The 115,343-nt window shown below is 40.7% G+C and carries 99 protein-coding genes (2 of these 99 only partly in view); 53 read left to right on the forward strand and 46 right to left on the reverse strand.

Going from position 1 to position 115,343, the window contains the following annotated elements; genetic code table 11:
* The 3 genes from gyrB to QVC79_RS08730 form a co-directional block, all read left to right on the forward strand.
* Positions 1–230, forward strand: partial view of a DNA topoisomerase (ATP-hydrolyzing) subunit B gene (gyrB, locus tag QVC79_RS08720; protein ID WP_270594169.1) — the 3' portion only. 1,729 nt of this gene lie to the left of the window's left edge; only the last 230 of its 1,959 coding nucleotides appear in the window; the start codon falls outside the window, past its left edge; it ends in the stop codon at positions 228–230.
* A 106-nt stretch (positions 231–336) separates the two neighbouring features.
* Entirely contained in the window at positions 337–900 is a 564-nt protein-coding gene (locus tag QVC79_RS08725; RefSeq protein ID WP_270594109.1) for an LOG family protein, read from the forward strand.
* Positions 901–1,397: 497 nt separating this feature from the next.
* Positions 1,398–1,838, forward strand: coding sequence for a response regulator (locus tag QVC79_RS08730; RefSeq protein ID WP_270542090.1), 441 nt, complete (start codon positions 1,398–1,400; stop codon positions 1,836–1,838).
* A gap of 128 nt (positions 1,839–1,966) precedes the next feature.
* On the opposite strand, the gene QVC79_RS08735 is transcribed toward QVC79_RS08730, so the two are convergent.
* On the reverse strand, positions 1,967–2,914 hold the full coding sequence (locus tag QVC79_RS08735; protein ID WP_164720075.1) for a transcription antitermination protein NusB: 948 nt from the start codon (positions 2,912–2,914) through the stop codon (positions 1,967–1,969).
* A 119-nt stretch (positions 2,915–3,033) separates the two neighbouring features.
* Between QVC79_RS08735 and recN the strand changes: the two genes are divergently transcribed.
* The 5 genes from recN (at position 3,034) to QVC79_RS08760 (ending at position 9,769) form a co-directional block, all read left to right on the forward strand.
* Positions 3,034–4,692, forward strand: coding sequence for a DNA repair protein RecN (recN, locus tag QVC79_RS08740; RefSeq protein WP_270594107.1), 1,659 nt, complete (start codon positions 3,034–3,036; stop codon positions 4,690–4,692).
* 34 nt (positions 4,693–4,726) lie between these two features.
* A complete protein-coding gene (locus QVC79_RS08745; protein ID WP_087420297.1) occupies positions 4,727–5,563 on the forward strand; it encodes an enoyl-ACP reductase FabI in 837 nt (278 codons plus the stop codon).
* Positions 5,564–5,649: 86 nt separating this feature from the next.
* The gene (locus QVC79_RS08750; RefSeq protein WP_087420296.1) at positions 5,650–6,222 is read left to right on the forward strand and encodes a 3'-5' exonuclease; all 573 of its coding nucleotides are present in this window, start codon (positions 5,650–5,652) and stop codon (positions 6,220–6,222) included.
* A 1-nt stretch (position 6,223) separates the two neighbouring features.
* Complete coding sequence (gene dnaB / locus QVC79_RS08755) at positions 6,224–7,765, forward strand: replicative DNA helicase (protein WP_027200254.1); 1,542 nt, start codon at positions 6,224–6,226, stop codon at positions 7,763–7,765.
* Positions 7,766–7,960: 195 nt separating this feature from the next.
* Entirely contained in the window at positions 7,961–9,769 is a 1,809-nt protein-coding gene (locus tag QVC79_RS08760; protein WP_270594105.1) for an LTA synthase family protein, read from the forward strand.
* 125 nt (positions 9,770–9,894) lie between these two features.
* On the opposite strand, the gene QVC79_RS08765 is transcribed toward QVC79_RS08760, so the two are convergent.
* From QVC79_RS08765 to QVC79_RS08780, 4 genes are all read right to left on the reverse strand, one after another.
* Positions 9,895–11,085 carry a metallophosphoesterase gene (locus tag QVC79_RS08765; RefSeq protein ID WP_270594103.1) on the reverse strand — a complete coding sequence of 397 codons (1,191 nt, stop codon included), beginning with the start codon at positions 11,083–11,085 and terminating at the stop codon, positions 9,895–9,897.
* Between the two features lie 6 nt (positions 11,086–11,091).
* Positions 11,092–11,748 carry a carbohydrate-binding family 9-like protein gene (locus tag QVC79_RS08770; protein WP_118302266.1) on the reverse strand — a complete coding sequence of 219 codons (657 nt, stop codon included), beginning with the start codon at positions 11,746–11,748 and terminating at the stop codon, positions 11,092–11,094.
* A 63-nt stretch (positions 11,749–11,811) separates the two neighbouring features.
* Positions 11,812–13,482 carry a formate--tetrahydrofolate ligase gene (locus QVC79_RS08775; protein WP_270594102.1) on the reverse strand — a complete coding sequence of 557 codons (1,671 nt, stop codon included), beginning with the start codon at positions 13,480–13,482 and terminating at the stop codon, positions 11,812–11,814.
* A gap of 85 nt (positions 13,483–13,567) precedes the next feature.
* Positions 13,568–14,455 (reverse strand): coiled-coil domain-containing protein, encoded by an 888-nt coding sequence (locus tag QVC79_RS08780; RefSeq protein WP_087420290.1) that lies wholly within the window; start codon positions 14,453–14,455, stop codon positions 13,568–13,570.
* 195 nt (positions 14,456–14,650) lie between these two features.
* Between QVC79_RS08780 and QVC79_RS08785 the strand changes: the two genes are divergently transcribed.
* Complete coding sequence (locus QVC79_RS08785) at positions 14,651–15,931, forward strand: DUF2851 family protein (RefSeq protein WP_270594098.1); 1,281 nt, start codon at positions 14,651–14,653, stop codon at positions 15,929–15,931.
* 7 nt (positions 15,932–15,938) lie between these two features.
* Here QVC79_RS08785 and QVC79_RS08790 read toward each other — a convergent pair whose 3' ends face one another.
* On the reverse strand, positions 15,939–16,226 hold the full coding sequence (locus QVC79_RS08790; protein ID WP_270594097.1) for a hypothetical protein: 288 nt from the start codon (positions 16,224–16,226) through the stop codon (positions 15,939–15,941).
* An 81-nt stretch (positions 16,227–16,307) separates the two neighbouring features.
* Positions 16,308–16,958, reverse strand: a complete 651-nt coding sequence (locus QVC79_RS08795) for a hypothetical protein (RefSeq protein ID WP_124317804.1) — start codon at positions 16,956–16,958, stop codon at positions 16,308–16,310.
* A gap of 234 nt (positions 16,959–17,192) precedes the next feature.
* Here QVC79_RS08795 and QVC79_RS08800 point away from each other — a divergent pair, with 234 nt between their 5' ends.
* The 4 genes from QVC79_RS08800 to thiE all read left to right on the forward strand — a co-directional run bounded on the left by QVC79_RS08800 (position 17,193) and on the right by thiE (position 20,990).
* Entirely contained in the window at positions 17,193–18,086 is an 894-nt protein-coding gene (locus tag QVC79_RS08800) for a Fic family protein (RefSeq protein WP_270594094.1), read from the forward strand.
* A gap of 147 nt (positions 18,087–18,233) precedes the next feature.
* A complete protein-coding gene (locus QVC79_RS08805; protein WP_270594092.1) occupies positions 18,234–19,418 on the forward strand; it encodes a carboxypeptidase-like regulatory domain-containing protein in 1,185 nt (394 codons plus the stop codon).
* 152 nt (positions 19,419–19,570) lie between these two features.
* Positions 19,571–20,365, forward strand: a complete 795-nt coding sequence (gene thiM / locus QVC79_RS08810) for a hydroxyethylthiazole kinase (RefSeq protein WP_270594091.1) — start codon at positions 19,571–19,573, stop codon at positions 20,363–20,365.
* Positions 20,366–20,372: 7 nt separating this feature from the next.
* Positions 20,373–20,990, forward strand: coding sequence for a thiamine phosphate synthase (gene thiE / locus QVC79_RS08815; protein ID WP_270594089.1), 618 nt, complete (start codon positions 20,373–20,375; stop codon positions 20,988–20,990).
* Positions 20,991–21,234: 244 nt separating this feature from the next.
* Here thiE and QVC79_RS08820 read toward each other — a convergent pair whose 3' ends face one another.
* A complete protein-coding gene (locus QVC79_RS08820) occupies positions 21,235–22,581 on the reverse strand; it encodes a sodium-dependent transporter (RefSeq protein ID WP_270594088.1) in 1,347 nt (448 codons plus the stop codon).
* 236 nt (positions 22,582–22,817) lie between these two features.
* On the opposite strand from QVC79_RS08820, the gene guaA reads away from it, so the two are divergent.
* On the forward strand, positions 22,818–24,347 hold the full coding sequence (guaA, locus tag QVC79_RS08825; RefSeq protein WP_270594087.1) for a glutamine-hydrolyzing GMP synthase: 1,530 nt from the start codon (positions 22,818–22,820) through the stop codon (positions 24,345–24,347).
* A gap of 87 nt (positions 24,348–24,434) precedes the next feature.
* Here the strand turns inward: guaA and QVC79_RS08830 are convergent, their stop codons facing one another.
* The 6 genes from QVC79_RS08830 to QVC79_RS08855 form a co-directional block, all read right to left on the reverse strand.
* Complete coding sequence (locus tag QVC79_RS08830; RefSeq protein ID WP_124317847.1) at positions 24,435–24,842, reverse strand: HEPN domain-containing protein; 408 nt, start codon at positions 24,840–24,842, stop codon at positions 24,435–24,437.
* A complete protein-coding gene (locus QVC79_RS08835; protein WP_087420280.1) occupies positions 24,839–25,153 on the reverse strand; it encodes a nucleotidyltransferase family protein in 315 nt (104 codons plus the stop codon). Before QVC79_RS08835 ends, QVC79_RS08830 begins: the two co-directional genes overlap by 4 nt.
* Positions 25,154–25,216: 63 nt before the next feature.
* Positions 25,217–25,948 (reverse strand): LytR/AlgR family response regulator transcription factor, encoded by a 732-nt coding sequence (locus tag QVC79_RS08840; RefSeq protein ID WP_270594086.1) that lies wholly within the window; start codon positions 25,946–25,948, stop codon positions 25,217–25,219.
* Complete coding sequence (locus QVC79_RS08845; protein WP_270594084.1) at positions 25,945–26,997, reverse strand: sensor histidine kinase; 1,053 nt, start codon at positions 26,995–26,997, stop codon at positions 25,945–25,947. The genes QVC79_RS08840 and QVC79_RS08845 overlap by 4 nt, the downstream gene beginning before the upstream one ends.
* Complete coding sequence (locus tag QVC79_RS08850; RefSeq protein ID WP_124317844.1) at positions 26,988–28,061, reverse strand: sensor histidine kinase; 1,074 nt, start codon at positions 28,059–28,061, stop codon at positions 26,988–26,990. Before QVC79_RS08850 ends, QVC79_RS08845 begins: the two co-directional genes overlap by 10 nt.
* 38 nt (positions 28,062–28,099) lie before the next feature.
* Positions 28,100–29,005 (reverse strand): DUF6268 family outer membrane beta-barrel protein, encoded by a 906-nt coding sequence (locus QVC79_RS08855; protein WP_270594083.1) that lies wholly within the window; start codon positions 29,003–29,005, stop codon positions 28,100–28,102.
* 348 nt (positions 29,006–29,353) lie between these two features.
* Here QVC79_RS08855 and QVC79_RS08860 point away from each other — a divergent pair, with 348 nt between their 5' ends.
* From QVC79_RS08860 to QVC79_RS08885, 6 genes are all read left to right on the forward strand, one after another.
* Positions 29,354–30,526, forward strand: coding sequence for a FecR family protein (locus QVC79_RS08860; RefSeq protein WP_270594082.1), 1,173 nt, complete (start codon positions 29,354–29,356; stop codon positions 30,524–30,526).
* Between the two features lie 80 nt (positions 30,527–30,606).
* A complete protein-coding gene (locus QVC79_RS08865) occupies positions 30,607–34,215 on the forward strand; it encodes a SusC/RagA family TonB-linked outer membrane protein (RefSeq protein ID WP_270594080.1) in 3,609 nt (1,202 codons plus the stop codon).
* Between the two features lie 11 nt (positions 34,216–34,226).
* A complete protein-coding gene (locus QVC79_RS08870; RefSeq protein WP_270594079.1) occupies positions 34,227–35,768 on the forward strand; it encodes a RagB/SusD family nutrient uptake outer membrane protein in 1,542 nt (513 codons plus the stop codon).
* A gap of 3 nt (positions 35,769–35,771) precedes the next feature.
* Positions 35,772–36,767 (forward strand): hypothetical protein, encoded by a 996-nt coding sequence (locus tag QVC79_RS08875; protein ID WP_270594078.1) that lies wholly within the window; start codon positions 35,772–35,774, stop codon positions 36,765–36,767.
* 12 nt (positions 36,768–36,779) lie between these two features.
* The gene (locus QVC79_RS08880) at positions 36,780–37,736 is read left to right on the forward strand and encodes a fibrobacter succinogenes major paralogous domain-containing protein (protein WP_270594077.1); all 957 of its coding nucleotides are present in this window, start codon (positions 36,780–36,782) and stop codon (positions 37,734–37,736) included.
* A gap of 17 nt (positions 37,737–37,753) precedes the next feature.
* Positions 37,754–39,868 (forward strand): thioredoxin family protein, encoded by a 2,115-nt coding sequence (locus tag QVC79_RS08885; RefSeq protein WP_270594076.1) that lies wholly within the window; start codon positions 37,754–37,756, stop codon positions 39,866–39,868.
* Positions 39,869–39,925: 57 nt separating this feature from the next.
* On the opposite strand, the gene QVC79_RS08890 is transcribed toward QVC79_RS08885, so the two are convergent.
* Positions 39,926–40,474 carry an RNA polymerase sigma factor gene (locus QVC79_RS08890; RefSeq protein ID WP_287642465.1) on the reverse strand — a complete coding sequence of 183 codons (549 nt, stop codon included), beginning with the start codon at positions 40,472–40,474 and terminating at the stop codon, positions 39,926–39,928.
* 553 nt (positions 40,475–41,027) lie between these two features.
* Between QVC79_RS08890 and QVC79_RS08895 the strand changes: the two genes are divergently transcribed.
* The 7 genes from QVC79_RS08895 to QVC79_RS08925 all read left to right on the forward strand — a co-directional run bounded on the left by QVC79_RS08895 (position 41,028) and on the right by QVC79_RS08925 (position 47,335).
* Positions 41,028–42,041, forward strand: a complete 1,014-nt coding sequence (locus QVC79_RS08895) for a DHH family phosphoesterase (RefSeq protein ID WP_124318314.1) — start codon at positions 41,028–41,030, stop codon at positions 42,039–42,041.
* A gap of 126 nt (positions 42,042–42,167) precedes the next feature.
* A complete protein-coding gene (locus QVC79_RS08900; protein ID WP_087420267.1) occupies positions 42,168–42,497 on the forward strand; it encodes a DUF1904 family protein in 330 nt (109 codons plus the stop codon).
* 104 nt (positions 42,498–42,601) lie between these two features.
* Complete coding sequence (locus QVC79_RS08905) at positions 42,602–43,021, forward strand: MarR family winged helix-turn-helix transcriptional regulator (protein WP_087420266.1); 420 nt, start codon at positions 42,602–42,604, stop codon at positions 43,019–43,021.
* An 83-nt stretch (positions 43,022–43,104) separates the two neighbouring features.
* Positions 43,105–44,556, forward strand: coding sequence for an aminoacyl-histidine dipeptidase (locus QVC79_RS08910; RefSeq protein WP_124317452.1), 1,452 nt, complete (start codon positions 43,105–43,107; stop codon positions 44,554–44,556).
* Positions 44,557–44,675: 119 nt separating this feature from the next.
* Complete coding sequence (gene msrC / locus QVC79_RS08915; protein ID WP_270594074.1) at positions 44,676–45,149, forward strand: free L-methionine (R)-S-oxide reductase MsrC; 474 nt, start codon at positions 44,676–44,678, stop codon at positions 45,147–45,149.
* A gap of 113 nt (positions 45,150–45,262) precedes the next feature.
* Positions 45,263–46,024 (forward strand): tetratricopeptide repeat protein, encoded by a 762-nt coding sequence (locus tag QVC79_RS08920; RefSeq protein WP_124317450.1) that lies wholly within the window; start codon positions 45,263–45,265, stop codon positions 46,022–46,024.
* A 174-nt stretch (positions 46,025–46,198) separates the two neighbouring features.
* A complete protein-coding gene (locus QVC79_RS08925; protein WP_270594073.1) occupies positions 46,199–47,335 on the forward strand; it encodes a hypothetical protein in 1,137 nt (378 codons plus the stop codon).
* Positions 47,336–47,338: 3 nt separating this feature from the next.
* Here QVC79_RS08925 and QVC79_RS08930 read toward each other — a convergent pair whose 3' ends face one another.
* Positions 47,339–48,019 (reverse strand): tetratricopeptide repeat protein, encoded by a 681-nt coding sequence (locus QVC79_RS08930; protein ID WP_287642466.1) that lies wholly within the window; start codon positions 48,017–48,019, stop codon positions 47,339–47,341.
* A gap of 76 nt (positions 48,020–48,095) precedes the next feature.
* A complete protein-coding gene (locus tag QVC79_RS08935) occupies positions 48,096–49,934 on the reverse strand; it encodes a YgiQ family radical SAM protein (protein ID WP_416336080.1) in 1,839 nt (612 codons plus the stop codon).
* 83 nt (positions 49,935–50,017) lie between these two features.
* On the opposite strand from QVC79_RS08935, the gene rimO reads away from it, so the two are divergent.
* The 4 genes from rimO (at position 50,018) to QVC79_RS08955 (ending at position 55,616) form a co-directional block, all read left to right on the forward strand.
* Entirely contained in the window at positions 50,018–51,307 is a 1,290-nt protein-coding gene (rimO, locus tag QVC79_RS08940) for a 30S ribosomal protein S12 methylthiotransferase RimO (protein WP_270594070.1), read from the forward strand.
* Between the two features lie 157 nt (positions 51,308–51,464).
* The gene (locus tag QVC79_RS08945; protein WP_087420259.1) at positions 51,465–53,648 is read left to right on the forward strand and encodes a sodium-translocating pyrophosphatase; all 2,184 of its coding nucleotides are present in this window, start codon (positions 51,465–51,467) and stop codon (positions 53,646–53,648) included.
* A 129-nt stretch (positions 53,649–53,777) separates the two neighbouring features.
* Complete coding sequence (locus tag QVC79_RS08950; RefSeq protein ID WP_270594069.1) at positions 53,778–54,932, forward strand: AAA family ATPase; 1,155 nt, start codon at positions 53,778–53,780, stop codon at positions 54,930–54,932.
* Between the two features lie 81 nt (positions 54,933–55,013).
* Positions 55,014–55,616 (forward strand): nitroreductase family protein, encoded by a 603-nt coding sequence (locus QVC79_RS08955; RefSeq protein ID WP_270594068.1) that lies wholly within the window; start codon positions 55,014–55,016, stop codon positions 55,614–55,616.
* Positions 55,617–55,619: 3 nt separating this feature from the next.
* Here QVC79_RS08955 and QVC79_RS08960 read toward each other — a convergent pair whose 3' ends face one another.
* The gene (locus tag QVC79_RS08960) at positions 55,620–56,657 is read right to left on the reverse strand and encodes an endonuclease/exonuclease/phosphatase family protein (protein ID WP_124316088.1); all 1,038 of its coding nucleotides are present in this window, start codon (positions 56,655–56,657) and stop codon (positions 55,620–55,622) included.
* A 147-nt stretch (positions 56,658–56,804) separates the two neighbouring features.
* On the opposite strand from QVC79_RS08960, the gene QVC79_RS08965 reads away from it, so the two are divergent.
* The 13 genes from QVC79_RS08965 to QVC79_RS09025 all read left to right on the forward strand — a co-directional run bounded on the left by QVC79_RS08965 (position 56,805) and on the right by QVC79_RS09025 (position 73,569).
* Entirely contained in the window at positions 56,805–59,342 is a 2,538-nt protein-coding gene (locus tag QVC79_RS08965) for a carboxypeptidase-like regulatory domain-containing protein (protein WP_270594067.1), read from the forward strand.
* A gap of 51 nt (positions 59,343–59,393) precedes the next feature.
* On the forward strand, positions 59,394–60,452 hold the full coding sequence (locus QVC79_RS08970) for a sensor histidine kinase (RefSeq protein WP_270594066.1): 1,059 nt from the start codon (positions 59,394–59,396) through the stop codon (positions 60,450–60,452).
* Positions 60,449–61,507, forward strand: a complete 1,059-nt coding sequence (locus QVC79_RS08975; RefSeq protein ID WP_270594065.1) for a sensor histidine kinase — start codon at positions 60,449–60,451, stop codon at positions 61,505–61,507. Before QVC79_RS08970 ends, QVC79_RS08975 begins: the two co-directional genes overlap by 4 nt.
* Entirely contained in the window at positions 61,504–62,211 is a 708-nt protein-coding gene (locus QVC79_RS08980; protein ID WP_270594063.1) for a LytR/AlgR family response regulator transcription factor, read from the forward strand. Before QVC79_RS08975 ends, QVC79_RS08980 begins: the two co-directional genes overlap by 4 nt.
* 178 nt (positions 62,212–62,389) lie before the next feature.
* Complete coding sequence (locus QVC79_RS08985; RefSeq protein WP_270594062.1) at positions 62,390–63,421, forward strand: PDDEXK nuclease domain-containing protein; 1,032 nt, start codon at positions 62,390–62,392, stop codon at positions 63,419–63,421.
* A gap of 691 nt (positions 63,422–64,112) precedes the next feature.
* Positions 64,113–64,583, forward strand: coding sequence for a hypothetical protein (locus tag QVC79_RS08990; RefSeq protein WP_270594061.1), 471 nt, complete (start codon positions 64,113–64,115; stop codon positions 64,581–64,583).
* Between the two features lie 33 nt (positions 64,584–64,616).
* Positions 64,617–65,108 carry a hypothetical protein gene (locus QVC79_RS08995; RefSeq protein ID WP_270594060.1) on the forward strand — a complete coding sequence of 164 codons (492 nt, stop codon included), beginning with the start codon at positions 64,617–64,619 and terminating at the stop codon, positions 65,106–65,108.
* Positions 65,109–65,217: 109 nt separating this feature from the next.
* Positions 65,218–65,724, forward strand: a complete 507-nt coding sequence (locus QVC79_RS09000) for a sigma-70 family RNA polymerase sigma factor (protein ID WP_270594058.1) — start codon at positions 65,218–65,220, stop codon at positions 65,722–65,724.
* Between the two features lie 24 nt (positions 65,725–65,748).
* Positions 65,749–66,636: a FecR domain-containing protein gene (locus QVC79_RS09005; protein WP_270594057.1), complete on the forward strand. Its 888-nt coding sequence runs from the start codon at positions 65,749–65,751 to the stop codon at positions 66,634–66,636.
* Positions 66,637–66,638: 2 nt separating this feature from the next.
* Positions 66,639–69,260 carry a TonB-dependent receptor gene (locus QVC79_RS09010; RefSeq protein ID WP_270594056.1) on the forward strand — a complete coding sequence of 874 codons (2,622 nt, stop codon included), beginning with the start codon at positions 66,639–66,641 and terminating at the stop codon, positions 69,258–69,260.
* 4 nt (positions 69,261–69,264) lie between these two features.
* The gene (locus QVC79_RS09015) at positions 69,265–70,242 is read left to right on the forward strand and encodes a DUF4249 domain-containing protein (protein WP_270594055.1); all 978 of its coding nucleotides are present in this window, start codon (positions 69,265–69,267) and stop codon (positions 70,240–70,242) included.
* A gap of 53 nt (positions 70,243–70,295) precedes the next feature.
* Complete coding sequence (locus tag QVC79_RS09020; protein WP_270594054.1) at positions 70,296–71,240, forward strand: DUF4249 domain-containing protein; 945 nt, start codon at positions 70,296–70,298, stop codon at positions 71,238–71,240.
* On the forward strand, positions 71,194–73,569 hold the full coding sequence (locus QVC79_RS09025; protein WP_270594053.1) for a TonB-dependent receptor: 2,376 nt from the start codon (positions 71,194–71,196) through the stop codon (positions 73,567–73,569). Before QVC79_RS09020 ends, QVC79_RS09025 begins: the two co-directional genes overlap by 47 nt.
* Positions 73,570–73,671: 102 nt before the next feature.
* On the opposite strand, the gene ftcD is transcribed toward QVC79_RS09025, so the two are convergent.
* The 8 genes from ftcD to purH form a co-directional block, all read right to left on the reverse strand.
* Entirely contained in the window at positions 73,672–75,372 is a 1,701-nt protein-coding gene (ftcD, locus tag QVC79_RS09030; protein WP_087420247.1) for a glutamate formimidoyltransferase, read from the reverse strand.
* Positions 75,373–75,536: 164 nt separating this feature from the next.
* Entirely contained in the window at positions 75,537–76,790 is a 1,254-nt protein-coding gene (hutI, locus tag QVC79_RS09035) for an imidazolonepropionase (protein WP_124316094.1), read from the reverse strand.
* 84 nt (positions 76,791–76,874) lie between these two features.
* A complete protein-coding gene (rodA, locus tag QVC79_RS09040) occupies positions 76,875–78,299 on the reverse strand; it encodes a rod shape-determining protein RodA (protein ID WP_270594051.1) in 1,425 nt (474 codons plus the stop codon).
* Entirely contained in the window at positions 78,292–80,133 is a 1,842-nt protein-coding gene (mrdA, locus tag QVC79_RS09045; protein ID WP_118302352.1) for a penicillin-binding protein 2, read from the reverse strand. The genes rodA and mrdA overlap by 8 nt, the downstream gene beginning before the upstream one ends.
* A gap of 34 nt (positions 80,134–80,167) precedes the next feature.
* On the reverse strand, positions 80,168–80,674 hold the full coding sequence (locus tag QVC79_RS09050; RefSeq protein ID WP_087420243.1) for a rod shape-determining protein MreD: 507 nt from the start codon (positions 80,672–80,674) through the stop codon (positions 80,168–80,170).
* Complete coding sequence (mreC, locus tag QVC79_RS09055; RefSeq protein WP_087420242.1) at positions 80,667–81,494, reverse strand: rod shape-determining protein MreC; 828 nt, start codon at positions 81,492–81,494, stop codon at positions 80,667–80,669. The genes QVC79_RS09050 and mreC overlap by 8 nt, the downstream gene beginning before the upstream one ends.
* Positions 81,495–81,498: 4 nt before the next feature.
* Positions 81,499–82,521: a rod shape-determining protein gene (locus QVC79_RS09060; protein WP_027202431.1), complete on the reverse strand. Its 1,023-nt coding sequence runs from the start codon at positions 82,519–82,521 to the stop codon at positions 81,499–81,501.
* Positions 82,522–82,527: 6 nt separating this feature from the next.
* Entirely contained in the window at positions 82,528–84,066 is a 1,539-nt protein-coding gene (gene purH, locus QVC79_RS09065) for a bifunctional phosphoribosylaminoimidazolecarboxamide formyltransferase/IMP cyclohydrolase (protein ID WP_270594049.1), read from the reverse strand.
* A 198-nt stretch (positions 84,067–84,264) separates the two neighbouring features.
* On the opposite strand from purH, the gene QVC79_RS09070 reads away from it, so the two are divergent.
* A complete protein-coding gene (locus tag QVC79_RS09070) occupies positions 84,265–84,735 on the forward strand; it encodes a hypothetical protein (protein WP_270594048.1) in 471 nt (156 codons plus the stop codon).
* Here the strand turns inward: QVC79_RS09070 and QVC79_RS09075 are convergent, their stop codons facing one another.
* On the reverse strand, positions 84,736–86,013 hold the full coding sequence (locus QVC79_RS09075) for an outer membrane beta-barrel protein (protein ID WP_270594046.1): 1,278 nt from the start codon (positions 86,011–86,013) through the stop codon (positions 84,736–84,738).
* Entirely contained in the window at positions 86,006–86,539 is a 534-nt protein-coding gene (locus QVC79_RS09080; protein ID WP_087420238.1) for an RNA polymerase sigma factor, read from the reverse strand. Before QVC79_RS09080 ends, QVC79_RS09075 begins: the two co-directional genes overlap by 8 nt.
* Positions 86,540–86,732: 193 nt before the next feature.
* On the opposite strand from QVC79_RS09080, the gene QVC79_RS09085 reads away from it, so the two are divergent.
* Complete coding sequence (locus tag QVC79_RS09085) at positions 86,733–87,479, forward strand: hypothetical protein (protein WP_270594043.1); 747 nt, start codon at positions 86,733–86,735, stop codon at positions 87,477–87,479.
* Positions 87,480–87,707: 228 nt separating this feature from the next.
* On the opposite strand, the gene QVC79_RS09090 is transcribed toward QVC79_RS09085, so the two are convergent.
* Positions 87,708–89,486: an aminopeptidase P family protein gene (locus QVC79_RS09090; RefSeq protein ID WP_270594041.1), complete on the reverse strand. Its 1,779-nt coding sequence runs from the start codon at positions 89,484–89,486 to the stop codon at positions 87,708–87,710.
* A 652-nt stretch (positions 89,487–90,138) separates the two neighbouring features.
* Here QVC79_RS09090 and QVC79_RS09095 point away from each other — a divergent pair.
* Positions 90,139–90,573 (forward strand): helix-turn-helix domain-containing protein, encoded by a 435-nt coding sequence (locus QVC79_RS09095; protein ID WP_270594040.1) that lies wholly within the window; start codon positions 90,139–90,141, stop codon positions 90,571–90,573.
* 66 nt (positions 90,574–90,639) lie between these two features.
* Here QVC79_RS09095 and QVC79_RS09100 read toward each other — a convergent pair whose 3' ends face one another.
* The 13 genes from QVC79_RS09100 to QVC79_RS09160 all read right to left on the reverse strand — a co-directional run bounded on the left by QVC79_RS09100 (position 90,640) and on the right by QVC79_RS09160 (position 105,961).
* A complete protein-coding gene (locus tag QVC79_RS09100; protein ID WP_270594037.1) occupies positions 90,640–91,545 on the reverse strand; it encodes a dihydroorotate dehydrogenase in 906 nt (301 codons plus the stop codon).
* The gene (locus QVC79_RS09105) at positions 91,533–92,294 is read right to left on the reverse strand and encodes a dihydroorotate dehydrogenase electron transfer subunit (protein WP_087420233.1); all 762 of its coding nucleotides are present in this window, start codon (positions 92,292–92,294) and stop codon (positions 91,533–91,535) included. The genes QVC79_RS09100 and QVC79_RS09105 overlap by 13 nt, the downstream gene beginning before the upstream one ends.
* Before the next feature lie 28 nt (positions 92,295–92,322).
* Positions 92,323–95,085 (reverse strand): excinuclease ABC subunit UvrA, encoded by a 2,763-nt coding sequence (gene uvrA, locus QVC79_RS09110; RefSeq protein ID WP_270594035.1) that lies wholly within the window; start codon positions 95,083–95,085, stop codon positions 92,323–92,325.
* 125 nt (positions 95,086–95,210) lie between these two features.
* On the reverse strand, positions 95,211–95,651 hold the full coding sequence (gene rplI, locus QVC79_RS09115) for a 50S ribosomal protein L9 (protein ID WP_087420231.1): 441 nt from the start codon (positions 95,649–95,651) through the stop codon (positions 95,211–95,213).
* Between the two features lie 21 nt (positions 95,652–95,672).
* Entirely contained in the window at positions 95,673–95,942 is a 270-nt protein-coding gene (gene rpsR, locus QVC79_RS09120) for a 30S ribosomal protein S18 (RefSeq protein WP_018336357.1), read from the reverse strand.
* Positions 95,943–95,945: 3 nt separating this feature from the next.
* Entirely contained in the window at positions 95,946–96,293 is a 348-nt protein-coding gene (gene rpsF, locus QVC79_RS09125) for a 30S ribosomal protein S6 (RefSeq protein WP_027202443.1), read from the reverse strand.
* Positions 96,294–96,513: 220 nt separating this feature from the next.
* A complete protein-coding gene (mltG, locus tag QVC79_RS09130; protein WP_270594028.1) occupies positions 96,514–97,548 on the reverse strand; it encodes an endolytic transglycosylase MltG in 1,035 nt (344 codons plus the stop codon).
* 12 nt (positions 97,549–97,560) lie between these two features.
* Complete coding sequence (locus tag QVC79_RS09135; protein ID WP_087420228.1) at positions 97,561–98,607, reverse strand: nucleoid-associated protein; 1,047 nt, start codon at positions 98,605–98,607, stop codon at positions 97,561–97,563.
* 5 nt (positions 98,608–98,612) lie between these two features.
* Positions 98,613–100,214, reverse strand: a complete 1,602-nt coding sequence (locus QVC79_RS09140; protein ID WP_270594027.1) for a DUF3078 domain-containing protein — start codon at positions 100,212–100,214, stop codon at positions 98,613–98,615.
* Positions 100,215–100,227: 13 nt separating this feature from the next.
* Positions 100,228–101,037 (reverse strand): SDR family oxidoreductase, encoded by an 810-nt coding sequence (locus QVC79_RS09145; protein ID WP_270594025.1) that lies wholly within the window; start codon positions 101,035–101,037, stop codon positions 100,228–100,230.
* 188 nt (positions 101,038–101,225) lie between these two features.
* A complete protein-coding gene (locus tag QVC79_RS09150; protein ID WP_124317382.1) occupies positions 101,226–102,449 on the reverse strand; it encodes a tetratricopeptide repeat protein in 1,224 nt (407 codons plus the stop codon).
* A gap of 43 nt (positions 102,450–102,492) precedes the next feature.
* On the reverse strand, positions 102,493–105,003 hold the full coding sequence (gyrA, locus tag QVC79_RS09155) for a DNA gyrase subunit A (RefSeq protein ID WP_270594022.1): 2,511 nt from the start codon (positions 105,001–105,003) through the stop codon (positions 102,493–102,495).
* 196 nt (positions 105,004–105,199) lie between these two features.
* Entirely contained in the window at positions 105,200–105,961 is a 762-nt protein-coding gene (locus tag QVC79_RS09160; RefSeq protein ID WP_270594020.1) for an MBL fold metallo-hydrolase, read from the reverse strand.
* A gap of 123 nt (positions 105,962–106,084) precedes the next feature.
* Here QVC79_RS09160 and QVC79_RS09165 point away from each other — a divergent pair, with 123 nt between their 5' ends.
* Together QVC79_RS09165 and thiD are read left to right on the forward strand one after the other, a co-directional pair.
* Positions 106,085–106,792, forward strand: a complete 708-nt coding sequence (locus QVC79_RS09165; protein WP_416336077.1) for an SAM-dependent methyltransferase — start codon at positions 106,085–106,087, stop codon at positions 106,790–106,792.
* 14 nt (positions 106,793–106,806) lie between these two features.
* Positions 106,807–107,613, forward strand: coding sequence for a bifunctional hydroxymethylpyrimidine kinase/phosphomethylpyrimidine kinase (gene thiD / locus QVC79_RS09170; RefSeq protein ID WP_124317379.1), 807 nt, complete (start codon positions 106,807–106,809; stop codon positions 107,611–107,613).
* A 132-nt stretch (positions 107,614–107,745) separates the two neighbouring features.
* On the opposite strand, the gene QVC79_RS09175 is transcribed toward thiD, so the two are convergent.
* From QVC79_RS09175 to QVC79_RS09185, 3 genes are all read right to left on the reverse strand, one after another.
* Entirely contained in the window at positions 107,746–108,330 is a 585-nt protein-coding gene (locus QVC79_RS09175) for an alpha/beta hydrolase (protein ID WP_287642467.1), read from the reverse strand.
* A gap of 159 nt (positions 108,331–108,489) precedes the next feature.
* A complete protein-coding gene (locus tag QVC79_RS09180; protein ID WP_124318500.1) occupies positions 108,490–109,038 on the reverse strand; it encodes an NADH peroxidase in 549 nt (182 codons plus the stop codon).
* Between the two features lie 17 nt (positions 109,039–109,055).
* Positions 109,056–109,493, reverse strand: coding sequence for a Fur family transcriptional regulator (locus QVC79_RS09185; protein WP_124318502.1), 438 nt, complete (start codon positions 109,491–109,493; stop codon positions 109,056–109,058).
* A 167-nt stretch (positions 109,494–109,660) separates the two neighbouring features.
* Between QVC79_RS09185 and QVC79_RS09190 the strand changes: the two genes are divergently transcribed.
* From QVC79_RS09190 to QVC79_RS09205, 4 genes are all read left to right on the forward strand, one after another.
* Positions 109,661–109,990 (forward strand): hypothetical protein, encoded by a 330-nt coding sequence (locus tag QVC79_RS09190; RefSeq protein WP_270594014.1) that lies wholly within the window; start codon positions 109,661–109,663, stop codon positions 109,988–109,990.
* A gap of 58 nt (positions 109,991–110,048) precedes the next feature.
* Entirely contained in the window at positions 110,049–112,184 is a 2,136-nt protein-coding gene (locus QVC79_RS09195; RefSeq protein ID WP_270594012.1) for a TonB-dependent receptor, read from the forward strand.
* Positions 112,185–112,207: 23 nt separating this feature from the next.
* Positions 112,208–112,882 (forward strand): hypothetical protein, encoded by a 675-nt coding sequence (locus QVC79_RS09200; RefSeq protein WP_270594010.1) that lies wholly within the window; start codon positions 112,208–112,210, stop codon positions 112,880–112,882.
* Between the two features lie 154 nt (positions 112,883–113,036).
* The gene (locus tag QVC79_RS09205; RefSeq protein WP_270594008.1) at positions 113,037–113,693 is read left to right on the forward strand and encodes a superoxide dismutase; all 657 of its coding nucleotides are present in this window, start codon (positions 113,037–113,039) and stop codon (positions 113,691–113,693) included.
* A 37-nt stretch (positions 113,694–113,730) separates the two neighbouring features.
* Here the strand turns inward: QVC79_RS09205 and QVC79_RS09210 are convergent, their stop codons facing one another.
* On the reverse strand, positions 113,731–115,343 hold the 3' portion of the coding sequence (locus QVC79_RS09210) for a S46 family peptidase (RefSeq protein ID WP_270594006.1). Its footprint extends 559 nt past the window's final position; the window shows 1,613 of its 2,172 coding nt (coding positions 560–2,172); the start codon falls outside the window, past its right edge; it ends in the stop codon at positions 113,731–113,733.

A 115,343-nucleotide genomic window follows, 5' to 3' on the forward strand; every position in this document is an offset into this window, starting at 1 on the left:
CGGGTAAAGAGAGCAGTTTGCATATCCAGCGTTACAAAGGTCTTGGTGAAATGACAGCAGAACAGTTGTGGGACACGACTATGTCTCCCGAGGGCAGAACGTTGCGTCAGGTGACGATTGAGAATGCTGCCGAGGCAGACCGTATTTTCTCCATGCTTATGGGGGACGATGTGCCGCCTCGTAGACAGTTTATCGAACAGAACGCTACATACGCTAACATTGACGCTTAAGCGCCAATGTAGTTCCAAGTTGCAGGTTAATGGGTTACAGGTTTGTACTATTAATCTGCAACTTGTTTTATGAAATGAATAACTTGCAACCTGTAACTTTTAATCTATGAAAATTTGTGTGTTTTGTGCATCGTCAGAGAGTGTCGATAACGTGTATTTTAAGGCTGCGGCTGATTTGGGGAAAGAGATCGTGACACGGGGATGGGAGTTGCTGTATGGCGGAACAAATTGCGGGTTGATGCGTGAGGTGTCGGATACCGTGAAAAATGGTGGGGGTGAGGTGACCGGGATCATTCCGCAATGCATCGTGGACCGGGGTGTTTCGGCAGAAGGTATTTCGGAATTAATCGTGGCTCCCGATATGAAAGAACGAAAGAGCATGATGCGTGAAAAAGCAGATGCTTTTATCGCTTTACCCGGGGGATGGGGAACGCTGGAAGAGATCACGGAAGTGATTACCTTGAAACAGCTTGGAATACATAATAAACCAATTATTTTCCTTAATACGAACGATTTTTACGAGTATTTTTTCCTTTTTATCAGTAATATTCGCAAGGAAGGATTCGTGTCGAAGGCCTATGATGGGTTGTATGTCGTCGTAAGTACGGTGGAAGAGGCTGTGGAGTATATCGAGAATTATCAGGCTAAAGATTTTTCAAGTAAATATTAAAAAAAACTTGTTTTTTTAATATTTATATTCTATATTTACAAAGCTAATATAGCGTATGAGTTGACTATTGTAGTGATACAAAAGTTTGGTTAGTTTAGTTTAGAATGTAAAGGGTGGCTTTTGTCACCCTTTATTTATTGGGATAAAATAGGTAATCTGTTAATTAATGTTTTGTGTGGTAAGTGTGAATGGGTCCTATTTCGTTAGTTATTCTTTTGGTTTTCAGTATACTCTCACTAGTGTTGCGTGCGTAACTATTCGATAAGTATTCGATAAGTTAACGATAACTTACCGAGGCGGGGACGGTAACTTCCAGTTGATTTGTACCCGATATTTAATGATGCTAAGCGTGAGACTACGGTGAGACAATGTTGAAATAGGTCGGGGTGTCCGGATCTCTATTTTCTAAAAATTCTCATAGTTTTATCATATTTGAATTCTTTATATTAGAAAAATAAACCTTTCCTTTGTTGAAAGAATAACTAAATACGTGAGATATGAAAATTAAGATTTTGTATGCGGAAGATGATGAGTTTACACGGAAATTTGAAATTAGGCGTTTAAAAGAGTGTGGATTTAACGTATCCTCGGTAGAGGATGGACAGGAAGCTTGGGACGAATATCAAAAAGGTCGTTATGATTTATTACTTCTAGATGGAGATATGCCGAAAATGCAAGGTGAAGAAGTGATGCGTCTTGTTAGGGAAGCGGGAGATGATATTGCCATCGTGATGTATAGCGGCCTGCCGGATTACAGCCTTTTGAATGAGGGGGTTGATGAGTGTATTGATAAAGGAACTCGTAACTCGCAAGAAGTGGAATGGCGTATCAAGACGGCATTTCGACGTTCTCAGGAAAGAAAGGAAATGAATCGCTTGAAAGCGCCAAAGGCAGAAAAACGGAAAACATTCTGGGATAGATTCAAACGAAATTCATGAACAGAAAAGGAGTAACCCAAAAGTTGAATTTGTGAAATGGCTACGGCCTCTAACCCTCGTTACATGGGAGGAAAATCGCTTGGTAATCAGCTCTCCCCCTGTGTAAGGGGGAGCTGGAGGGGGTAGTATTACTCCATCAAACCTCGACCGACTTTTCTGATTTCATTCTTTTCTTTCAGAAGAGCCACGGTTTTGTCGAGAACACCATTAATAAACCCGCTACTTTTCGGGGAACAATAGTTCTTGGAAATCTCGATATACTCGTCCAGAGTCACCTTTACAGGGATTGAGGGGAAATATTTCAGTTCACAGATAGCCGCATCCATGATGAGTTTATCCATGTCGGAAATACGGTCGAGTTCCCAGTTGGTAGTGAACTGATCCACTAATTCCAAGTTTTCCTTCATGTCGAGAATGGACTTCCGGAACAGGGTTTTCGCAAAACTCAAGTCTTCTTCCTCGTTATATAAGGAGATAAAGAAAACGGTGTCTTCTGAATAGCTTTCTTTCATATTCTTCACCGTTTTGTACACGATGCTCAACACGAGTTCGAAATCGTCATTCCAGAAAATATTCTTTTCTTCCATGGCTTGGTCGAAATCTTCATCTTCCGCGATTAATTCCGAGATCATGTCAAGCACGAGTTTCTTGTGATCCTCGTAAGTCACGTTGGGTTTGGACATGTAAAGCTTGAAAAAATCCATTTCCATCATGCGGTCATGCAGCAAGGCGACCACGTCTTGACACTCGTTCAAAGAAACCAGATTCGTGGAAACATAGGTCTTGAATTTTCGGTTATTGGCAATTTGATTAATTACCGGGTTGTCAATAAAGCGGGTGTTCGGGTTTAACTCTCTTTGTGATGCAAGTTTCCGATTACGGGCAGCATCTATTTTTAAAAATGCACGACGTTGGATTTCAGTGATTAAGAGGAAAACGTGGTAGTATAAATCCGTACTTTTGGTTATACTTTTGAACAAATCTCTTTCCACTTCCGTAATTGTCACTCCCTCTTTCTTCGTGTAAGAATATAAAAGCTGTAAAACTTTAATTCTAATTAATCTTCTACTTGTCATTTTATAAAGAACTATATGTTTAAACCGGTGCGCAAAAGTACTAATTAAATTGAAAACGGAAAATTGAAAATGGAAAATTATTAGTACTTTCGCATGATTTATGCAATAAAGTTGTAGGAATGATAAAGAACATCCATATAGGAAATTACGCTTTGATCGATAAAACGAATATCGAGCTAGAGAAGGGATTTACGATTATTACCGGGGAAACAGGTGCGGGAAAATCCATTTTGTTGGGTGCGATCGGGCTGACGTTGGGACAGCGGGCTGATGTTGCAGCCATTATGGATAAGAACAGGAAATGCGTGGTCGAGATCACGTATGATGTCGTGGGGTACGATTTACAGCAATGGTTTGCTGATAATGACTTGGATTATGACGACGAGGTGGTTGTGAGACGAGAATTGACGGCAGACGGCAAATCGAGGGCGTTTATTAGTGATACTCCCGTAAATAACAAATTATTGAGAGAGTTCGGGAGTTTCTTGATCGACGTGCATTCGCAGCATCAGTCCTTACTTATCGGGCAACCGGAATATCAATTGGAAATACTGGATGCTTTTTGCGGTAATCAAACGTTGTTGAAAGATTACCGGGTAAAATATACCCGCCGACAGGGATTGTTATCAGAACTGACTTCACTAAAACAGCAGGCAAAGGAGGCCGAGCAAGAGGAAGATTATTTGAAATTCCAGTTTAACCAGTTGGATGAAGCCCGTCTGCGAGAAGGAGAACAGCAGGAGTTGGAGGAAGAGCTGGCCGTGTTGAATAACGCGGAGAATATTAAATCTGCCTTTTCCGAATCGACGTATGTATTAACGGAATCGGATAATCCCGTTATTCAGGCCTTGAAAGGGGTGAAGAATCGGATGGTGACATTAGAGGGGATCGTGAAAGAGGCCGCCGACTACGAGCAGCGTCTGAGCTCGGTGATTCTCGAACTGGAAGATATAGCCGATGAAGCGGAACGAATGGCGGAACGGGTGGAATACAACCCGGCAAGAGTCGACGTGATTAACGAACGGTTGAACGTGATGTATGATTTGCTACACAAGCATCGGTTGGAAAAAGTCGAGGAACTGATCGCTTTAAAGGAGGAGTTAGGGAAGAAGTTGAAAGGGATACAATCCTTTGCGGAACAGATCGAAATATTGGAAAAACAAATCAAGTCCGTGGAGACGGAAATGGATTCGTTGGCGGGTAAGCTACATAAAGCCCGTGTGGCATCGGAAGAGAAATTGAGAGAAGAGATGCGGGGATTGCTGGTAAGCATGGGGATTAAACATGCCGTGTTTAAGGTTATGATCACCCCGTTGGATCATTTTACGGCCACGGGAAAAGATGACGTGAGTTTCCTGTTTTCGGCGAACAAGAATCAGGAGCCGGGAGAACTGGTAAAAGTGGCGTCCGGGGGAGAAATTTCGCGGTTGATGTTGTCGCTGAAGTACATCCTGTCCCGCACGAAACAGTTGCCGGTCATTATCTTTGACGAGATTGACACGGGGGTTTCCGGGGAAATCGCTCACCGGATGGCCGAGATGATGAAAGAGATGGCCCGCCGGATGCAGGTGATCAGTATTTCCCATCTGCCCCAGATTGCCGCAGCGGGAGATCACCACTTTAAGGTATATAAAGAAGACGATCAGGTGGGAACAATTTCCCGTATCCGTCGTTTAACAGATGAAGAGCGGGTGGCGGAAATAGCCGGAATGACCAGCGGGAGTGTTGTCAGTGATGCAGCGTTGGAAAATGCCCGGTTGCTACTCGGTCAATTTTAATAGTAGAAAGAATTTTTTAATTTAATACAGTTTTATGAGTTACAATTTATTGAAAGGAAAAAAGGGGATAATATTCGGTGCGTTGAATGAGATGTCCATCGCGTGGAAAGTGGCGGAGAAATGTTTGGAAGAGGGGGCAGAGATCGTGTTGACGAACACTGAATTATCTATCCGGATGGGACAGATCAAGGATTTCGCGGAGAAGAATAATGTTCCATTGATTCCTGCAGATGCAACTAGTGAGGAAGATTTGGAGCGTTTATTTAAAGAGGCGATGGAATTGTTGGGAGGAAAGATTGATTTTATATTACATTCGGTAGCCATGTCGTTGAACGTGAGAAAAAAACGTCCTTACGATAATCTGGATTACGATTTTTTACAAAAAACATTGGATATTTCGGCTATTTCTTTCCATAAGGTTCTCCAGACGGCGAAGAAATTGGACGCGATTAATGAATGGGGGTCTGTTGTGGCGCTTTCATACGTGGCTGCACAGCGTACCATGTTCGAATATAATGACATGGCGGATGCCAAAGCGATGTTGGAGTCTATTGCTCGTAGTTTCGGGTATATTTACGGACGGGAAAAGCGGGTTCGTGTCAACACGATTTCACAATCCCCGACGGTAACCACGGCTGGTAGCGGTATTAAAGGTTTTGACTCTCTGATTGATTTTGCAGAACGGATGTCCCCGTTGGGAAATGCCTCGGCCGACGAGTGTGCGAATTATTGTATCACCTTGTTCTCTGACTTGACCCGTAAAGTGACCATGCAGAATTTGTTCCACGATGGTGGGTTCTCCAGCATGGGTATGAGCTACCGGGCTATGCACCAGTATAACAAGAGTTTTGAAAACGGCGAAACGAAATAATTTCGGATTTACGATTTATGATTTCAGGTGTAGGCGTGGTAAAGAAAATCATAAATCGTAAGTCATAAATCGTAAATATAGTAAAAATGTTTTTATTTTTTGACACGGAAACGACGGGACTTCCGCAGCGTTGGAATGCTCCCGTGACGGACGTTGATAATTGGCCCCGGTTGGTGCAGCTTGCGTGGATTATGTGTGACGATAAGGGGAATATTATCGAGGAACGTAGCGATATTATTAAACCGGAAGGTTTTTCTATTCCGGTGGAGGCATCCCGTGTACACGGGATTACCACGATAAAAGCCCAAGAGGAAGGGCAAGATTTGTTATCAACCTTGGAGCTGTTTTCGGATAAGATAGATGTGGCCTATGCCTTGATCGGGCATAACATCAGTTTTGACGAATGTATTGTGGGGGCTGAATTCGAGCGGAAACGGATGATGACTTCTTTATTTCTGAAACCGAAATACTGTACGATGAAAATGTCCACGAATTATTGTAAATTGCCGGGTGGAAAACAGGGATTCAAATCTCCGAAATTATCCGAGTTACATCAGGTTCTGTTCGGGGAGGGATTCGAGAATGCTCATGATGCTTTAGCGGACGTGCGGGCAACTGTTCGTTGTTTCTGGAAATTGAAAGAGTTAAAAGTGATTTAATATGGCGAAGAAACCGGAGTATAATTACAAGTCATTACAAACCGAATACGGGAAAATGCCACCGCAGGCCGTGGATCTGGAGGAGGCTATCTTGGGATCTCTGATGTTGGAGAAGGATGCGTTTATTACCGTGAGTGACTTCTTGAAACCGGAATGTTTTTACAAGGAGGCACATCAAAAGATATACAGGGGAATTCAAAACCTTTCCTTGAATAACGAACCGGTGGATATTCTTACCGTGAGCGAGGAGATGAAACGTTTGGGGGAACTGGAAGAGATCGGGGGATATTACTATCTGGCTCAACTGACTTCGAAGGTGGCGTCTGCGGCTCATATCGAGTTCCACGCCCGGATCGTGGTGCAGAAATATATTCAGCGGGAATTGATTCGGGTTTGTACCGACATTCAGAACAAGGCATACGACGAGGCGACAGACGTGGCCGACTTGGTGGATATGGCTCAAAAGCAGGTGTTCGAGATTGCCGAGGGAAATATAAAGAAAGAGACAACGGCTATTAATGCTTTAATTGATGAAGCGATCAAGGGAATCGAGATTGCCGGTAAACGTGCAGATGGATTGAGTGGGGTTCCTTCCGGGTTCAACGCTTTGGATGAAGTGACTTCCGGTTGGCAGCCTTCCGATCTCGTAATTATTGCCGCCCGTCCCTCTATGGGTAAAACGGCATTCGTGTTGTCCATGACCCGGAATATGGCGGTGAACCATAACCAGCCCATTGCTTTATTCTCTTTGGAAATGTCTTCGGTGCAGTTAGTGAACCGTCTGATTGCTAGCGAGACCGAGTTGGGTTCCGAGAAAATACGTAATGGTAAGTTAAGCGAGGAAGAGTGGCAACAGTTACACTCGAAAATTAAGGCCTTGATCAAGGCCCCGATATACGTGGATGATACTCCGGCCCTCTCTATATTCGAGTTGAGGGCCAAGTGTCGCCGTCTGCAACAAAGATACGGAATCAAGGTATTGATTATCGACTATTTGCAGTTGATGACTGCCGGGGCGGATATGCGGGGAAACCGGGAACAGGAGGTAAGTATGATTTCGCGGCAGTTGAAAATTATTGCCAAGGAATTAAATATACCGGTGATCGCCTTGTCTCAGTTGAATCGTGGTGTTGAGCAACGTACGGGTGATGCCAAGAAACCGATGTTGTCTGACTTGCGTGAATCCGGGGCCATTGAGCAGGATGCCGATATGGTGCTTTTCATTCACCGTCCGGAACGTTACGGGATCATGGAGGACAGCATGGGAAACAGCTTGAAAGGAATTGCCGATATTATTATAGCCAAGCATCGTAACGGTGCGGTAGGGGAGATTCAGTTGCGGTTCCGTAACGAGTTGGCACAATTCTGTGATTTGGAAGAAGTTTCTCCGTTTGCATCGGGAGGTTCTACCGTGAAGACGGTTACTTTCGGCTCCCGGATGAACGAGGATGCGGCTCCACAAATGCCACAATTGGATTCCGATTTCCAGGAGGGAGGCAAGAGTTTCGAGAATCCGGCGAATAGTAGTAAAGCACCGTTTTAATAATTGAAAATGGAGAATTGAATATGAAAAATAAACTCCCTCCCCCCTTCGGGGTACTCCCTCTATAAACAGAGGGAGAGTTGAAATACTTCCTGTCTTTGGGAAGAGTTACCAGCTCCTCCTCTGTTTATAGAGGAGGTGGCAGCGAAGCTGACGGAGGAGTTTAATCTAAAATTTAAAATCTAAAATTAATCTATGCGTGATAAATTACTGTTTTTGCTAAAATACTATCTCTTTTGGATTGCATTTTCATGGGTGGCCAAGGTGGTGTTCTTGATATATCAATACAAGGAGACGGTCACTCTTACCGGACATGATTATATGATGATCTTTGCCAAAGGGTTCCGCATGGATCTTTCGTTTGGCGGGTACGTGGTTTTGTTGTCCTGTGTTCTGATGGCAATAGGTGTCTTTTTATCCGCAAAAATATTGAAACGTATTTTCTCCTGCCTGACGCTTTTGCTTTTAGTGGTATCGAGTCTGATTATCGTGGGAGATCTGGAATTATTCAAAAATTGGGGGTATCACATGGATGCAACTCCCTTGTTTTACTTGAAGACACCCGGAGAGGCGATGGCCTCAACTCCGACGGGGTTGATTCTGTTGCTCTTGTTACTCTATGCAGTCATGGTGGCTGTTTTTTATGCGATTTACCGCCGTTGGGTGGCCAAGACTCTTCGTACGGACAGACGAGAGGCATTATGGCATGGTGTCGTATATCTTATTTTAGGTGGTGTTGCGTTTATTCCCGTGAGAGGCGGTTTCAACGTGGCTCCAATGAACGTGAGTTTCGTGTTTTTCAATAACAAAAATATGTACGCGAATCAGGCTGCGGTCAATCCGGTATGGAACTTCCTGTACGAGGTAATGCATATTGACAAGGTAAAGGGAAATTATGCTTTTATGCCAGAAGAAAAGGCTCAACAGTTGGTGGATAGCGTGTATGTGGAAACGGGAGATTATCCTAGGGTATTGAAAACCGATAAACCTAACGTGGTGGTACTCTTGTTGGAAACATTCACGTTAAACGCTTGGGACGCCATGCCGAATTTACAAGCAATAGCCAAGGAAGGGATATTTTTCTCTAATATATACGCAACCGGAAATCGTTCAGACCGGGGTATTTTGGGGGTGATCAGCGGTTTCCCCGCTTATCCGAATGCATCCATGTTGAAATACCCGAACAAGACTTATGAACAACCCCGTTTCCCACTGAATTTTGAGGCAGAAGGATACTCTACTCGTTTTTATTATGCGGGGGATCTCAATTTTGGCGGATTCCGTTCTTACGTGACCATGAGTTTTCAAAGTACAGTTACCGAGGATGATTTTTCGGGAGAGGCTATCGAGAACCGTTTCAAATGGGGGGTACATGACGGGTATATGCTTGATCGTCTTTACGAAGATTTACGAATTGCCCAAGTTCCGTTCATGTATATGGCGTTTACGATGAGTAGTCATGAACCCTTTATCGTTCCTATGGAGACAAAGATTCCGGGAGACGATAGCGGTTCCAAGTTGAAGAATGCGATTGCGTACACGGATCAATGTCTGGGAGAATTCTTTGAAAAGTGTAAGAAATCGGGGCTTTGGGATAATACCTTATTCGTGCTGGTAGCCGATCATGGAACCCGTCACGTGGGGAATCTACAACCTCATTTGCCGGAGGCTTATCGAATTCCAATGATCTTCACTGGAGGAGCGATGAACGTGCAGGATTCCGTGGTCAATACATTGGGATCTCAGACCGATATGGTGGCAACATTATTTGCCCAGTTGGGAATGAACGCCGAGGCATTCCATTATAGCAAGAATCTGTTGAACCCGACGGCCAAACCTTTTGCTTTTTATTCTTTCACGAATGCGGCGGCAGTGGTGACGAATAACGGGGCATACATCTATGATCTGAAAACCAAAAAGCCAATAGGATCTAACACGAATGCTCAAGATGGAGAGTTATTGAAAGCTTATTTACAAATAGTCGACCGGGATTTCAAGAAATGAATCAAGGGGGAGAGGGGGCAAAAGTCATCCCAGTATATTCTTTCAGATCATCTAGAACGATGTGGACCAGTTGTTGCGAGGTGTCGCAAGGGTTGGATTTGATAATCTTTGCCGAGAAAATTTCATTATTTACAATTGTTGGTTAGCTTGATTAAGGTGATTTCCGGTCTTTGGCCGATACGTCCGGCGAATCCCAGATAACCAACTCCCCGGGAGACGTACAATTGTTGGCCGTTTGCTGTATACAGTCCGTTATACTCCGGGTAGACGTACACTGCCGGGCTCCACCGGAAACTGCCGATGGTGATTCCCAGTTGCATGGCGTGCGTGTGACCTGCCAGCATGAGGTCCACGGGATAATTTAGTACCTCGTGTCGCCAGTGAGACGGGTCGTGAGAAAGGAGAATGACGGGATAACCGTCTGTCCCTTCCAAGGCTTGAGCTAATTTGCCAAAACAAGGGAAGGGGGGAAGTCCCCAGTTTTCAACCCCGGCCAAATAAAGCGTATCCTTCGCGATGACGAGCGGGACATTCGTGTTATTCAGCATCGTGAAATCAGCCCGTTTCATATTCTCAAAAAACTGTTTCAGGTTATTCTCTTGGTCTGTTTTCGAGGGCCACTTCACGTAAGTACCGTAATCATGGTTCCCGGTCGTGGCATATTTGCCGTATTTGGCTTTTAATTTTTTTAAGGTTTCGATCCAAGGGTCCATTTCCGAGGCAAAACTATTTACCATGTCTCCGGTAAATACGATCAAGTCGGGATTTAACCGGTTTACTTCATCCACGAGTTTCGTGATTCCGGGATAGTGTTCCCCGTAACTTCCCAAGTGTAAATCGGTTAGTTGTACGATGCGAAAATCATTGAAGGCGTCGGGTAGAGTTTTGATACACACGGTCTCCCGCTCAATTTTGTAGTTGTACCTGTACCACGTGATCCCGTTCAATATAACAATAAAAGAGGCTAGAGCTATACCTAGAGCCAGTCTGTTCACGATTCTGGCAGCCGGAATGCATTTAGCCTTCCTCAATAAAATAGAGAAAGCATTTACAATGATATACAAAGTCTTGGGGGTATAGAACAGCAGGATAATAGAGATGCATTTTTCTACCCAAAAATAGGCTTCCGGACCTTTTAGAGTTGGTATAAACAGGTGATACCACACGATACAAGCCACGAAAAACAAGGAGTGCAGCCAGAATAAATACAAGTATATTTTCCGCTTGAAATAACGTCTGATCTGTAAAAATAGGAGCGAGTCATTCAGCAACACGCAGAAAATTCCAGCTATCAGTATGAATAATCCTGTTTTCATGGTTAGTTATTTAAAAATAAGTGTTCCGAAAAATTCCGGTCGATGGAAATCCGGTTTTTCCGTTGGAATCGGGTTCCACGTGACAAAGTGAGGGTGGGGAAGTTTGTTCCCGCATTTATGAATATTTCCCCTGATCGTGGTTCCGGAAGTGGGCATAAAAGTGTGTTTGAAAAAAGCCGTGTGAGGGAATCTGATAATCAGTGACCATTGATAAAAAGCTTCATCTTGATTCTCATTGTTGAATTTTATGGTAGAATCCCTGAGAATGGTGGTACTTATTTGCATTGGCATTAGGCTGCGATTCTCTCTACCCGTACCGTAAGCGCATAAGATCGTGCCGATCGCATTGATTTCAATATTGTAGTATCCGTCCCCATCTTCCAATTGGATGAAAAGTTCCACGCAGGAATCTTCCCACACGTGTCCACAATCCGTGATTTCCGTGGCTCGGAATTCATTTTCATGCACGTCAAATTTCAAGAAAATGTGCTGTTCGTTATAAGCAATCCGGAAATGGATGTCCGGGCGATAAGGGTAAGTATCCGGCCAGTTTACTTCCTTCAAGGTGATACGATTACACTCCCGGTCTAGATGGTAGCTTAACACTTGTAGCGTTTCGTTACTTGCATACGGGGGGAACTTGACAATATCAATGGTATCCATGGCTTAGAACGAAAATGAGACGTGTCAGGAGGAACCTTCCTGACACGTCAGTTTAAAATTTATTTAGAACAATCCGGTGATCTTACCGTTGTTATCTATGTCAATTTTTTCGGCAGCGGGAATATCCGGTAAACCGGGCATTCTCATGATGCTACCCGTGATCGGGATGATGAATCCGGCTCCGGATGCAATCTCGATCTGGCGTACCGTTACCACGAAATCTTTCGGACGGCCAAGTAGTTTCGGGTTGTCCGATAATGATTTCTGGGTTTTGGCGATACAAACCGGGAGTTTATCCAAGCCCAAGTCTATCACTTTCTTCAAATCGGATTTAGCCTCTGACGTGTAGTCTATAGCGGCAGCACCGTACAATTCTTTGGCAATGGTTTCAATCTTCTTTTCAACACTCCATTCCCAATCGTACAATGGTTTCATGCTACAAGTACATTGTTCTGCCACCTTGGCAACCAGACGTGCTAGATTTTCCGCACCTTCACCGCCTTTTGCCCATACCTCGGCAACTTCCATGGGAACGTCAAGCTCTTTACATTTCTCGGCAAGGAATGTAATTTCTTCGTCTGTATCTGTAACGAATTTATTGATGGCAACAACAGGGCAGATATTGAATTTCTTCATATTCTCGACCTGTTTTTCCAAGTTGGCCACTCCTTTCTTCAAGGCTTCTAAGTTCGGTTCTTTCAATTGGTCCAGTTTGGCTCCCCCGTGATATTTCAATGCCCGAACGGTGGCCACCATGACAACAGCACTGGGTTTTAAACCGGCTTTCACACACTTGATGTCGAAGAATTTCTCCGCACCGAGGTCAAAACCGAATCCGGCCTCAGTCACCACGTAGTCGGAGAGAGTTAGTCCCATGCGGGTAGCGATGATCGAGTTGGTTCCTTGGGCGATATTCGCGAAGGGACCACCATGTATGATGGCCGGGTTGCCTTCCAAAGTTTGTACCAAATTCGGTTTGATTGCATCCTTTAATAAGGCCGCCATTGCACCGTGTGCGTGTAGATCCCGGGCGTAAATTGGTTTCTTGTCGAAGGTGTAACCGATAAAGATGTTACCCAGTCTGTTTTTCAGATCCTCGAAATCATCCGACAAGCAAAGAATGGCCATCACCTCGGATGCCGCAGTAATGTCGAATCCGGTTTCCCGCGGGATTCCGGCTGACGTACCACCCAAGCCTACGATAATATGGCGTAAGGAACGGTCATTCATGTCCATCACCCGTTTCCAAGTTACTGTACGAGGATCAATATTCAAAGAATGTGTTTTACTTTGAATGTTATTGTCAATAAGGGCAGATAGCAGGTTATGAGCTTTTTCGATAGCACCGAAATCACCCGTGAAGTGCAGGTTGATGTCTTCCATTGGAACGACTTGAGAGTAACCACCACCGGTGGCACCGCCTTTGATACCGAATACCGGACCAAGAGAGGGTTCACGTAGTACGACCGTTGCTTGTTTTCCTATCCGGTTCAATCCTTCCGTAAGACCAATGGAGATTGTTGTTTTACCCTCTCCGGCAGGAGTTGGTGATATGGCAGATACAAGTACCAATTTTTTGCCGTCTATCTTTGATTTATCAATCAAACTTAACGGTAATTTGGCTTTATATCTTCCATAAGGTTCCAATAAATCTCTGTCTATGCCTAATTTATCTGCAATCTCGTAAATCGGTTTTATCTCGATCGAGTTTGCAATTTCAATATCTGTTTTCATGTTTATTGATTTTAGTTTCAAATTCCAAGTTACAAGTTCTAGGTTAATTTAGTTTACTGATTTTCTTGTAACTTGTTTCATTTTTTTATTTTAAAATAAATTTAAGTGTACCGATTTGTTGATTATCCGAGAACAGATCGGCCACGTATTCTCCTTTCGTCAGACTACCGTCATTCGGCCAATAGATGGCAACATCCAATTTTTCTCCCTCGTACGTGATCTCTCTTCTGGCAGAATAGGTCAGGGAGGCATTCTGGAATTTAAAGAATGATTTGCTGGATGCAGCCAGTACTTCACCATCCGGACGAGTAATCCGCAAGTAGATCATTCTAGGACCTCGTTTTGCCGTGATGTTACGGGAAATGGTGAAGTCTGCCTTTAATTGGAAACACTTTTTCAACGTGGTTTCCTTGTCTCTTTTGTTGATCGGGTAAATGTGGAAGTTTTCGACGGCCAGCGTGTTGGCTTTTTCAAGTGTCTCTTCCATTTTTTCTGTCTTCTTTTCTAAGGTCTTATTGCGTTCGCGTACCCAGTCCATCTGTTTCTTCACCTCTTTGTTTTCGGCAAGGAGCTTTTGATTCAGTTGGTTCAGCGAGTCGATTTGTACCACGTAACTTCTTAAAACGGTTTTTAAAGTTCCGATCTCGCGTTTGTAACGATTAATTTCAGCGTAAGAATCATTTCGGAATTTTTTCATTTTATCCATCAACGTGGCAATCTTTTCTTGCTCGTGTACGAGCTTGGCGTTTAACGTGTCGTTGTCTGTTTTCAGGTTATCGTAGTGGTGGCTCAAATCGGTCAATTCTTGCTGCAATTCCTCTTTCTCGGCCGTAATAGCAATCATATTTTCCCTGTTCTCCTTTTTCTCCACGAGGAAGAACACGAAGAGTACAATTAAAACTGCGGACAACACCCCGATAATTATCATTAACGTCTTATCTTTCTTGCTTTTAGTTAAATTCTCATTTTCCATATTCGTTTCCTGTTTTATGTTATAGTCAAAGCTTGGTTATTCTTTTCAACAAATATAAGTATAAAACGTTATAGAAAGGAGAAAGGATTAGAATTTATAAAAATTTAGCACTTGTTTATTTGTAAAAAAGTGCGTAATATTGTGAATGGCGTTTTTAGGGTCTGAAATATTCATATCAATTAACAAGTGAATTTTATGACAGAAGAGTTTTTGCAGTATGTATGGGCGAATTCGCTTTTCACGAGTACGGTGTGTGTGTCAACCAAGGGGAAAAGAGTAGAGATTTTGAATGTCGGTTTTCAGAATCGGGATGCCGGACCGGATTTCTTTAATGCTAAGGTGCGTATCAATGATGTCGTGCAAGTGGGAAACGTGGAGATTCATCAGAAAGGAAGTGATTGGTTCCGTCATGCTCACGAAAAGGATTCGGCCTATAATAATGTTATTCTCTCCGTGGTGGGTGAGGCAGACATGGAAGTATACGATTCTCGTGGCCGAGAAATTGATGCGATCACCCTAGTCTATGATAATCGGCTATGGGATGAGTATGTTTTCATGCAGGGAGTACCTGTTGAACCCCGTTGTCATCGACACTTGAAAAAGATTGATTCGACCCGCTTGGAAATGTTGTTCACGGGGTATGCGATCGAGCGGTTGGAACGTAAATGTAAAGATATTCAGGTGATGTTGCGGGAAACTAAAAATGATTGGGAGGAATGTTTCTACCGGATGTTGGTACGGTATTGGTCTGGGAACGTGAACGCTGATGTTTTCGCCCAGTTGGCTCAAAACTTATCTTACAAAAAAGTGGTTCGTAGTAGCGAATCTCTTTTCCGGGTGGAGGCGTTGCTTTTAGGATATGCCGGTTTGTTGGTTGACGTGCCGGAAACAGACGAGTATGCCTTTGGTTTGCGGGAGGAGTACGAGTATCAAGCAGCCAAATTCCAACTGGAAGCCATGAATGTTTCTCAATGGAAATTTATGCGGATTCGTCCGATAGCTTTTCCCACGGTTCGTCTGGCCTTGCTGGCCTCTTTGATGATGCGTTTCAATTTCTTGCTTTCCAGCGCGCTGGATGCCTCGGACGTGTCGGAAATTTATGGTTTACTGGACGTAACCGCCTCTTCTTATTGGGATACTCACTATAAATTAGGAGTGGTTTCCGTGAAACGGGTGAAGAAATTGGGGAATAGCATGAAGAACGTAATTATTATCAATGCATTGATTCCGTTCCTGTTCATTTACGGGAAAGAACGGGGGGAAGAACGATATTGTGATAAGGCGTTACGATGGCTGGAAGAGTTGAGGGCGGAACGTAATCATGTTTCGGATGCGTGGATCCGTTACGGGGTACAGGTGAATTCCGCTTTGCAGTCCCAAGCTTTGTTACAGGTAAAACGGGAATATTGTGATGCACATCGTTGTCTCCATTGTAAAATAGGAGCGGAAGTCTTCCGTCGGGTAGGAAGAGGTTGATTCGACACTAATTGAGTTCCTGTTTCAGAACATCCGGTAGTTCGATTCCTCGTTTCTCCAAACTGATAAACCAATCGGATAATTCTTCGGGATGGATCGTATAGAGGATTTCCCGGAATTGATCGATTTGTTGGTCATTGAAACTGTCGGAGGGAATACCCCTGTATTGATCGAGTTCTTCGTCATCGAAATATTCGATCTTTTCATCTATTTTTTTCAGCCCTTTTTCACAGATGGCATGAGCCCCACAACAATCAGCAGGGGGGGCCACGACGGGAGGCTCTTCTGTTTTCATTTTTGATTTTGAAGAGTATGTAAAAAGGGCAACTATTACTAGTAGCCCTATTATGCTGATAATGATATAAATCATTTTTAATTACCTGCTAAGTTCTTTTTTCAGAAGATTTACTTGGTTTGTCAGTTTTTCAACCTCTTGGGTTTTCTTGGTTAACTGGCTCTTGGCGTTTGCTAGCTGTTTTTTTACCCCGGCAATTTCTTTTTCCAAACGGGCAATCTCGCTGTCTTTGAATTTGAGGCTCGATTTGATGTGTTCCACCTCGTTGCTCAATTTGCGGTTGTCCCAGTCAGCGTTGGTTTTATAGTCAGTCAACTGTTTCCGGATTTGGTCCCGTTCCTCGGTTGTCCTTTTTAGTTGAAGTTGTAGTTCTGCCAATTGCCCTTCGCTGCTTTGTACTTTGGATTTCACCTGTTCTGACACGTCCTTTAACTCTGATTTTAAGGCCGATTCCTTGCTTTGTAAAGCACGTAATTGGGTGTTCAGGTCATCAATCTGTTTGTCCTTGGCGGCATTGTTAGCCGTCAACTGATAGCGAACGGCATTGAAGTCATCTTTGAGTTTCTGCATCTCGGATTCCAATGATTTTTTGTCATTCTCCAAAGTTGCCACTTCCCGATCAATGCTCCTTTTCGCTCTGGCTAACTCCTCGTATTTCTTTTTAGAAACACAGGAGGAAAGAAGTAATGTAAATATTAAGATGCCTGATATATAAAATAATCCTTTTCTCATATTTGAAATGTTTTAATTGAACTTTTCTGTTGTCGTGTGACAAAAGTAGTAAATAATTTGTGTATAACAAAGAATGTAGGGGATGCCAGAATCTTAATTTATTGTTAATGAAAGGCGATCTGGTGTATTTTTGAGTGTGATGTGCGATAAACATGGTCTGTTTTTTTGCCGGTAACGGCAAAAACAACTACCTTTGTTTGAAATCTGAATGTAAAACTTGCCGATAATTTTAATATGGAATATATTTCAGTGAATGAATTTGCTAGGAAATACGGTATTTCGGAGCGTACTGCACGTAACTATTGTGCGACCGGGAAGATCGAGGGGGTGTTTTTAACGGGTAAAACTTGGAATATTCCAAAAGCTGCAGGATTGCCCATGCGTAAGTCTTCCCCAATGGAGGTTATGCCATTACTTGCTATATTGCGAGAACAGAAGAAAATGAAGTTGAAGGGGGGCATTTATCATCGTACACAAATAGACCTCACGTATAATTCCAATCACATCGAGGGAAGTCGCTTAACTCACGACCAAACGCGTTACATTTTTGAAACCAACACGATCGGGATAACAGATGAAAGTGTGAACGTGGATGATATTATCGAGACGACCAACCACTTTCGTTGTATTGATCTGATTATTGACCGGGCAGAAGAGCGACTTTCAGAAAAATATATCAAAGAATTGCATTATATTTTGAAATCCGGAACGTCTGACCACCGTAAAGATTGGTTTGCTGTTGGTGATTACAAGCGTTTACCGAACGAGGTGGGCGGAATCTTGACAACACCACCGGAATTGGTACACTATGAAGTTAAAACTTTGTTATTAGAATATAACGCGAAGAAGTCTAAGACTTTCGAGGATATTATTGACTTGCATCAAAGATTCGAGTCCATTCATCCGTTTCAGGATGGTAATGGACGTGTTGGTCGGTTAATCATGTTCAAAGAGTGTCTGGCGAATGGTTTTGTCCCGTTTATCATCACGGAAGAGTTGAAGATGTTCTATTATCGTGGATTGCAGGAATGGAGTCATGTCAGAAACTATTTGCTTGATACGTGCCTTACTGCACAAGATAATTACAAAGAAATTTTAACTGGATTTAGAATCAAGTATTCAAAGTAATCAGCGCCGCTTAGAACTTTGAAGTTACAGGTTGAATCATTTAATTGAAAGGAGCATTGTTTTTAATAACTGCGACTGGTGAACTTGTAACCTGCAACTTTTTTATATCTTTGCAGGGGAAAATTAATTTTGAATAATAGAAATGCTATGAATAAAAAAATACTATCATTAATTATTTTGTTTTTAGGAGTGTTCTCGGTCATGCAAGCTCAGAATGACGGGAAGATTCGGGTGAAAGGTGTTGTACTGGATGAGACAACACGACAGCCTATTGCTTTTGCGAATATCGGGATTATCGGTACTGCAGCGGGAGCAGCCTCGGATATGGATGGTTTGTTTGAGTTGATCGTGTCGGAAAAATTGGCAACTTACATGATGAGAGTGTCTGCGGTGGGATATGCATCTGCAGAGATGAAGGTGTATGAGGCAAGAGATAAAGGGGAGGTGCAAATTTTTCTAAAACCGGTTACTTACGGGATTGGGGAGGTTGACGTGACGGCCGAGTCTCTGGTATTGAAGAAATTACTGGAGAATGTGGTGAAGAATATCGGGAGGAACTATATTCCACGTCCCTATAATTACGAGGGATATTTCGAGTATGGTGTAGAGGTAAACGACGGGGAGAAGAAATTTAAGGAGGCGATCGTGGATGTTTATGATAGTGAAGGGTATAAGCGTTCAAACGTGGAGCAAACGTTTAAAGCGTTGAATTATAATTTCTCGCAGGTTCGCCGGAGCGGGGAAAGCGGTTCTGCTGTTGACGGTTTGATCTATTTCGATGATATAATTACGGCAGATATTGTTCGTAATACTCGTAATATACTGGACTTACAAAATTTCCGAGACTTCAAACTGAGAAGTAAAGGAAAATTCATGTATGAAGGGGATTCCGTGCAGATTGTTACTTATGAATGTCTGAAACCTTCCTTGTCAAATTCCGGTACGGCAAACGTAACGAAATTCAGTGGGGAATTGTACGTGGAATTAAAGAGTTTCGCGATTATCAAGAACGTGATGCACGTAACTTCTTCCGCGTTTAACTTGTTGGGACGTAATTTGCTGCTCGCCGGGAATAGTCCCCGTCACGAGGTGATGGCCACAATCACGACGAACTATAAACGTGTTAGTTCATATTATTTCCTTAGTGGCGTAAGTATCGTCTACACTTACAAGGATGGTGGCGACCGGATTAAGGGAGAGATGCAGTACCAAACTACTAAAGTCAGCGTGAACAAGACCACCCCGATTGCCGGAAGAGTCTATTACGAGGAAGTACCCACCGATCACAATTTCTGGGATCGGTACACGATTTACTTGGAGGAAGAAGAATAGATTAATTTTAGATTTAATGATTTTAGATCCCACTGATTTCTTGATTTATGATTAAGTGATTTTTACCTATCAACTAACGCTTTTCTTAATCGTAAATCGCAATTCATAAATTAATTGATTCTTTCATTTTCAATTTTCAACTTTCAATTATCATGTTGGATCAAATTTGGGAAAATATCCAGCGGGTGAAGGAAGAATCCCCGCTGGTGCATAATATAACGAATGCCGTGGTGATGAATAACACGGCAAATGCGTTGCTTGCCGCTGGTGCATCACCGATTATGGCACACGCCTTGGAAGAGATTGACGAGATGGTGGCTTTATGTCGTGCCACAGTAATTAATATTGGTACACTGGATCGTTTTACCGTGGAATCCATGAAAGCGGCCATCCGGCGGGCAAACGAAGTGGGGCATCCCGTGGTACTTGATCCCGTGGGAGCCGGGGCCACGAGCTTTCGTAATCAAACGTTGCGGGATATACTGGCAGCCGGAACTCCGACTTTTATACGGGGCAATGCATCTGAGATCATGACTATGGCAGGATTATCAACACAATCCAAGGGAGTGGATAGTTCCGAATCTTCTTTAAATAGCCTTGACGCAGCCAAAGCGTTAAGCCAGCGTGTCGGATGTATCGTTTGCGTTAGCGGGGGGACGGATCTAGTAGTAGAAAACGATCGGGTAGTATACCTGCATAACGGTTCGCCGATGATGGAGAAAGTGACCGGGTTGGGGTGTACGGCCTCGGCTATTTTGGGGGCGTTTGCCGCGGTGGTAAAGAATCCGTTTATGGCAGCCGTTAGCGCTACTTCTTTCATGGGGGTATGTGGTGAGATTGCCGTGGGGATGTCTCAAGGCCCTGGAACATTGCAACTTCATCTATATGATGTGATGTATAACTTGAGCCGGGAACAATTCATGCAGATTGTACGAGTTTCAGAATAAAAGGGATATGCGAATTTATTTGGTTACGGATGAAGGGTTGTTATTAGGGAAGGATTTGTATCGTACGGTCGAGGCTGCCGTAAAAGGCGGGGTGAGCATGGTACAGTTACGGGAAAAAGAGTCGTCAACCCGAAAATTTATTGAACGGGCAATTCGATTAAAAGAAGTGTTGACTCCTTACGGGGTCCCTCTGATTATTAACGACCGTGTGGATGTTGCGTTGGCGGCTGATGCTGATGGGGTACACGTGGGACAAAGCGATATGCCCTACGAGATGGTTAAGCGGTTACTGCCGGAAGGGAAAATTATCGGCTTATCCGTGGAATCACCGGAACAGGTGCTGGAGGCCAATGACTATGATTTGGATTACGTGGCAGCAAGTCCCGTGTTTTCAACCACGACGAAAACAAATACTATCGTGGAATGGGGATTGGACGGCTTGCGCTGGATCAGGTCCGTTTCCCGCCATCCCTTAGTTGCCATCGGGGGAATCCATCCCGATAACGTGGCATCGATATTCCAAGCCGGGGCGGATAGCGTGGCGGTAATCTCAGCGATTGTCTCTGCCGACGATCCTGAACGAGCTGCACGGGAATTATTGGAAAAAAGCGGTGAACTTCACTAATTAATTTTACTATACTAACCCCTGCCTGATGGTTAGGCTATCCTTGCTTTACCTTTAAAATATAATCTAAACATATCATGAACACATCATCAACACTGACCATTGTTGATGATGTGTTCATGGTATGTTGTTGGTATGTACTTGAGGTAGCGAATCCATAGTGTATTGTCCTTGTATTGTCCTGAAAAAGTTTACTGTAAACTTAGTAAACCAATTTTAGGAAACTACATTGTTGAGAGAATAATCAGAATAGTCCCAGCGAGTGTAATAGAATCACGAGGATAAACAGGGGTGCTACATATTTCAGGACGAATATCAACGGTTTCAGTAACCATAGTTTCAATTCTCCATTATTGGTTAATTCCGCTTCCAGTAAACGGCGATCGAATCTCCATCCCACGTAAATGGAGATCAAGATTCCACCCACGGGCAGCAGTATGTTGGAACTGACGTAATCAAATATCCCGAAGACCGACAAGTTGCCGATATGGACTTCTTTTAACGGTCCAAAAGAAAGGGTGCATAAAATTCCGAAGATCGTGACGATTACCGTGGATATGACGGTCGCTTTGCGGCGGCTGATGTGCTTTTCTTCCACGCAAAAGGCAACGATTACTTCCAGAAGGGAAATAGAGGACGTGAGAGCGGCCATGGTTAGTAGGAGAAAGAAAAGAATCGCCCATAGTTGCCCGAAAGCCATGCTTTGGAACACTTGTGGCAACGTGAGAAATACAAGGCCCGGCCCGGAATCCGGTGCAATGTTGAAAGCGAACACGGCGGGAAATATGGCAATTCCTGCCAACACGGCGATCAACGTGTCCGCGCAAATCACTTGCAAGGATATAGAAGTCAGGTTTTCATCTTTTTTGATGTAAGAGGCGTAAGTCAAGAGGACACCCATACCGATTGATAAGGAGAAAAAGGCCTGTCCCAGAGCAGAAAGTACTCCCTGTGAAGTAAGTTCCGAGAACTTGGGTAAGAAAAAAAATTTTATCCCTTCCATGGCCCCATCCAGCGTGCATGCCCGGATTCCGAGTATCAAGATAAGCACGAAAAGGAGGGGCATCATGAGTTTGGTGTATCGTTCGATACCTTTTTTTACTCCTGCCAGCACGATAAAACCGGTGAGAGCCATGAACACGATTTGCCAGAACACGGGTTTATAGGGATTCGTGATAAAGTCCGAAAACATAGTGTTCAAGTCAACATCGGTGCCGACATGAAAAGAGAAGGTGAAAGATTTAAAGACATATTCCAACGTCCAGCCGGCAACCGTCCCGTAAAAGGAGAGAATCATTGTGGCGGCAAGAAGAACCAGTACCCCGAAATAACGCCAGACTGTTTTGGGCTCCAGTCGGTCGAAGGTCCCGAAAGCGTTTCTTCCGGAATAGCGTCCTAGAGTAAATTCCGAAAGCATTACCGGTAATCCTATGGCTACCGTGAAAAATATGTATACCAGAAGAAAGGCACCCCCGCCATTATTCCCTGCCTCGTAGGGAAATTTCCAGATATTTCCCAAGCCGACCGCGGAACCAGCTAGGGCAGCTATTGCCCCGAATTTAGAGCCAAAACTATCTCTCGTGTTGTGCATAAGAAGAAAAAGTTACAAGTTAACAGGTTAAAATTGTAAAGTGCAAGTGAATTACGGTTTACAGGGATTTTAGGTTACGAAATAACGTCATTTTTTAACACTGCATATCAAGAAGTTATAAGTATATCAATAGCCTGTAACCTGTTAACTTGTAACCTGTAACTTTTTCGTCAGGACTTTTTTAAAGTTCCGGCGAAAAAAACGTATCTTTGCCCGAAAATAAATAAGCGATTCACATGCAAGAGAAAATTCTAATACTGGATTTCGGTTCACAGTACACGCAGTTGATTGCGAGACGCGTGCGGGAACTGAATGTCTATTGCGAGATTTACCCTTTCAATCACTACCCTGCACTTGACGCGTCCGTGAAAGGCGTGATCCTTTCGGGAAGTCCTTTTTCCGTGCGTGACGAGAAAGCTCCACAACCGGATTTGTCTTCTATAAAAGGAAAATTACCGTTGCTGGGAGTATGTTACGGGGCTCAGTATCTGGCCCATTATTTCGGGGGTGAAGTTAAAGCCTCGAACAAGAGAGAGTACGGTCGGGCGAATTTATCATTTGTTGATAATTCCTGCCCGTTGTTCAAAAATATCAGCCAACATTCACAGGTGTGGATGTCTCACGGTGACACGATAGAGGTGTTACCCTCGCATTACACGGTGGTTGCCAGCACGTCTGACGTGGAGAATGCCGCTTACCGCGTCGGGGGAGAAGAAACTTTCGGTATTCAATTCCACCCGGAGGTGTACCACAGCACGGAAGGAACCGCTTTGTTGAAGAATTTCGTGGTGGACATCTGTGGTTGTAAACAAGACTGGACACCGGATTCTTTTATCGAGACTACAGTTGCCGAATTGAAGGAAAAGATCGGCGAAGACCGTGTGATTCTTGGTTTATCGGGGGGAGTAGACTCCACGGTTGCTGCCATGTTATTACACCGGGCTATCGGTAAGAATTTGACTTGTATTTTCGTGGACAATGGTTTGTTGCGGAAAAACGAGTTCTCTGATGTGCTTGAAAATTACAAGGAACTCGGCTTGAACGTGATCGGCGTGGATGCGGGAGATCTTTTCCTTTCCCGTTTGGCAGGTATCGAAGATCCCGAGAAAAAACGTAAGATTATCGGAGCAACATTCGTGGACGTGTTCGACGAAGAGTCGCATAAAGTAAAAGATGCAAAATGGTTGGGGCAAGGTACGATTTACCCGGATGTGATTGAATCATCATCGGTAAACGGACCGTCACAGACCATCAAGTCACATCATAACGTGGGCGGTTTACCCGATTATATGAAACTAAAGGTCGTGGAGCCTTTACGTCTGTTATTCAAGGATGAAGTTCGCCGGGTAGGTAAGAGTCTTGGATTGGCAGATAAGTTTTTGAAGCGTCATCCTTTCCCCGGACCGGGTTTAGCTATTCGTATCTTAGGGGAGATCACGAAAGAGAAAGTGAGATTATTGCAGGAGGCCGACTACATTTATATTTCCATGCTTCAAGAAGAAGGTCTGTACGATAAAGTATGGCAAGCCGGAACCATCTTACTCCCGATCAAGAGTGTCGGGGTGATGGGAGACGAGCGTACTTACGAAAGTGTGGTAGCCCTGCGTGCCGTGGAATCAACGGATGGGATGACAGCCGATTGGTGTCACCTGCCATACGAATTTTTGGCAAAAGTGTCTAACAGGATTATCAATAATGTCCGGGGGATTAACCGCGTTGTTTATGACATCAGCTCAAAGCCACCAGCCACGATTGAGTGGGAATAGTGGTGGAATTTAAAATAAAGGAGAGCGTTCGACAGGTTTAGAGTTGGACGCTCTTTTTCGTAAGATACTTTGAAATGAATTTAGATTCTATTCTGTTTTTATTAAATCAGTAATAGCATCGATGAAAATTTTAGCTTGCGGAAATAATTCATTTACTAAATCTTCATCGCAATAAGCAAAATCATCATAGTCCCCACTATGCCTTTTTTCAAATAAAGTACTGAATGTTTTACCAATTTTTAATGGTAATTTGCCAGTTGCGACAAAATGTAATCCGAGCATCGTTTTAACCCCATTGTGAGTTTGTGTTTGAATATCATACTTTAATAGGAGAGCCACGGTTGCATAATAACATGCGTAATACAAACGATTGATGGCTGCATTATAGAAATTTTCACGTTTCATAACCTCAGCCTCTTTCAATGTTTCATAAGCTCGTTGTATTCTGTATGCAATCAATGCATTCTTGCTATTTTCATCCATTTTTTCTTTCATAACACGATCCCTTCATTTACAATGTTGATATAAAATGGTGTTTTAAATGGACGATTTTCCCAAAGCTTTTTTAACATTATGATAGGGCTGATCGTGACACCTGTCTTTAATTCCAGTTCATAAAGAGGTAGAGTAATAGATTCTTCCTGTTCTAGAGACATTTTTTCTCCGTCGACTAAAATCAACAAGTCAATGTCACTATCAGAACGAGCTTCTCCACGAGCCTCAGAACCAAACAGGATAGCTTTAGCTGTTGGGGCAATTTCATGTATTATCTTTCTAATTTGTTCTACTACGTCAGCTCGTTTCATGGGTAATGAATTACTTCGTTCTTACAAAGATAAGAATTTATCTTTTATCTTCAATGCCATTTTTTAAAGAACACCTTTTTTGAACCCACCTCTTTTCGTCACGAATTTCTCGAAAAAGTCGTCCCGGTAACTATTGCCAATGGCGATTTCGTGCGAGCGGATGGTGACGTCGTTGTTGTCGAAGGAGGTGATGTGTCGGGTGTTGATGATATAGGATTTGTTAATGCGGAAAAACAGACTGGCAGGAAGTTGTTCGTGCATGGCCTTGAGAGTCATTTTGGTAATGATCCGTTGATCTTTCAGTTGGAGAATCACATAATCTTTCAGTCCCTCGATAAAAAGAATATCCTCGAAATTTACCTTGAAATAACGGCGTTCGGATTTCACGAACAGATAATCATTCTCCACTTCCTCGATGTTTTCTTTTTCTCCCGTGACGAGTAAAGCGTGATAGTTTATCGCTTTATTGACCGCTTTTTGGAAACGTTCAAATTCAATGGGTTTTACCAGATAATCCACGGCATCCACCTCGTAACTGTCCAATGCGTATTCCGTGTATGCAGTTGTAAAGATGATCAATGTATTTTTCGGGATATTCCGGGCGAACTCGATTCCCGTGATACCGGGCATCTGCACGTCGAGAAAGACAAGGTCTACCGGGTGGGAGGTCAAGTAAATGGCTGCGGAGGAGGCATTATTGAACATCTCCATCAGTTCTAGTTCTGGTATCCGGGCTACAAGTGACCGGATGCCCTTACGTGCGATCGGCTCGTCGTCAACAATAATACATTTCATAATTTCAATTGTAAATGGACTTTATATTGCGTTTCTGTCTCTTCTATCCGGAGCGAGTAATCTTTCCCGTACAATAACTCCAAGCGTCGTTGCACGTTTAATAATCCCAGACCACCAGTTCCTTTTTTTACCGGAACGAGAGGCTTGGAATTTTCGCAAGTAAAGGTCAACTCGTCATGCTCTACGCGAAAATAAAGGTAAATGTACGATAAATTCTCGCTATCGGGGTTATGTTTTATAGCATTCTCGACAAAAGGGATGAAAAGTAGCGGGGGAATCTTCACATTATTCACGTCACCTTCTTTCGAGATCAAGTACTTGAAATGATCCCGGCGTATCTTTTCCAGTTCGAGGAACCCCGTTAGGAAATGAATGTCCGCGCTTAAAAAGACTTCTTGCCGGGCGCTGTCGTTTAGTTGATAACGCAGCATATCGTCAAGTTTGGTCAGAAGGCGGGAGGCCTCGTCCGGATCTTCTTTCACGAGAATATTGGCATTGTTGAGCATGTTGAACAGGAAATGGGGATTGATTTGGTTCTTCAATTGCTGCAATTCCGACTGCATGGAGGTCTTTTCCAATTCCGTGATCTGTCGGTCGTAGATCATCCAGCGGCGGAACAATTCGATACTGGTGGTCCCCATGGTAATCATCCCGATAATCACGATCGCGTAGAGAACATTGGGAAACGAGTAGGCGTTCTCGTTCACGAATATCTCCGTGACCACGCCATATTTTTGATAAAGATACTGAACAACAGGGGCGTACATCAATAGCCCGATAATAATGACGAGAAATAAGGCTACGATATAAAATGATAGTTTATTTTTCACGAGCAAGCGTGGAATCAGGATAAACTGGTTGATATAGGTCGGTAGCATGAACATGGACAAGCTCGTGAGGTAGGCATAGAACCAACCAATCCCGGTGAAGTATTCATACACGTTCTGAAAGGCGAAGAAGGCGATGACCAGAAAGGTCGTGATGTTTCTGATCTGGTTGAAATTCGGGTTCAACTGGATATGCGGGTTCAAGTGGTTCTTTATAGACATATTTGTAAACTGGTGATGTTATTTTTGTCTCCCTGTTTTGTTTCAAGTAGAAAATTTTCCCCGTACAACAATTGGAGTCGTCGATGCAGGTTATACAATCCGTTGGTCGGTTGTTTCGATAGACCGGGTGGATAGATACAGGCAAAATACAGGTTGTCGTTCTTCATTTTGAACAGGATGTATATATCAGAAGTCTTACCAGCATCAAGGGATGGGAGGTGACCGAGAGCGTGTTCGATAATGGGAATGAAAAGCAAGGGAGGAACTAGGATATGCTCGATGTCCTTATCCGTGGAGAGGTTGAAATTGAAACGGTTGTTATGCATCTTTTCCAAGTTCATGTAATCCTTGATAAACGTAATATCCGCACTTAACAACACCTTTGCCCGGGTACTGTCATAGAGTTGATAGCGGAGCAGGTGACTTAAGCGGAGTAACAGGGACGAAGCTTTCTCCGCGTCCTTTTTTGCCAGCACGTTGGCCGTGTTTAACATGCGGGACAGGAAGTCCGGTTGAACCTGATCTTTCAAGCGGTCGAGTTCATTCTGAACCTTGCTTTTTTCCAACTCCTGCAATTGTCGGCTGTGCATGATCCAGCGTTGCAGGAATATGGTCATGGAGAATGCCGAGATATAAAAAAAGATGCCTAGGAAGTTTATGAAAAAGAACAGGAAAAGATTACAATTCGGTCTAATCGCCTCGTGAAGTGTCGGGAGGTACAATTTCGAGATGAAAATGATTAAAAACATCATGAATAGGAGGAGCAGGGTACATGCAAACAGACAGAGTGCGTAGATCCAGTATTTATCTTTAAAGAGAAGACGGGGTATCATTATATAGGTGTTCAGGCATATTATCCCCCAAAACAGGAAGATAAGAGCAATGTTTATCAACGTGATGGCATTCCATCCCGGGGATAATTCGGAATTTTCGAAGAGGCCTTTCATGACGATAATCCCAAGTAACAGGAGAATCAACAGGTGCCTGAGAACCCGGAATTTCGGGTGCATCAAGAGATTTTCCCAGTACTGGTTCCCGTTTTTGTATGTGATCGAATTGGACATAGGTATATGAAACTAGGGATAAAAGTAATGATTTCTTTTTAGAATTTCCATGCTATACCGAGAGAGCAATAGAATCCCAATCTGAAATGCGGATCGCTCTCGTTGTCATCGGAGAAGTATTCCTTTAAACTTCTTTTCGAGTAAAAAGCACTTCGAGCCGGGGTAATGCCCAAGGTGAGCGGGATGGATAACGATTTACCGAGCGTGAATTCCGGACGTAACCCGACAACCACGTATTGCTGGGTGAAATACATCTTTTTCCCGTTTCTCTCGGAAAGAGCCATCATCCCGTCCATTTCGGCAACAAGACTTAATTTCAAGTGGTTGTTAAATTTCATGCCCACGGAAACCCGCACGGCATCAATTAAGGCAACATTTACCTCGTAACGTCCTTCTAATCGCCAGTTGAAATAGAATGCGGGGAAGAGCATGGGATAACCAAACGTGTTATTTAGGGCGGCTCCCACACCAAGGTCTAGGTTCGGGCGTAAATGGCGGATGAACACGATGGCACCTTGTCCCAGTATATTATCCCATCTTGCCTTGGATAGATTATCGCTATCTATGTAAAGTCCGGCCCCAACGGTTGCCAGCATGGACCATTTAGCATTTAGTGGTCTCGTGTGTGTTAACCCGATTTGCAGGTTTAACATATCCGAGGGACATAGGGTTTCGGGAAGTTTCTTGTTATTCATGCTTGCGTGTGATGCACCACATCCGATCGCCCAAGCCGTGGGGCGGTTATTCTCGTTCATTTTAACTGAAAGTGGAATCCGGAATCCACCTTGTATTACTTTTAAATCTCCCTTGGCTCCCGAAAGTTTGTTCTCTTCATCTTTGTATGAGGTAGAACTGATGTACTCCGTTTTAAAGTAAACCTGAGCGTGTGTTTGCTGATAGGCGAGCGGGATAAAAAAGAATAGATAGCATAGAATAGATTTCATATTGTATTGATTTTTTATTCACGGATAAAAATAGAAGATGTTTGGAAATGAGGATGAAATAATAGACGAAGTCTGGGAATAAGTCGACCAACCTCATGTTTTTGTTCGTCCTTGCAGCATATCTTCTTTTATATCTGTCCCTTCATCCCGTCGATATACCTTCGTTAAGTCTCCGTTTCTATGAAACACGTGTTTAACGATAATATAACGAATACATAACGAACTGATGTAAGAGAATGCATTGATTAATAGAAGATTAATATATTGTGTGAATTTTTTTTGAAAAAAGTGGCATTTTCTTATTACACCAAAGGGGGTGGTTCCCGTTTTGGTATTAAAAGCACAAAAATGACATTGAAAACAAGAGAATATATCGTACAGTTAATTGTCCGCCACGTGCAAGGGACGTTGGATGATACCGGGAAAAAGGAGTTGCTTGAATGGCGGGAAAGTTTCCCCGAGAACGAGGCTCTTTTTCAAAGAATGACTTCCCGTGTTCATTTCGAGGAAAGTTTAAAGGCTTGCGAGATGACGAGTAAGGAGATGGAATCAGAATGGAAACTGATCTATGGGAAAACGATTGGACGTCAGCGCTTGGGTATGAGACGGATGTTCCAGTACGCAGCGATATTGATTGCAGTTGTGTTGATCGGTGGAGTCTGGATGTTGGGAGACCGGGATGTCGAGTTACCTAGTGATTCCTTGATGGCTAAGGCTCATCTGATAAAGAGAATAAAAACTCAGGCAATTTTGGTTATGGGGGACGGGACGACCGTGAATTTAAAAGACACAAGCTCTCTGGCATCATTGGTTTCCACGAAAGTGGCACTTTCGGCGAATAAGGAAATTTTGACCTACACGGAAGGAAGTGTTGACACGGTGATGGAGTTCCACACGATGAGAATACCCCGGGGTGGGGAGTACGTGCTGGTATTGTCCGACGGGACGACAGTTTATCTGAATGCCGAATCAGAATTAACATATCCGGTTAAATTCAGTGGTAAAGACAGGCGGGTTTATTTGAAAGGAGAAGCGTATTTTGAGGTGGAAAGAGATACGTGTAAACCTTTTATCGTGGAGGCAAATTCTTTGGAGATACAGGTCCTCGGAACGGAATTTGGGGTTCGGGCTTATGGCGATGAAGAATGTGTCCGTACAACACTTAAAAGGGGAAAAGTGAGCGTGGAAAGTGAGGGGTGCGGAGTGATCCTGACCCCGAATATGCAGGCCTCTTTTGACAAGAAAACGTTACAAATGGATGTACGGGAGGTGAACGTGGATTTGTTCCTAGGTTGGAAAGACGGGCGATTGATATTTGATAATTGTTCTTTGGAAGATATTTTAAAGGATCTGGCTAAATGGTATGATTTTGATATCCGTTATGCCCGGGAAGATGCCCGGTTAATACCATTCTCTCTGAATATAAAAAAACATGATGCTTTTGCGGAGGTCCTTCAATTACTTGAAGACACGGGGTGTGTGAAATTTGATATAAGAGATAACGTCGTTGTTGTAAAATAAAAAGTAGCGCTGGAACGCTACTTCAACCATCCCCCGCTAAGAACAGGGGACGAATAGTTATAAGTTTGATTTACAAAGTTATGAAGAAAAATTGTAATCTTGTAAGGAAGAGGTGGCTTTTATTATCCCTTTTCCTTGTTTTTACTACATCGTTTAGTCAGCGAGCTTACTCGCAAGAAATGAAGTTATCTTTCAGCTTGAAGAATGCAACTTTGAAGGATGTAATCAGCGAGATCAAACGTATTTCAGCTTATGATTTCGTGTATAGTGATCCTCAACTGACCTCCTTTAAACAACGAGACGTGTCGTTCAAGAATGCGACTATTCAACAAGTGATGGAGGATTGTTTGAAAGACACGAAACTCACGTACGCAATTAATGGAAACACGATCGTGTTTAAATTGAAAGCTACCCAAGAGAAAGAACAGGAGTTGAAATACATCTCCGGAGTGGTTACGGATCAAGCTGGTAATCCTTTGCCGGGAGCTACGTTGTTAATTAAAGGAACCACGACAGGAATGGCCACGAATACCAATGGAGAGTACAAGATCGGGGTGCCTAAAGATGGGGAATGTACATTGATTTTTTCATTTATGGGAATGAAAACGCAGTACGTGAAAGTCGGGAATAAAACGAAAATCGACGTAAAATTAGAAGAAGACTTGACGGAAGTTGAAGAGGTGGTTGTGACCGGTTATCAGAATATTGATAAAAGACATTTGACCAGTGCTGTAAGTTCCGTAAAAGCATCGGATATATTAACTCCCGGTATGACGAGCATTGATCAAGCTTTGGAAGGACGGATTCCTGAATTGGTATTAATCAGTAATTCGGGGGAAGTAGGAGCGACTCCTAGAATTCGGGTAAGAGGTACTTCCACGTTGCTGGGTAACCGGGAGCCGTTGTGGGTGTTGGACGGTTTTATTATGCACGATCCGGTTAACGTGAGTAATGATGATTTGAATAATCCGGATTATATTAATATTATCGGTAATGCTATTGCCGGGATTAATCCACAGGATATTGAACGTATTGATGTATTGAAAGACGCTTCGGCCACGGCTCTTTACGGAACAAGAGCGGCCAATGGCGTGATTGTGGTTACGACTAAAAAGGGGGCAATCGGTCCGGCTCGTTTTTCCTATAATCACTCATCAAAATATACGCGTCGTCCTCGTTATTCGGATAGAAATATAAACTTGATGAACTCGCAAGAGCGGGTACAGTTTGGTAAGGAACTTAGTGATCTGCATTACCAATTCCCATCAGACATGACTATGGTCGGATACGAAGGAGCTTTGGATAGTTATTATAAAGGCTTATCCACGTATGATGAATTTGTGGAAAACGTGAAATGGTATGAAACCGTGAACACGGATTGGTTTGATATTTTAACACGTGATACTTATTCTTATGATCACACATTTGGTGTATCGGGTGGTAATGATGATATCCGCTATTATGTATCAATCGGGTATAACAAGGAAAATGGAGTTTCTAAAACAACTTATACCGAGCGTTACACGACACGTTTGAATTTGGATATGACTTTTTCGAAGAAAATTAAAGCTAATTTTTCCATGAACGGGAACGTGCAAAAGAAAAATCACTTGATGGATGAGATTGATGCTATGGATTATGCTTATAACACAACCCGGGCTTTACCTTGTTTTAATCCTGATGGAACACTTTATTATTATAACAAGTCGGCTTACGGTGGAACGAATAGGTATAGCAACAAGTTTAGGTATAATATTTTAAATGAAATAGAAAATAGTTCTAACGAGTATGACGGAAACACGATTGGAGCAATGCTTGATATCAAATTAACCCCGATCACTGGACTGGATATCTCTGTATCTGGAAATTATAACAGGAGTAGTACTTTACAGGAACAATGGTGGGGAGAAAAAACGCATTATGTAGCTCGTTGGAAAAATGCCGAGTATGAGTCTCTTCCGTTGACAGGTTCATCCGGATATTGTTATTTGCCTTACGGGGGTATTCTAAAAACAGTAAATTCTATTACAGAAGGGTATACTTTCCGTACTCAGGTTGATTATCGTAAATTATTTGGAGAAAATCAACAACATATGATGATGTTGATGGGTGGATTCGAGTTAAATGGAAATACAACCAGACAGATCAGTGATGAAAACCGAGGATTCGTGAAGGATCGGGGACTGCAGTTTATTGATGAATTACAAAATTTGGATGATTATCCGTGGTACAAGGATTGGTTGAACCAGAATCACCGTAGTATAGCGCATGGTATTTCTCACCAGATATCCGGGTATTTTGTACTGAGTTATAGTTATCAAAATCATTTCACGTTGAATGTAAATGGACGTTTTGATGCTTCCAACAAGTTTGGTAGCCGCAGTAATGAACGTTTTTTACCGGTGTGGTCTGTTTCTGGTAACTGGAATTTGCAGGAAAATATATTAAAAAACGTTAAGTTTATTAGTGAATTGCGATTGAGAGGATCATTCGGTATACAAGGAAATATGTTGGAAGACCAAAGTCCGAATTTGATTATTAAACAAGGTACATTGGAACCTATTTACAATGAGAACGTGTCCACGATAGCTCGTTACCCGAATCCTAATTTACGCTGGGAAGAGACGCAACAATTAGACGGAGGTCTTGAGATTGGATTTTTTAATTCACGTTTGAACGTGGAGTTTTCTGTTTATTCCAAGAAAACTACGGATTGTTTTACTGATGTGAGAGTTTCTTCGGTAAACGGAGTGGTCAATCATGCTTACGTTATGAATGGTGGGGATTTGAAAAATAGCGGCTACTCTATTTCTCTGTCTGCCACGCCTGTTAAAACAAAAGATTTCCAATGGAAATTCTCCACGTATTATTCAGGAAACTTTAATAAAGTTCAGACAGCATCGGTTGAAAGTTATACGTTAAGTGATTATTTGAATGGTACTGCGTTGGTTGACGGAGCAGCAATTGGTAGTTTTTATTCGTACAAATTTTTGGGATTGAATCCTTCGAATGGAACTCCGATGTTTGATGATTATAATGACCGGAAACATTTACTAGAATATAAAACGTTAGAAGAAACGGTGTTGATGACCATGGAAAAGAGTGGACAACGTGATCCGATTTTTAGTGGTAATTTCTCGAATAATTTCACGTACAAAAATTTTTCTCTGTCGATGAATTTATCTTATAGTATCGGTTCAAAAGTAAGATTATTCCCGTTGTATTCTCCAGTGGTTTCGGGTGTTAGTTCGGAGATGAACGTGAGAAAAGAATTCATGAATCGTTGGATGGCTCCCGGTGATGAAGCACATACGAATATTCCGGTTATCATGAGTCCGGCAGATCCTGAATACATGACATATTATGCTCATTTTTCAGCAGGACCGACAATAGCAACACATATACAAAATTTTGCATCCAATGTCTGGAATATGTATGATAACTCTGATATTCGTGTCGTTAGCGGTAATTACTTGAAATGTTCATCTATGACCATACGTTATACTCTCTCTCCCGAGTTGTTAAAGAAAACACCTTTTTCTAACATATCGCTTAGCTTAAATGCGTTGAATTTATTCACGATATCTGCTAAAGAATTGAAAGGACAGGATCCTTCACAAGCGGGTTTTGCAAAACCGAACTTATCGGTTCGTCCTTCTTACACATTCCAATTTAATGTTACATTTTAATAGTCATGATAATGAAAAATATTATTTACATCGCTATTTTAATCCTGTTTACGGGTTGCGGGAATTTTCTTGACGAATATTCGCAGGATCTCGTTGTCCCAAAAACGGTATCGGATTTGAATGAAGTTTTGCTAGGAAATGGATATGTACCTTCTTCGGAAGTACAGTATTTGAGACGTGGTTCAATTGGCTGGCAACTTAATATTCTAGATGATGACATTAATACGGTCATTGCTTATGTCGCAAACAAAGGTTTGCAGGAAATGGATCAAGTCTATTATGGGTACACGACTTGGCAAATGGAAGTGGGGAGAAATTACACGGGAAATAATTTGTCCGGAGATAATGCCAATTGGGATGCCTTATATCAACGGATTAATTCAATGAATATTATTTTGCACGAACTTGGCAACGTGAGTCAAAGTACGGAACAAGATAAAATGGATGCCATTCGGGTGCAAGGAGAATGTTATTTTTTACGGGCACAGTTTTACTTATTACTTGTGAATATGTATGCCAAAGCGTACGATCCGGATAATGCGGCAACGGATTTGGGAGTGCCTTTAAAGTTGACCTATTACGTGGAGCATGATAAGGATAAAGAAACTCAGTTTGAACGTACTCCTGTTGCTAAAGTTTATGAGCAGATTGTGAAAGATTTAAAGGAATCTGTGGATTGTTTCACGAAAAGCCCCCAGACAAAAAGTTTTTACCGGGCTTCTAAGGGTGCTGCTTTATTATTGTTGAGCCGGGTGTATTTGTATATGCAGGATTGGAAGAATGCAGAAATAACAGCAAAAGAGCTGTTGGCGGAAAACAAATCTCTGTTAGATTATAGTAGTATCGTTGACAATGAGAAAGGATATGCAATATCCGAGAGTAGTCCGGAACTCTTGTTCTCACAAGGTCCTTTAAATTTGCAGTGTGATTTTACGGGAGTTGGGGGAGATTTTTGTATATCCAATGATTTGTATAAACTATATGATGAAAATGATTACCGGAAGGGAATTTATTTTGTTCGATCAACACAAAGTGATAGTTTGGGCTTAAATCGTAAATACGAGATGGGAAAACATCGTTCTTATGTTTCGGACATCTTTACGTTACGTACGGCAGAAGGATATTTGAATGTAGCAGAAGCTTGTGCCATGCAGGGGGATGCTGAAGGGGCATCTGATTGGTTGAATCAATTGAGGCATAAACGTATTGAAAATTACACAGATGTAGAATACGATGCCAATGAGATAATAGATCAAGTACGTGTAGAAAGGAGAAAAGAGTTATGCATGGAAGGACATCGGTGGTTTGACCTAAGAAGGTATGCCGTGTGTAAAAAAGCTCCTTTTAAAAAGACCATAGAAAGAGTGTATGCCATTTATGATTGGGAAAGTCGAAATATATTTAAATATGCAGAAGTCTACCAGTTAAAAGAAGATGATTTGGCGTATGTTTTCGCTATTCCGAAATCCGTGTTGGAATTTGATAAAGGTATGCCCGATAATATCAGAGAAAATAGGGAATATGTTAGGTTGATATACAGAAATAATGAGTAGGTTATGAGAAATGTTATATATTTAGTTTTTGCGTTCTTGATTTTAGGGTGCGGGAATGAGGACGAACTAACGTCTAAGATTGAGATCGAAAATCTGTACGGTATTCAGGATGATCCGTCAGATCCAGTGAAACATCGTGTTTTCGAGATGTACAGCGAATACGGGATACCCGTTTATTTTAATGACACGATTGGGCGAATTTTCGTGAAAAAAGATGTGACCGGAAAGGATGTTTATCGTTATGAAACCTTGGATTTAGCTTGGGGATTCACTTCCTATGATCGGGTTACTTACGATTATGAATACATGATGGACCCGGATGAGCAACTGAAAGCGTTAGATATCATTGAAAATTACTTAAAACTAGCCGCAAAACCTCTTCATCCGTTTAATTTCTTTGTTACCAAATCTGCAAAAATAACTGATTCGAATGATAAAGAAGAGATTTACGAAAAGGGGGCTTACACGATCAATTATCGAACATTATTAATGACGGGAGATTGGACGGACTCTCAGGTTGAAAATTTACCGGGAGAGATGGTTCGAGAAATGGTGAAATCTAAAATTGTTAATTATAAGGATCTGTTAGAGGCATTTAATACTATTTCGGATCCCACTTGGTATAATAAAATCTGGTCTAGCTTGGATCCTAATTACTATGACTATGTGGACGGAATTGGGCTACCTAGAGCTTGGTTTACCCCATCCGCTTTATCTGAAGATTGGAATCTAGCCTCTCACTTTACAGAGGAAGAATTGGCTGAATTTAGAGCAGCGGTACGAGCTGCGATTGGGCAATTTGGTTTTGTTAATGGTGACCTGTTCGCAAATGTCATATCTCCTGGAAAGAATAAAACCGATCTAGTACTATACATTACGGAAATGCTGAGATTGTCAAGAGATGAATTCGAAGAATTATGGGGAGGCTGTCCTTTGGTCATGGAGAAATATGAGATTTTATATGATATTGTCGCCAATAAACTGGGTGTGGAACTATAAAGAAATGTAAGTATGAAAAAGTTCATTATAATATTATTAGGCATTATCGTGTATTGTAGTTGTGAGGATGATAATAATTCTAATCGGGTAAAACCTGAGGTCAGTTTTTCTGTTTTTCAGGATCCGAGAGATTCGAAGACGTATAAATGCATTACTATCGGGGAACAAACTTGGATGGCTGAGAATCTTAAATATCGTTCTCCACGGGGAAGTATGGACGGATGTTATACTTATGGAGAAGAAAATATGAGAGTGCAAGATATTGTTATCAATCAAGAATTATGGGCGGATTCCATACGGGCCGGAATTACACGGGGGGAATTTGAGGGAACTATTGGGACTATAAAATTGGCAGATATACTCGTTTTATGGCTTAATTATTTTAAACCAGATTCCTATATCAATCAATTTGAGAATAGTTACGGTGCAACTTTTCCAGATGCAGTTATATCTTTAAGACGGATTTACGATAATCTTTATCCTCAGGCAATTATGGAGGTGTCGAAACAGTTTTTTGAGAAAGCTGAAAGTACAAATGGACATTATTCTAGTAAATATGGCTTTTTGTACACGTACGAAGGGGCCTTACAGGCAGTACCCGATGGCTGGCGTCTTCCAACGGATGACGATTGGAAGAAATTGGAAGAAACCTTGGGTATGTCTGTTTCAGAAATAAATATGTTGGACGAGTGGAGAGGAAGTTATGAAGGAGATCTATTGAAAGAGGGGGAACAGGGAATCGGTTTTAATGCAGGTTATGCCGGCGCGCGACTATATGGGACTCACATGTATGGTGGGAATTTTTATAACAAAGATGTTAATGCCTACTTTTGGTCGGCAACTCGTAAAGTAGAAAGTGATACAGTCGATTTAGGGATAACAAGGATACTTTTTTTGAAAGAGGATCGCATTATGAGAAGTTCTTCCAAATTAAGTGCTGCATATAGTGTTCGTTGTATAAAAGAATAAAATGTAAAAACAATCACATGAAAAAGTTTACTTTAGTATTAAATCTTGTATGTTTTTTAGCTTTGAGTTCTTTTGCCCAAAGCATGTACGGAGATGCCGTGAAGGCCGACGTGAAAATGAAATATGTCTATTCTTTTGAAGAGGCATTGAAGAAAGCAAAGGAAGAGAACAAACTGATTTTCTTTAATTGTTTTGCAGATTGGGCTATTCCCTGTCACTCTATGAATAAATTAGTGTTTAGTGATCAAGAATTTGCAGATTGGATGGACAAACATTTTGTGAATTTTTTTATAGATGTAACTACCCCGGCAGGCCGTCCGTTTGCAGATAAGTATAAAATTACATTTCAAGCACATTATCTCGTTTTAAATAGTGATGGTGAAGTGGTGCATCGGATTGTTGGAGGGCATCAGATCCCTGAATTTAAAGCTATTTTGAAAAATGCTTTAAATCCTAAAACTTCATTGGCAGGCATGAACGAGAGATATGCTGCCGGAGAAAGAAATGTTAAATTCTTGAATGCGTATGCTGATGTATTGAAAATTGCCAGCGAAAATGAGACATATAAAAAAGTTGTTGAAGAACTTTTCAGTAAACTGAAAAAATCGGATTGGTCTAAAAAAGTGTACTGGAAATCATTTTGTTATATGACAAAAGATATTGACAATGAGATGTTTAAATATATATTGGATCATAAAGCGGATTTCGTCAAATCAAATGGAGAGGAACAGGTCAATCAGTTCATTTCTAGTCTCTATGCTAGAACTCTTTATTCATATGCATCTGGAAAAGAGGTTTATAACGGTGAAAAATTGCTGAATATTTATTTGGATATTCAAAAAGCAGGATTGCCAAAAGAGAATATTGTTTACTCTTTATATACCATTGCCAAGTACCGGGGAGAGGGGGATTTCAGTAAAATGATGGATGTGATCGAGACTGTTGTCCCGACATGGGAGGCTACAATTGCGGTTACTTTAGATTTATCTTTAGCCGAAATGGAGGATTTGGATAAGACGGATAAAGAGCGTTTGATCAATTACTTTCAAAAAAGATCAGAGAAAGCCGGGGGAGCCAAAAAACATTATTTGGCAGTGATAAGCGATATGGTGAATACCGAAGGAATAAAATTTGAGGATATTACTTTTAACGAGGCCTTGAAAAAGGCCAAAGAACAAGGAAAACTGATTTTTATGGATTGTTACACAACATGGTGTGGCCCTTGTAAGATGATGAGTAATCAAGTCTTCAAACAAAAACAGGTAGGTGATTTTTTTAATCAGAATTTTGTAAATCTAAAAGTGGATATGGAAAAGGGTGAAGGACGAGATTTATTGAAAAGATATGGAGTAGACGCCTTCCCAACAATGTTTTTATTAGATGGTGATGGAAATGTTATTTATAAAATTCGAGGAGGGCGGAGTGTACAGGCATTCATGACGGCAATAAAAAGAGGGCAGAATCTGAAAATTCCTTTCTACATTCAAAAAAGCAGGTATGAGGCTGGTGATCGGTCGGCTGAATTAATGGTAGATTATTTTTATACAATGGCAGATGCCGGTGATGTAAAGAATGTAATGGGAGAGGCTCGTTCTTACCTTGCAACTTTGAAGGCTCCGGATTTATATAGTAAATCAGCTTGGGAGTTGTATGAGAATTTTGTGAATAATGTTACAGATCAAGAATTTAGATATTTGATAACGAATCGAGAGAAGTTCGTGGAAAATATTGGGGATAGTGTGGTAAATAAAAAGATTGAAAAGGTTATTTTCCCCATGGTTATTGAATATTTGAAAGGTTCTGTCTCTAAAAATGATATAGCTGTAGCTTGGAATCTGGTAAATACAAGTAAATTTTCTTCGGATTATTCTTTGGTGTTGCTAAATAAAATTATTTCCATGTATGACAAAAAAGAATTTAGCCAACTAATCGATTTTTACGAGAAAGATGTTGCATCGAATCAAGATGATAGAACACGTCTAAACTTGGATGTAATTCTTCATTATTTACTGAAAGATGCTTCTTCTAAAGAGAAAAATCGAGCTATAACTTATGCGAAAAAAGAGATGGAGAAAGCTAGACCTGGTGTGCGGGATAGTTACATGGCCTTAATTGAAACTTTATCAAAATAAATAATAAATTTCTATCAATGATTCTCCTCGTAAGACTTTGCGGGGAGAATTTTTGTATTATAACCACGTCAGAACAGTAAGTAGATATTTGAGGCGTTCTCGCATATAATGGTTTGCGTTGTTCTTGTGTTTTTTCACGGTATTAATTGTGATATCTAATTGTTGAGAGATTTCTTCATGGCTTTTTCCCTGTAAACTGAGTAAATATACTTCTTTACAAGCAGGAGGAAGTTCGTTAAATACAATACGTAAAGCTTGGAATATTTCAGTTTCCAGTATGTTGTCCAAAAATGATTTTTCTTCAGTATCTTCAGAATTAACGTGTTGAACATATTTTTGAGCAACAACCTCATGACGAATCAGATCAATACAGGAATTTTGTACAACTTTGTAAAGAAAGGCTTTCGCCTCATTTTCATCTTTAAATTGGGACATTTTTTCCCATAATCGGACAAATGCATCTTGAATGATATCAGAGATAATATCTTGATCATTAATATACTTTATGGCAAAATAGCGTAGAGTAATCCTATACTTTTCATATAAGTAATGAAAGTTTTTTTCTCTTTCTTTATCCGTGAAATGTGGTACAAAACTTTTTTGCATGGGTATTATTGGAGTCCTTCTTAATTATTAAGTTAACAAACTGTCATTCTGTTATTTTTATCTAGATATTTGCAGGTAATTTTGTATCATAAATGGAACGATTAATAATAGTAAAAGTGTTGATTTTGTTATGATAAGACCGAATACTAATTAGAGCCTCTTTCACACTGGGAATAAAAAAATTAATAAAAACATAATTTCATGTGAAAATAACCATTAATAACCTATATTTGTATGATTATTAATCGTTCGTTTTTTCACATTTCTCGAATAGTTAATAGATATTAGATTAAAAGAGATCTACCACAGAATAAATGGTGAAGCTAAAGTGAATAAACCCCTCATTCGTAGAATATTCGAAGTTCATACAGAGCTTATACAATGGGGAATGGATGAGCAAAAGATGATCTCTGGACAAGCAACGAATAAGGGGTATTTTTTCCTTAGGATCTCGACTATATTACTTCGAATTCTGGGTTTGTGAGTATTTAAATTCCATATTTTGCAGTTTTTTCCTATTTTTGCGGGAATTCATACTGAAAAGATAATACAAATGTACGAAACAATCATAGAAAGAATAAAGGAGAGGCTGGAAAGCAGAGATTTGAAGGCGGTTATCATTCCTCACATATCACCGGACGGAGATGCTGCCGGGTCATGTTCTGCCTTGTGGCAAGTGTTGGATCGGGTGGGAATACAGGCACAGTTGATGACGTGTGATTATATCCCGGATTACTTAAAGTGGTTAAAACGTATTCCAGATGCAATATCTTTTCAGAATCGGCCTAAAGAATGTAAACATTGGTTACATCAAGCGGATATATTGTTCATGCTAGATCATAATACCGTGGCTAGGGAAGGGGATTTGGAACCTTTCGTGAAGGAGTTTAAAGGGGAGGTTATCATGATTGACCACCACCCGGATCCGGATGACGTGACGTACCGGATTTCGGACACGAGTGTTTCCTCCACGTGTGAATTACTTTATAATGTAATCTCTAGAGTATGGGGTAAAGAGGTCATTGACACGGATATAGCGAACGCTATCTATACTGGAATTTCAACAGACACGGGGGGATTGAGCCATAATTCTTCTCACCCGGAAACGTATCGTGTGATTGCCGATTTGTTGGCACTAGGACTGAATAAAGACTACGTGCACGAACAACTTTATCAACGAAACACGCTTTCCCGGTTACGTCTGACGGGGAATTGCCTGTTGAATAAGTTAACGATTGACGAGCATTTTCCGGTAGCCACGATTCCGATCACGTTTCAGGAATTGGAATTATACAATTATAAAGACGGGGATCTGGAGGGATTGGTAAACATACCCTTGTCCATCGAGGAAGTACTGGTTTCTATTCAGATTACCGAGCGTAAAGATAAAGTGAAGTTATCCTTCCGGTCAAAGGGCAATATCCCCGTGAACCTGTGGGCAAAAGAGTTTTTCAATGGTGGGGGACATTTAAATGCCGCCGGGGGACAAATGCCGTTGCCTTTGGATGACGTGGTGAAGAAGGTACGGGACACGGCGGAATGGTTCTTTAAAGCAATTAAAAATTGAAAATTGAAAATTGAAAATGGACAATTATTGCTTTACGAGAACCGAGAAAAGATATATTTGATGTATAATCTTGTAGGAAAGAAAATCATTTTCAATTTTCAATTCTGCATTTTCAATTGATTTGTTATGCCATTTTTAAGATTTCATGCAGTAGAAAAAAGTAGATTGGACTTGGTAGGGGAGCGATTGATCTCGGAGATTGTTCGCACCTTGGGATGTCCGAGAGAGACAGTTGTAATAGAAGCTATTGACTCTTCTTTTATTTCTGGACACGAGCAATTTCAGGCTTATCCTTTTGTGAAGGTGGAGTATTTTAAGCGTCCGTTGGAACAGCAGAATGCGGTGGCAAAGATTATTTTCGAGTGTCTGAAAGAGATCGGATATCCGGAAAGTGATGTCTATTTTTCTTTTCTGGAGAAGGATTGTTACTATGAAAACGGGGAAGTGATAAAGTAAAGATTACAAGATGGAAATAGAAAAAGCGGTAATATTTTTGCAGATATTGCCGCTTTTTTCAATAATAATAATTAAGTTTGTGCATAGTATAAAATGCAACGACTATGACGGAAGTAAGTGAATTAGTAGCTCTCTTGAGCAAGGCGGAAAGAGGGTACACCAAAGTTTTAAATCGCAGTTTCCAGAATGCCGGGTATGATCTTAGCCGGGAGCAGTATGAACTTCTGGAAGTGTTGTGGGAACAGGATCACGTGAACCAGCAGAACATTTCCAAACGTCTCCAGAAGGATAAATACAATGTCACGAAACTATTGAACACCTTGCAAAAAAGAGGTTACGTGCAACGAAAGATGGACAAAGAAGACAAACGGAGTAATTTCGTGGTACTAACTGAAAAAGGGGTAGAATCCCGTCATACGTTGCGCCAGATCGTGGAACAAGTCCACACGGATATAAGTTTTACCTTATCTCCGCAAGAGTTGAAGTCCGCGATATGGGTGTTGAAAAAGTTGAATTTGCAATAGATCGCCTACGGCGAGTTGTAGGTTGCGAGTTAACAGGTTACAGGTTGAAATTATAAATCTAAAATTGTAAATCATAAATTGTTATGGGAGTTTTTGAAGGATTAAAACCAGAAGCAGTTTGGGGATATTTTGAAGAAATATGTCAGGTTCCCAGACCGTCAAAGAAAGAAGGTAAAATTATCGCTTATTTATTGGATTGGGCGAAGAAACACAATCTGGAGGCGAAACGGGATGATGCAGGTAACGTGTTGATTAAAAAGCCTGCGACCAAAGGAAAAGAGAATGCACCGACCGTGATTTTGCAGGCTCACATGGATATGGTTTGTGAGAAGAATTCAGATACGGTACATGATTTTGATAAAGACCCGATACAACCCTACGTGGATGGAGAATGGGTACGTGCTAAAGGAACAACTCTTGGTGCTGATGATGGGATTGGTATGGCGGCTCAGATGGCCGTGTTGACTTCTACCGATATCGCACACGGACCGATCGAATGTTTGTTTACCGTGGATGAAGAGACCGGATTAACGGGTGCTTTTGCCCTGCAACCGGGATTCCTGAGCGGAAATATACTTTTGAATTTGGACTCGGAGGATGAGGGAGAGATGTTTATCGGTTGTGCCGGAGGTATCGACACCGTGATTAACATGGGGTATAAGACCGAGAAAACTCCGGCAGAATCATTTGCCGTGAAGGTACAGGTGAAAGGGCTTCAAGGAGGACATTCCGGTGATGATATTAATAAAGGTAGGGGAAATGCCATCAAGATTCTGAACCGTTTCTTGTGGGATTTGAATGCAAAATACGGAATTCGTGTTTCCGTGTTTGAAGGAGGTAATCTGCGGAATGCTATCGCCCGTGAATCTTTTGCGGTGATCACGTTCCCCGAGCAGTACAAGGAAAACGTGAGGGTAGACTTTAATATATATAGTGCGGAAATGGAAAACGTGTGGAAAATCACGGAACCCGGTTTGCAGTTAGCATTAGAGTCTACGGATGTGCCGGAAAACGTGTTGACAAAAGAAAGTACAGATGCACTTGTAAACGCATTGTACGCTTGTCCTCACGGGGTTTTCTCCATGAGTTACCGTATGCCGGGATTGGTTGAAACATCAACAAATCTGGCTGCAGTCAGATTCAACGAACCCAATAATATCTTGATCACCACTTCACAACGGAGTGACGTGAATTCGGAAAAATTCAATATTGCCAATATGGTAGAATCCGTGTTCACGCTGGCAGGAGCCAAGGTTGAGCATGGAGAAGGGTACCCGGGGTGGGCTCCGAATCCGGATTCCCCGGTGGTAAAAGTTGCCGTGGATTCTTACAAACGTCTGTTCGGTAACGAACCGATCGTACGGTCTATCCATGCCGGATTGGAGTGCGGTTTGTTCTTGGAGAAATACCCGAACATGGACATGGTTTCTTTCGGACCGACACTGAGAGGTGTTCACTCCCCGGATGAAAAAATCAATATCAAGACGGTACAGATGTGGTGGAGCCACTTGGTGGATATATTACAAAACCTGTAAAAAATTTGAAAGTTCATAAGGTTTATAAAGTTTGTAAAGTGGAGAATGATTCCTTGATTTTATACTCTTAAAACCTTATGAACTTTACGAACCTTATAAACTTTATAAACATTCATTTTATGGAGACTTCAAGAAAACTGGCAAAATACGATCGGTTGTATGACCAGATCAAACAATATATCCAGACCACGGAAGATATATGGGCCCGGTTGGCGACAATGGAGGCCGTGTTGCATCACAAAATGCAGTCTTTTTTCTGGACAGGAGTGTACGTGTTGGTTGACGGGGATTTAATTGTACGTTCCTACCAAGGGCCGGTGGCTTGTCAAAAACTCCGAAACGGAGGAGTATGTTGGGCTGCGATCAACTCCGGGGATACGGTTATCGTGGATAACGTGGAAGAGTTTCCGGGACATATAGCTTGTAATGCCGCCTCGAAAAGTGAAATTGTAATCCCATTGCGAGACCCGGAAGGCCGTATTTTCGGCTGTCTGGATGTGGATAGCGACCAGTTAGGGGCTTTTGACAAGGAAGATGAAGCGGGTTTGAAGAAAATTTTGTCTCTTCTTTATCAATCAGATAGCGTGAAATGATTCGAGAAATGTGAAAAATAAGTTAAGAGACTTTTGATATTTCTTAATAGAGTGTTATCTTAGTGGGCATAAACAACGAATTTATTCATGTTAAACAAAAACACACGGAAAATATGAAGAAACTACTTTTATTTGTTCTAACGAGCTTGTTTGTAGGAGGAGCTTTATTTGCACAAACCAATGAATCCGGCAAAGTTAAGAATGAAGGTAATGCAGCTTGGAGAGCCAAGAATTATAAAGAGGCCTTTACCAAGTGGGAGCAATACCTGAAATTAATCGAATTCAAAGATGACGCAACGGTTTATAACGTGGCTGTTTGTGCAACTAAATTGAAAGATTATGCCAATGCCGAGAAATACTTTGGTATGTCTATCAAGAATAATTACAAAGTTGCCTCTTCTTATCTGGGAATGGCTGATGCTCAAGAGAACTTGAAAAAGATTCCTGAAATGTTGAAAACGTTACAGGACGGGATTAAAGCAACCCCGGGGCAAAATGTGAAATTGGAAAAAGCATATTCTGATTATTTCGCTAAAGAAGGTCAGAAATTCCAAAAAGCAAATGATATTGCCAAGGCTGCAGAAAATTTCACCAAGAGTAGTCAGGTTTCTAACAAGCAATTGAAAGCCCGCGGATTGTTGAGTTTAGGTACTCTTTATTTCAATAACGGGGCATCTATCCTTCAAAAAGCAACTCCTTATGCAACTTCTGAGAAAGAAAAATATGAAGCAGAAAAGGCAAAAGCTTTGGCTGATTTCAAGAAAGCTCAGGATTATCTGAAACAAGCTGCAACGGTTGAGCCGACAAACGAGGCTGTAAAAGAAACACAAAAACAAGTGGCTGATGCTATCGCTCCGCTAGTTGAAAAGAAATAAAGCTTAGGCTGAATAATAAATCTTGAAGAGATGTGTCAAAATTCTTGACACATCTTTTTTCGTTTACTCCTTACTTGTTTGAAATTTGAATGGCTATTTAATTACTATTTTGCAAAAATATCGTTTGTTTTTCGTAAATTTGAATAATCAAAGGTGTAACTTAAAATCGTGGGCATGGAGAAAGATTCTTTAGATAAAAAATTACCTTGGGAAAATCGGCTATCTATATTTCGGTTTGTCCAGAATCCCCTAAAATATGTCACGGATGAAGATGAATTTGATTGCTTACCGGATCGGATTCCTTTACGACATGATGTAGGTATGTATTTTCCGGCGTACGACGATTACATGGATTATTATCAGTTTGACAAAGAGATTAATCCTGAATTTATCAAACGACTTGCAGATATGTTCCAAGCCTATGTAAATCGGGGAAATATAAATGCTAAAATCGAATTTTATAATCTATTGAAAGGTTTTCCCATTATTAATTATCACCGTGATTTTATAGATGAATTAGCCACGAGAAAAGTCGTGATTACTCCTCAAATGAAAGAATTAGGACGTTGGATGGTCATGGAGACCCCGGACAGGGAAGTGGTCAAGATGGGAATTATCTTGTTGGGGGTATCTCATGACATTGAAAGTATTCCTTTGTTAAAGAGTATTGCCAAACATGGAGAGTTTACTTATTATGTAGGATTGGCACTATATGAAATGATCCCCCAATGGGATCTTATGCTGATTGATATTATAGAGCCTTTGTATTACTGGGGACGGATTATGGCCGTGATTCTATTACTTGATTATTCACCCCGGGAGAATGTGCGAAAATGGTGTGTTAGATATGGATTCCGGCACAATTATTTACCGGATTATAATATCGAAGACTGCATGAAACAAGGGAACGTTTTAAAGGATATGCGAGAAGAAGAGTGGGATGGGCCATTATTACGTGCCGTACAAGCTTACGTGGTGTTTTTACTTGAAAATACTCGCTATGTTCACGAAAATGGAGGAGAAGTCATTCGGTTATATCTAAAATACACGCTTGGGAAACGAAGAGGATATGTACAGTTTCATATTATACAGTCATTATATAATTTTCTTAATGTAGCGAAAAACGATAAAACGTTTGTAGAAAATCTTAATATGTCGGAAGAAGATTATAGTGATATATGGATAGATGTACACGAGGAAATTCAAAAGCCGTGGTTCCAGAAATTATTACATGAAGATTGCACATACAAAACTTATCCTTATACTACGCAAGAGCGGTTGAAGAAGGTAATACAAGATCTTGGCAACTGAAAATTAATAATATTGCGAGATAATTTCTGCCGCTTTCGAGTAACCAAGGCGTTTTGAGATTTCCAAATCTTGAAGGGCTTCTTTGTAATTATCGACAATCAGCTTGGAAATAGCCCGGTTATAGTAGGCTCTAGCATTGGAAGGATCAATTTCAATGGAACGGGAGTAGCTTTCAATGGCATCGCTAAGTTGGCCTTTCTGGTGAAAGATGACCCCTCGGTTGAAGTATACGGCACTTGATTTTAAGCCAAGGGAAATTGCCTTGTTGTAATCAGCGAGGGCTCCGTCCAAGTCTTTCATTCCATAACGAACGATGCCGCGGTAGTGGTATGCCTCCAATAAATCCGGCTGTAAGTTGATAGCGTGACTATAGTCCTGAATAGCTTGGGTTGGCTGACCGAGATTCTCGTATATGATTCCCCGGTTATAATAAGCTAGAGCATGATCGGGGATATTGGCAATCACGTAATTAATGTCTTTAAGGGCCTCTTTATTTTGCTTGAGGTTCGCCCGGATAATAGCCCGGTTATAATAGGCGGAAAAGAAATCCGGGTCCAACGAGATCGCATGGTTGAACTCTTCCAAGGCTTTCCGGGGTTGCTCTCGGGTAATGTAGTCCATACCTCGCTGATTACTCTTCACGGCTTGGTGGTGAGTACACGAGGTGAATAGAAAAAATAACATTATCCAAGTATAATAGCGCATATTCCTTTTAATTACGTGATTCAAAGTTAATGATTAATCATGAAAAAATGAATATTTATTTATTTTTATTTGAATATAACCGTTTTACGAGATCCGTTCTTTTCAGTTTCGTGAGGATGCCGATAATTTCACTTTTGAATTCCCGTTTGTACCAGAAGAAAAATATGTTCTGGCGTTTTTTTTCGGTTTCTGTTTTGGCCGATTGAATTTTGCGCAGGGAGTAGGGATGAAAACCGGAATAGTACATATCCGTGGCTAATGTCATGGGGGTGGGAGTAAAATCCTGTACTTGTTCCAGCTTGAAATCCAGTTCTTTGGTATTGATGGCCAAGTCGGCCATGTCCTCTAGGTTACATCCCGGATGAGACGAGATGAAGTAAGGGATAATCTGTTGTTTTAAATGCTCTTTGTTGTTGATGGCATTAAAGCGAGCTGTCAGTTCCCGGAAAAGCTTGAACGAGGGTTTGCGCATCAGGTGCAACACCTTGTCAGAACTGTGTTCCGGGGCGACTTTAAAGCGGCCGGACACGTGGTGCTTGATGACGGTTTCCAAGTATTCCCGGTTTATGGCGTCGATCTCTTTGTTGCCCGTGCGATGCATGGAGAGGTCGTACCGGATACCGGAACCCACGAAACAGTGTTTCACCCGAGTGTCTCTACGCACTTGATTGTAAAGGTTCAAAAGGTGCGAATGGTCGGTGTTTAAGTTTTTACACACGGTCGGGTGTAGGCAGGACGGACGTTTGCATTGTTCACAAATACGATGATCTTTTCCCTTGATCATGTACATGTTAGCGGAAGGTCCCCCCAAATCGGTAATCGTTCCCTTGAAATCGGGCATATCACAAACATGCTGCACCTCTCGCAAAATGGATGCCTCGGAACGGGAAGAGATAAATTTTCCCTGATGGGCGGAAATCGTACAAAAAGCACACCCCCCGAAACAACCACGATGCATGGTAATGGAATGACGGATCATGTTGTAAGCCGGAATCTCCTTACCCCGGTATTTAGGATGGGGCAAACGGGTAAACGGCAGATCGTAAATGGCATCTATTTCCGTTGTGGACATGGGCGGGTAGGGCGGATTCACGATTATTAATTCATCCCCGATAGGTTGCACTAGTTTCGCGGCATGAATACTATTGGATTCTTCTTCGATATACCGAAAGTTCATGGCATATTTTCGCTTGTCCGATAAACACTCTTCGTGAGAGGCGAGCATGATGGTTTGCCATTTCTTATTGGTGGCGTATTTCTCGTCTTTATGTCTGATCACGGAGGTTTGCGGGATATTGGTTAAGCTTTGAAAAGGAATACCTCTTTGCAGCATCCGACAGATTTCGGTGAGAGGTTTCTCTCCCATACCATATACTAGCATATCCGCTTGGCTTTCATAAAGAATGGACGGTTTAAGTGAATCTTTCCAATAATCATAGTGGGTGAAACGTCTTAAAGAGGCTTCTATCCCTCCGATGATGACGGGAGTGTCGGGAAAAAGTTCCTTTAATATCTTGGTGTAAACAATGGTTGGCATATCGGGACGTGCGCCACTCCGGTTACCGGGGGTGTAGGCATCGTCCGAACGGCGTCTTTTAGCTGCCGTGTAGTGGTTTACCATGGAATCCATGCAGCCGGGACTGATTCCAAAAAATAAATTCGGTTTGCCCAATTTCTTGAAATCCCGTAAATCATCCTGCCAGTTGGGCTGGGGGACGATAGCTACGTTCAGTCCGAGAGATTCGAGAAGTCGCCCGATAACGGCCCCGCCAAAGGAAGGATGATCCACGTAGGCATCCCCCGTGAAAAGAATGACATCAATACTTTTCCATCCCCGCTGTTCGACTTCTTTCTTGGTGGTCGGTAACCATTGTTGTATATTATAATCCATGATAGAGCATTTGCTTGAATTCCGCAGCAAAGATACGGAAAGTCGCTGAAGATTTTATTACCTTTGCGGGCAAATTAGAATATGGCATGAAGAAAGTAAATATTATCAGCTTGGGATGCTCCAAGAATTTAGTGGATACGGAGTTATTGATGAAACAACTGGAGAAGGCGGGATATGGTGTTGAAGTGGATGTTGAAAACTCGAAAGCGAAAATTGTCGTCATCAATACCTGCGGGTTTATCGGGGATGCGAAGGAAGAATCTATAAACACGATTTTGGAGCAAGTAGAGCGGAAACAGGAGGGAGAAGTTGAAAAGATATATGTCATGGGATGTTTATCTCAGCGCTATGATCAGGATTTAAAGAAGGAAATCCCGGAAGTGGATGCTTATTTCGGAAAATTCGATTGGAAAGGGATTCTCGCGGAGTTGGGTAAAAGCTATGACGAGAAACTGCGGAACGAACGCCATTTGACGACACCGAAACATTACGCTTATCTGAAAATATCCGAGGGATGTAATCGGGGATGTTCTTATTGTGCCATTCCAATTATGACGGGGGAATATAAATCACGACCATTCGAGGAAATCGTGGATGAAGCTGAACGGTTGGCCAAACAGGGCGTGAAGGAGTTGTTGGTGTTAGCACAGGATATTACCTATTACGGGATTGATAAATACGGAAAAAACAGGTTGGCTGAATTGGTGGACCGGATTGCAGATATACCGGGAGTCGAGTGGATTAAATTGCATTATGCTTACCCGGCCGGGTTCCCCATGGAACTTCTTACCGTGATGCGGGAACGGAAAAACGTATGTAAGTATTTGGATATTGCTTTGCAACATTGTAGTGATCACATGCTAAAAATGATGCGAAGAGGGGTAACGAAACAACAGACCGTAGATCTCATCAATAAAATTCGGGAAGAAGTGCCGGGGATTGCCTTGCGCACGACACTCATGGTCGGGCATCCCGGAGAGACAGAAGAGGATTACCGGGAACTGGAAGATTTTGTCAAAACGATGAAATTTGAACGTTTAGGGGTGTTCCCATATTCTCACGAGGATGACACGTATTGTGACAAGCATTATCAGGATGATGTACCCGAAGAGACGAAAAATAAACGGGCTGAAAAGTTGATGGCGTTACAAGAAGGGGTTATTGCCGCTATCAACGAATCATGCGTGGGAAAACGTTTTTTGGTTTTGATAGATCGGATAGAAGGGGATTATTTTGTCGGGCGTACGCAATATGATTCCCCGGAAGTGGATCAGGAAGTGTTCGTGACAAGTGAAAAAGCGCTGCAAATAGGGGAGTTCTATGAAGTGCTTATTACCGAATCGGGGCAATTCGAGCTTTATGCTAAGTATGAATAGCCGTTCCTCGAAAAGAAATAATCTATTTTAGTTGTAAAAAAATAAAAGATCGGGAATATTTTTTCATTTTTATTTGTACTTTTACTCATCAGGGTTCGTTTAAATCTTGACGAGTATTTTTTTGTACGACTTTTACTAACTACAAATATATAATACCATGTTAAACGATCTATTTTGGATAGTACCTGTATGTGCTATTATCGCTCTCCTTTTCGCAAGGATCTTTTTTAAAGGGATGATGAAAGAGTCGGAAGGAACCGACACGATGAAACGTATTGCCGGGCATGTACGCAAAGGAGCTATGGCTTATTTGCGTCAACAATATCGAGTAGTAGCCCTTGTTTTTCTTGTTTTATGTGCGCTTTTTGCTTGGATGGCTTACGGTCCCGGTTTACAGAATCCGTGGGTATGGTTTGCGTTCTTGACAGGAGGATTTTTTTCCGGATTAGCCGGGTATATCGGGATGAAAACAGCTACCTATGCATCGGCAAGAACGGCCAATGCTGCACGTAGGAGTTTGAATGACGGGTTGAAAGTTGCTTTCCGTTCGGGAGCGGTTATGGGACTGGTTGTTGTCGGTTTGGCTCTACTGGATATTTCTTTATGGTGGTTATTGTTAGATTATTTCGTGGAAGAGGCAACAGAGACGGAAAAGGCGATCGTGATTACGACCACGATGCTGACTTTCGGAATGGGAGCATCCACGCAGGCACTTTTCGCCAGAGTGGGTGGAGGTATTTTCACGAAGGCTGCGGATGTCGGCGCAGACTTGGTAGGTAAAGTGGAAGCCGGAATTCCGGAGGATGACCCCCGTAATCCGGCAACTATCGCGGATAACGTGGGGGATAATGTGGGGGACGTGGCCGGAATGGGGGCCGATCTTTACGAGTCTTATTGTGGTTCGATACTGGCGACGGCAGCGCTAGGAGCTGCGGCATTCCGTATGGAGCCGGATGCACAATTTAACGCGATATTGGCTCCGATGTTGATTGCTGCATTCGGGGTGATCTTATCATTGCTCGGTATATTTCTGGTAAAGACGAAAGAAGGAGCCTCTCAGCAACAATTATTGCGGGCCCTTGATCGGGGAATTAATGTGAGTTCCTTGTTAATCGTGGGAGCCAGTTTCTTGGTGATTCATTTGCTCGGTTTGAGTTATTGGATATGCGGATCAGTGATCGTGGGGTTGGTAACGGGTATTATTATCGGAAAAGCGACAGAATATTACACTTCTCATGCTTATAAGCCAACGCAAGATATTGCCAAGAGTTCGGAAACGGGTCCCGCAACCGTGATTATCAAGGGAATTGGAACCGGAATGATTTCAACGGCCATCCCGGTACTTACGATTGTTGCAGGTATTATACTCTCATTCCTGTTTGCGGCAGAATTTAGTTTTGCCAATATGTCCATGGGATTGTATGGTGTGGGTATCGCTGCAGTGGGAATGCTTTCCACGTTAGGTATAACCTTGGCCACGGATGCTTACGGACCGATTGCCGATAATGCTGGGGGTAACGCTGAAATGAGTCAGTTGGGAGAGGAAGTTCGTCATCGTACGGATGCGCTGGATGCACTGGGTAACACGACGGCTGCCACGGGTAAAGGATTTGCTATCGGATCAGCTGCATTGACCGGGTTGGCATTGATTGCCTCTTATATAGAGGAAATTAAGATCGGTTTGTTACGGATGGGCGAGGAAGTGTTGAAAATTGGAGATAACGTGGTACGGACGGCTGATGCCACGTTGACGGATTTCATGAATTACTATGATGTTACTTTGATGAATCCGAAGGTGTTGTCTGGAATCTTCATCGGTTCGATGATGGCTTTCGTGTTCTGTGGTTTAACCATGAATGCGGTAGGGCGTGCTGCCCAGAAAATGGTGAATGAAGTCCGTCGGCAATTCCGGGAAATCAAAGGAATTATGACTGGCGAAGGAGAACCGGATTACGCTAAATGTGTAGAGATTTCCACGAAAGGGGCTCAACATGAAATGGTTTTCCCGTCTTTGCTGGCGATCATTATTCCGGTTGTTATGGGATTGATCTTTGGCGTTTCGGGTGTGATCGGGTTGTTGGCCGGAGGATTGGGTACCGGGTTCGTGCTGGCTATTTTCATGGCAAATTCAGGTGGAGCTTGGGATAATGCTAAAAAGTATATTGAAGAAGGTAACCTTGGTGGTAAAGGTTCTGATAATCATAAAGCAACGGTTATCGGCGACACCGTGGGTGATCCGTTTAAGGATACTTCCGGACCGAGTTTGAATATTCTGATTAAATTGATGAGCATGGTGGCTATCGTGATGGCCGGGGTGACTTGTGCGTTTAGTCTTTTATAATATTTTATACTACCCCCTCCAACTCCCCCTGTGCAAGGGAGTTGGAGGGGGTAGCTATTTCGTTATTCTCATTATTCAATTTGCATAATTGAAAACAAATAATTAATTTTACCTGAAATAAAAATGTATATGGCAAAAGAGATTAATCCTTTTATTGTTACAGGTAAGATTGCCCCAGAGTATTTTTGCGATCGGGTACAGGAATCGGCTCGACTTATCAAATCCTTGACGAATGGTAATAACATGGTAATCATTTCACCTCGTCGTATGGGGAAGACTGGGTTAATTCGATTCTGTTATGAAAAACCGGAAATTAAAGGACACTATTACACTTTCTTTATTGATATTCTCCATACATCGAGTTTAAGGGAATTTACTTATATTCTTGGGAAGGAAATATTTGAAACTTTAGCACCTAATAGCAAGAAGATGGTTAGACTTTTCATGCAAACACTAAAGTCTATCAGTGGAAAGTTCGGTTTTGATCCTCTAACTAATTTACCTACATTTAACCTTGAATTAGGTGACATTGAACGCCCGGAATATACCCTAGAGGAGATATTCAAATATCTCATGTCTGCAGATAAACCCTGTATTGTTGCCATTGACGAATTTCAACAGATTGGCAAATATCCCGAAAAGAATATTGAGGCATTGCTAAGAACTCATATCCAAAAAATCGAGAATAGTCATTTCATTTTTGCCGGCAGCGAACGTAGTATGATGCAGGCCATGTTTCTCTCTTCGGCTCGTCCGTTTTATCGTAGCTCGGATGTTATGGAGTTGGATGCTATTGATAAAGATATTTACGTGGCATTTATCTCGGAACATTTTGAACGTCGGGATCGCCGAGTCAGTACAGAAAATGTAGGGAAAGTCTATGACTTATTTAGAGGACATACATTCTATATTCAAAAGACATTCAATGAGTCGTTTGCGGATACCCCCATGGGGGGCGAGTGTACACTGGATATTATTCGCAATGCAATCCATTCGATGATCGATTATAATGACACGATATTTCGCGAAATTTTGTCTAATATTCCAGAGAAACAAAAAGAATTGTTGTATGCGATAGCCAAAGAAGGTGAGGCTGTACAAATCCTTTCAGCTAGTTTTATTAAGCGACATAGTTTAGCCTCGGCTAGTTCCGTTCAAACTGCAACAAAAAAGCTATTGGAAAAAGACATTATTACAGAAGTAAACAAAGTCTATTCTGTTACAGATAAACTTTTCGCCATGTGGATAAATAGGTTGTACGGAGAGAATAAAGTATTATTGTGATGTTTTTTAATTTGATTTATTCTAAATAATCTAACCTTTTCAGAAAAAATGCGTATATTGTAGAAAATAAATCATTGAGATATGGAAAGAAAATTTAAAGAAGCTTTGGCACATAGGAGAAGTTATTATGCTCTCTCGAATAAATCACTTGTTTCTAACGAAGAGATAGAGGAAATCGTAAAATTTGCCGTTAAAAATATACCGTCAGCATTTAATTCTCAATCAACGAGAGTGGTGCTTTTATTAGGTGATCAACATACGAAACTGTGGAATATCGTAAAAGATACGTTGCGGGAAATAGTTTCCGCAGAGGCTTTCAAATCGACTGAAAACAAAATTGATAAATCCTTTGCATCCGGTTACGGTACGGTGCTTTTCTTTGAAGAGCGGATGATCGTGGAAGGCCTGCAAAAATCATTTCCGACTTATCAGGATAGATTCCCGGTATGGTCACAGCACACTTCGGCAATGCACCAACTGGCGGTGTGGACCATGTTGGAAGATGCCGGGTTCGGAGCTTCATTACAGCATTATAATCCATTGATTGATGAAGCGGTAGCTAAGGAATGGCAACTACCGGAAACTTGGGAATTAATCGCCCAGATGCCTTTCGGTGCGCCTTTACAAGACCCCGGGGCTAAAGAGTTTAACCCGATAGAGGAAAGAGTGCGTATTTTTAAATAACCACTATTTCATCCGGAAATTAACCCACACGGCTTTGTGATCTGTTGGCCATACACCTAGGGGTTTGATGAAAACATCTTGTCCGGATTCAGTCACACGTTGACTCTTGCGAATACTGGTCTTGGGGCCGAGAATCGCTGCATCTTTTAGATGTAGTCCTTTACGAGGATAATAGAAGATGTAATCAATACGATCGCGCTCATCGGCATCGGGAGTCCAAGTGATCTTACTTGGAGGCAAAGCGAGATTATCCGACGGGTAAGTATAGCCGGGATGTGTAACGGGATTGGGGTATTTTTCACGATAAGAATCTTTAAAGCCAGCTTCATGGAGTAGGGTGGTTACCGGCCAAGGAACCACAACTCCATGATGGTCGGCACTATCTTTAGTCGTTTCAATCCAATCGAGGTGAGAAGGCTCGTTAAAATCACCCCCTAAAAAGATCCAATTTCCTTCTTCAATTTCTTTTTGAGCATCTTTGATAAAAGCACGGATGGCATCATCGCGTAATGAAAGGTTGTTACGCTCCAAAATAGTCGGAACATCAGTCAAAGGTGCATCCATTTTGTGCCAATTGTTACCGTCATAACCCCGTACTTCATAATACGTGTCATTCAGATAGTCTAAATGAGCGGTATAAACAGCACAAACTTGTTTTCCCACGGTAGTTTTCATTTTATAAATAGTTCCGTGATCATCTTGAATCGGGAATATCGTACTACTGTCTGTTATAGGATGTTTACTAAGCAATCCTGAATCATAACTATAAAAAGAATAATACGTTTTACCCCTTTCTTTCAAGGCATTCACGATACGGTCACAAAAGCGGGTATCCCGGTAATTCCGGACTTCACTCAGCATGATAAAATCGGGTTCCAAACGGGCTATTTCATCAGCAATAGCGTCAAAACCGCCCGGAATCATAGAGCCTTCCTGCCAGATGTTAAACTGTAACATACTAAGGTTTTGGGATGAAGAACAGCTTGACAATAAAGTGATTATTCCCATGATGCACCCTAGAAATATTATTCTCTTTTTCATTTCATTATAACTTAAACCGATCATTATGGTACAAAAGTAGTAAAATTCTCCGTATGCTTTTGTTTCGTATACAAAATCGGGTGTTTTGTCTCTTTTCTTTAAATCACTTCCACATGGAGCCTATTTTTGTCTCGTAATCAAAAAGTATTGGATATGAATAAGACGGAAATAATAACAGAAGTATCACGAATGACAAGTGTAAGTGTGGCAGACTGCGAGAAGGTTTTAGATGCCTTTGAAGAAGTTTTAGGGGGAGAACTGAACCGTAAAGGATGGAAAAACGGAATTTTTGACGTGATTTTCAAAATCATGAGCAAGATTAAAAGCAAGAAAAGAGTCATCGGCATATATTTTTTCCTTTTCATGTTATCCGTGAATGTATGGGGACAGAAAGAGGGTAGAGTTTTAACTCAGAGTGTACGGGGACGGGTGATTGATGCGGCATCGGGTTATCCGGTGGCTTACGTTTCCGTGTATCTCATGGGAAAAACGGAGATCGGTGGAGTAACGGATTCCCTAGGCCGTTTTGTCATCAAGAATGTCCCGATCGGGCGACACGATATACAGGTTTCTTTCGTGGGATACGAACCAACTATTTTCCGGGAGATACTGGTAACTTCCTCGAAAGAAGTCTATTTGACCATTCCATTGAAAGAAAGCATCAAAGAACTGGATGAAGTGATGGTCCGACCTCAATTGAATAAAGAGCAACCATTAAACAAGATGGTCACCACGGGAGCCCGGATGCTCAGCGTGGAAGAGGCAAGTCGATATGCCGGGGGAATGGATGATCCGGCCCGCTTGGTAAGTTCCTTTGCCGGGATTTCTCCCAGTATGTCAACGAATGGGATATCCATTCACGGAAATGCCCCGCATTTATTGCAATGGAAACTGGAAGACGTGGAGATCCCGAATCCCAATCACTTCGCGGATTTGTCCATTCTTGGTGGGGGAATTTTATCCGGGTTAAGTAGTCTCGTACTGGGTAATTCGGATTTCTTTACCGGAGCTTTTCCCGCAGAGTACGATAATGCCGTGTCGGGAGTCTTTGATATGAAATTACGTAACGGGAATAACCAAAAGATCGAGAACACGTTTCAGATCGGCTTATTAGGGATTGATTTTGCCTCGGAGGGGCCTTTGACTCGGAAACACAATTCTTCTTACATTTTCAATTATCGTTATTCCACCACGGGATTGCTGGGAGACATCGGGGCTGTTGATATTGACGGGACTTTGGATTATCAGGATTTGAATTTCAAATTGAGTCTGCCGACACGTAAAGCGGGTGTCTTCTCGATTTGGGGAACAGCCTTGATAGACAAGTCAAAAGGAGATTTTGAGGAAAACACGGATAAGTGGGAATCGATTGGTGATATGATGAAATCCAGTACCAAACAATACATGGGAGCCGGTGGTATCAGTCACCGCTATTTCTTTAACAACGAGACACAACTGAAAACGACGTTAGCGGTTACCTACTTCAAACACGAGGGGACGATGACAAGTTATGACTGGAATTTGAATTCGGCACCTTTTCTTGATTTAAACCGGAGTAACACAAACTTGATATTCACCACTGCTATTACCCGGAAATTCAGTGCCAAGTTCACGAATAAAACAGGGATAACTTACACGAAGATGTATTACGATATGGACATGAATCTGGCCCCCCATCAAATGCATCCCATGGAATTAATCTCCCAAGGTAAGGGAAACACGGATTTAATATCCGGTTACACGAGTTCATCCATTGGCATAAGCGAACAGGTCACTTTAAACGTGGGAGTTAACGCACAAGTCCTGACACTGAATAATAGCTGGGCACTGGAACCCCGGGCCGGGATTAAATGGCAATTTTCACCAAAGAGTTCTTTTGCCCTCGCTTACGGGGTACATAGCCGGATGGAAAAAATGGACGTTTATTTCGTGAAAACACAAGGTACGGGTGATCGTTCCGTGAATAAAGACTTGGGATTCACTAGGGCGCATCACGTGATGTTATCGTATGGTTTCAAAATATCGGATAACATGAATATGAAAATAGAACCTTATTTCCAACAATTATATGATGTACCCGTTATTGCCGATAGTTCTTATTCCGTGCTGAATAGACGAGATTTTTACGTGGAGAACGCTCTGGTCAACCGGGGAAAAGGACGTAATATCGGGGTAGACATCACGCTGGAACGCTATTTAAACAAGGGACTTTATTATATGGTGACGGCATCCATTTTTGATTCAAAATATTATGGGGGAGACCGGAAATGGCGTAACACGTTGTATAATCGGAATTTTATTGTCAACGTGTTGGGTGGCAAGGAATGGATGGTCGGGCGTGACAGGCAAAATATGTTCAGTGTGAACTTTAAAATAACCTTGCAAGGGGGAGATCGCTATGCCCCCGTGGATGAAGTAGCCACGTTACTCGATCCGGACCGGGAAGTGCAATATGATGAAACAAAGGCTTTTTCCAAACAATTCTCACCGATGTTTATCACGAATTTCTCCGTGGGGTATAAAATCAACCGGAAGAAGGTGTCTCACGAATTTTCGATCAAGTCCTTGAATACGACGGGATGCGAAGAATATTACGGGCATGAGTATAATTTTAAGACCGATAAGATAAAACCCATCCGTGGAGCCACCTCTTTGCCGAATGTCAGTTATAAATTAGAATTTTAATCCGATTTAGGAATAAGATTGTAACTTTGTAACCATCAAATAAAACCTCGAATGTTTAAAATCAACACGGAAGGACAGGCTTTCCTATATAATCTCCTAGTAAATTCGAAATTCCGGATCTGGCGGCATATTCTGTTTATCGTGTCACTTGCTGCCATTTCTTTTAACCAAACCTATGTTATCTTTCAACCGGAAATTCCGGCACTTGGAGTAAGGCTCTACTGGATTGCCTTGGGGAATTTGGCCTCCTACTTGGCCGTGGCCTATTTGAATATCTACGTGTTGGTACCCCGGTATCTCATGCAGAAGAGATACCTAACGTATACAGTCATGATATTTGGTACCGTGCTGGTGCTTTTATGGATACAGACAATCATTGAAGATACGGCACGAATTTGGTTGGGACAGCGTGCGGGAAACATCTTGGAACCGGTATTCATCTTAAATTATATCTCCTCTTTTGCCACTGTAACTTTGTGTATGCTGGGAGGCTCGATCACGATCGTGTTAAAACATTGGATGACAGAAAATAACCGGGTAAACCAACTGGAAAGAATTCATGTGCAGTCGGAAGTGGAGCAATTGAAAGCCCAAGTCAATCCTCTGTTACTTTTTAATGTACTTAATCGTACTGCAGTTTTGGCAAAAAGTGAACCGAAGGAGGCATCCGGGATGTTATTGGAGTTAAGCCAGATTCTGAGATACCAGCTCTATGATTGTAGCCGGAAAGCGGTGTTATTAAAGGCTGAAATAGATTTTTTGACAAACTATCTCGCTTTGGAACAGGTGTATTCCCATCGTTTTCAATACATGGTTTCAGCCGAAGGGGAGGTGCATCGGATATTTGTTCCTCCCTTGTTGTTCCTTCCTTTCGTGCAACAAGCCGTGATTCAGATATACAGTCAGCCTGTATTTGGCTCGATTGATCTAAATTTTCATGTGAATGGGAATGAGATTCAATTTGTTTGCTCTTTTGATAATGGGAATTTACTGCATCCGGATGACTTTTCGAAAATCAGGCAGAGATTGGAATTGTTATATGGGAACGATTATACCTTATCTGTTGCTAAAAGGACAATTATGTTGAAACTTAAAATACAGAAACCATGAGTAATTTGATTGATAATCACGTTCCGGATTTCCTGTTATCTCCACGTTTTAAGTTCGTGAGACATTTTCTGTTGCTATTAACTCTTGCCTGTATCACAATTAGTATATTTGCCAATCAATCAGGAGAGTTAGTGTTGACTTGGGAACGTTTTTACGGGTGGGTATTTTATTTTTTGCTCACCAGTGTGATCATTTATTTTAATCTATATGTGTTAGCCCCTCGTTTTTTAATAAAGGGCCGCTTGTTGAAGTATTTGGTATCTATGTTATTGCTGACATCATTTTCGCTTGTATGTATCGCAATTTTACAAATAAGCGTTCAAGAGGTCAGTGCGAATTACGAGGATGGAAATCCATATATCATATTAAACATGATCACGTCAATTATTTCGTTTGGGTTACTAATATTCGGAACGTCGGCTTTGCTACTATTTAAATACTGGATCGGTTACAGCCAACGAATAGACGAACTGGCCTCTTCGACATTACAATCCGAATTGAAATTTCTTAAGAAACAAATTAACCCGCATTTTCTGTTCAATATGCTGAATAATGCTAACGTGCTGATCAAGAAAAATCCAGAAGAAGCCTCCCGGGTGCTTTTCAAGCTTGAAGATATGTTGCGTTACCAAATTAACGACAGCGCGAAAGAACAGGTGTTATTGAGTTCTGAGATCCATTTCTTGAATGACTTTCTGAATCTGGAGAAGGTTCGACGGGATAAATTCGAGTATGTCATTTCTAAAGAAGGAGATATTAGTGAGGTATGGTTGCCACCATTATTGTTTATTCCTTTCGTGGAGAATGCCGTGAAACATAACGTGGATAGCGAGAATTCATCGTATGTCTATCTCGGTTTCAAGGTCTGGGATAAACAACTGGAATTTCAATGTATAAATTCTAAGCCTAAAATTGCTTTACAGAAAAATGAAGTGGGAGGATTAGGACTAAAGAATATAAAGCGCAGGTTGGAATTACTGTTTCCGGAACGTTACACATTGGAGATAGAAGAAAGTGAAATAAGTTATACCGTATATTTACATTTGATATTATGAATTGTATTATTGTTGATGATGAGCCGTTAGCCCGTGAGGCGATAGAAATACTAGTAAAAGATACCAGTCAACTAAATCTGACGGGTATGTTTAATAATGCTATCGGAGCGTCAAAGTTCATGGAAGAGAATCCAGTAGACTTGATCTTTTTGGATATTCAGATGTCGGGAATCACGGGTATCGAGTTCGCTCACAATATATCCAAGAGAACGTTGGTCATTTTCACCACGGCTTACACAGAATATGCTTTGGATAGTTACGAGGTCGACGCTATCGACTATTTAATCAAACCGGTTGACCCGGAACGCTTTCACAAGGCAGTTAACAAGGCAATTGCTTACCATTCTTTATTATTAAAAGAAGAGAAAGAAAATATCGAGGCAGGTAACACGGAATACTTCTTCGTAAAGTCTGAAAGACGCTATTTTAAAATAAATTACAAGGATATTCTATTCATCGAGGGACTGAAAGATTATGTGATCATCCAATTGGATGAACAACGGGTGATTACCCGAATGAATCTAAAGAATATATTTGAGTTATTACCCAAGCATGATTTCTTACGAGTCAATAAGTCCTATATCGTAAATACCAAACATATAGATTCATTTGACAACAACGATATTTTCATTAAAACACATGAAATAGCTATTGGAAACACCTATCGGGATGCCTTTTTCGAGGCGTTTATGAGGATGGGGTAGTTTTGCTATACTTTCATTGAAATATTAATGTAAACCCAACTTGTGATACATTGAATGTCGATTATCGCCAAATTTAATGTATATTTGTTGCAATATGCGGAGCAATATGAAAATTGAACAATCGGTCGTGTGGTAGTGGAATTGGAATAACTATTGGCAAATATTGAGGAGGATTAAAATGGAAAAAGATATAATAATAGCACAAAGTGATGGTAAAGAATACGGTGTACTTGTTGACCGTATTATAGATTTGTGGGATGATGCAAAAATCAAAGCTATAACAGCCGTAAATACAACTCTTCTTGAGGCCAACTGGAAAACAGGGCAATATATTGTAGAATTTGAACAAAAAGGACAAATTCGGGCAGAATATGGCAAACAATTGTTAGTCAACCTCTCAAAAGACTTAACCTTGGCTTGTGGAAAAGGTTTTAGTCGCTCCAACCTAAACTATATGCGCAAACTATATGTGGCTTTCCCAATTTGTGAGACATTGTCTCACAAATTGTCATGGAGTCACTATTTTGAATTATTGAAATGTGATGATCCTCTTGAAATGCAGTTTTATTTCAACCAAGCCATTAAAGAAGGATGGAAAGTACGTGAATTGAAACGACAGATTAAAAGTGCTCTGTTCCAACGTTTGGCTCTAAGTACCGACAAAGCTGGCGTTTTAGCTTTAGCCAATAAGGGACATCAAGTACTGACTCCACAAGATATAATCCACGATCCATATGTATTGGAATTTATCGGTTTACCCATAAAAAAGCGTTATAAAGAGTGTGATTTAGAAACTGCACTTAAAGCCAATATGGAACAATTTTTGTTGGAATTAGGGCGTGGATTTGCATTTATTGGGCGGCAATATATAATGCAGATTGGTAGTCGGCGTTTCAAGGTTGATTTAGTATTTTACCATTGTATCCTAAAATGTTATGTTTTAATTGATCTCAAACGGGCAGAGATAAAGCATAGTGATATTGGACAGATGAATTTATATCTCAACTATTTTAAAACCGAAATATGTCAACCGGATGATAATCCGCCTATTGGTATTGTACTTGGTGCAAAAAAGGACGAGTTACTCATGGAATATGCATTACAGGATAATGCCAATCAACTCTTTGCTGCCAAATATCAGTTTTATCTTCCTAAACGAGAAGAATTACAAGCACAATTAGATAGATTACTTGAAATGGAGGATATATAACGGCATTGGTAATAATTTGTATGTCGGCAAATTTATCATATACCAACGAAAGAAGATGGAGTGTAAGAGTGTTTGTTAGTTGAAACTTGACTTTTATAGAAAAAATGTCGGAACTGGAGAAGGATATTTGTTCTTTTTGACTCTTAATAGTAAAAGGCAATAAGAATTTTTCGAAAGACTAATTGAAAGTTACATGCGAGAAAAGTGTTTCACTATTAAAAATAAATAGAATAAGATGAAGAAAGTTCCTAGGTATTATACTGATTTGCGTGTTCCTCGGAGCCTGCGAAAAAAAAGAGGATGATAGGCTTGGTTTGGCATTTCCTGTAGGCAATGACAGATTCTGTTTCAATAGGGGATACATTAGAATATATGTTTTATATTGTTCCAAAATTTGTTAAAATAAAGAGAGAATATTGTACAACAGATTTTCGTGGATTATCCGAATGAATCTAAAGAATATATTTGAGTTATTACCCAAGCATGATTTCTTACGAGTCAATAAGTCCTATATGGGGTAGAGTGAATCAATACTTGAAAAGGATTCCTAGAGTGTAAGAATTACATTTTAGGAATTTTTATTTGAAAAAAAGATGGGAAATAGAGTAAGGGTATTTACTGTTTTTGACTCTTAATAATAAAGGCGATAAAAAGTTTCCAATATAGTATTGAGTAATTAAAATAGAAGGAAATGAAGAAAATGAATTTAATATTTAGAATTGTATTATTATTTGTATTGGGTTCTTGTTCAAAGAATGATCCATATCCGAAATATGAAACAACATTTAGTTTTGAGGAACGGGAGAAAAATGTAATTATTAATAATAGCACACATTACGTGTATTTAAAAGGAAAAGTCTCACTTTTATATTCCAATATGCATAATCAAAAATTAACGATTATTCCGGAATTAACCACGGCTACCAAAGAACAATATCATATAGCTGATAGTTTGGTTTTGCTTTTTCATAAAAATTACGATCGTGATAGTATTAAGATTGATATATTCTCTGAACAGATAAAAAGAATGATAACAATTGCTTTTACTGTGGAAAATCTAGTTGTGGATAAAGATTATTCATTATACATAGATACAACTATAATAAACTTAATACCCAGTAAAATAAGTTGCCACGACGAGGGCAATCTAATGATAAACTAAGAGATTCATGAATTAATTTAAAATCAAAAATCTATGAAAAAAGTATTGTTTTTACTATTGAATAAATATTTATTTACTATTATTATCAGCTTTATATTTATTATTTCCTGTGACAAAAAAGAGGAACCGATAATCTATGAATTATTTGGTCAACAAATAGACACGTTAATTATAGGGGAATCTTTTACGCCTACATTTTTCATCACTTTACCTCCTGCTACTGTGTCTTTTTATTTGGAAGGGCCGTTAAAGGATTTCAAGGGAATAGCTGGACAATTTTATTCTGATAACATTTCTGATAGCCTTTATATTCGTGATGATATGTTGTTTATCCACAAAATTTCGACCTTTGAAAAGAATGAGTATAATAAAAAATATTGGAAGATTCCTTCCTTCACATGGATACCCTCAGTACCACTGGTGGAGGGGAATCGAATGTATTGTTTTATAGTTCAAGGTATTTGGGAGAAAGAAGGGATTCCTCGTATAACAATTCGAAACTACGTTTACATGAAAGAAAATTAAAGTGATTGTATAGAACATTATAAAATAGGAATATTCTTTTAAAATATTCCTATTTTGCATTTATTTGGTTATTTTTGATGCCAATTTGCACCATGTAAAATAAAAAATCATGTTCGTCAATTCTCACACGTTAGAAAAATACTTCCGATGGATGTACCGACCGTTATGCCTGTATGCCTTAAATATAACCGAATCATACGAGGATTCGGAGGATATTGTACAACAGATCTTCGTGGAATTGTTGGAAAAGGCGGTTGCAGGAAGTTTGGAAGTGGGAGACATGAAGGGATATTTATACACGGTGGTGCGGAATCGGGCGGTGAAATATGCGAAAAAGAATCAGGAAAAAGTTTCCGTGGAAAGTGCAATGTACTTGACAGACGAGAATGCCTTATCCATATCGGTAGAGGAGGAGGCTTTAGTTTGGGATTGGATAGACGCTTTACCTACTGAACGACGGAATATATTTTTGATGGCAAAACAGCAAGGCATGAAATACAAGGAGATTGCCATACAACTGGATATTTCGGTTAAAACTGTTGAAGGGCAAATGGGAAAAGCATTGAAGGCTTTGAGAGATAAAGCAATAAAAATCTATTTGTTCTTCTTCGGATAAAATAATCTCGTAAACATAGGGAGTATGAAAAATGAATTACTAGCAAAATATATTCTTGGTGAGGCGAACACGAAAGAAGGGCAAAGAGTGGAAGAATGGTTGGGGGAAAGTGAAGATCACCAACGAGAATTTCGACAACTCAAGCGCCGTATAGAATTAGGTTCTAAGCGTTACAAATATGGAGTTTTTGCCCCCCGACAGGCAATACAAAAAGTGAAATTCCCTGCGAAGAAGCACTACTTGCGAATTTTGCCAGTGGCTGCCTCTATCATTGTTTTAATATTCGGTGTATTATGGTTTTGGAATAAATCGTCACTTCAGGAAACGGTTTTACTCTCCCGGACTGGGGAAACAAAAGTATTTTATTTACCGGATAGTTCCCGTGTAATGCTAAGCGGAGATAGTCGTTTGGCTTATAATGCTCAATTCGGAAAGACAAATCGAGAACTTTTCCTACGAGGAGAGGCATTTTTCCAAGTAAAACGGGACACGAGCAAACCTTTTATCGTGGAAACATCTTTAATTCAGGTAGAAGTATTGGGTACTTCCTTTCAAGTGATTGCTCAAAAACTTCAAGCTGAAGTAGCCGTGGAAAAAGGACGAGTGAAAGTTACCACCCAAGATAAAAAACAAGAAAGTATCCTTGAAACCGGAATGTCCGTTAAGTATGGGAAAAAGGATAGGAAATTAATGATCTCCACGAAAGAAGATAAAGGGGAACAACAAATCCTTAAATTTGATAACGCCCCCTTATCTGAAGTCATCGAAACGCTGAATGAATACTACGATAGTCACGTAACACTACCCGCAGACTACGCAACTCTCCGGATAACCGTTGTTTTTAAAGAAGTTTCATTGGAGGAAGCGATCGAGATTATTAACAGGACTTTGGATATTCAATTGACGATTTAAGTATGCGTGCCGGGCTTATACTTATCTTGTTGATCTTTTGCATCCTAAGAGGAAATGCTCAGGAAGTCTTTTCATTTACATTTCGTGAAACTCCCGTGGAAGAGGTGTTGAAAAAAATCGAGCAACAGACGGGATATATATTTTCATATTCACCTTCTATTTTACAACCATTAGCTCAAAAGACAATATCTATAAAACAGGCTAATCTAGAACAGGTTTTAAACCTTTTGTTCAAATCATCAAACATCTCTTGGGAGAAATTGGGAAGATATATCATTTTGAAACCGGGGAAACGCTTTTTCTCTGTCTATGGAAGAATATATGACAAAGAATCCCGGGAAAGACTGATAGGAGCCTCTGTTTATGATTCCCGGTTGCACGTGGGTGCGGCAACCAATAATTACGGGTTCTACACGTTAATCGTACCGGAAGGAGAAGTTTGTTTAAACTACTCTTATGTGGGTTATCAAAGTACCTCATGCCAATTTTATTTGAAATCGGATACCGTGATTCACGTCGAATTACAACCCATGTTGAACTTGGACGAAATTGTTGTAGTTCAACCCAATATCCCCGGATGGGTAAAGAATTCGCAACCGGGACAACTGGAATTTCCGATCTTGACTGCAACCGTGATTCCCAAACTATTGGGAGAGAGCGATCTACTGAAAGCGGTTCAGTTATTTCCCGGTGTGCGGGTTGGCATGGAAGGAATAGCGGGAATACTGGTCCGAGGGGGTAATCGGGATGAAAATCAATTTCTGATAGATGATATTCCGTTGTATAACGCGAATCATTTATTGGGATTTTTCTCGGTATTCAATTCTGATGCCGTAAAAAACGTAAATTTCTACAAATCAAGTTTCCCGGCTCGTTACGGGGGTCATCTTTCTTCCATTATGGATATACGTTTGAAGGAAGGTAATCTACAAGAATATCATGGTAGTTTTTCTATTGGTCTTTTATCCAGTAAATTTAATATTGAAGGCCCCATGGAAAGAAATCGTAGCTCGTTTAATATCACGGCTAGAAGAACTTACTTGGATTTAATTGGGACTCCTATTTATGCGGCAATAAATAACACGAATGATTATAAAGAAAAGATAGGGTATAATTTCACGGATATAAATATCAAGCTGACCCGCGTGTTCTCGCAACGGAATGCCTTGTCTTTCATTCTATTCTATGGGAATGACTATTTGAAATATAAAAAGGATGAGAAAAACTCCTATTTTGAACCGGACCGTAAGCGAGATTATATGCGTGGAACGTGGGGAAATTGGGGTGTCGGGTTGCGATGGGATAAAATGATCTCCACGGGATTGTACGCGAATACGGTGCTTTCTTATAATCAATATCGGGCTTTTATGAATAAAAGATACCGACATGAAAATTCATCGGGTGACACCATCCGGTTAAAAAAGATCCGTTTCAAATCCGGTCAAGAGGAGTGGAGGCTGAAAAGTGATCTTACTTGGGTCATGAATCATTGGAACCGTTTGTATTTCGGGGGACATTACATTTATCATGTTTTCACACCGGAAAAACGAATCACTCTTAATAAAGTAATGGAGGAAGAAACGTCTTCCCGAAAACGGGTAAACTATAAAGAATATGCCCATGAAGTAGCCCTTTACATGGAAGATGAAATGACGATAAAAGAGAAATGGATCGTGCATCCCGGAATTCGGGGTATATTATTTCATGTCGGGAGTACAAATTATTTTTCACTGGAACCTCGATTTTCCATGCAATATAATTGGACGGATCGTTGGAAAACCAAAGTTTCCTACACGCTGATGTCCCAATATATTCATCAGTTGGGAAGTAGCACGATGAATATGCCTACGGATCTGTGGGTGCCGGTTAGTGATGATGTGAAACCCATGAAATCACATCAATGCGTGTTAGGTGTTTATTATCATCCTTGTGCGCGATGGCATTTTTCTCTTGAAGGATTTTATAAAACCCAGAATCATTTGCTAGACGATTACAACGGGGTTGATATCACCCCGGAATATGCGGATTGGAAAGAAAACGTTCATTCCGGAAAAGGACGTTCCTATGGATTGGAGTGGATGGGGCAAAAAACAGGGGGAAGGACAAACGGGTGGATAAATTATACTCTTTCTCGTGCTTATCGCTGGTTTCCGGATGGTTCAATCAATCAAGGCCGACGTTTTCCGGCGAAATATGATAGCCGTCACATTCTGAATCTGGTTTTACTGCATAAATTCAGCAACTTTTTTGATATAAGTGCCACGTGGACATTCAATAACGGTTTTTATACGACGCAACCATTGGAAAGATATGATACGCCGACTTACCTACCGGGAGAGAAAGGAGAGGAAAAGAAGGATATTATATTTCATATTGAAAAACGTAACAACATGAAAACACCCGATTATCATCGTTTGGATTTGGGATTCAATTTCCATCGTCGTCGGAAACATGGAATTTCCACTTGGAGTATTAACCTATATAATGCTTATTGTAGGTTGAACACGATAGAATTAAGTCCCGATTATGATTCTAAATATGGTGATCGGGAAGAGCGACAGTATTTTAGTAATGATTGGCTTTTCCCGATCATTCCCTCTTTTTCCTACACGTTTACTTTTTGAGATGATGAGAATAGTGATTTTTATATGGATTGGCTTGTTTTATTGCGGGTGTAATAATTCAGAAGAATATGATTTTCGAGGAAAGGTACCCGAAAGTCGCTTGGTGCTTTATGCTTATGCAGAAACGGATTCTTTGCTATATGCTGAAATTTCGAAATCAAGAACATACACGGACAACACGGAAATGGATTCAACGTGGAATGTGAGAGGGCAGGTGTACATGAACGATCAGTATATGGGTAAATTAAAACCCGCAGGTCATAACCGCTATTCATCAGACGTTCGTCCTAAAGCGGGAGATGAAATCACGATAAAAGTTGCCTGCTCTGGATTAGAGGAGGCAACCGGTTCTACCATGGTATGCAATTCGTTTCCGGAAATCCAATTAGATACTTTCAGTAAAATGAATGTCCTGCAATTACGTATTCATATAAAAGATGGGGGAGAAACGGAGAATTATTATAGGCTGGTAGTTGAAAATGAAAGGTTTCATCATGGAATCCGTTGGAAAGAGGGACAGGTAAAAATAGATTCTTCCACGACTTATTCATATGACGTGGATCTTTCCGAGGATGAGCTATTATCACACGAAATGATTACAACGATTTTTGGAAAAGAGATAAATGTCAACCCGTATCAGGTATTTACGAATGAAAGTTTCCGGGGGAAGGAACGAATTATTCATGCAAGCGTAAGTCATCCCTATGCATACGAGAGGGAAACATGGGTGATCACGGGTGACGGAGACACGATCCGGTACGTGGAAAAGGAATCCTATTGCTTGCGGGTGAAAGTACTCCGGATTGACAAACCTTTATTTGATTACCTGTACACCTTGGGGATTTTTGAACAACAATCGACCATGTATAAAGAACCCGTTAAAGTGTATTCCAACGTACAAGGCGGGCTTGGCGTGGTGGGAAGTTGTTTCACTCGTGAAGTGATCATGGATTTTCGGGCAAAATCTAAGAATTTAGAATAGGGGTTTTCCGGTTTATTGACTCTTAAGAGTAGAAAACTCAAAAGAATCAATACATGAAAAAAGAAGTTGTCGGAATATTCCTCGTATTATTGGTATGGGAATTATTATTAAATGGATGTGAGCAAAAATTACACATTGATTTAAACGCCCAATCTCCCGTTCCGGTTGTAAATAGTATTTTAATGGCTGGTGACGATTCTGTTCGCGTGCGGGTCACTTGGACAAAAAACGTCTATGAACAGGGTGATTTTCCCGTAGAGGCAAATGCTTTGGTAAAATTGTACAAAAACGATCATTTCGTGGGTGAATGTCGGTACCGGAAAGAGGGATGGTATGTCATTACTCATCACGTGGAGGCTACCGGAGTTTATCGGGTAGAAGTAGACATTCCGGGCAAACCGCTTGTGTGGGGGGAAACCAGAGTTCCGGCCCCCTTGCTGAATGCAAGCATAGAATGCGACAGCCTGCAGGAACGGATTATCAATCGGTGGACTGATCGGGAAGAGGAAAAAAACTACTATTGGCTGTCATCCACCCATTCCTCACAGAATGGGGTGCCGGACACCTTGCACATGGAACTTCAGTCGTATCTTCAAACGAATAGCACGCTACCCGATGCCTTTAACCGCAGTTTTGACTTTGATGAAGAAATCCCGGCAGAATACGATTATTATTTAAGGGTAGAGGATAGCGGTTTGTCCGGGAAGGAGATAGGGTTAAGTTACAAGGGACGGCGTTCGGGGTATTATTACTGGGAACCGGACACGGGATGCTATAAAAGTACCCGTTTCATATTAAGCCTTGATGAAAATTACGATCGTTATTTGAAATCGTCGATTGTGAACGATGATTATCTATCGGCAATGGATTCTGACCCCCTGTTTTATGCTCCTTTGTGGACTTATTCTAACATACACGGGGGAACCGGGCTGGTGGCCTCTTATTCAAAATATGAAGATTTATTCATTCAAGTATTCAGGAAACGGGAGGAATGGTAAGATGAAACATATTTTATTCATATTCAGCATTCAGATTTGGATTGTATTTACTTCTTTCGCGCAAAACGTGACGTTGAGCGGGTATATTGAGAACAAGGCAACAGGAGAACGACTGGTAAATGCCACGATCGTTGAAACGAAAAGCGGGCGGGGAACAAGTTGTAACCGATATGGTTTCTTTTCACTCTCTTTACCTCATGGAGAAAACCATTTATCGGTAAGTCACGTGGGATTTACCCGTGTAGAATCTACTATTAACTTGAAAACGGACACATTGATTGTCATGTCGTTAGTTCCGGGAAATTGCTTGGAAGAAGTGTTGATTGTAGAGAAAAAGAATGCTTTTTCATCTGCAGTGGGAAAACATACCTTGTCTTTAGATTGGGTGAAACGAATGCCCGCGGTTCTGGGGGAGGCTGACGTGTTAAAATCCCTTCATTTCCTTCCCGGTGTGAATCCCGGTCAGGAAGGGTTAACCGGTTTTAGCGTGAGGGGTGGTAGTCCCGACAACACTCAATTTTTACTGGATGGCCTTCCCGTGTATAATGTGAATCACGCTTACGGGTATTTTTCTGCTTTTAATGGAGATGCCCTGCAAGATGTTACGCTTTACACGGGTGATCTTCCCGCTCATTACGGGGGTAGCTTGTCCTCCGTGCTGGAAGTGACCATGCGGGAAGGGAATCGTAAAAAATATTCGGGAGACATTCATGTTAGCCCGGTGGCCGGCTCCGTAGTTGTGGAAGGGCCATTGAAAAAAGATAATGCCTCGTTCCTCATATCGGGAAGAAGAACTTGGTTGGACGGTTTACTATGGACAGGACAGAAGATTGCCGGAAGTGATTTCTCGACAGGTTATAATTTTTATGATTTAAATGCTAAAGTAAATTGGGAAATCAACCCGTATAATCGGTTGTATATAAGTATGTACAATAGCCGGGATTCTCGTTTCGCAACATGGAAAGCAAAGGATTCCAAACATTCCGATTGTTTCCGGTTTTACTGGGGAAATCTAAGTGTTTCGGGACGTTGGAACCATCTCTTCAGCCCGACCTTTTTCTCTAATATCACCTTGTATTATAGTCAATTCAATAATAGTCAAATCATGACGGTATATAACGAGAGTGTCTCTCAACGAGAGCAATCGAAGACAAATTCCCGGTTACGGGATTGGACTTTGAAAACCGACTCGGAGATTGCTATCGGGGAGAAGCACCGCATCCGATTCGGAACGGTTTGCTCTATTAAATATTATGCCCCGGAAATGTCATATATCGGTAGTGTAAACTTGAATGAAAACGTGAGAGACACGACCACCGGTAATGTGTATTCGCTGGAAACTTATCTGGAAGATCATTGGCAACTGAATGATCATTGGAGCGTGGACGCCGGAGTTCGTTTTAGTTTACTGGCGGTGCCTCACGCCCGTTATTATTCCTTGCAACCTCGTCTCTCTATTTCGTACCGGATAGGAGAAAGCGTGTTATTCAAGACCTCATGGGCAAGGATGCTGCAAGCACAGCACCTGTTGACGAGTAATTCGATGGGCATGAATACCGATTTGTGGGTTCCTGTTACCCGGCGAGTAGCTCCCGCATCTTCGGATTTGTTTTCGATAGGTTGTTTCTACGCCTCTGCAAATACTTGGAATTTCTCGATAGAGGGATATTTCCACCGGATGGATCACGTGGTGCGTTACCAAGACGGCATTCTTTTTCTTAAAACAAAGGACAGGAGCTGGCAGGATTATGTTGATATGGGCAAAGGGCGAGCTTATGGACTGGAGGTTATGGCAAAGAAAACGACCGGAGTCTTAACGGGGTGGGTATCTTATTCGTGGTCAAAATTGGAACGTCGTTTTGATCATGTAAATAACGGGGAATGGTTCCCGTTTGAATACGACCGTCGGCATAAGTTGAACGTGACGACCAATTACACGCTCCCGATCAAGGAAAGATGTAAGTTTAACAAATCATTTTCAATTAATTTTACGCTTGCGACCGGGAATTACATCTCGATAGGGAAACAATTCTATCACGCGGCCCCGATGCCTGAAAGTTTTCAAACAGATGCAGACAACACGCAATACCGGGAATATATTGAGCGTCCGAATAACTTTCGAATGCCAGCTTATCATCATCTGGATATATCATACGCTTTGGATAATCGAAAAGGAAAGGGAAGTTCATGGGTATTTGGCATTTATAATTTGTATGCCCGTAAGAATCCTTCTATCATATACCATAAACAAACGAAAGAAGGGGTGACTACCCGGAGTTGGAGTTTACTTCCATTTGTGCCGTCCGTGACGTGGAGTTACCATTTTTAAACTACCCCCACCAGCTCCCCCTTACACAGGGGGAGAGCTGATTACCAAGCGTTTTTCACTTCTGTGTAAGGAGAACTGGTGAGGTTGTTTATGAATAAATCTTTAGATTTTTGAATTCACGATATTCAAAATATCCGTTTCCATTTGTTTGGCCATTTCAACCACTTTTTCACCTCTGGAAATAATATCGTTAGCATATTCTTTATCATCCAATCCGGCTGCATTGATCTTCACGTTCAAGAAAGCGCCGATTACTCCGGAACGAGCGGCCAAAGCACCAACTCCGGCATCAGTTACAGAATTTGGGTTACCGATCTCTGCCATGGCTTTCACCACTTCCATACATTCGTAGCAAAGCATCATCGTTTTGAACGGTACTTCGGTAGCAAACTTGGTTGCATCTTGAATTGCTTGGTGACGTGCAGCTTTTTCTTCGTCTGTTTTCTTCGGTAATCCGAAGGCATCCATGATACGATTGAAAGCGTTAGTATCCTCGTCAACCATTTTGATTAATTCAACTTGATAAGCTTTTCCTCTTTCAGCCCAGTTACTGAATTCTTCCCAACGCTCATCCCAACCGCGTTTGTGAGAAGACAAGTTGGCAACCATCGTGGCCAGTGAAGAAGCAAGAGCTCCCATGTATGCTGAAATGGAACCACCACCGGGAGCCGGAGATTCTGATGCTGTTTCATCAGCAAATTCATGAAGATTCATATCGATCAAGAATTTCTTTCCTTGATTCATCTCATCTTCCAGAATATACTCGATGATTTTCTTTCTGGGTTCGAACGGATACAATTCATCCAAGCCTAAAGATTTCACGGCAATCTTGATCAATTCTTTATCCGATACCCCGGTAGAGCGTTGTTGTTTACGCAAGAAATAACGTCCGGCGTCCAACATGGCTTTTAATGGAATTACACCTACTAACTCGGAACCGGTTACACGAATACCGCGATCCTGTGCTTTACGGCATACTTCGTCGAAAGCCTCATGTACGGAAGTCACGGAAATATCCGTCAAGTTCATGGAGATCTGAGCAATTCCATACTCTTCGATAAACCAACCGATAGCCTTCACAGACTTCAAGGTTCCCGGAATCATCACGTTTTTACCTTTCTCGTCTTTCACGATCTTACCGGTAATAGGATTTCCTTCTCTCTTAGCTCTTCCTCTTTCACGTACGTCAAAAGCGATCGCATTGGCACGACGGGTAGAGGTGGTATTTAAGTTCACGTTGTAAGCCACCAAGAAGTTTCGGGCTCCAACAGCCGTAGCTCCGGTTTTAGCCGTCCACTCGTTCAACTCACGGGGACCGAAATCGGGATGCCATTGTTCACTGCTTAAACGCTCTCCAAGAGCCTCATATTCTCCGGCACGGCAAGTAGCCAAATTTCTTCTTTCCGGGGTGAAGGCTGCACTCTCGTAGCAATATACCGGGATGTTCAATTCTTCACCGATACGTTTTGCCAAAGCACGTGCGTATTCCACGGTTTCTTCCATCGTGATGTTTGATACCGGAACCAAAGGACAAACGTCTGTAGCTCCGAAACGGGGATGCGCTCCCTTGTGTTTTTTCATATCGATCAACTCGGATGCTTTTTTAACGGCACGGAAAGCGGCTTCGCATACTTCTTCCGGAGTACCTACCATGGTAACAACCGTACGGTTCGTTGCTTTTCCCGGATCCACGTCAATAAGACTAACTCCTTCAACAGCCTTGATTTCTGCTGTAATCTGATCTATAATGTGCATATCGTTCCCTTCACTGAAATTCGGAACGCATTCGATTAATTTTTTCATATATATTAATTTTATAATTTGACAAAAAATAAATTTAGTATCGATTTTCTAATCACTCAATCATAAAATCGTAAATCATCAATCAATAAATCTTCTAAGGATATCTTATCCGGTACGCTTTCCGGATCCATACTTTTTTGTAATGTGAATAGGGCATAGCTTCCTTAAATTTGTTCTCCGTTTAAGAATACCGCTTCAACTAAATCCGTCCCGTAAGCGTATGGAAGATACTCTATTCCAGTAATCGGAGTCGTGATATAGAAATTCGCTTTTTTACCCACGGCGATACTACCCAGCTCTTCTTCTACACCCATAGCGTATGCTGAGTTGATGGTCGTTGCGTTAATCACCTCTTCCGGCAGCATTTTATAATTCACGCACCCGAGAGACATCACGAACTTCATGTTTCCGGAAGGAGAGGAGCCGGGATTAAAATCCGAAGCCAAAGCAACAGGAAGTCCGGCATTAATCATTTTACGAACCGGAGAGTAAGGCATATTCAAAAAGAATGCAGCTCCCGGTAACACGGTTGGCATGGTTTCACTACCCTTTAATGCAGCGATTTCTTCATCCCCGACATATTCAAGATGATCCACGGATAAGGCATTATATTTTACCCCGACTTGAATACCACCCGAATAATCCAGTTCGTTAGCATGTATCTTCGCACGCAATCCGTATTTCATTCCGGCATTTAACATCCTGTCCGTGTCTTCCACCGTGAAGAATCCTTTATCGCAGAACACGTCGATATAATCAGCCAAATCCTCGGCAGCAACAGCCGGAATCATTTCATTAATGATTAAATCCACGTATTCCGTCTGCCGTCCCTTGTATTCCACCGGAACAGCGTGAGCACCCAAGAAGGTGGACTTTATGGTTAAAGGTGTTTCCTCGCTCAGTCTTTTAATCACACGCAACATTTTGAGTTCACTCGCCGTGTCCAAACCGTAACCACTCTTGATTTCCACGGCTCCGGTTCCAAGAGAGGCGATCTCTTGCAAACGGGCATAAGCTGAATCAAATAACTCTTCCTCCGATGCCTTCCGGATACGTTCGGCTGAATTCAAAATGCCACCACCTCTTTGGGCAATCTCCTCGTATGATAAACCTTTGATTTTATCAATATATTCTATTTCCCGGCTCCCGGCATAAACGATATGCGTGTGGGAATCACAGTAGGCGGGGAGAACCAAACGTCCTTTGGCATCTATTTCCTTCACCGTGTCCGTGCCCTCGTAAATCGTATCTTGATTCAATTCACTCATTTTACCGAAAGCCTCTATTTTATCCTCGTTAATCAGAAGGTAGGCATCGTCAATGATACCCAGTTTTGCCATGTCGGCACCCGCAACCCATTTACGTGGTTCTTCCTCAACCTGAACAAGTTGCTTTATATTTATAATTAATGTTTTCATTCTTCTCGTGTTTAAGTTCATTTGGGAACGAATGTATTAAAATCCTTGAAAATCCACAAGGAAAGCGTTCAGAAAGTTTATTTATTATCTAAAGACTTGTAAACGATTGGCATCTAATCTCAAAAATATAAATATAAGAATGGTAAAAGACCATAGTGATGATCCCCCGTAACTGAAGAATGGAAGAGGAATACCGATAACAGGTGCCATTCCAATGGTCATTCCAATATTGACCGCCACGTGGAAGAATAGGATAGAGGCTACTCCATAACCATATATCCGGGAAAAACTGGAACGTTGTCGTTCTGCCAGTTTGATAATTCGTAAAATAAATACCGCCAGTAGCACGATGACGAAGGTACTCCCGATAAATCCCCACTCTTCGCCAACAGTACAGAAGATAAAGTCTGTACTTTGCTCCGGAACGAAGTTCAATTTAGTCTGTGTTCCTTGTAGGAATCCCTTACCCAGTAATCCCCCGGAGCCTATTGCAATTTTGGATTGCGTGACGTTGTATCCTGTTCCCTTGGGGTCTACTTTTATACCCAGTAGCTCGTTAATACGATCCTGTTGGTGAGGTTGAAGATGGTTAAAAGCATAATTCACGGAAGGAGCGGCCCCGACACATAACCACGAGATCAGTAACAGGGTAATCATGTTTTTCATCTTCCGTTTATATATCGGGTAGATCGCGGTTATACTTGTAATCACGTAAACGATAAGTAATATGTAATAATCGGAAATCGATAGATTAAACATCCATTTAATCAAGACGAAAAGCCCGAAACCACACCCGATAAACAGGATGATTTGGAATAATTCCCGAATATCGTGCCGATAATAATAAAAGGCTATCAGTGTTCCTCCGATAATGACAAGCAATACCGTGAAAGGGGTATACAGCAATGCCATGATAAATATAGCTGCCGCCACGAAACAAAGCAATAGGATAGAGCCATGCAATCCTTCTCGGAAAAGAACGAGTATAAAACTACTGTACACGAGAGCTGACCCCGTGTCGTTCTGCAAGATAATCAATCCCGCGGGAAGAGCTAAAATTAACCCGATGGTCAAAAGGCTGGAAAAGCGCATTACCTTGAAATTATGCCGGCTCATGACGTAGGCTATGGCCAAGTTTGTTGCAAATTTGGCAAACTCCGCCGGTTGAATGCGAAAATCCCCGACTTCAAACCACGAACGCGCACCCTTGGTTTCCGTACCCAAAAACAGGACGGCAATCAATAAAAATATCATGATGCCGTAAATGACCATCGAGAAGGTGGTAAAGAATTTACTATCCGTGAGTAGAACGAGAAAAGCAAGCACGAAAGCCGCCCCGATCCAAATCAACTGTTTCCCGTACTTTTGAGAAATATCAAGAATACTGCTATGATTTTCATCATATACTGCCGCATAAATATTTAACCACCCGATTAATACAAGCAGCAGGTATAATAGAATGGATACCCAATCTATATTGGCGAGTAGGTTATTAGATCTGCTATTCATTGCTCGTTTCTTTTACTTTACTGGTTGTATCATGGATCAGACTACCTTGGAACATCTCTTTTTCAAGAGGTTTCTTCTTGTCGGATATTTTTCCTTTTAAATATTTCTCTATTAATAAACCGGCAATCGGGGCCGCGTAACGTGATCCCCAAACCCCGTTTTCAACATATACAATCAACGCGATCTTAGGGTCTTCTACCGGGGCAAAAGCAATAAACACGGAGTGATCGTCACCATGCGGATTTTGCACGGTTCCCGTTTTTCCGGCTATTGCAATCGAATCCACCTGTGCCCGTCGTCCGGTTCCTCCCTTGATAACCATTTGCATTCCTTCGACGATAGGGTCAAAGTGTTTCCGGTCAATGGGAATAACGTGCTTTTTTATCTGGCTGGAAATCGAGTCATTTATCGATCTTACAATATGTGGTGTAATATAATATCCCCGGTTCGCCAAAATCGTGGCCAAATTTGCCATTTGAATCGGCGTGATCATTAATTCTCCCTGACCAATGGAAAGAGAAATCATGTAGGAGGGGTACCATTTTTGTGTTTTAAACACATTGTCGTAATATTCCTGCGTGGGGATAGAACCGGATACTTCATTGGAGAAATCCGGGCATATCTTATTGCCGAACCCGAAGGACATCACGTATTTCCGCCATTCCCCGTAAGCATTTCGCACCGTTTTATATTCCGGTAATTCCAAGATTCTCTTGAAAACATTGGCGTAATAGGGATTACAGGAGTTTTCAATGGACTGGAGTAAATTCACGGGAGAACTATGGTGGTGACACTTCATGAATTTTCCCCCGACAATATAAGCACCTCCACTACACGTACATTGTGTTTGCAGGGAAATCGCTTTTGTTTGTAAACCAATCAGAGCTTGAACGGTTTTGAATATGGAACCCGGGGGATATTGTGCCATCGTCGTTCTGTCAAATAGGGGTTTTAAGGGATCATTTAGCAATTTAGAGTAATTTTTACCCCGATCCAAGCCGACCATTAATTGCGGATCATAACCGGGACTGGACATCTTGACTAATATTTCTCCCGTAGAAGGTTCAATGGCCACGATTCCGCCTTTTTTGTTCTGCATGAGTTCGTAGGCGTATTCTTGTAGGTCAACATCTAACGTGGTGTATAGATTTTCACCGACAATGGCATCTTCGTCATATTCTCCGTCCGCAAACGAACCCTTCACCCGGTTTTTATTGTCGACAAGAACGACCCGTTTTCCCTTGGTACCGCGAAGGTGTTTCTCGTATGTTTTTTCCAACCCACTGATCCCGATGTAGTCTCCTTGTGCATAATAGGGATCTTTCATCTGTTCGGAATTCACCTCTCCGATATAGCCGAAAACATCTGCAGAATGGCTTACATTATATTTTCGTAACGTTCTGGTTTGTATGTAAAAACCCGGATAACGATAAAGTTTTTCTTGAAGGACAGCATATTTGTTTCCGGGGATCTGAGAAACAAGAACCGAAGGTTTGAATTTCGCATAATCCCGACAATCCTGAATCCTTTTTTCCAAAGATTCTTTCGTTATATCCAGAATGGAAATCAATTCTAAAGTATCAAATTTTTTTACCTGGTTGGGGATAATCATTAAATCGTATGCTGCTTGATTATCAACCAAAAGTTTGTTATTCCGATCATATATTAATCCTCGTGCCGGATATTCGGTTTCCGTTCGCTGGGAATTATTTTCAGCCATAACTTTATATTTGTCGGATACCACCTGATAGGTAAACAATCGCAGGAGGTACACGACACATACACTGATAATAATTCCTGATATAATCCCTTGTCTATACCCGAATTTGTTCATTTCAAGAATTCATTAATCGATTAAAACCACGCTTTTATTGCTGTACTTTCTTAATTCCGATGAAATAGTAGAGTAGCATGAATAACATTGAGATAAAGGTACTTAAAATAATCCGGATAATCGAGATCAGCATATCATTAAAAGTAAAGGCCTCTGTCAAAATCAGTACCACGTTAAATAACAGCGTGGAAACAAACGTGTATTTCAAAAACCACCTGACATCCGTCAGACCTTGCCCTCCATGCGTGTCGTCTATTTCTTCCCGGGTAGAGGTCAACTGCAATAACCGGGGACGAATATAAGCGATGAAAGTAGATGCCGCGGCATGAATACCGACCGTGTTATCAGCCAAGTCCATGATTAAACCTAAAAAGAACCCGAATAACAGTAATGGTATACCTTTCATCTTATAAGGTAAGATGTAGAGAGCCAGAATATAAATATTCAAGTAAAAATAGGAGCCAAGGTGGATATTATCCACGATTACAATCTGTAATAAAGAAAGTATCAACAAATGAATGAAATAGTTTATATTATTCATGATAGTTTATGGCTTCTAAACTTGTTTGCTCATTTTTCTTGTTATTCAATATGACATAAACATGGTTTATGCGTTTGAAATCAACGGCTAGTTTGACCTTTATCTTTAAGAAGTTTGCGGTTTCCTTGTCAACAGATTCTACATATCCCACGACAATTCCTTCCGGAAAGATTTTTGAAAGGCCGGAAGTGACAATCGTATCCCCGGCATTAACTTCCACGTGATAGGGAATATCATTCAAATAGGAGTAGGCATAATCATTACCATCCCATTGCAAGGAACCGTAATAGTTATTCTTTTTTATTTTGGCCGAAATTCGAGAATCCACGTTGATCAAGGGGATGACTACGGCAAAATGATCACTTAAATCCTGAATAAGTCCCACGATCCCTTCCGGAGTGCAAACGGCCATTTCTTTCTGAAGACCGTTTTTTCGTCCTCGATTTAAAGTAATGTAATTTTTCGTTCGGTTATATGTTGCGTTGACCTGTTTTGCCCCGATATACTCGTAAACAGGTATGCTATCTTGTACAACCGTCCCATGGATAATCGTATCCCGTAAAAGCTCATACTCTTCCAAACGATTTTTCAGCAAGATATTTTCATTTGCTAAAGATTCGTTCATCTCTTTTAGACGAAAATAATCTTTTATGCTCGTGATCGTTGACGAAACGTTTCCGAATAGAGTAGAAGCACTTTCAGAGAAAATTGCTCTCTGATATTCGTTATGACGAATAATCAGAGAGAAACTTACGATTTCCAGTAATATAAAAATAATAGTAAAATGATATTTTAATATCAGTTTTATAATCTCTTTCACATCACTATCTTATAAGGAATGAGAACCTGTCCACGTTCTTTAATGCAATTCCCGTACCTCTGGCCACGGCTCGCAATGGATCTTCAGCAATATGGAATGGAATGTTCAGCTTGTCGGTCAAACGTTTATCCAACCCGCGCAACAATGCACCACCACCGGCCAAGTATATTCCTTTGTTCACAATGTCTGCATACAACTCGGGAGGCGTCTGTTCCAAAGCGGCCAAGATTGCAATTTCAATTTTAGAAATGGATTTCTCGATACAATGGGCTATCTCCTGATAGGAAACAGGTACTTCAACCGGAAGAGAGGTCATCTGATTCGGTCCTTGCACCACGAAGTCGGCAGGAGGTTCATCCAGTTCGGACAAAGCTGAACCGACATGAATTTTAATTTCTTCTGCTGTACGTTCCCCAATCTTGATATTGTGTTGATGTCTCATGTATTCCTGAATATCATCCGTCAAGTCATCACCCGCGATACGGATGGACTTATTCGTAACGATACCTCCCAAAGAAATCACGGCGATCTCCGTGGTACCACCACCTATATCCACGATCATGTTACCTTCCGGGGCTTCCACGTCCAAGCCGATACCCAAGGCGGCAGCCATCGGCTCGTAAATCATATAGACATCACGTCCTCCGGCGTGTTCGGCAGAGTCACGTACGGCACGTAGTTCAACCTCAGTACTTCCGGAAGGTATACAAACCACGATACGCAAAGAAGGAGAGAAGAACTTGCTCTTTCCGTTTGCCATCTTGATCATACCCCGAATCATCTGTTCGGCAGCGTTAAAGTCTGCGATCACACCATCTCTCAACGGGCGAATGGTCTTTATATACTCGTGTGTCTTACCCTGCATTTGGCGAGCTCTCTCACCAATAGCGATTACCTTCTCTGTTTTTTTATCGACGGCAACAATGGATGGCTCGTTTACAACCATCTTGTCATTCATGATGATGATCGTGTTCGCCGTCCCCAAGTCGATCGCTATATCTTGTGTTAAAAAAGAAAACAAACCCATAATCAATTAATGTTTGAAGTGTCTCATTCCAGTAAAAATCATCGCAATATTATACTTGTTGGCCGCATCAATCGAATCCTGATCATGGATAGATCCGCCCGGTTGAATGATCGCGGTGATGCCGGCTTTGTGGGCAGCCTCAACACAATCAGCGAAAGGGAAGAAGGCATCGGATGCCATCACGCTCCCCGCAATTCGCTCCCCGCCTTGACGAATGGCATTTTCCAATGCCCAGATTCGACTTACTTGTCCCGGACCAACTCCCGTGGTGCATTTGTCTTTTGCAATCGCAATTGCATTAGATTTAGTATGCTTGACAACTTTCCATGCAAACAACAAGTCTTCCAGTTCTTTTTCTGAAGGATGACGATTGGTAACGTATTTCAACTCACCATCAAGCAACTGTTGGTCCATATCTTGAATCAACAGACCTCCCAATACGGTTTTTGCTTTGGGAGAAGTATAATCTCTTTTACTAATATTTGATACCTGTAATAATCTCAGATTTTTCTTTTTGGTAAGAATCGCTAAAGCTTCTTCCGAGAAAGAAGGAGCTACAATCACTTCCAAGAAAATAGGGGACATGACTTCTGCCGTTGCCTTATCTACTTCCCGGTTTACCGCGATGATTCCACCAAAAATAGAAACAGGATCAGCCTCGTAAGCTTTCTTGAAGGCCTCAACAAGAGTAGCGGCACTACCAACACCACAAGGATTTGCGTGTTTTGCAGCTACAACTGTCGGTTCTTCAAACTCTTTCAAGGTTTCTAACGCCCCGTCGGTGTCACCGATATTATTATAAGATAATTCTTTTCCATGTAACTGAACCGCCCCGGTCAACGTACCCTCCGTCTCCTGAATTTGGGTATAGAAAGTAGCTGACTGGTGTGGATTTTCTCCATAACGAAGATCTTGTTTCTTTTCGAACGTTAAGGTCAAGGTCTTCGGTGATTGAATATTCAATCGTTTAGAGAAATAGTTGGCTATTAGAGCATCATAGTGTGAAGTATGAATAAACACTTTAGCTGCTAATAGCTCTTTGGTTTCAAGTGAAGTATCTCCATGAGCTTGAATTTCCTCGATTACTTTCGTGTAATCTTCCGGATCTGTAATCACCGTCACGAAAGGATAATTCTTCGCTGCCGCCCGAATCATGGTCGGCCCGCCAATATCGATATTCTCGATAATTTCTTCGTGTGAAACTCCTGCTTTAAGAATGGTTTCCTTGAAAGGATATAGATTACAAACGACCATATCAATAGGTTCTATCCCAAGTTCGGTCATCTGTTGCTTATGTTTCTCGTTGTCTCGTATCGCTAAGATACCTCCCTCAACATTCGGGTGAAGGGTTTTCACTCTTCCGTCAAAACACTCGGGGAATTGGGTTAAATCTGAAATATCTTTCACCTGTAGTCCCTCTTCTTTCAATTTCTTAGAGGTCCCCCCGGTGGAAATAATCTCCCAACCCATAGAATTTAGCGATTTAGCAAAATCAACAATCCCACTTTTGTCAAATACACTGATTAATGCTCTTTTCGTTCTCATCCGGATATTTAATTTTTATTGTTCCAAACGTAATATTACTTGCAGACAAAGGTAAAAAAAGAATATTATTTTTTTATATAAAAAAGCGTTTCGTGCAATATTTTTCTTGCGATCGTTTTCATGTGTTCAAAAAAACAGTATATTTGATAAATAATTGGATATTATTAAAGGTTTCGGAATAATTTATTTGTTGATATTATGAGCGATAAAGGTGTTGATTTAATTGTTTACTTACTGTTGACGTTAGGTGCGAGTGCAATAGGCTGGTTTAAGGCTTCCAAGGAGAAAAAAGCAAAAAATACACCTCCCGAATTTCATCTTCCGGAAGAAGAACATGATGATTTGGATGATGAGATTGTCGTGATTTCACAAGAACCGGAAATCCCATCTCCGGAGCCTGTTTTTGCTCCGATATCAAATAGCGATGAACTTGTAGAAAGAGCGGGGAGAGAGATAAACGTGAATAATTTTGGTAAAACAGATGAAGAACGTTATGCCATGCTTGAACAACTGCAACAAGCCAGAAGAGGACGGACTAAGAAAGAGGTGGTTCTCTTTAAAGATGACGAAGAGTCTAACGAGCAACCAAATAATTCAATTACCGAACATTTTGATTTTGATATTCGTCAAGCGATAATTTCCAGCGAGATATTAAATCGTAAATATTAATTAGAAATTAATTCCGATTCCAGTGGAGAACGTGAACGAGTAAGGTTTAAAATCAATTTCTGCACTCTTACTCAAGGATTGTAAATAATATTTGAATCCCGGTTCCACTTTTATGTGGATTGATTTTGAAAGGGGATACTCGATACCGAAACCGATATTCGTACTGATATTAAACGTTCTGATGTCCTCGGCTTCTCCCATAAATTCTTTCTTCCCATTGTAATTCACGTAAGTATGGTTACGTACCATAAAACTGGCTCCAAACCCACCTAACACACTAAATTTTACTCTATTATCATTCAAATGATAACGGAAAATTAAAGGAATCTCAATAGCATCGAATTGCTGCTCGATACTTCCGTCTTCATCTTGTTCTGTTTTTAATGAAACAAAGGTTTCGGGAGAGGAAACGGTTGCATTGGCTTTGTTTTTTACGCTACCAAGTGGGGTATAGGCATGAGTGTTAGCATTATATGACACCATATCGGAACGAGGCACATACACTTGTGCATCATCCGTCTTTTGTCCCATACGGGAATACCCTAAACCGGTTTCTATGGAGATTCGTTTTGTAGGTTTCACGGCGAAAGTCAACCCTCCACCTACATTAAAAATACCACTCATCTGGCTACTTTCATATTGAGCGGAGCGAGCATTTGTTCCACTCGTTTTATAGCTACCTGACGAATATCCGGGAGAGACATATCCACCTACAGTAAACATTTTAGTATCTTCTGATTTTACTTTATTGGTAGTCTTTACCGTGGTTATACTTTTCCCATCCAAAAGTTCCGTGTATTTACGTTGATTTTCTATCGCATTTTGATTTACCAAAGGGATAAACCCTGCACGAACGGATGTTTTTTTCAAATCACCTTCCGGCTGCTCGTTCTCCAAACTGGTTAAAGTGGAGGTAGAAACCGGAACCGGAGCAAGATGCTCTACGGTATATTCTTCTCTTTTTCTCTTTATTTCTGGTATTGAATGAGGAGTAGAAGTAAATGCTAGTATCTTATTATTATCCTGATTGTTAATATTAGAGTTTAGAGCGGCAACAGATGTCGGAGTATAGATATTGGTATGTTTGCTTTGCATGAAAAATCCCACTCCGAACAATAATATTACCGCTGCAGCAATACCACTATACGTGTAAATTCGCCTTAGACGTCTTTGCTTCATCACGAAATGGGAGTTTATTCCTTCCCACACTCGTGCTGGAGGTTCAACGGAAACTTGTTCCAAAGCGTTTTTAAATAATTTCTCAATCTTCTCACTCATCTCTCAAATATGCATTTATCTTCCTTTTCAAAATTTCTTTCGCCCGTGCCAGATTGGATTTAGATGTACCGTCGGATATACCTAGTAATGCTGCTATCTCCTTGTGTTGCATGTCTTCCATGACGTACAAGTTGAAGACCAGCCGGTATTTCTCCGGTAATTGATTGACAAACTCGAACAACACCTCGGGAGGTATGCTCACGTCATCATCAACATCATCTTCATCCACCACTTCCGGAACTTCTTCGACAACTTGCACGGATCGATTTTTTCTGAATTTCTCTAACGCCGTGTTGATGAAAATGCGTTTCATCCAACCTTCGAAAGATCCTTTTCCCTTGTATTGGCCAATGGATTCCAACACTTTGATAAAACCATCTTGCAAATTATCTTCCGCCTCTTCGCGTGATTTGGAGTATTGGATACATACGGCAAACATTTTAGCCGAGAACATATGGTAAAGTTGTTCTCCCGCTTTTCTGTCTCCCTTTTTGCATCGGTCTACTATTTTGTCCAAATTACACATTGATAACTATTGCTTAGATGCGCTATTTTGTAAATGGTTGCGTTCACTACGCGAAAAAAATGAAAAAAAATCATTATCAGCTAAAAAGCTGTCTTTTTTTTTGCATCGTATTGTTTTTTTGCGAATCTTCGCAGTGTGAAATGAAAATATGTGGTGATAATCACGGAATATTTAAAACTATAAAACAACTAAAATGAAGACAATCTTAAATTTAAAACAGTACGTAATTTTATTGGTTGCGGCTTTCGCAATGACATCTTGTTTGGATAGCGATGATCCAGATTTTCAATTTATAGGTGGTGGTGGATATATAATTCAAGTTACTCCTACTACCTTTTTTCCTATGATTGCTGCGTATACAAATGAGCCTATGACTAATGGATGTAAAATTTCTAATGGAAAAACGAATGTTTCACTGACAGATATCGAAGGGTATCAAAAAATGGGGGTTCAAACTGATCCGAATATGCAACAGATGCTTGCAACAGAACTAACAGATGTGACTGGGCAATACACTCTAGAAGCCACTAATAGCGAAGGAAAAACTGCACAAACATGGATGAGTCTTTCTGCATCCAAAGGAATGGGAAAATTAGATGCAAAAATTGAATGTAGTGATGATGGAAAAATTACTGCTTATTTTAAGCTAGCTGAAGGAGCTGATTATTATTACGTTTTCTTGCAAAAAGATAGTTATGATTTTACGAAATACGGATTAAAATACTGGAGTGAAACTGACTTAAAGAAAGTAACACCTGAAACAGAAGAGCCATACAAGGATTACTACAAACTTTCGCTTAATGTAAGTGATCTACTATCTAGTTCGGCAGAGCTTGCTGCAGGAAGATATCGAGTTGTTGCTGCAGCTGCCATTACAGGTACTAACTATGGCAACTTTGTTGTATTACAAGAAGGGGATTACGATACCTATACAAAATAGTAAGATTTTTTTTAATAATAAAGCCGGAAGTTTTCTCTTCCGGCTTTATTATTAAAAAATTATATGAATTAATTTAGTATGAATAAAAACATAAGTTACGACTAAAAGTTTGCATACATTAACCCTGCAATTTATAGCCGTTTCATCACACGTGTTTCAAACGTAGGGGAAACGGCTATAATTCGTTTATGGTGACTTATCTCGGAACAAACTCTCGCTTAATTCTTATCAAATTGCTTTTGTCTTATTTCGCAACCAAACCTTTTCTTGTTTTTCAAGATAAGGAGATACTTCTTGATAAACCCGTTCGTTGTAAGCATTTAACCAATCGATTTCATTTTGATTCAAAAGTTTAGTTAATAGGGCGGAAGTGTCGAAATAACAAAGAGTTATTGTTTCAAATTGATAGAATTCTCCAAATTCATTCACCGCTTTGGGCTGGCACACGATCAAGTTCTCGTGACGGATTCCATGTAAACCTTCCCGGTACAATCCCGGTTCGTTAGAGGTTACCATACCCGGCAACATTTCTTGATTCTTCAAATCCGGGCGAATGGATTGCGGTCCCTCGTGTACATTGAGAAAATATCCTACACCATGTCCAGTTCCATGTCCGAAATTTCGAAGATTCATGTATAATGGTAATCTAGCAACTATATCAATATTACATCCTTTCGATCCTTTCGGGAAATATAGCATACTAAGATCAATCATACCCTTTAAAACAAGCGTGTAATCCTCTTTTTCCAATTCTGTCAGTTCTCCCAATGGCATCGTACGAGTTATATCCGTCGTACCGTGCATATATTGAGCGCCGGAATCCACAAGATATAATCCTTTGGGATGTATTTCCGATTGTTGTTCCGGAGTTGCGGAATAGTGTGGCAGGGCTGCATTAGGACCATAGGCAGAAATACACCCAAAACTATCCGACACGTATTCCTTATCCTGAGAGCGGAACCAAGTTAATTGTTCTGCTGCCTCCAGTTCTGTTATAGGTTGTTGTGATAATCTATTTTCCAACCAATAATAGAATTTGGATAACGCAACTCCATCTTTCCGGCAAGCTAATCTAAATCCATCCAGCTCGGTTGTATTTTTTACAGCCTTCAGCAAGGGAATAGGTGATTCGATTTCACGTACCTCGAATTTTTTCGCCAGATGATTAAAAACAGCATAATTGCAAGTATTAGTATCAATGAAATACGTGTTTTCTTTATTCTGTTCATCCAGAAAGAGGAACAAATGATGGTAATCATGTAACTCAATCCCATCTTCTGCCAATTGTTGTTCTATTTCTTGAGAAATCTTGTCTAATTTGATGAATAAATGAGCTTTATCCTTTTCTACAATGGCGTAAGAAATGGCTACCGGGTTATAGGCAATATCGTTACAACGGATATTATATAACCAAGCAATTTCATCCAAACAACTGAATAACATGGCATCACCATGATTATCGCGTATAAACTCACGAATTTTACCTATTCGTTCTCCGGCAGATTCCCCGACATATTTTGTATCCAAACGAATTATTTTCTCCACGGGAAGAGCCGGACGGTCAAACCACATTTCTCCCAGCAAATCTATTTGTTCTTGGATAGTTATATTTTTAGGGCTTAATGCGTTTTTCAGGTTACGTACATCACTAACAGACATACAAAAGCCATCAATTCCTACTTTAGTTCCAGATTCAAGCACTTCAGCCAACCATTGAGGATAATCGACAGCACCGGGAATACGCAATTTATGGAGTTTTATGCCGGAACTAGCCAATTCTTTCTCTGCTTGAATAAAATAGCGGGTGTCAGTCCACAATCCAGCCTCGTTTTTCGTGACCACGACAGTACCGTATGACCCGGTAAAACCGGAAATCCATTTTCTCTGTTGCCATGGAGCGGGAAGATATTCGCTATTGTGAGGATCTGTTCCGGATATGATATAAGCCGCAATATTTTCTCGATCCATAATGCGTCTTAATTCGATTAATTTCTCTGGTATATTCATGACTATATTTTTTTATTTCTCAAATGTAGAGTTTTTGTTGAATATAACAAAATAGAGAAAATTTACATTTGTAATATTGAAACGATACAGATTTAGATTTACATTTGTAATGCATAAAATAATAAAGAAAGGAGAGGGGAGATCACAAATGTAATCATTACAAGTGTCAGCAAATTCAACGCATTTTATGTGTTAACACTTGTAAACAACTATAATTATTATATTGAATACCAATAAATAAACACCTTGTACGTCATGTTTATATTTAATGATAATTTAACCGTAATAAGAAGATTAGAGCATATTTGGTGTTAATTAAATTTAAATACAACAACTAATATATTGATATTCAGTGTATATTGTTTCACAACATAAAGTTTAGCTACAAGCTAACCATTTACTTTTTCCAGTACTTAAATCACTGATTATTAAAGATTAAAATATACATTAGTACATATCATACAACAGATAGGTACAAATGCGATCAATTTTATTGATAACAAGAATCTTACACTAATAAAACATAGCTTGACAAATATCACGATGATGTGTTGATTACATTTGTAATTTTCTTGCATTACAAATGTAATTTTGATTTCTCAACTTGAATGATTACATTTGTAACTCTTGATTTTACAAAAATAACAGGTTTATGCAAGAACGTTTGAATCAAATTATCGAGAAAAAAGGATTGACCGCAACAAAGTTTGCGGCCATGATTGGAGTAAACGCTTCTACAATTTCCCATATTCTTGCAGGCAGGAATAAACCCGGTTTTGATATTATCAATAATATTGCTAAAACATTTCCGGATCTCAATCTGACTTGGTTAATCACAGGAAACGGATCAATGGATAACTCTCCTGTACAAGAAGAAAAAAATCCGGTGATAACCGAGCCTACATTATTTGACATGGAACCGACAGAAAAACAAAATACGCCTGTTATGTCTGATAAAAATGTAAAATTGGAAGAAACTAGAGATCCGATAACATCCGTCAGGTCTTTAACAAAACAGACAAAAAAAATAAAACGGATTATATTATTTTTTGAAGATGGTAGTTTTGAAGACTACGAAAAAGAATAAAAAAATGAGTCAAAAGTCCATTCGATTTTATAGACTTTTGACTCATCCTTTTGTGTTTCCTATTTCTTATATCAAGCCGATAATTTCTTTTACAGACTTGAAACCGTTCTGATCCAGATAATCGTTAATTCCGTCGATCACTTTTATCGTTATAGTCGGATCAATAAAGTTTGCCGTACCGATCTGTATGGCCGAGGCTCCGGCCAATAAAAATTCTATCGCATCATTGGCACAACTTATTCCCCCCAAACCAACTACTGGAATTTTCACGACTTTGGCAACTTGCCAAACCATACGAAGTGCGACAGGTTTCACGCAAGGACCGCTCAATCCTCCTGTAACTGTACTCAATACAGGTTTTCGAGTTTTTACATTGACCGCCATCCCCATCAACGTGTTGATAAGTGATACAGAATCTGCACCGGCACCTTCCACGGCCAAAGCAATTTCCTGTATACTCGTGACATTAGGAGATAATTTGACCATTAAGTGTTTTTTATAGACTTTCCGAACTTCCTTGACAACTTCAGCCGCTGAAACACAACTTGTTCCGAAAGCCATACCACCTTCTTTCACGTTAGGACAAGAAATATTCAGTTCGATTGCCGGAATATGATCCAAAGCGTTGATTTTTTCTGCCGTGGCAACATAATCAGAAATAGTTGAACCGGATACATTCACCAGTATATTACTGTTTATGTCTTTTATCGTCGGGTAAATATGCTCGATGAAATAGTCTACACCTTTATTCTGTAATCCCACGGCATTCAACATTCCGGAAGGAGTTTCGGCCATCCGGGGATAAGGGTTTCCTTCACGATGTTTTAACGTTGTTCCTTTCACGATGAACCCGCCTAGACGTTCTAAATCAATAAAATCTTGAAATTCAGTTCCATACCCGAAGGTTCCGGATGCTGTCAACACGGGATTTTTCAGGGGTAAGCCGTTGATATTTATATTTAAATCTGCCATTTTAAATCTTTTATATTGAAAATAGGACCTTCCGTACACACGCATTTGTGACCTTCTTTCGTGTCGGTTACACAACAGAGGCATGCTCCGATACCGCAAGCCATTGTGTTTTCCAAGGATACTTCACAATTGATATTATTTTGGTTCGCATACCCCGCAACTGCTTTCATCATCACTTCCGGACCACAACAAAAGATATGATCGAATTTTTCTTTCAAAACGGAATGTTGCGTGACATATCCTTTTTCCCCGAAGGAACCATCTTCAGTTGTATAGTATACCGTGGCATATTTTTCGTACTCTTCTTTCCGAAGAATATCTTTATCTGTTCGGGTGCCGATCAGCACGACAGGCGATAAACCCTGTGCTTTCATGATCCGGGACAAATGCAACATGGGAGCCACCCCACAACCACCACCGATAAGCAAAGGTCTACCGGAAGTCGGGATAGAAAAATGATTACCAAGAGGTAGCATCACGTTCACTTTATCACCAATTTGTAATTCGCCCAAAGTTGACGTTCCACATCCCACGATTTTGATAAAAAGATAAAGTAACCCGCGCGATTCATCCACGTCATGCACGGAGATCGGTCTTCTTAAAAAGGTCGAGGGAGAATGATCCACCCGCACGTTCACGAATTGTCCCGGCTGAATTTCAGGTAATTCATCCGAATGTAACACCAGCAAAATAGTGTCGTGATTTAATCTTTTGTTCTCAGTAACAGTGAAATCTATTAACTTCTTCATATTTAAATATTCCAAATGAGCATATCTGTTATTTATTTTCTTGCAATTTTTCTGCAAGATATTTTCCGGTGTAAGAGGCTTCACACGTTATCAATTCCTCCGGTGTCCCCTCGAAAACGAGATACCCGCCTTCACTTCCTCCTTCCGGTCCTAAGTCTATAATATTATCGGCACATTTGATCACGTCCATGTTGTGTTCTATGATCAACACCGTATGTCCTCGTTCTATCAAGGCATTCAGAGAATCCATCAATTTATGAATATCATGAAAATGCAATCCCGTGGTCGGTTCATCAAACACGAAAAGGGTAGGTTCCGCATTTTCCTGACTAAGATGGTAAGCCAGTTTTACTCGCTGGCTTTCTCCACCACTCAACGTGCTGGATGCCTGACCTAATTTTATATATCCCAAACCGACATCGATTAATTTTTGCAGTTTGCTAACGATACTTCGCTCACTATGACTTGTCCCGGAAGAGAAAAATTCAACTGCTTGGTTCACGGTCATCTCTAAAATATCGTATATATTCAATCCCTTGTATTTTACTTCCAGCACTTCATCCTTGAAACGTTTTCCTTTACAATGTTCACATTCCAAGTAGACATCTGCCATAAATTGCATCTCGACCTTGATGATTCCTTCTCCCTGACACTCTTCACAGCGACCTCCCGGTACGTTGAAAGAAAAATGAGCTGGTTTGAACCCGTTCAATTTCGATAATTTTTCGTCAGCAAATATTTTACGTATATCATCCCACGCTTTCAGGTAAGTAACCGGGTTAGAACGAGAAGATTTACCAATCGGATTCTGGTCAATAAATTCCACTCCATGAATAGAATCCACGTCCCCGCTCAAGCGGTTGAAACTTCCTGTACGGTCGGAGTAATCCCCATAATATTTTTTCAAGGCGGGAACCAGTATCGTTTTGATCAATGTACTCTTACCCGACCCACTGACCCCGGTCACGGCTGTCATTATCCCCAAAGGAATTTTGACATCAATATTCTTAAGGTTATTTTCTGTGGCACCGGAAAGGAGTATGTAACGATTTGATTTTCTTCTTTTTGTCGGAACAGGAATACTCTTTTTTCCATATATATAATCCGCCGTAAGAGTGTCCGCTTTCTTCAAGTTTTTCAGTGTTCCTTGGTACACGATTTCTCCACCCAATCTCCCGGCCAAGGGACCAACATCAATAATTTCATCCGCGGCTTTAATAATATCCTCGTCATGTTCGACTACCACCACGGTGTTACCGATATCACGAAGACGATGAAGAACCTGTATCAAGCGATCCGTGTCCCGGGAATGTAACCCGATACTCGGCTCATCCAAGATATACAAGGAACCGACAAGAGCTGAACCCAACGAGGTCGCCAGATTGATACGTTGCGACTCTCCACCGGATAATGAAGAGGATAAACGATTCAGTGTCAAGTAGCCAAGACCAACATCCAACAGGAAATCAATCCGGTTATGAATATCCGGAAGTACTCGTGCGGCAATCGTCTTATCGTGTTCGGATAACTGAAGATTGTCAAAATAGACTTTCAGTTCCGAGATGGGCATATCCACGAGTTCCGTGATAGAATGATTGTTTATTTTCACGTACGTGGCTTCTTTTTTCAAACGAGTTCCCTGACACACCGGACATTTGGTCTTTCCCGTGTATCGGGCAATCATTACACGGTTCTGTATTTTAAACTTTTTGGACTCTAGGTATTCAAAAAACGCGTATATCCCGTTTTCACTATTCCAAAGAAGATCTTTTTCCTTGGCCGTCAGCTCAAAATAAGGGGTATGTACCGGAAAATTTATCTTGTGAGCGTGTTGTACGAAAAAATGTTTCCATTCGCTCATTTTTTCTCCCCGCCAACACATAACCGCATCATCGTAAACACTTAATGATTTGTTGGGGACCACGAGATCCTCGTCGATCCCGAGTATCTTCCCGTATCCCTCACATTTCGGACAAGCTCCGATGGGGGAGTTAAAGCTGAACGTATTAATGGTCGGTATTTGGAATTCGATACCATCGGCCTCGAATTTATTTGAGAACGAACGTGTTATACCGTCAATATCAATGTAGCAAGTACCGTTTCCCTCGTAAAGAGCCGTCTCAACGGAATCCTTGATCCGGGATACCGTGTCTTTCTCGTCATTTATCCGGGTCCGGTCTATCACGAGAAACATCTCTTTCGAAGTGTCTACCGGAATATTTTTCTCGATTAAGTCGGAAATTCGTATAAACTCATCCCCGTATTTTATTCGCGAGAATCCCTGACTAATCAAAAGAGGAAGATTTTCATTTGTCGTCTCGGCTAATTTTGCCATGATAACAACCGTCTGATCGGTATGCCCTTCCAGAATATACGAGTAAATATCATCCACGCTATGACGCTTAACTTCTTCACCCGAAATAGGGGAGTAGGTTTTACCGATTCTGGCATACAACAGTTTGATATAATCGTAAAGTTCCGTGGACGTCCCCACGGTTGAACGCGGGTTCGAGGTATTCACTTTTTGCTCGATTGCCACGGCAGGCGGGATTCCTTTAATGTAGTCACATTCCGGTTTGTTCAATCTTCCCAAAAACTGACGCGCATAAGAAGACAAGCTTTCCACGTAACGTCTTTGTCCTTCTGCATATAACGTGTCAAAAGCCAGTGAAGATTTACCGCTTCCGGAAACTCCGGTAATCACAACAAACTGGTTTAACTTGATGTTTAGATCTATATTTTTCAGGTTGTGAACCCGTACTCCTTTCAACTCAATGCTCTGCTTACTCATATATGTCCTTCCAAAATATATACAAAGATAAGACTTTTCGCAAAAAAAAGCACCCTTTGGGGGTGCTTTTAGCGTTTGGAATATGTTTGGAAATACGTTTAAGTCTTGTTAATGACTCGTTTTAATTATTCGGAAACTACTTCGAACTCAACATCAACTTTCACTTCTCTGTGAAGTTTGATAAGAGCGGTGTAAGTTCCAATTTCTTTTACATCTTTCAGCACGATCTTCTTCCGGTCGATGTCGAAACCTTTCTCCTTCAAACTTTCAGAAATCATGATGCTGTTAACAGAACCGAAGATCTTACCGGTAGAGCTGGTTTTAGCTCCGATCGTAAGTTTAACCTCAGCCAATTGTGCTGCTATTTCTTCTGCCTCTGCTTTCAGTTTAGCTTCTTTGTGAGCTCTTTGTCTTAAATTTTCTGCAACAACTTTTCTTGCAGAAGGTGTTGCTAAAATAGCGTAACCTTGAGGGATAAGGTAGTTACGTCCGTAACCTTGTTTTACATCAACGATGTCATCCTTATGTCCTAAGTTTGCTATATCTGTCAATAATATTATCTCCATTTGTGTCCTCCTTCCTTAAAATTATTTCATCAAGTCGGTTAAGTAGGGCAACAAAGCAAGATGTCTTGCTCTCTTCACAGCGGTTGCTACTTTCTTTTGGTACTTTACAGAAGTTCCGGTAATTCTTCTAGGAAGAATCTTTCCTTGTTCATTCAAGAATTTCTTTAAAAATTCCGGATCCTTGTAGTCGATGAATTTGATTTTTGCTTTTTTGAATCGACAGTACTTTTTCTTTTTGATTTCAACCGTTGGGGGGGTTAAATATCTAATTTCGCTTTCGTTCTGTGCCATGGCTTATTTCTCCTCTTGTTTTACTTGATTTTTAGCTCTTCTTTTCAATGCATACTCGTAAGCATACTTGTCTAATCTGAACGTCAAGAAACGAATCACTTTTTCGTCACGTCTGTAAGAAGTTTCCAGTTTGTCAACTAAAGTTCCTTCTCCTTCGAATTGGATTAAGTGATAAAAACCTGTCGTTTTCTTTTGGATTGGATAAGCCAGCTTGCGTAGACCCCAAGCCTCCTCGTGCTCGATATTACCGCCATTTTCGGTAATAACAGCCTTGAATTTTTCTACCGCTTCCTTTACCTGTATTTCAGATAAAACGGGAGTTGTGATGAAAACGGTTTCGTAATGATTCAACATAACTAATTGTTTATTAATACATTAATGTAATAAAAATTTATTTATCGCCCGCAAAGTTACTACTTTCCTTCGGATTTACAAAGAAATTTACCATTTTAGATTTTAGATCCTATTAATTTCGTGATTTAGCGATTATAGATTAAGTGATTCACACCCATGATCTAACGCTTGTTTTCAATCACTTAGTCTCAGTATCAGCAATCTCAGAATCTTTCATTTACTTCCAGATTTTCCGTTTATTCAATTCTTGATGGTACTCCCGGGCATAAATATTATGCTGCCGAAGTGTTTTCGAGAAATTATGATACCCGGAAAAGTCACTTTTAGCGCAGAAATACAGATAATCATGTTTTTGATAATTCAACACGCTATCAATGACCTTGATGGAAGCCATCCGGATCGGTCCCGGGGGAAGTCCGGCGTACATATACGTATTATAAGGGGAATCGATCTTCAAGTAACGATCCAGTATACGGCTTATCGTGAAATCTCCCAACACGAATTTCAGTGTCGGGCAAGCATCTAATTTAATTCCTCGGTTCAACCGATTGATGTAAACGCCGGCGATGACTGGGTATTCTTCCGGTTTCACGGTCTCTTCTTCGATGATAGAGGCTAACGTGATCACTTCTTCCGGGGAAAGCCCAATTGCAGATGCTTTTGCCATCCGGTTTTCATTCCAGAAATGATGATATTCTTTTTTCATTCGTTTCAACAAATCAAGGGCCGGGGTATTCCAATAGATCTGATAGGTATTCGGGATAAACATGGACATGATTGTGCTAGAATCAAATCCTAAACCGGCAAGCACATCGGAATCGTTCAGCAGTGCTAGCAATTCTTCTTTGGAAGTACCTAATTCTTCATGAGCTTCCTCGGCAAATTCAGCCAGCGTTCGCATATTATTAAACGTGAAGTAAACCGGGTATTGATTACCGGAACGGAACATATTGATCAACTCGTTATTATTCATCCCATCCTGAATTTTATACCTTCCGGGTTTCACGGGTGAAGAAAAACGTTTGAGTCTGGCAACCACGCTGGAGGTGTGTGCATTTTCGATGTACCCGTGCCGTCGCAAGGTATCAATCACTTGTGATATAGTGCTACTATCGCGCAAGTAAACAATACCGTCATCTTTGACACTCGTGTTTGGAGCCAGAATATAATAATATCCCAATCCCACACAAGCGAGAAAGATTATTGCCAGTACTCCTAATATGATAACAAATCTCCTGATTTTTTTATTCATAGGCAGGAAGTGTTAGTTTTCTTCTCTAAAATACAGCTTGTAATAATTCATATCCCGGTCCGAGTCATACCCTTTCTCGATGTATTTTTTTTGTCCGTGAATATAAACGTGAAAGTTCTTGTCCAATTTCAACACGTGTTTAAAGTATCTTTTTTCGTCTTTTACCGCACTATTTGATACATCAAACTGGTCTTTTAACGCAAGTTCGTTCTTTTCTTCATAATAGTTTTTGAAATTCTCAAAAGCATCGATAATCTGCGGATCGGAAACAACTTCCTCTTTGAACAAGTTTTCATTGAAAGTATCCGCTTTTTTGAAGTAATCAATCGAACGGTTGAGCATATCGATTTGGTCTGCTTTGGGAATGTCATTTTCCTGATTATAAACCTCTTGAACAAAATCTTTGCAGAGTTTCAAGTAATTGGATGTCTGGAAATAGTTATCTTCGCATTGTTCCAAGCCCAAGAAATCGGTTGTCCAGTAAACAGCCTCCGTGGAGTTTGTCTTATCCAAAATACTTACCCGGTAACCGTTTTCACTCTCGACATTGAAGACCAAACAAGCTTTATCCAGTTTTTTGATATTAATACCCGATTCACTTTCCAGTTGATAGCTATTATCATTCATGATAATTTTCAAGAAAGTATCTTTCGTTTCTGATTTAAAAATACCGATAGCATCACAAGGGCCTTCTTCCAGCACGCAATTCTTGAAATGGACCATGTATAACTCTCCGGCTTTTATGTTTGGATGGTTTGACTGGTCGAATAAATGTTGAGCGATATTCAACGAAGCCTCGTAAAAATTCGTGTTATCCTCGAAAATAGAATTAACTGCATTGTACACCAGATTGTGATATAAATTATCTTCAATAGGTGCAAACCGGTAATAGGCGTCCTTCTTAAAAGGTGCAAGAAAATAGCTTTTAAGTAGGTTGTGAACATCCATATCATCCGGTAAAAAGCAAGATTCGGAGAGACGTAATTTTCCATCCTCGTATTTATTGCCGATGTCATGGATCACGATATTATTGATCTCACAGGATTCAAAATTCATCATATGCTTTAAAATCTAAAATATACTCCTAAGTTTAATGTTTGTTTCAATTGTATTTTTTTCGAATCATTCTGGTTATAAACAGCATTAGCATAGACGGAAGTCTGCATGAAGTAATTGATTTTAAAGTTCAGCGTTAACCGCCAGTCTAATGTCAATTTTTCCGGTTGTTCATAGTAACTGGAAAATATAATCAGATGATTGTCTATTTTCAAGAACTTGAAAAGTTCATGCTGGTTTTTCAATTCAATTTTAGCACCCGCATCACTTTTAAATTTTTTCCCTATTTCCAAACCGTAACGGCTGGGAGCAACGAGGTTTGTATCACGCATATATACCCATTGTCCGGCGATAGGGGACAGGTATAAAGAAATGTTATTTTTGGGTTTATAGTCCAAACCTAGAGATAAGGTAAAATTTCCCGGAGTCAAGAAGGCTGCAATAACCTCTTTGTCCGGATTATTCTTTGTCTTGAACAACACGGTGTTCATATCAAACTGCGTGGCGTAGTTCCAATGTTTAAAAGCTTTTATTCCCAATTTTGATTGGAGTTCCAGCTTATCTTCATTTTTACTCAAATCTTCACTACCGCTTTTTAAGGCTCCCAAGCGATAACGGATCGAGTTTTCCCACGTTGTGTTATTCTTTTTATATGTTGCAAAATACTTTATATCGGAGAGAATAGACAGAGAATTTTCACCGCCACTGGCCCAGTTACTACTGATAAAACCCTGCCCGAAAGAGAAGGTTACGTCAGAATAGTACATCCAGCGCCTTTTGGTTATTTTTCCAATTTTCATTTCCGATAGTACAAAATACATTGAGTCAGGGGCTTCCAGAAGACATTCCTCAACAATTTCTTTAGGCTCTGAATATTTCTGATATTGATAAACATTTTCATCCAAGAAGAATTTCAGTTGATTCCCTCGCGGCATAACCTTTACCCAAGTACCTATGGTGTCACCAATAAAATTCTCTGCCATAAAACGATAATATTGTGTTTTTCCGGTATTAAGCCACAGGTTTTTAGGACGGTTAGAGGCTGACAGCAAGGTGATTTGTACGGAATCACGACTTTTTTCCTTCAACCATTGGTAATTCACGTCCTGATCCATAAAGGAGAGTAAGGCCTTCAAGTTTTGGTTCAACAGTTTATCGTATTGTACGGAATCTTCCGGGTGTTCTTTATAAAAATCAACACTGTCTTTTTTAATACGATCTTCAATTTGACGAATTGCCTCTTCTTTTGCCTGTACCGTTTCAAAGTAGTTTCTCACGTAATTGAGCATATATTTAATATGTTCGTTTTCAGCATAATCACTTAACGTGTTGATGGCCTTGTATAACTCATAATATTTCATTCTTTCTTTTTTCAAGTTATCCAATGCATAACGCACAAGCGGATCATCGATATGTTGATTTTTATAGCGTAAATAAATATATTTGAGCTGAGGGCGTGTATGATAAAGAGAATCTGTCTTGTTATGTTTCAATGGTAACACGTAAGAATGAGACAATTTAGGCACAACACGTATATGTTCTCTTTTCTGGGCAAAAAGGGAATTTATAGATAATAGAAATATAAAAGTAACAAGTACAAGATTCCTCATGTGCTTTTTTTCGTTATTTAAACGGTGAATCGGGTTCTTTAGCCATGTGGCTGTAAGCAAGTTTATCCAACAAGCTAGGGAACCACTTGCTTAAAAACACGGATATTTTTCCTTCAACCAGTGTCATCACGATTTCCCGTTTACGTTTCACTACACCATTTACAATTATTTGAGCGCATCTTTCTGCACTCATCATTTTATTTTCTGCCCGCGGGCTATCGCCTTGTTGATGTCCGTCAGCTACTAAAGCTGTTTTTCGTATGTTAGACGCTGTGAATCCCGGAGCGGCAACAAGAACATGCAATCCTTTCTTTAAATTCTCAACCCGCAATGTATTCAAGAATCCGCGCACGGCAAATTTACTGGCAGAATATCCGGTTCTTCCGGGTAGTCCCAAGAAACCGGCAACAGAGATAATTCCGACTAAACTACCTTTTGTTTTTAATATATAAGATAATGCGAATTTGGTACAATAAACCGTTCCCCAAAAATTCACATCCATTAAACGCCGGATGACATCCAGTTCCAAATCTTCAAATAGCGCACGCATGGATATTCCGGCATTGTTTACAAGAACATCAATTTTACCAAATCGTTCAACTGTTTTCTCAACCAGATTTTTACAATCCAACTCCCGAGTAACATCCGTTTGAACGGAAAGCGCATCAACACCCCGAGATTTTAAATCTGTCTCGATTTTCTGTAATTCATCCAAATTCCGAGCTCCCATGGCAATTTTTGCTCCACGTTTTGCAAATTCATAAACAAGCGCTTTACCTATGCCAGAAGAAGCTCCTGTAATAATTACAACTTTATTTTGCATGAATAATTTTCTTTGGTGAATGAAATATTTATTTTGTAACTTACAAATATAGTAACTTTTAGAGGATCATGAAAAGAAAAAGTACTCTTTTCTTCTATTATAATATTTGTATTATAATTGATATTATGATAATAAATAAGCACAAAAAAGAAGAAGGGAAAATGTATATCTCCTTCTTCTTGTGATATTTACAAGCTATTCAAAGCCTCCATTGTCTTGTCATACTTCTCTTGATAAACTTTATTTTTTGTTCTCAAGCGGAAATATAATTCTTTCAACGTAGTCAACGTATTCTTGTCATTAGGATTTAATTCCAATGCTTTTTCGAAATAAGGAATTACAGCTTCGTATTTCTCCATAACCTTATCCAAGGCAGCGTTATATTCCTTTGCATCAACGATATCCTGTACAACTTTATGATCTTCAATAACCCGGTTCAAATGAATGTTACCCAAATTATATTGTGCGAAGAAATCACTCGGATTCAGTTCCAAAGTCTTGATATACATTGCCTCAGCCTTTTCCGGTTGATTTAATTTTTCGTATAAAGATCCTTTCGCTCTGTAATATTCAGCTTTATTCGGCTCTTGTTTAATGGCAGCATCCAGGAATTCTTCAGCTTTAGCTGGAGTATCACCCATCAAGTAATAGTTGATCAACTCAACCAGCATATAGTTATCATCCGGATACAATTTGTGTCCTTCATGTAAGAAATTAACAGCTTCTTCCTGCTTTGCTTTTCCTGTAACAGAATCTCCGGCCTCATTAGCGGCACGGCTTTGTCCTAAAAGGATATTTGCCACCATCGCGTAAATCTTTCCAGCTTCATAATTCAATTCCAAAGATTTTTTGTAGAACTTAATTGCTTCATCCAGATCTCCGGCTTTGTGTGCAGCTACTCCGGCGTTATAGATAACGGTCGTGTCTACTTTTTGTGTTCCTAGCGGGGATTCGTTGATTTCCAATACTCGTTTAAAATTGTTTACAGCATCTTTAAAATCTTTGGTATCATCTGTTTTCATTCCTTGATTGTAACAAACAACACCTTGGTTAGTAAAGTCTATAACCAAATTAGCATACTGGGTCTTTAAATCTTTCTCAAATTTATTCTTATCGTCCAGTTGGATAACTTTTTGATAAGAGTCCCAAGCTACACTTAACGGATCTTTGGAGAGTTTTTTGTAATTCTCATCCTGAGTTTCGAAGATGGCTTGATAGATTTGTCCTCTAACCATATAAGCTTTCGCCCAGTTCACGCAATTCTCATGGCCAATAGCTTCATCTATCAGTTCTTTCGCTTTATCCAGCTTTCCCTGCGTGAAAAAGCTAACAGCCGATGTTACTTTCCCCTTTTGCGCGAAAGATATATTCACGCAAAGCAGAAGGGCAATGATAAAAGATAGTTTTTTCATACGTTAAAAATTTGTGTTCCAATTAGATATCATGTGTAAATAATTATTCTTCATCATTCGACTCTGCTACTTCTGTTCCCTCCTGCCCTTCTTCCGGAAGATTCTCTTCTTTCGAAGCGGATACTTTCGCTACTGCTGCAATAGCATCATCATTTCGCAAATTAATTAATCTCACACCCTGTGTGTTACGTCCCATAACTCTCAAGGTACTAACATCCAGTCTTATCGTCAATCCTGACTTGTTAATAATCATCAAGTTATCTTCATCCGTAACGTCAAGCAAGGCGATCAGGTTACCTGTTTTTTCCGTCATGTTGATGGTCTTAACACCCTTACCACCTCTATTAGTGATACGATAATCCTCGATACTGGAACGTTTTCCATATCCATTTTCAGACACAACCAACACGTCGGATTTACCGGATTCAATGCAAATCATACCGATTACCTCGTCTCCTTCGTTATCCAGCGAGATACCCTTTACCCCGGATGCAGTTCTACCCATCGGACGAACTTTTTCTTCCGGGAAACGGATGGCTTTACCGGATTTGACCGCTATCATGATGTCACATTTACCATTGGTCATTTTTGCATCCAGCAATTGATCCCCGTCTTTAATTGTAATTGCATTCACTCCATTCGCTCTCGGACGAGAGTAGGCCTCCAAGGTTGTTTTTTTCACAATACCTTGTTTCGAGCATAATACAATATAGTTATTATTGATATACTCTTCATCTTTCAAATTGAGGATGTTGATATAAGCCTTCACCTTATCATCCGGCTCGATATTCAATAAATTCTGGATAGCTCTACCCTTAGATTGTTTAGTTCCTTCCGGGATTTCCCATACTTTCAGCCAGAAACATTTTCCTTTTTCAGTGAAGAACAACATGGTGTTATGCATCGTGGCCATAATCATATGTTCAAGAAAATCTTCATCTCTCGTGGCAGATCCTTTCGAACCTACTCCCCCGCGATTTTGAACCTTGTATTCGGATAGCGGAGTCCGTTTGATATATCCCATGTGAGAAATAGTGATTACCATTTCTTCATCGGCATAAAAATCTTCCGGGTTGAATTCTTCAGAGGCATAAACGATGTCTGTTTTACGCTCATCGTTATATTGAGCTTTCACTTGAAGCAGTTCATCTTTAATAATTTGCATTCTCAATTCTAAACTAGCTAGAATTTCTTTCAAATGCTCGATCAATTTCATGATGTCGTCATACTCGGCTCTTAGCTTATCTTGCTCCAGACCTGTTAGTTGACGCAATCTCATTTCAACGATAGCACGAGCTTGTACCTCCGTCAAGGAGAAACGTTCAATCAAATTATTCTTTGCTTCCTCCGGAGTTTTAGATGCCCGGATAATCCGGATCACTTCGTCAATATGATCACTGGCAATGATCAAACCTTCCAGAATGTGAGCCCGATCTTCCGCTTGCTTTAATTCAAATTGAGTACGCCGTGTAATGACATCATGACGATGTTCCACGAATAACCGGATCAAGTCCTTCAAATTCAACAAACGGGGTCTACCTCCCACGAGCGCAATGTTGTTCACCCCAAAAGAAGTTTGAAGAGCCGTATGTTTTAATAATGTATTCAGAACGACATTGGCAATGGCATCTTTTTTCAAATCAATAACGATACGCATACCGCTACGGTCGGACTCGTCATTAATATTAGAGATTCCATCTATTTTTTTCTCGTTCACCAGATCAGCAATGCGAGAAATCAATTCTGCTTTGTTGACCATATAAGGAATTTCGTGGACGATCAGTTTTTCCCGGCCATGAGGAGTTGTCTCCACGGATGTTTTCGAACGAACAACCACACGGCCTCTTCCCGTGTGATATGCCTCTTTCACCCCGGCATACCCGTAAATTGTTCCTCCCGTGGGGAAATCCGGCGCTTTTATGATCCGGATCAAGTCATCTATTTCAATATCCCGGTCATCAATATAAGCACAAATAGCATCGATCGTGTCACGCAGATTGTGAGGAGGCATATTAGTAGCCATACCAACCGCGATACCAGACGCACCATTCACGAGTAACAAAGGAATTCTGGTGGGTAGAACGCTGGGTTCTTTTAATGATTCGTCGAAGTTCGGAATCATGTCCACGGTATCCTTATCCAAATCCACCAATGTGTCCTCGGTTACCTTCATCAAACGAGCCTCTGTATAACGCATTGCTGCGGGGCTATCTCCATCCACGGAACCGAAGTTTCCTTGTCCGTCAACCAACGGATAACGCAAAGACCAACTTTGGGCCATACGTACCATCGCCATGTAAACCGAGCTATCACCATGAGGGTGGTACTTTCCGAGTACCTCTCCGACAATTCTCGCTGACTTTTTGAATGGTTTACCAGACGTAACACCCAATTCGCTCATTCCATATAATACCCTTCTCTGTACCGGTTTCAAACCGTCCCTAACATCAGGTAATGCACGCGACACAATCACCGACATTGAATAGTCAATGTACGAAGATTTCATCTCCTCCTCGATGTTGATCTTGATAATTTTTTCTCCGACGTTTTCCATTTATAATATTAAATTACACTATTAACGCATTGTTTTATAGGGTATTATTCTAAATTTCACCCCTATATTACTAAAATCCCACAAATGTAATAAAAACAGTGGATTAACGGAAATTTTAAGTCCTTTTTTATTCACATTCACTCTTGCCTTTCAGCAAGCATTTAACAAAAAGGAAAACGGAGCGGGCAATAAGATTTTAGAACTCAAATGATAACATATCATGAGCCAGTTGTATATTTTCAGGTAATTCCCGCGAGACCTCTTCGTGCAATCCCATCTGATGACCGATATGCGTGATGTAGGCCTGTTTCACGTGTAAGGTTTTCACCACATCAATAGCCTGATCCAGTGTAAAATGAGAAAGGTGAACTTCTTTACGCAAAGCATTAATCACCATATATTCGACGCCTTCCAGTTTTTTCATACTTGCCTCCGATATGAAATTAGCATCTGTGATATAAGCGAAGTTATCAATACGAAATGCCGTCACGGGGAGCTTGTAGTGCATCACCGTAATAGGTTCTATTTTAATCTCCCCAATCCAGAATGGTTCTTCATCTATCACGTGAATATTCATCTCAGGTACACCGGGATAACGGAATGCTGCGAAAGCGTAGTCATAATCCTTACTGATAACGTCTTTCGTTCTCTGGTTACAGTAGATGTCGACCTCGCCATTTTTGACCCAGTTAAAAGCCCGAATATCGTCCAGTCCCCCGATATGGTCTTTGTGTTCATGTGTCAGCAGCAAAGCGGTCACGTCCTTTACACCCGCCCGTAGCATCTGTGTCCGGAAATCAGGTCCCGCGTCTATAATTAGTTTTTTATCCCCAATATCAATCATGACAGAACTCCTTAAACGCTTGTCATTCTCATCCGTAGATTGACAAACAGGACATTCGCAAGCAATAACGGGAACCCCTTGTGAAGTTCCACTTCCTAAAATTGTTACTCTCATCTGTTGAAGACTGAAAAATAATTATATTCTGACATCGAAAATTCCATACAGAACGTTTTATTGTGTCATGCAAAAATAATAAGATTCGGAATAATCCTGTATATTTGCCCCAAACATTTTATTATGGGAAAATTATATTTGATCCCCAATTTACTTGGGGAGACACCGATAGAGCGGGTTATTTCTGATGATGTAGTTCATATCATTAAGAATATCAAAGTTTTTGCAACTGAAAACGTGAAAAATACCCGTCGTTATTTAAAGAAAATAGATAAAGCGATAAATATTGATGAACTCGTTTTTTTAGACCTGAATGAACATTCGGACATAAAAGATATTGAAACCTATCTCCCCTATCTGGCCGATCAAGATATGGGGATTATCTCCGAGGCCGGATGTCCCGGTATTGCAGATCCGGGAGCCGAATTGGTAGCATTAGCCCATAAACACGATTATCAGGTAATTCCTTTAGTGGGTCCCTCTTCTATTTTATTGGCTCTGATAGCCTCCGGGGCTAACGGGCAAAACTTCTCGTTTAATGGTTATTTACCCATTGCTAAGCCTGAACGCATTAAAACATTGAAAACTTACGAGAAACAATCTGCCGCAGAGAACCGGACACAATTGTTTATAGAGACCCCCTATCGGAACGTGCAATTATTCGAGGATATGATAGCCACCTTGTCCCCCACGACACGCCTCACGATAGCCTGTGATATTACGACAGAAAATGAATACATAAAAACCATGTTAATAAAGGATTGGAAACACGTGAAACCGGATATAAATAAACGTCCGACGATTTTCGTGTTATATGCCCGATCATTCTAAACCTTTTATTTGTCATGAAAACCTACAAGAGAGTATTATCTATAGCCGGTTCCGATAGCGGTGGTGGAGCCGGAGTTCAAGCAGACTTAAAAGCGATCTCCGCCTGCGGGTGTTTCGCCATGACTGCCATTACAGCCGTGACAGCTCAAAATACATTAGGTGTAAGAGCCATTGAATCTCTTCCTGTGAATGTCATAGAGGCCCAGATTAGGGCTTGTTTAGACGATATTGGCGTGGATGCGGTAAAAATTGGTATGTTACATTCCGTGGAAGTGATTCAAGCCGTCACGAGAGTATTAGCCGATTACCCGATCAAGCACATTGTCGTGGACCCGGTAATGGTGGCAACCTCTGGCGATCTGCTTGTGCAGCAAGAGGCCATTGCCGTGATGCAAAAGGAATTATTCCCGTTGGCTACCGTGATCACTCCCAATCTTTACGAGATAGAGATTCTCTCCGGAAAGAAAATACGCTCTCAGGAAGATTTATATCTTTCCATTCCTGCATTGAAAAATATCGGCGCTCGCAATGTCTTATTAAAAGCCGGACACTTGGAATGTGAAGAGATAACAGATGTTTTAATTGATTGTGAGAATGATTTGGAATATCGTTATCCAGCGAAGAAAATAATCACCCCGAACACGCACGGTACCGGATGCTCTTTATCATCCTCCGTGGCCTCCTATTTAGCCCATGATTTTCCCTTGAACATCGCCGTGGAAAAAGCCTTGAATTATCTGCATGGGGCCATTGAAACGGCAGCCGGGTACCAAATAGGGCATGGACATGGAGCCATTCATCATTTTTACAAGTGGTGGTGAGCCGTTCAAGTATGCTCGTTTATAGGTAAAACCCTAGTATAACTTTGTTATAACCCATAGATAAGGGTAAATCTAACAATAAAGCCGCCTCTATCAGTTAGAGACGGCTTTTTTCCTAATATAGTGTGATTGTCAATGTGTTTTAAACCAACGGAAGACATTCCGTACCGTTTTATCCAGAACAAGAGGATCTTCAAAATATTGTGCATGAGTAACGGAACCTTCCCATATAGCTAATTTTTCCTCCGCGCAGATCGTGTCGTACACGCGTTGAGCAGATTGATACTCCTTTTCGTTTTCTCTTCCGTGAATAACGATTGTCGGGATTTTTACCCGGGATGCCTCTTTGCGTTTGTAGCATCCTGCCACTAAAGCGATAGCTTTCAATCGTTTTTCCGCTTCTGTACTGGCCAGAACTTCATTCGTTCCGTTACATATTCCCATGGCGTACATTTTATTCGGGTCAACTTCATCTTTCAAGCTCAAATAATCAATGGCTGCTTTCACATTCTGAGTTTCCTCCATTCCTAAAACAACAAAACCATAGTTTGCCAATCGCGTGGCATATTGTAATAATACCGTGTTATTCGAGGCATCTTTGGGGCCTAAAACAAGTATTGCCGTTTTTTTACCTTTTTCTTGCGGATTACACAACCAGCCTTTACTATCAATTCCTCTATCTGATAAAGTGACGTCTTCGCATCTATAAGTTCTCATACAATTCTCCGTGTTAAATTCAATTTCGAGTGTTGTTACGGGAACTTACAAGGTAAAGTTACATGAAATACATATAAAAAATGTATTATTTTACTAACAAAAAGAGATCGTCTAAGTCTTGACGATCTCTTTAATATTATAAAAGCAATCTATGATAGATTACTTGAAATAACGATTGTATAATCCCTCGAAACCTTTACCGTGACGAGCTTCATCCTTACACATTTCATGAACAGTATCGTGGATAGCATCCAAATCCAATTTTTTAGCCAAGGTTGCAATACGTTTTTTATCCTCGCAAGCACCAGCCTCTGCTTCCATACGCTTTTTCAAGTTCGTTTTGGTATCCCAAACACATTCTCCTAATAATTCTGCAAATTTAGCCGCATGTTCTGCCTCTTCCCAAGCGTAACGTTTGAAAGCCTCTGCAATCTCCGGATAGCCTTCACGATCTGCCTGACGACTCATAGCCAAATACATCCCGACTTCTGAACATTCCCCGTTGAAATGCGCTCTCAATCCTTCAAGAACTTCAGGATCAACCCCTTTTGCTACACCAAGACGATGTTCGTCTACGAACGTCAAAGCACCTTCGGTTTCAACTAATTCTTTGAACTTGCTTTTCGGTTGTTTACATTGCGGACAAATTTCCGGAGCTTCATCTCCTTCATGAACGTAACCACATACAGTACAGATAAATTTTTTCATAACGCACTTTTTAAATGTTATAATAATATGTTTTTTCTTTTCTCTTCGGTGCATTTTTTACAATACCCCTTGTAATAAAGATGAATTTCTGTGATGATTAATTCCCCTACTCCTTCTAATTGTATCGCTTCTTGATTCTCAATCGGAAGATCATACACGCAACCGCACCCCAAACACATGAAATGAGCATGACTTGACGTGTCAATGTCAAAACGCACGTTTTTTTCATCAATCACGAGAGCTTTCACCGCACCCTGTTCCGTGAACAATTTCATCGTGTTATATATTGTCGTTTTAGACAACGTGGGCATGGTTGGATATAAAGCATTGTAAATTTCGTCAGCTGTCGGATGTACCCGGTGTACCATCAAATAATCCATAATTGCTATCCTTTGCATAGATGGTTTGATGTTATACTTAAGTAAATATTCCCGTGTTCCTTGAACTGTATTCATTATTTATTTGTAATTGTTACAATTTTATATCGAGTGCAAATATCGTCATCTTTTTTATAAATGCAACATTCCGGATTGTATTTTGTAAAAATTTAGAATAATTCTAATTAGTAATGTTCCCAATGAATTTTGGTTATCTCTATCCAATTATTTTATAGATTTGCACCATGTTTTTCATCGGACCATCGGTAAACATATTCGTCTATTTGCTTGTTTCAGCGTTCTTTGTGATATGTTTCTATTCACAAACTGAAATAAGACTCCCGGAAGCTATTCCGGGACAGGAAAGAATTATAGAATACCGGATCGGGAAAAACGAGACATACTATTGCCAGACGATGGAAGACGAGGAGATTATTTCCTCTCCAAACACTCCTTATTCAAAAATAACAGACGATCGATCGAGAACCAAGCAAGCTACCTATCTTGCTGCCTATGACGATCCTAACCTTGTTTCATTAGCACTAAGGGCCCCGCCTGTTAGCCTCTTGTTGTAATCCTTTAGAGGAAAGAGTGAAATATTTTACGGGATATATTAATTAAAAACAACATCAAATGCGGATAATATATAGCATTCTGCTATTGACATTTATCTCCGGGCATTTGTTCGCACAGCGGTCCGAGACCGTGCAGACAAATGACTCTACATTCAGTGTCATCAAACAATTAAAAGAAGTCGTCATCACGGCTGAAAAAAGGGAATTATCCATTAGCGAGATTCCTGTTGCTCTCAGCGTGATTAGTGGGAAAAACTTGTTGAACGAGAATAATCCGGATCTTCGGAACCTGTCAGGAATCGTTCCGAATTTTTACATGCAGGAAGGAGGCTTGAAACTATCAACACCGCTCTATGTTCGCGGAATTGGAACGGTATCCGGGACCCCACCCGTCGGTTTGTACGTGGATGGTGTCCCGATCTTTGACAAAAATGCCTTCATATTTGATTTGTATGACATCAAGCAAATAGAAGTACTGCGAGGTCCTCAGACAACCCTGTACGGTCGGAATAGTATCATCGGTTTGATTAATATCCGAACAAATCCTCCTGCGACAAAGTTTTCGTTGCAGGCAAAAGCAGGAGTTTCCAGCTATAACTCCCAGAATTACATGGTTATGGCTAATTTGCCTATAAACAAAGTTCTATATAACAAATTATCTTTTGCTTATAATCGCACGGACGGGTATTTCAAGAATGATTTTACTGGTGGGAAATCGAACAAATCGGATTCATACGATCTTCGTTACCAAGGAAGCGTGTTCACGGATGCAACATGGAAGGTCGCGTTTGGTCTGAACTATAATCATAGTTTTGATGATGGCTACGCTTATCATGCCGTTGATTCTTTAAAAGTACACCGCTACCGGGTCAATTATAATGCGGATGCATCCTATAAACGGGATTTATTGTCCACGTACATTAACATTCAGAAACATTTTTCTCAAACCCTGTTGAACTGGATCACTTCCTATTCCCGGGCTAAAGATAAACAGGTTTTGGATGCTGATTTCACGTATCATGATGTATTCCAAAATGGTAAGAAATCGAAACAGGATCTGATCACGCAAGAGATCAATTACCAGTCCTCCCAAGGCGAGAGAATCGATTGGACAATAGGAACATTTGGTTTTTACAAAGACTTGGCGAATGACTATTTGGCCACTTTTGGCTCGGAACGTCACTTGTTGCTCCCACTGGATCTGGATCAAGCATCGTACTACAATAACACCTCTACTTGGGGAATTGCCGGATACGGGCAAGTTACCGTGAAAAATCTCTTGCCGGGGATGTTCGTCACTGCCGGAATCAGGTATGATTACGAGAAAGCGTCTCTCTCCTACCGGGATAGTTTGTTATTTCACGGGGCAAGCCAGTTCACCGGTTATCATGATTGGGACGAAAAACATTCTTACGCGGCTTGGTTGCCCAAATTCTCCATTCTACAAAAATGGAACGAGCAGTTATCCACCTACTTGAACATATCTAAAGGATATAAAGCCGGTGGGTACAATATCATTTCGAATGAAATGACCACGCAGGTTGTAGAACTGGAATATGGTAAAGAATCTTTGTGGAATTACGAACTTGGAGCTAAATACTTTAGTGCCAACGGACGGTTTAACATGAATGGGGCGCTTTTTTATATTGATTGGAAAGACCAGCAAATTTTTGTCATGGAGATGATGGGGCCGATTATTAAAAATGCGGGAGACGCCCGCAGTATTGGAGCGGAAATTGATTTAAGCTGGGAATGTCTGCCACGATTGGTTTATTTCCTTTCCTCAGGATATAGTAATTCGGAATACTACCACCACTTAACCAAGGAATACGAGGGGAATAAAATTGTCATGGCCCCGGAATTCACGATGAACACAGGGGTAGCGTACTCCAAAGCAATCAAGTTCTCATTATTCAAATCTTTCACAGCAACCACGTCTGTTACCGGTTTCGGGACCCAATATTTTGATGAGGCGAACACCATGAAACAAGATCCTTATTTCCTTTGGAACATAGATTTGGGCATTTCCGGTAAACACATCGATTTCCACGTGTGGGGTAAGAACATTTTGGATAAAAGTTTCTTTTGCTACATGTTCAACAGCCCCGTGGGCAAGAATTTACCAGAATACATGAAATCCGGGCAATCTGGAGCTCCCTCTCGATTCGGGGCATCTATAACAATAAAACTATAAACACATTTTAAATTTATCTAGATATGAAAAACAAATTAATTTACTTGATCTCTGTACTATTTGTGGCAGTTGCATGTTTCTCTTGTAGCGATGATGATGATGATAATAACGATAAAGACCTTATCGGGACTTGGAATTATACAAAAAAGACAAGTGATATTCATTTTAAATTTGAGTATAATGGCGATGAGATCAGTTTTCCCGAAGGATTGATTCCATCAGGGGTTATCCCAGAAGGAATACCGGGAATTAGCGAAACAGGGATTAATGTTGCCATAATTAAAATGGCGTTGCCGGGAATTGCGAATAAATACATGTCTCTATATTTCCGAGGAATCAATTTTACATCTGAAACCGAAATGGAAATATTTATGACCATGAATGATCAGCCTGCAACTTTAAAGACGACTTACACTATTCAAAAAGATATTATAAAGGTCAGTACACAAAGTGATGGTTTTAAAGAATTGTTAGGTACAATTCCCGTGAAATCTATTGATTTGAATTACAAAATTGTAAATAATGAATTGACGGTATATTTAGGTACATCTTACGTGAAAACTCTTCTTGCCGCAGTTCCGCTTATTTTAAGCAGCACGGAATTACCGGCTGACCAACAGGCAACGATTAAAACCTTTGTTGAAACTTTTTCATCTAACCTAAAAACATTTGAATTCGGAGCTAAATTAAGCAAATAGAGTTTTCCAGATACGTGGAACAAATACGGGTAGTTATCATTTTCACTACCCGTTTTATTTTTTTCATAGAAAGCAGTAACTTTATCCATATTTTATCGTATCCTTAGTATAGAATTTGTAAATTTAAAAGCAGTTTAATTTAAAACATAAAGATATGAAAACAGAAGAGTACAAAGAATTGGATGTATTGATGTCATCAGAGGTTATAAATACAAAAGGTGAGGACAACAAATTTAAATTACCCCCTCTACCCTATAAAGAAAATGCGTTAGAACCTTGTATCAGCGAACGTACTATCCAATATCACTACGGAAAACATCTCGCAACTTATATTACAAACCTGAATAATTTAATCGTGGGTACCGAATTCGAAAAAATGTGTTTAGAAGGTATCGTGATCAAATCCGAAGGTGGTATTTTCAATAATGCAGCACAAACATATAATCATATTTTCTATTTCGAGACTTTCCAAGCTCATCATGCAGCACAAGTCGCTCCGACAGGAAAAATAAAGGAATTGATTGATAAATCATTTGGAAGTTTCGATGCCTTCAAGGAAGCGTTTGCTAAAGCAGCCACCACCTTATTTGGTTCAGGATGGGCCTGGTTGGTTGTGGACAAAAAGGGGAAACTGGAAATCGTACAAACCGGTAATGCAGATACTCCACTGAAACATGGAAAGAAACCCGTGTTGACAATTGATGTCTGGGAACACGCTTACTATTTGGACACCCAAAACGCTCGTCCGAAATACATTGAAAATTATTGGAACATTATAAACTGGGACGTTGTAAACAAACGCTTAGGATAAAAGAAAATCGGGAGTTTTACTCCCGATTTTTTATTACTTAATGAATGATTACCATCTCGTCAATCAATCTTTGCGCTCCTGCATATTTATCAATGATAAACAGGACATAGCGAATATCAACAGCAATATTCCGACAAATCTCTGGGCTATATTGCATATCTGACATCACACCTTCCCAAGCACGGTCAAAGTTTAAACCGATCAAATTACCTTCTGCATCCAGAACCGGACTACCGGAATTACCGCCAGTCGTGTGATTCGTCGCGATAAAGCAAACAGGAACTTCCCCGTCTTGAGTGTAAGGGCCGAAATCCCGATTCTTGTACAAATCCCGTAATTTCTGGGGTACATCATAATCATAGATATTTGGATTATCCTTTTCCATGATACCTTTCAATGTCGTGTAGTGCGTGTAATAAACAGCGTCAGTTGCATGGTATCCGGCAACTTTTCCGTATGCTACACGTAAGGTTGAATTCGCATCCGGATAGAATGTTTTATCGGGCTGCATCTCCATCAATCCGGCAATCCACAACCGATTCAATAATTTCAATTCATTTTCAATCCGGCTCAATTCGGGACGAATTTCATCCGCGTACAACGTGTAAATTCCGGTCGCTACTCCAAGAATCGGATCTTTTTCAATTTTCGTGATTGATTTCTCTGATAAATTGTCGATGAATTTCAGCAAATTATCCTTATGCGTGAATATTGATTTTTTAAACAAGTCGGCAGCATAACGATCGGGAGCGTTCAGTTTAGCATATTTCGGGCTCAAACGAACGACTGACGGTATCCATTGGTCTCCGACTTCCTCATTATTATACAACTTGAACATTTCGGTCAATATCCGTTGATCCGTGGTCACATCGTAATCTTTATAGAAGGCCTCAACGTAATTTTTCAAAGATGTTTTAAGCTGTTCCTTATCCGGAAATTTGTCATAGTTATCCAATACCTGTTCTATTTCACGGGCAAATTTTATGATTTCTGCACCTCCCAATCCGGCCTCCGAAGCATAAGCTGCAGCCAGAACATATTCTTTACGAGCGTCATATAACGCTTTGTAACGATCCGTCAAACCGATATACTCGGTTTTTCCATTACTTTTAGCCCAGTTGTTGAAATTATTTTCAAGAACTCTTTTATTATCAGCCGTTCTGAAACGATCCAATCCTTTAATCTCTCCCTGCCATTTTTTCCAAGCATTAGCAACACTTGCAGCTTTAGCAGCATATTTTATACGCAACAATTCATCCGACTCCATGGCGGCATTGATTACCGCCAATTTTGCTGTGCGGATTTTGATCTTATGCGGGTCTTCAACAGAAGCAATTTGATCTATCGCGTAAGAAGTCAGGTACTCGTTTGTCGTTCCGGGATAACCGAAAACCATCGTAAAATCACCTTCTTGCACCCCCCGTGCAGAAATCTTAAAGAATTTAGCCGGTTTATAAGGCACGTTCTTATCTGATATAGCTGCCGGCTCATTGTCCGGTCCCGCATAAATACGCAAAACGGAAAAATCACCCGTGTGACGCGGCCATGTCCAGTTATCCGTATCCCCTCCAAATTTACCGATAGCAGAATTCGGAGCCCCGACTAAACGAACATCCCGGAAGATTTTAAACACGGAAAGAAAATATTGAT

Origin of the sequence: Butyricimonas sp. (assembly GCF_019423355.1) — a bacterium.
GTDB lineage: Bacteria > Bacteroidota > Bacteroidia > Bacteroidales > Marinifilaceae > Butyricimonas > Butyricimonas faecihominis.

What these genes read in the sequence shown, in the direction of transcription:
- QVC79_RS08725 (WP_270594109.1), top strand. Translation starts at nt 337, where the DNA reads ATGAAAATTTGTGTGTTTTGTGCATCGTCAGAGAGTGTCGATAACGTG.
- QVC79_RS08730 (WP_270542090.1), top strand. Translation starts at nt 1,398, where the DNA reads ATGAAAATTAAGATTTTGTATGCGGAAGATGATGAGTTTACACGGAAA.
- QVC79_RS08735 (WP_164720075.1), bottom strand. Translation starts at nt 2,914, where the DNA reads ATGACAAGTAGAAGATTAATTAGAATTAAAGTTTTACAGCTTTTATAT.
- recN (WP_270594107.1), top strand. Translation starts at nt 3,034, where the DNA reads ATGATAAAGAACATCCATATAGGAAATTACGCTTTGATCGATAAAACG.
- QVC79_RS08745 (WP_087420297.1), top strand. Translation starts at nt 4,727, where the DNA reads ATGAGTTACAATTTATTGAAAGGAAAAAAGGGGATAATATTCGGTGCG.
- QVC79_RS08750 (WP_087420296.1), top strand. Translation starts at nt 5,650, where the DNA reads ATGTTTTTATTTTTTGACACGGAAACGACGGGACTTCCGCAGCGTTGG.
- dnaB (WP_027200254.1), top strand. Translation starts at nt 6,224, where the DNA reads ATGGCGAAGAAACCGGAGTATAATTACAAGTCATTACAAACCGAATAC.
- QVC79_RS08760 (WP_270594105.1), top strand. Translation starts at nt 7,961, where the DNA reads ATGCGTGATAAATTACTGTTTTTGCTAAAATACTATCTCTTTTGGATT.
- QVC79_RS08765 (WP_270594103.1), bottom strand. Translation starts at nt 11,085, where the DNA reads ATGAAAACAGGATTATTCATACTGATAGCTGGAATTTTCTGCGTGTTG.
- QVC79_RS08770 (WP_118302266.1), bottom strand. Translation starts at nt 11,748, where the DNA reads ATGGATACCATTGATATTGTCAAGTTCCCCCCGTATGCAAGTAACGAA.
- QVC79_RS08775 (WP_270594102.1), bottom strand. Translation starts at nt 13,482, where the DNA reads ATGAAAACAGATATTGAAATTGCAAACTCGATCGAGATAAAACCGATT.
- QVC79_RS08780 (WP_087420290.1), bottom strand. Translation starts at nt 14,455, where the DNA reads ATGGAAAATGAGAATTTAACTAAAAGCAAGAAAGATAAGACGTTAATG.
- QVC79_RS08785 (WP_270594098.1), top strand. Translation starts at nt 14,651, where the DNA reads ATGACAGAAGAGTTTTTGCAGTATGTATGGGCGAATTCGCTTTTCACG.
- QVC79_RS08790 (WP_270594097.1), bottom strand. Translation starts at nt 16,226, where the DNA reads ATGAAAACAGAAGAGCCTCCCGTCGTGGCCCCCCCTGCTGATTGTTGT.
- QVC79_RS08795 (WP_124317804.1), bottom strand. Translation starts at nt 16,958, where the DNA reads ATGAGAAAAGGATTATTTTATATATCAGGCATCTTAATATTTACATTA.
- QVC79_RS08800 (WP_270594094.1), top strand. Translation starts at nt 17,193, where the DNA reads ATGGAATATATTTCAGTGAATGAATTTGCTAGGAAATACGGTATTTCG.
- QVC79_RS08805 (WP_270594092.1), top strand. Translation starts at nt 18,234, where the DNA reads ATGAATAAAAAAATACTATCATTAATTATTTTGTTTTTAGGAGTGTTC.
- thiM (WP_270594091.1), top strand. Translation starts at nt 19,571, where the DNA reads ATGTTGGATCAAATTTGGGAAAATATCCAGCGGGTGAAGGAAGAATCC.
- thiE (WP_270594089.1), top strand. Translation starts at nt 20,373, where the DNA reads ATGCGAATTTATTTGGTTACGGATGAAGGGTTGTTATTAGGGAAGGAT.
- QVC79_RS08820 (WP_270594088.1), bottom strand. Translation starts at nt 22,581, where the DNA reads ATGCACAACACGAGAGATAGTTTTGGCTCTAAATTCGGGGCAATAGCT.
- guaA (WP_270594087.1), top strand. Translation starts at nt 22,818, where the DNA reads ATGCAAGAGAAAATTCTAATACTGGATTTCGGTTCACAGTACACGCAG.
- QVC79_RS08830 (WP_124317847.1), bottom strand. Translation starts at nt 24,842, where the DNA reads ATGAAAGAAAAAATGGATGAAAATAGCAAGAATGCATTGATTGCATAC.
- QVC79_RS08835 (WP_087420280.1), bottom strand. Translation starts at nt 25,153, where the DNA reads ATGAAACGAGCTGACGTAGTAGAACAAATTAGAAAGATAATACATGAA.
- QVC79_RS08840 (WP_270594086.1), bottom strand. Translation starts at nt 25,948, where the DNA reads ATGAAATGTATTATTGTTGACGACGAGCCGATCGCACGTAAGGGCATC.
- QVC79_RS08845 (WP_270594084.1), bottom strand. Translation starts at nt 26,997, where the DNA reads ATGTCTATAAAGAACCACTTGAACCCGCATATCCAGTTGAACCCGAAT.
- QVC79_RS08850 (WP_124317844.1), bottom strand. Translation starts at nt 28,061, where the DNA reads ATGTCCAATTCGATCACATACAAAAACGGGAACCAGTACTGGGAAAAT.
- QVC79_RS08855 (WP_270594083.1), bottom strand. Translation starts at nt 29,005, where the DNA reads ATGAAATCTATTCTATGCTATCTATTCTTTTTTATCCCGCTCGCCTAT.
- QVC79_RS08860 (WP_270594082.1), top strand. Translation starts at nt 29,354, where the DNA reads ATGACATTGAAAACAAGAGAATATATCGTACAGTTAATTGTCCGCCAC.
- QVC79_RS08865 (WP_270594080.1), top strand. Translation starts at nt 30,607, where the DNA reads ATGAAGAAAAATTGTAATCTTGTAAGGAAGAGGTGGCTTTTATTATCC.
- QVC79_RS08870 (WP_270594079.1), top strand. Translation starts at nt 34,227, where the DNA reads ATGAAAAATATTATTTACATCGCTATTTTAATCCTGTTTACGGGTTGC.
- QVC79_RS08875 (WP_270594078.1), top strand. Translation starts at nt 35,772, where the DNA reads ATGAGAAATGTTATATATTTAGTTTTTGCGTTCTTGATTTTAGGGTGC.
- QVC79_RS08880 (WP_270594077.1), top strand. Translation starts at nt 36,780, where the DNA reads ATGAAAAAGTTCATTATAATATTATTAGGCATTATCGTGTATTGTAGT.
- QVC79_RS08885 (WP_270594076.1), top strand. Translation starts at nt 37,754, where the DNA reads ATGAAAAAGTTTACTTTAGTATTAAATCTTGTATGTTTTTTAGCTTTG.
- QVC79_RS08890 (WP_287642465.1), bottom strand. Translation starts at nt 40,474, where the DNA reads ATGCAAAAAAGTTTTGTACCACATTTCACGGATAAAGAAAGAGAAAAA.
- QVC79_RS08895 (WP_124318314.1), top strand. Translation starts at nt 41,028, where the DNA reads ATGTACGAAACAATCATAGAAAGAATAAAGGAGAGGCTGGAAAGCAGA.
- QVC79_RS08900 (WP_087420267.1), top strand. Translation starts at nt 42,168, where the DNA reads ATGCCATTTTTAAGATTTCATGCAGTAGAAAAAAGTAGATTGGACTTG.
- QVC79_RS08905 (WP_087420266.1), top strand. Translation starts at nt 42,602, where the DNA reads ATGACGGAAGTAAGTGAATTAGTAGCTCTCTTGAGCAAGGCGGAAAGA.
- QVC79_RS08910 (WP_124317452.1), top strand. Translation starts at nt 43,105, where the DNA reads ATGGGAGTTTTTGAAGGATTAAAACCAGAAGCAGTTTGGGGATATTTT.
- msrC (WP_270594074.1), top strand. Translation starts at nt 44,676, where the DNA reads ATGGAGACTTCAAGAAAACTGGCAAAATACGATCGGTTGTATGACCAG.
- QVC79_RS08920 (WP_124317450.1), top strand. Translation starts at nt 45,263, where the DNA reads ATGAAGAAACTACTTTTATTTGTTCTAACGAGCTTGTTTGTAGGAGGA.
- QVC79_RS08925 (WP_270594073.1), top strand. Translation starts at nt 46,199, where the DNA reads ATGGAGAAAGATTCTTTAGATAAAAAATTACCTTGGGAAAATCGGCTA.
- QVC79_RS08930 (WP_287642466.1), bottom strand. Translation starts at nt 48,019, where the DNA reads ATGTTATTTTTTCTATTCACCTCGTGTACTCACCACCAAGCCGTGAAG.
- rimO (WP_270594070.1), top strand. Translation starts at nt 50,018, where the DNA reads ATGAAGAAAGTAAATATTATCAGCTTGGGATGCTCCAAGAATTTAGTG.
- QVC79_RS08945 (WP_087420259.1), top strand. Translation starts at nt 51,465, where the DNA reads ATGTTAAACGATCTATTTTGGATAGTACCTGTATGTGCTATTATCGCT.
- QVC79_RS08950 (WP_270594069.1), top strand. Translation starts at nt 53,778, where the DNA reads ATGGCAAAAGAGATTAATCCTTTTATTGTTACAGGTAAGATTGCCCCA.
- QVC79_RS08955 (WP_270594068.1), top strand. Translation starts at nt 55,014, where the DNA reads ATGGAAAGAAAATTTAAAGAAGCTTTGGCACATAGGAGAAGTTATTAT.
- QVC79_RS08960 (WP_124316088.1), bottom strand. Translation starts at nt 56,657, where the DNA reads ATGAAAAAGAGAATAATATTTCTAGGGTGCATCATGGGAATAATCACT.
- QVC79_RS08970 (WP_270594066.1), top strand. Translation starts at nt 59,394, where the DNA reads ATGTTTAAAATCAACACGGAAGGACAGGCTTTCCTATATAATCTCCTA.
- QVC79_RS08975 (WP_270594065.1), top strand. Translation starts at nt 60,449, where the DNA reads ATGAGTAATTTGATTGATAATCACGTTCCGGATTTCCTGTTATCTCCA.
- QVC79_RS08980 (WP_270594063.1), top strand. Translation starts at nt 61,504, where the DNA reads ATGAATTGTATTATTGTTGATGATGAGCCGTTAGCCCGTGAGGCGATA.
- QVC79_RS08985 (WP_270594062.1), top strand. Translation starts at nt 62,390, where the DNA reads ATGGAAAAAGATATAATAATAGCACAAAGTGATGGTAAAGAATACGGT.
- QVC79_RS08990 (WP_270594061.1), top strand. Translation starts at nt 64,113, where the DNA reads ATGAAGAAAATGAATTTAATATTTAGAATTGTATTATTATTTGTATTG.
- QVC79_RS08995 (WP_270594060.1), top strand. Translation starts at nt 64,617, where the DNA reads ATGAAAAAAGTATTGTTTTTACTATTGAATAAATATTTATTTACTATT.
- QVC79_RS09000 (WP_270594058.1), top strand. Translation starts at nt 65,218, where the DNA reads ATGTTCGTCAATTCTCACACGTTAGAAAAATACTTCCGATGGATGTAC.
- QVC79_RS09005 (WP_270594057.1), top strand. Translation starts at nt 65,749, where the DNA reads ATGAAAAATGAATTACTAGCAAAATATATTCTTGGTGAGGCGAACACG.
- QVC79_RS09010 (WP_270594056.1), top strand. Translation starts at nt 66,639, where the DNA reads ATGCGTGCCGGGCTTATACTTATCTTGTTGATCTTTTGCATCCTAAGA.
- QVC79_RS09015 (WP_270594055.1), top strand. Translation starts at nt 69,265, where the DNA reads ATGAGAATAGTGATTTTTATATGGATTGGCTTGTTTTATTGCGGGTGT.
- QVC79_RS09020 (WP_270594054.1), top strand. Translation starts at nt 70,296, where the DNA reads ATGAAAAAAGAAGTTGTCGGAATATTCCTCGTATTATTGGTATGGGAA.
- QVC79_RS09025 (WP_270594053.1), top strand. Translation starts at nt 71,194, where the DNA reads ATGAAGATTTATTCATTCAAGTATTCAGGAAACGGGAGGAATGGTAAG.
- ftcD (WP_087420247.1), bottom strand. Translation starts at nt 75,372, where the DNA reads ATGAAAAAATTAATCGAATGCGTTCCGAATTTCAGTGAAGGGAACGAT.
- hutI (WP_124316094.1), bottom strand. Translation starts at nt 76,790, where the DNA reads ATGAAAACATTAATTATAAATATAAAGCAACTTGTTCAGGTTGAGGAA.
- rodA (WP_270594051.1), bottom strand. Translation starts at nt 78,299, where the DNA reads ATGAATAGCAGATCTAATAACCTACTCGCCAATATAGATTGGGTATCC.
- mrdA (WP_118302352.1), bottom strand. Translation starts at nt 80,133, where the DNA reads ATGAACAAATTCGGGTATAGACAAGGGATTATATCAGGAATTATTATC.
- QVC79_RS09050 (WP_087420243.1), bottom strand. Translation starts at nt 80,674, where the DNA reads ATGAATAATATAAACTATTTCATTCATTTGTTGATACTTTCTTTATTA.
- QVC79_RS09060 (WP_027202431.1), bottom strand. Translation starts at nt 82,521, where the DNA reads ATGGGTTTGTTTTCTTTTTTAACACAAGATATAGCGATCGACTTGGGG.
- purH (WP_270594049.1), bottom strand. Translation starts at nt 84,066, where the DNA reads ATGAGAACGAAAAGAGCATTAATCAGTGTATTTGACAAAAGTGGGATT.
- QVC79_RS09070 (WP_270594048.1), top strand. Translation starts at nt 84,265, where the DNA reads ATGAGCGATAAAGGTGTTGATTTAATTGTTTACTTACTGTTGACGTTA.
- QVC79_RS09075 (WP_270594046.1), bottom strand. Translation starts at nt 86,013, where the DNA reads ATGAGTGAGAAGATTGAGAAATTATTTAAAAACGCTTTGGAACAAGTT.
- QVC79_RS09080 (WP_087420238.1), bottom strand. Translation starts at nt 86,539, where the DNA reads ATGTGTAATTTGGACAAAATAGTAGACCGATGCAAAAAGGGAGACAGA.
- QVC79_RS09085 (WP_270594043.1), top strand. Translation starts at nt 86,733, where the DNA reads ATGAAGACAATCTTAAATTTAAAACAGTACGTAATTTTATTGGTTGCG.
- QVC79_RS09090 (WP_270594041.1), bottom strand. Translation starts at nt 89,486, where the DNA reads ATGAATATACCAGAGAAATTAATCGAATTAAGACGCATTATGGATCGA.
- QVC79_RS09095 (WP_270594040.1), top strand. Translation starts at nt 90,139, where the DNA reads ATGCAAGAACGTTTGAATCAAATTATCGAGAAAAAAGGATTGACCGCA.
- QVC79_RS09100 (WP_270594037.1), bottom strand. Translation starts at nt 91,545, where the DNA reads ATGGCAGATTTAAATATAAATATCAACGGCTTACCCCTGAAAAATCCC.
- QVC79_RS09105 (WP_087420233.1), bottom strand. Translation starts at nt 92,294, where the DNA reads ATGAAGAAGTTAATAGATTTCACTGTTACTGAGAACAAAAGATTAAAT.
- uvrA (WP_270594035.1), bottom strand. Translation starts at nt 95,085, where the DNA reads ATGAGTAAGCAGAGCATTGAGTTGAAAGGAGTACGGGTTCACAACCTG.
- rplI (WP_087420231.1), bottom strand. Translation starts at nt 95,651, where the DNA reads ATGGAGATAATATTATTGACAGATATAGCAAACTTAGGACATAAGGAT.
- rpsR (WP_018336357.1), bottom strand. Translation starts at nt 95,942, where the DNA reads ATGGCACAGAACGAAAGCGAAATTAGATATTTAACCCCCCCAACGGTT.
- mltG (WP_270594028.1), bottom strand. Translation starts at nt 97,548, where the DNA reads ATGAATAAAAAAATCAGGAGATTTGTTATCATATTAGGAGTACTGGCA.
- QVC79_RS09135 (WP_087420228.1), bottom strand. Translation starts at nt 98,607, where the DNA reads ATGATGAATTTTGAATCCTGTGAGATCAATAATATCGTGATCCATGAC.
- QVC79_RS09140 (WP_270594027.1), bottom strand. Translation starts at nt 100,214, where the DNA reads ATGAGGAATCTTGTACTTGTTACTTTTATATTTCTATTATCTATAAAT.
- QVC79_RS09145 (WP_270594025.1), bottom strand. Translation starts at nt 101,037, where the DNA reads ATGCAAAATAAAGTTGTAATTATTACAGGAGCTTCTTCTGGCATAGGT.
- QVC79_RS09150 (WP_124317382.1), bottom strand. Translation starts at nt 102,449, where the DNA reads ATGAAAAAACTATCTTTTATCATTGCCCTTCTGCTTTGCGTGAATATA.
- gyrA (WP_270594022.1), bottom strand. Translation starts at nt 105,003, where the DNA reads ATGGAAAACGTCGGAGAAAAAATTATCAAGATCAACATCGAGGAGGAG.
- QVC79_RS09160 (WP_270594020.1), bottom strand. Translation starts at nt 105,961, where the DNA reads ATGAGAGTAACAATTTTAGGAAGTGGAACTTCACAAGGGGTTCCCGTT.
- QVC79_RS09165 (WP_416336077.1), top strand. Translation starts at nt 106,085, where the DNA reads ATGGGAAAATTATATTTGATCCCCAATTTACTTGGGGAGACACCGATA.
- thiD (WP_124317379.1), top strand. Translation starts at nt 106,807, where the DNA reads ATGAAAACCTACAAGAGAGTATTATCTATAGCCGGTTCCGATAGCGGT.
- QVC79_RS09175 (WP_287642467.1), bottom strand. Translation starts at nt 108,330, where the DNA reads ATGAGAACTTATAGATGCGAAGACGTCACTTTATCAGATAGAGGAATT.
- QVC79_RS09180 (WP_124318500.1), bottom strand. Translation starts at nt 109,038, where the DNA reads ATGAAAAAATTTATCTGTACTGTATGTGGTTACGTTCATGAAGGAGAT.
- QVC79_RS09185 (WP_124318502.1), bottom strand. Translation starts at nt 109,493, where the DNA reads ATGAATACAGTTCAAGGAACACGGGAATATTTACTTAAGTATAACATC.
- QVC79_RS09190 (WP_270594014.1), top strand. Translation starts at nt 109,661, where the DNA reads ATGTTTTTCATCGGACCATCGGTAAACATATTCGTCTATTTGCTTGTT.
- QVC79_RS09195 (WP_270594012.1), top strand. Translation starts at nt 110,049, where the DNA reads ATGCGGATAATATATAGCATTCTGCTATTGACATTTATCTCCGGGCAT.
- QVC79_RS09200 (WP_270594010.1), top strand. Translation starts at nt 112,208, where the DNA reads ATGAAAAACAAATTAATTTACTTGATCTCTGTACTATTTGTGGCAGTT.
- QVC79_RS09205 (WP_270594008.1), top strand. Translation starts at nt 113,037, where the DNA reads ATGAAAACAGAAGAGTACAAAGAATTGGATGTATTGATGTCATCAGAG.